This is a genomic window from Herbidospora cretacea (assembly GCF_001570605.1).
Classification (GTDB): Bacteria; Actinomycetota; Actinomycetes; order Streptosporangiales; family Streptosporangiaceae; genus Herbidospora; species Herbidospora cretacea.
In genome coordinates, this window is record NZ_BBXG01000026.1 from 32,188 (window position 1) to 122,968 (window position 90,781).

The following is a 90,781-nucleotide window of genomic DNA, read 5'->3' on the forward strand; positions in this document are numbered from 1 at the left end:
GGCCGCCACGGCGATCGAGAGGCGCTGCGCCGCGAACGGCTGAGCGCGAGACGCTCAGCGGGCCCGCAGGCCGTTCAGTACGACGTCGAGATAGTGGCGGCCGGCCGCGGCCTGCCCCTGCGGATCGACGGCGGGATGCATCCTGGCCGAGAAGGCGATGCCGCAGATCAACGGCGTCATGTCGGCGAGTGTGACGCCGGGCGCCAGCCGCCCCGCGTCCGCGGCCCGTTCGAACAGCCGGGTGAACAGCGAGGACAACTGATCGAGCAGCTGCGCCGTGCCGGGCAGGGCGGCCGTGGGTGCCGACAGCACGGGGGGCAGGGCGGCGTCGCTCAGTTGCGCGTCCACGATCCGGACCAGGAAATCACGGAAGGCGGTCCAGGGGTCGTCCTGCTCCACCGCCTGTTCGGCGGCCTGGATCAGCGTCTCCAGTCCCTCCGCGGCCACCGCCTCGATCAACGCCTGGGGCGTCGGGAAGTGCCGGTACACCGTGGCGACGCCGACGCCGGCGGCGCGGGCCACCTCGTTGAGCTGGATCGGGGTGCCTTCCGCGACCAGCTCCCGGCCGATCTCGACGATGCGCTGGCGGTTGCGTGCTGCGTCCTTACGGAGCGCGGGACCGGTCACTTCTCCAGCATAGGCGCGATCCACCGGAATCGGATGACTCATCCGTTTAATGCTAAGGTGAAGAAAACGGATGATCCATCCGTTTCTGGCTTCTGGAGAGAACGTGAAGATCCTCATCACCGGGGGCACCGGCTATCTGGGCTCGGTGCTCGTCGAACACCTCCTCGGGTCAGGCCACGACGTGGTGGCGCTGACCCGGTCGCCGGAGTCGGCGGCGAAGGCGACCCGGGCGGGCGCGCGTCCGCTGCCCGGCAGCCTGACCGACACCGCGCTCCTGGAAAGGGCCGCGGCGCAGGCCGACGCCGTGGTGCACACCGCCGTCGACTACGCCGGCGGGGATGACGCGGTCACGGCGGAAGCCGCGGCTGTGGAGGCGCTCACCCGTGGGGCCGGGAAGGCGGGCACCGGCACACCGTTCGTCTACACCAGCACGAACCTGGTCTACGGGCTCGACCCCGCCCATCCCCGCGACGAGGACGCGGAACTGCCGGTGCCGGGTCTGGTGCCGTCCAAGCTCGCCGGCGAGCGCCTGGTGCGCGAGGCGGCGGGCCTGAACGGCGTCGTCATCCGCGCGAGCCTGGTCTACGGACGAGGCGGCAGCCCGCTGCTGACCGGCCTGATCGGCGCCGCGACCCGCTCGGGCACCGCCACCTACATCGGCTCCGGCGCCAACGCGTGGACCCCGGTGCACGCGGACGATCTCGCCCGCCTGTACCTGAAGGTCCTGGAGCGTCCGGTGACGGGGATCTACAACGCGGCCGGACCGGGGCAGTTCACCTTCCGCGAGCTCGCCGAGGCGATCGCGGACCTGACCGGGACCACCGCGACCTCGATCACCGCCGAGCAGGCCGAGAGCGCCATGGGGACGATGGCCGCGCTGCTCCAGGCCTCGGCGCGCACCCCCTCCCGGAAGGCGCGCGAGACGTTCGGGTGGAGCACGAGCGGTCCCGCCCTGCTGGACGACGTGCGCTCCGGCTCCTACCAGGCGGTGCACCCGTGAGCCCCAGCTTGCGTAGCCACGCCTTTGCCGGTCTGCTGCGGGTGGCGGGGGTGAAGAAGCGCCAGTTCGAGCCCGGCCGTTTCCGCACCGAAGTGGCCAGCCCGTCGCCGCCGCGCCTGCCGGGTGTCACCGTCCGGCGGGAGGAGGTCGAAGGCTGGCCGGTCTACCGGCTGACGCCCGTCGATCCGGTGCAGCGCCGTGCCCTGTACATCCACGGCGGCGCCTGGGCCGCCCCCATCACCAGGCAGCACTGGCGGCTGGCCGCCCGGATCGCCGTCGAATCCGGCCGCGACGTCGCCGTGCCCCTCTACCCGCGCCTGCCCGCCGCCACCCACGCCGACGTCCTGCCGGTCATGCTGCGGCTGCTCCAGCGCGTCCAGGGACAGGGACCGACGTCTCTGATCGGCGACTCCGCGGGGGCGAACATCGCCCTGTCCGTGCTCCAGGCCCTGACCCCGCAGGGCGAGCGCCCGGACGTCACCGTCCTCATCTCACCCGCCCTCGACCTGACCTTCGCCAATCGGGAGATCGCCGGCATCGCGTCGCACGACCCGTTGCTGAACCTCGATCACATCCGCGTTCTCGCGGCCCGCTGGGCGGCCCCGGGCGACCCCTCACACCCTCAGGCCAGTCCTCTGAACGGCCGCCTGGACGACCTCGGACTCGTCCACGTGTACGCCGGGACCCGCGACGTCCTCTTCCCCGACGCCGTCCTGCTCAGGGACCGGAGCGAGAACACGGCCGGAACCGATCTTCACCTGCACATCGGCGAGGGAATGATCCATGACTGGCCGATCATGCCGATCCCGGAGGGCCGCCGGGCGGCCGGAGAGATCGTCGCCCTGCTGCGAGACGGCTCCTGACACCGGAACAGCCCCGTGATCACATCAGTGATCACGGGGCTGTCAGGTCACCAGCTGAGCGGGAGGGCTCAGACCTTACCGGCGAGGTAGGTCTCGTTGGTGTACTTGTTGTCCTTGCCGTACTTGTAGATGCCGATCGTGGCCTCGGACGGGTCGCCCGCGTCGGAGAACTCGACCGGGCCGCTGACGCCGTCGTAGTCGATGTCAGTGCCGGCCTTCAGCAGGTCGAGGCAGGCCTTGAAGTCGGTGCACTTCGTGCCGCCCTTGCTGACCGCGACCAGGTTCTTCGAGATGCCGGTGCCCGAGTCGTCCTTGCCGGCCTCGGCGGCCAGGGCGATCAGGATGGTGGCGTCGTAGGACTCCGGCGCGTAGCTGAAGTCACGCAGGTCGGGGTTGGTCTTGAGCAGGTTCTCCTTGAACTTGCCCTCGGAGGCCGCGCCGGGCAGGGTGCCCTTGACGCCCTCGAGCAGGCCCTCGGGGAAGTCGGCCGAGTAGTCGGCCAGGTTGCCGTCGACGAAGTAGATCTTGACCTTGTCCGGGCCCAGACCCTGCTTCTCGAGCTCGGGGATGAGCTTCTTGGTCTCGTCGAAGGAGATCAGCGCGATCGCGTCGGGGTTGGCTTCCTTGATCTTCGCGACGTCCGCCGAGAAGTCGGGAGCGGCCGGGTCGTAGGCGACTTCGCCGGCGATGGTGCCGCCGCCGCCCTCGACCGACTTCTTGACCTCGGCCGCGAGGCCGGTGCCGTAGGAGTCCTGACGGTTCAGGATCGCGACGTTCTCGCCACCGTCCTGGATCATCAGGTCACCGAGGACGCGGCCCTGAAGGACGTCCGACGGGGCGGTGCGGAAGTAGAAGCCCTTGTCGTTGTAGGTCGTGAACTCGGGCGAGGTGTTCGCCGGCGAGAACTGGACCACACCGGCGTTGACGATCTTGTCGATCACGGTGAGGGACACACCCGAGGAAGCGGCACCGATGATCGCGTCGGCCTTCTGCTGCAGCAGGTTGTCCACGGACTGCGAAGCGATGTCCGTCTTCGCGTCACCGGAGTCGGCGTGGATCTTGGTCACCGGCTTCCCGAGGACGCCACCGGCAGCGTTGATCTCTTCCACGGCGAGGTCGACGCCCGCGAACTCCGGCGGGCCGAGGAAGGCCAGGTCACCGGTCTGGGGAAGAATCGAGCCGATGGTGAGAGTGCCGTCGCCCGCGGTCGCCGCCGTCGTGGCGGGAGCGGCTGCGGTCGTCGCCGGCGCCGAGGCGGCCGGCGCGGCGGTCTCCTCGCCACCACCACAGGCGGTCAGGGCAAGGCTGGCGGCCGCGGCGACTGCCAGCACCCGCCCCATGGGGGCAATGCGGATCATGAAGTGTCTCCTTCATCCATGCAACGAGGCGCCGGGTTCAACCAGACACGGCCCCGTTCGAATGCTGGAAACGTACATAACTCCCGGGCCCAAGAACAGGAAAGCGTCTGAACTGTGGACACTTGGATGCTGAGTCGTAATAAGTCCTCAACACAAACCCTCCGGCTCTGACCTGCGCGGTCGCGAGCCGGAGGGCTCAAGGCCCGTTCAGGCGGGTGGATCGGCGGGCCCGGCCGCCTCCGCCACCACGATCTGGGCCACCTGGCGCATGCTCAGCCGCCGGTCCATCGAGGCCTTCTGGATCCACCGGAAGGCCTGCGGCTCGGTCCAGCCGTGCTGGGCCATGAGCAGGCCTTTCGCCCGCTCGACCAGCTTGCGGGTCTCCAGCCGGTCGGACAGGGTGGTGACCTCCTTCTCCAGTGCGGCGATCTCCTCGTGGCGGCTGACCGCCATCTCGATCGCCGGCACCAGGTCACCCTTGGTGAACGGCTTCACCAGGTAGGCCATCGCCCCGGCGTCGCGGGCCCGCTCCACCAGGTCTCGCTGCGAGAAGGCCGTCAGGATCAGGCACGGCGCGATGCGCTCGGACACGATCCGCTCGGCGGCCGAGATGCCGTCGAGGACGGGCATCTTCACATCGAGGATCACCAGGTCCGGCCGGAGCTCGGTGGCGAGCTTCACGGCGCTCTCCCCGTCACCGGCCTCGCCGACGACGGCGTAACCGTCTTCTTCCAGCATCTCCTTCAGGTCGAGGCGAATCAGAGCCTCGTCTTCCGCGATCACCACTCGCCGCTGCGTTCCACTCACGCACAAGAGGTTACCGACGTCCGCTAGATTGGGACCACGCACGCCCCGATAGACCAACGGCAGAGTCAATGGCCTCAAAATCCATCAAGTGTGGGTTCGAATCCCACTCGGGGCACCCCTAAGTCATGCCCTGAAGCCCGCGGGTGATCACGGCCAGGCGTGCGGCGTCGGCCGGATCCAGCGTACGCAGCGTGAGCGGCAGCCTCCTCCCCCGGTCGACGGCGGTCAGCGGCGCCTTCGGCGGATCGTCGATGAAGTCGTGCACGGCCGCCACCGACTCCTCCACGGGGCGCGCCGCCAGCCGCCCGGCCACCTTCAGGGCCACCCTGACCGGCGCGGGCATCCCCGACGCGTCGCCGCTGCGCGTGAACCCGGGATGGTAGAGGACGTAGGGCAGGTCCGCGCCGTGTTCGGCGGCGTGGGCGACGCCGAGCAGGTCGTTGGCGCGGCCGGCCTGGAGCTGCGCCCGGACCATGCCGTAGCGGCGGGTGAGCTGGAGGTCGTCCCAGGTGATCGCGCCCTTGGTGGTGCCGACCCCGGCGACGTTGACGATGACGGGCCGTTCGCTCGCCGACAGCAGCGGCGTCAGCCCCTCGCCGAGCAAACGGCGGCTCAGGTAGTAGAGCGCGAACGTCGACTCCAGCCCGTCGACGGTCTCCACGCGCCGGCGCGCCAGCCGGTTGGCGAACAGCGCCAGCGCGTCGACCACCGGCGTCGCGGCGGTGACCGCCTCGACGGCGGCCCGGTTCCCCGCCAGGGTGCTCAGGTCGGCGTGCACGAACTCGATCCCTCCACCGAGCCGGGCGCCCTTGGCCGGATTGCTGCCGATCGCGAACACGCGGTCCCCGCGGGCGGCCCGGCCGAGCGCGAGCGCGCGCCCCATGCCGTCGGTGCCGCCACTGATCACTATGACTGCCATAGCCTCACTATCGGGACCCGCCCGGAACAGCGACAAGAAGGCACTTTCATGTCCGATACGCACACGCAGGTGCCCTCCGTACTCGCCGTCGACCTGCCCTCGCCGGTGCCGGGGGCCGAATACGAGGACTGTCCCGTCACCGACGTCCTGCGCCGGATCGGCGACAAGTGGATCGTGCTGGTCATCGTCCTGCTGGGCCGGCGGCCCCACCGGTTCAACGAGCTGCACCGCGCCGTCGAGGGCATCAGCCAGCGCATGCTCACCCGCACACTGCGGACGCTGGAGGGCAACGGGCTGGTGCGCCGGGAGGTGCTGCCCACCGTGCCGCCCTCTGTGGAGTACAGCCTGACCGGCCTCGGGGCGTCCCTGCTCACGCCGCTGTCGGCGCTGGCCGACTGGGCGGTGGCCCACCGGAGCGAGATGGCCGCCGCCCGGACAGCCGAAAGGCCGCCACGTCGTACGTGACGGCCCTTTCGAATGAAGGTCAGCCGAGGTTCGGGTGGGCCACGGCCGAGCCGAGGATGTGCACGCGCAGCGCGTTGGTCGACCCGTGGTTGCCGGGAGGCGAACCCGCCACGACGACGATCTTGTCACCCTTCTCGAACGTGCCGAGGGCGAGCAGGGACGCCTCCACCTGACGGACCATGTCGTCGGTGTGGTGCACGAACGGCACCTCGAAGGTCTCCACGCCCCAGGTCAGCGCGAGCTGGCCGCGGACCACCGGGTTGGAGGTGAACGCGATCAGCGGGATCGGGCTGCGATAGCGGGCCAGGCGGCGCGCGGTCTCACCGGACATGGTGAAGGCCACCAGGGCCTTGGCCCCCACGATGGCGCCGACCTCGGCGGCGGCGCGGGCGATGGCGCCACCGGTCGACTCGGGACGCCGGTCGAAGTGGTGGGTGGCGTGGAGGGTCGCGCCCTCGGCGGCGGCGGCGATGCGGGCCATCGTCGAGACGGACTCGATCGGGTAGTTGCCGACCGACGTCTCGCCCGACAGCATGACCGCGTCGGCGCCGTCCATGACCGCGTAGGCCACGTCGGAGGTCTCGGCCCGGGTCGGCCGGGGTGCGGCCATCATCGAGTCGAGCATCTGGGTCGCCACGATGACCGGGTGGGCCTTCTCGCGGCAGAGTTCGATGATCCGGCGCTGGACGATGGGGACCTGCTCCAGCGGCAGCTCGACGCCCAGGTCGCCGCGGGCGACCATGACGCCGTCGAACCGGTCGACGATCGCCTCCAGGGCGTCGACGGCCTGCGGCTTCTCGATCTTGGCGATGAGAGGCAGGCGCACGCCCTCCTCGTCCATGATGCGGTGGACGATGTCGGCGTCCTCCGGCGACCGCACGAACGACAGCGCGATCATGTCGAAGCCGGTCCGGAGGGCCCAGCGGAGGTCCTCTTCGTCCTTCTCGGTCAGGGCCGGGGCGCTGACGGCCACGCCCGGCAGGTTCAGGCCCTTGTTGTCGGAGATCATGCCGCCGACGACGACCCGGGTGGTCACCCGGGGGCCCTCGACCTTGTCGACCTCCAGGTGGAGACGGCCGTCGTCGACGAGGATGGTGTCGCCCGGCTTCACGTCGCCGGGCAGGCCCTCGTAGGTGGTGGAGACCATGTCGCGGTCTCCGGGGACGTCCTCGGTGGTGATCGTGATGATGTCACCGACGCCGAGGCGGACCGGCCCGGAGGCGAACTTGCCCACCCGGATCTTGGGTCCCTGGAGGTCGGCCAGCACGCCTACCGCGCGGCCAAGCTCCTCGGCGGCCTCCCGCACCCGGTCGAAGACCTCTTTGTGCAGCTCATGGCTGCCGTGGGAGAGGTTGAAGCGGGCGACGTCCATGCCCGCGCTGATCAGCTCCCGCAGCCGTTCCGGAGACGAGGTGGCGGGGCCTAGGGTACAGACGATCTTTGCTCGACGGCTCACGAGACCTAGCCTAATTGGTCCAGACCACTTGAATGTGACGGCTCCCATAGCTGTGGCCAAATTGTCAATGACTTCACGCGATAGCCGACGTGTCCTAACGTTGCCCGTTGTGGGATGTTTCAGAAGGTTGGCTGCCGTCTCGACGCTGATGAGCGTCCTCGCGTGCGGTGGACAGGCTACCGAATCAACCACGCCCCCTACCGGCGTTTCGGTCGCGTTGCAGCAGTGGCGTTCGGATGTCGCGGCCCACCGGATCCAGGTCTCGGTCACCAACGCCGGCGACACCCCCCTCCACATCGCCGACCTGCGGCTCGACTCCGGATCGTTCGAGCCGTCGGCCCCGGTGAAGGTGGACACCACGCTGGGCCGGACGCCCCGGACCGACTTCCCGATCACCTACGGCAGGGCCCGGTGCGACGCCACCGCGATCCCGCCGGTCAGGCGGACGGACATCGTCGCCACGGTGGCCGTGGGCGGCGCGCCGCCGAGGGAGGTCCGCTTCCCGATCCCGGTCACCGACGGCCTGCTCAAGCAGCTCGTGAAGTACGAGTGCGGCGAGCACATCCTCAGGCAGTCGGCCACGATCGCCTTCGGCCCCGGCTTCACCAGGAAGGGTGACGACCTCCAGGGCGCCCTCGTGGTCAGCACCACCCGTCCCGTGACGATCGACGACATCGACGGCACGACCCACTACGTGCTGGAGCCCGAGAAGAGGCGGCCCGTCGCGGTCGTGGAGCCGGGCACGGTGGACGTCCCCGTCACGATCCGGCCCACCCGCTGCGACCCGCACGCCTTCGCCGAGGCCAAGCAGGCCTACCTGTTCCAGGTCTGGGGGCACACCGAGGGCGGGGAGACCTACCGGATGATCGTCACCCCGCCCAAGGACGTCCAGGAGAGACTGCTCGACTACGCCATCGAGGTCTGCGACTTCCCGGCCACGTGACGGCGGTACCGGATGAGCGCGAACCCGGCCCAGGAGATCACGATCACCGTGATGATCCCGACGCGGACCTCCGTGAGGTACCGCGTCGGATAGACCACGCCGGTGATGTAGGTGTCGATGAAGCCGCTGGGCTTGAGCCGCGCCGCGCCCGCCTCGGCGCGGGCCCAGTTCTCCAGCGCCGTGAGCGGGCACTCGACCAGCCCGCCGAGCTGGATCGCGCCCCAGGTCGCGAACCCCAGGCTGGGCCAGATCAGCCGGGGCCACCGCCACGCCAGGAATCCGCCCAGGGCGATGTACGCGATGACGATGAAATGCACGACCATCACGGTTTGCCACAAAACGTGATAAATCATTTCTCGAACCTAGAGACAGGACGGACGGCCGGAATCCGTCCGGCTACTCATCTCTTTTCTAAGTACCCGAAATCGTGACGGCCTTCAGGGCGCTGACGATGCCGTGCCCGTAGAAGCCGTTCCGCGAGGCGCTCCCCTCGCAGGTGTGGGTCGTCTTGGCCGAGTAGCGGTAGTTGCCCGAGGCCGGGCAGCTCCGGTCGTAGGTGGATGCGTAGAGCAGGCTCTCCAGCCGGGCCGGGTCGAGGTGCAGGCCGCCCTTGCCGGGCTTGCCGAACCGGGCCACCAGCAGCGCCGCGACCCCGGTGACGTGCGGCGCGGCCATCGAGGTGCCTTCGAGGTACTGGTAGTAGGAGCAGCCGCCGAGCCTGCACTCCCGGATCACGGAGGAGTCGAACGGCTCGCCCTTGGCGTCGATCATCCCCGCGGCCTTGAGCGCGTGGCGCGGCGCGGCGGCCAGGATCTGGCGGGCCGCCCCCTTCAGCGAGGTGCCGGTGTCCTGGCCGTCGCCGCCCGGGGCGGCCACGTCGGCCTGCTCGGCGCCGTAGTCGGAGTAGACCGCCTTGCGCTTGCTCGGGCCGACCGAGGTCACCGCGATCACGCCGGGCAGCTCGGCCGGGATGTTCAGGCACGTGTTGTCGATCGTGCGGGACTTGGCGGCGCCCACCGGGTAGTCGGGGCTGACGGTGTCCTTGGACGGCCTGCCCAGGTCGATCGAGCCGTTGCCGATGGCGCTGATCAGGGTCACGCCGTGGGCGCGGGCGTAGTTCACCGCGCGGGTCATGCCCGCGATGATCGCCTTCTGCTCCGACTGCTGGGCGGCGGTGTCGGCCGGGTTGGCCGGGCAGTTGAAGTTCCACGGGTCGACGTAGAACGACATGTTGACCACGTCGATGCCGTGGTCGCCGGCGTACTTGAGGGCGTCCATGGTCGGCTTGAGGAAGAAGTAGCCCGAGTCGGTGCCCGCCCGCAGGTTGACCAGCGACACGCCCGGGGCGACGCCGCCGATGCCGATGCCGTTCAGCGGCGAGGCGATCGTGCTGGCCACGTGGGTGCCGTGGCCGTCGTCGTCGACGTCGGCCGGGTCCTTGCAGCCCTTCCACTCACACGGGCCGTCGAGGGTCTTGCCCTCGGGGTCCTTCGGCCGGTCAGTGACGAAGTTGCGCGACAGGGCGCGGTTGAAGTTGGGCGCGATGTCCGGGTGCTTGCCGTCGATCCCGGTGTCGATGACGCCGACCAGCACCTTGTGGTTGCCGATCTCCTTCTTGTACGACCCCGCCGGCGTCGCCCCGATCATCCGCATGTCCCACTGGCGGGAGGCGAGCGGCTCGTTCCGCACCGCCCGGCGCGGCCCTGCCACGGGCTTGACCCGGGCCACCTCGCCGACGGGCTTGTCGGACAGCACGCCGACGATGGCCGGGCTCGACGGGATCCGGGCCGCCCTCGCGACCAGATAGCCGAGGTCCGCGTCGTCCGACAGGACGTCGCCGCCGGTCGCCTCGACCGCGTCGGTCGCGGCGCCGCCCTGGCCGGGTGTGTAGAAGACCAGGTAGTCCTCCGTCGCGGCGGCGCTCAGGGGGGCCGCGCAGGCCGTGGTCAGCAGGGTCAACGTCAGACCCGCGATTACTGCCTTGCCCACGCGTCCTCCTTCGCTTGGAACGTCCAGATCATATAGATATTTCGGAATTGCCCCTGCGTCTGAGCGAGAAAACAAAGAAACGGTGCCCCCGGGAATACCGGGGGGCACCGTTTTGACGTACTAGACCAGTGCTAAACCAAAGGACGCGCCGTCGGCGGGATGGCCACCGGCAGGGCGGTCGCCCCGGTCAGGTGGTCGTCGACGGCGGCGGCGGCCGAGCGGCCCTCGGCGATGGCCCACACGATCAGCGACTGGCCGCGGCCCATGTCGCCGGCCACGAAGACCCCGTCGACGCCGGACTGGTAGGTCCGGTTGCGGGCGACGTTGCCGCGCGGGTCGTAGAACTCCCCGGCCGACAGCGCCGCCAGCTCGTCGAGCAGACCGGCGTGCTGCGGGCCGACGAAGCCCATCGCCAGGGTGACGAGCTGGGCGGGCAGCTCGCGCTCGGTGCCCGGGATCGGCTTGAACCCGGCCGCCGGGCCCTCGACGTCCACCACCTTGATCGCCTGGAGGTTGCCCTCGGCGTCCTTGACGAACTCGGTGGTGGAGACGGCGTAGACCCGCGCTCCCCCGCCGTCGGCGAGCTCCTCGTGGGCCGACTCCATCTTGAACAGCATCGGGTAGGTCGGCCACGGCTGCCCGGCCGGACGCGCCTCCGGCGGCATGGGCATGATCTCCAGCTGGGTCACCGAGAGGGCGCCCTGGCGGATCGCGGTGCCGATGCAGTCGGCGCCGGTGTCACCGCCGCCGATGACCACGACGTGCTTGCCCTTGGCGTTGATCTCCGAGTCGGCCAGCGCCTTGTTGGCCGGCGGCAGGTACTCCATCGCCTGGTAGACGCCCACCGCGTCGCGGCCGGTGACCGGCAGGTCGCGCCAGGCGGTCGCGCCGCCCGCCAGCACGATCGCGTCGAACTGCTCGCGCAGCTCGGCGGCGGTGATGTCGACGCCGACGTCGACGCCGGTGCGGAACTCGGTGCCCTCGGCCCTCATCTGGTCGAGGCGGCGGTCGATGTGCCGCTTCTCCATCTTGAACTCGGGGATGCCGTAGCGCAGCAGTCCCCCGATGGCGTCGGCCCGCTCGAACACGACGACGTCGTGCCCGGCGCGGGTGAGCTGCTGGGCGGCGGCCAGGCCCGCCGGGCCCGAGCCGACGACCGCGACCTTCTTGCCGGTCTTCTCCGACGGGGGCTGCGGGGTGACCCAGCCCTCGGCGAAGGCGCGGTCGATGATCTCGACCTCGACCCGCTTGATCGCCACCGGGTCGGAGTTGATGCCGAGCACGCAGGCCGCCTCACAGGGAGCCGGGCACAGGCGGCCGGTGAACTCGGGGAAGTTGTTGGTCGCGTGGAGCCGCTCGACGGCCTCGCGCCAGTCGTCGCGGTAGACCAGGTCGTTCCACTCGGGGATGAGGTTCCCGAGCGGGCAGCCGTTGTGGCAGAACGGGATGCCGCAGTCCATGCAGCGCGAGGCCTGCTTGGTCAGCTTCTCCGGGGCGAAGTCGACGTAGACCTCGCGCCAGTCGCGGATCCGCACGTCCACCGGACGGCGGGCCGGCAGCTCACGCGCGTGAGTGAGGAACCCCTTCGGGTCGGCCATGTCGTTACCCCCCTTATCCGTGCACCGCGGCCATGATGGCCTCGTCGATGTCGCGGCCCTCGGCCTCGGCCGTGGCCCTGGCGGTGAGCACCCGCTTGTAGTCGATCGGCATGATCTTGCCGAAACGCCCGAGAGCCGATTCCCAGTCGGCGAGCAGGCCCTTGGCGACCGGCGAACCGGTCTCCGCGAGGTGCTTCTCGACCAGCTCGCGCAGGATCTCGGAGTCCTCGTCGCCGAGGGCCTCCAGCTCGACCATGTCGCGGTTGATCCGCTCCGGCTTGAGGTCCAGCACGTAGGCGACGCCGCCGGACATGCCGGCCGCGAAGTTGCGCCCGGTCGGCCCGAGGACGACGGCCCTGCCGCCGGTCATGTACTCGCACCCGTGGTCGCCGACGCCCTCGACCACGGCCGTGGCGCCGGAGTTGCGGACGCAGAACCGCTCGCCCACCACACCCCGGATGAACGCCTCACCGGAGGTAGCGCCGTAGAGGCCGACGTTGCCGGCGATGATCTGGCCGTCGAGCAGGTCGCTCGGCGGGGTGACCGTGATCCGGCCGCCCGACAGGCCCTTGCCGACGTAGTCGTTGGCGTCGCCGGTCAGCCGCAGCGTGATGCCCTTCGGCACGAACGCGCCGAAGGAGTTGCCCGCCGAACCGGTGAAGCTCACGTCGATCGTGTTCTCCGGCAGGCCCGCCCCGCCCCACTTCTTGGTGACGTGGTGGCCGAGCATCGTGCCGACGGTCCGGTTGACGTTGCGGATCGGGAGTTCGAGCGTGACCTGCTGGCCGAACTCGATCGCGCCCTCGGCGAGCTGGATCAGCGTGTTGTCGAGCGCCTGCGCCAGGCCGTGGTCCTGCTCGACGACCTGCTGGCGCGGGGTGCCCGCGGGCAGGTCGGGCTGGTAGAGGATCGGCGACAGGTCCAGGCCCTGCGCCTTCCAGTGGGTCACGGCGGCCTCGGTGTCGAGCAGTTCGCTGCGGCCGATGACCTCGTCCAGCGAGCGGTAGCCCAGCTCGGCCAGGTACTCCCTGACCTCCTCGGCGATGAACTCGAAGAAGTTGACCACGAACTCCGGCTTGCCGGTGAAGCGCTTGCGCAGTTCGGGGTTCTGGGTGGCCACGCCCACCGGGCAGGTGTCGAGGTGGCAGACGCGCATCATCACGCAGCCCGAGACCACCAGCGGAGCGGTGGCGAAGCCGTACTCCTCCGCGCCGAGCAGGGCGGCGATGATGACGTCGCGGCCGGTCTTGAGCTGGCCGTCGGCCTGCACCACGATCCGGTCGCGCAGGCCGTTGAGCAGCAGGGTCTGCTGGGTCTCGGCCAGGCCGAGCTCCCAGGGGGTGCCCGCGTGCTTCAGCGACGTCAGCGGGGACGCGCCGGTGCCGCCGTCGTGACCGGAGATCAGCACGACGTCGGCGTGGGCCTTGGAGACGCCCGCCGCGACCGTGCCGACGCCGACCTCGGAGACCAGCTTCACGTGGATGCGGGCCTGCGGGTTGGCGTTCTTCAGGTCGTGGATGAGCTGCGCCAGGTCCTCGATCGAGTAGATGTCGTGGTGCGGCGGCGGCGAGATGAGGCCGACGCCCGGCGTGGAGTGACGGGTCTTGGCGATCCACGGGTAGACCTTGTGGCCGGGCAGCTGGCCGCCCTCGCCGGGCTTGGCGCCCTGGGCCATCTTGATCTGCACGTCGTCGGCGTTGACCAGGTATTCGGAGGTCACGCCGAAGCGGCCGGAGGCCACCTGCTTGATCGCCGAGCGGCGGTTGGGGTCGTAGAGGCGCTCGGGGTCCTCGCCGCCCTCACCGGTGTTCGACTTGGCGCCGAGCCGGTTCATCGCGATCGCGAGGGTCTCGTGGGCCTCCATCGAGATGGAGCCGTAGGACATCGCGCCGGTGGAGAACCTGCGCACGATCTCCGAAGCGGGCTCGACCTCGTCGATCGGGATCGGGCCGCCGGGCGCCGGGCGCAGCCTGAACAGCCCGCGCAGCGTCATCAGGGACTCGGCCTGACCGTCGATCAGGTCGGTGTACTCCTTGAAGATCTCGTAACGCCGGGTGCGGGTGGCGTGCTGGAGCTTGAAGACGGTCGTCGGGTTGAACAGGTGGGGCTCGCCCTCGCGCCGCCACTGGTATTCGCCGCCGACCTCCAGGCGCCGGTGGGCGTTCTCGGCCCTCGGGTAGGCCTTGGTGTGGCGCTGGAGCGCCTCCTTGGCCAGCACGTCGAAGCCGACGCCGCCCAGGCGCGAGGTGGTGCCGGTGAAGCACTCGTCGATGACCTCGGCCCCGAGGCCGAGGGCCTCGAAGATCTGGGCGCCCGTGTACGACGCCACCGTGGACACGCCCATCTTGGACATGACCTTGAGGACGCCCTTGCCGTACGCCTTGATGAGGTTCCGGACCGCCTTGCGGCTGTCGGGGAACAGCTCCTCGACGGTCTCGATCGCCAGGTAGGGGTTGATGGCGCTGGCGCCGTAGCCGACGAGCAGGGCCATGTGGTGGCACTCGCGCGCCTCGCCGGTCTCGATGACCAGGCCCACCCGGGTCCGGGACTTCTCCCGGATCAGGTGGTGGTGCACCGCGCCGGTCAGCAGCAGCGACGGGATCGGCGCCTTCTCGGCGTTCGAACCGCGGTCGGACAGCACGATGATGCGCGCGCCGTCGGCGATCGCCTGCGAGACCTCCTCGCGGATCTCCTGCAGCCGCCGGGTCAGCGCGTCGCCGCCCCCGCCGACGTGGAACAGGCCGGAGACGACGTGGGGCTGGAAGCCGGGCAGCGCGCCCTCGTCGTTGATGTGGACGATCTTCGCGAGCTCGTCGTTGTCGATCACCGGGTAGGGCAGCACCAGCCGGCGGCACGACACGGCGGTCGGGTCGAGCAGGTTGCCCTCGGGGCCGATGGTCGACTGCAGCGAGGTGACGAGCTCCTCGCGGATGGCGTCCAGCGGCGGGTTGGTGACCTGGGCGAACAGCTGGCTGAAGTAGTCGAACAGCAGCCGGGGCTTGTCGCTCAGGGCGGCCACCGGGCTGTCGGTGCCCATCGACCCGATCGGCTCGGCGCCGGTCGCGGCCATCGGGGTGAGGATGATCCGCAGCTCTTCCTCGGTGTAGCCGAAGGTCTGCTGGCGCTTGACGAGGGCCTCGTGGGTGGGGTGCTCGTGGTCGCGCTCGGGCAGTTCCTCGAACCGGACCAGGCCGGCGTGCAGCCACTCCTCGTAGGGCTCGGCGGCGGCGAGCTCGGCCTTGATCTCGTCGTCCTCGATGATGCGGCCCCGGGCGGTGTCGACCAGGAACATCTTGCCCGGCTGGAGACGGCCCTTGCGGACGATCCGCTCCTGCGGGATGTCGGACAGCACGCCCGCCTCGGAGCCCAGGATGACCAGGCCGTCGTCGGTGACGTAGAAGCGGCCGGGGCGCAGGCCGTTGCGGTCGAGCACCGCGCCGACGACGGTGCCGTCGGAGAAGGAGATCGACGCGGGGCCGTCCCAGGCCTCCATCAGCGTGGAGTGGAACTCGTAGAAGGCCCGGCGGGCCGGGTCCATCTCCGTGTGGTTCTCCCACGCCTCCGGGATCATCATCAGCACGGCGTGCGGCAGCGACCGGCCGCCGAGGTGGAGCAGCTCCAGCGTCTCGTCGAAGGAGGCGGTGTCGGAGCCGTCGGGGTCGCAGATCGGGAACAGCCGCTCCAGGTCACCGGGGATCAGGTCGGTGTCGAGCATCGTCTCGCGGGCGCGCATCCAGTTGCGGTTGCCCTTGACGGTGTTGATCTCGCCGTTGTGGGCCACGTAGCGGTAGGGGTGCGACAGCGGCCACGACGGGAAGGTGTTGGTGGAGAAGCGCGAGTGCACCAGCGCGATGGCCGAGACGTAGCGCTCGTCCGACAGGTCGGGGAAGAACGGCTCGACCTGCTGCGGGGTGAGCATGCCCTTGTAGACCGTGGTCCGGCTGGACAGCGAGGCGAAGTAGACGTCGGCCTCGTGCTCGGCGCGCTTGCGGAAGGCGAAGGCGGCCCGGTCGAGGTCGATGCCCGACAGGTCGCCGGAGCTCACGAACAGCTGCATGAAGTGGGGCATCACGGCGCGGGCGGAGGGCCCGGCGTGCCGCGCGTCGACGGGCACGTCGCGCCAGCCGAGCACGGTGACGTTCTCCTCGGCGGCGATCTCGTCGATCATGCGCAGGGCGATCGCGCGGGCCTGGGAGTCGACCGGCAGGAACGCGATGCCCGCGGCGTACTTCCCGGCCTCCGGGAGGTCGAAGGGAACGACCGCGCGGAAGAACGCGTCGGGGATCTGCGTCAGGATGCCGGCGCCGTCACCGGTGTCCGGTTCGCTCCCCCGAGCACCCCGGTGGTCGAGGTTGATGAGCGCGGTCAGAGCCTTCTCGACGATGTCGTAGCTACGGCGGCCGTGGACGTCGGCCACCATGGCGACACCACAGGCGTCATGCTCGTACGAGGGGTCGTAAAGGCCCTGAGGCTCGGGAAGGTCCCCAGGACGGCCATGGCGGGCAGCAGGCATGAAATCACTCCCGTCGTCTTCTTCTGCGTGGTGACAGAGGGACGACGCTGGCCCTGCTGCAGTTGTGGTGAGTAGAGATTACCCCACGGTTTCCGAATGGCACCCGCCGGGCCCACTAGGGTTTCGCGTATGTCGATCGAGGAGCTCTACGCGCGTGCCGGTGTGGACGGATGGCGGTTGCGCAAGGCCGTCTCTCTCCTGTCGGACGGTCAGTGGTGGACGCTCGCCGATGTGGTCAGGGAGACGGCGACGTCCCGGAGGACGATCGAGGCGCTGATGCGGGTGCTCCCCCTTGAGCATCGCGACCAGCACGTCCGAATCCCAACTGAACAGGTCAAACTCTACAACATTTCGATATCGTCCTCTATTTCGGACCCGGTGTCTCATCTGGTGGACACTTCGGTGGTCGAGAGGATGGCCTCGCTCATCGCCGGGGCCCCCCGTGGCCGGTCGGCCCTCGACCACGTGTCGGCGACCCCGGAGACCGTGGTCAGGCGGGCCCTGCTGCTGGGCGAGCGGTTCTGGCTGCCCGGTTCGCGGCTGCTCTGCGTGGGCGACCACGACCTGACCTCGCTGGCGGTCCGGCTCATCCATCCCGAGACCGAGGTCATGGTCGTCGACATCGACGACCGCATCCTGGCCTACATCGACGAGCAGGACCTCGGGGTGACCACCCGCTGGACCGACCTGCGGCTCGGCCTGCCGCCGTCGGCCCGGGGCTGGGGCGACCTGGCGATCACCGACCCGCCCTACACCCCCGACGGCGTCGGCCTGTTCGTGGCGCGGGGCCTGGAGGGCCTCCGGGACCGGGACGAGGGCCGGGTGCTGCTGGCCTACGGCGCGTCCGAGCGCACTCCGATGCTGGCGCTGAAGGTCCAGCACGCCCTCGCCGATCTGCAGCTGCTCAACGAGGCGATCTATCCCGACTTCAACCGCTACGACGGCGCCGAGGCGATCGGCAGCGCCGCCGACCTCTACGTCCTGCGCCCCACCACCAAGACCTGGCCCGCCGTCGCCTCCCGCGTCGACCGCCTGGCCACCGCGATCTACACCCAGGGCCCCCAGGCGGTCGAGTCCGCCGAGGCCGCTCCCCCCGACCTGGGCGACTACGCCCCCGACCTGCTCGTCGGCGACTGGCCCCGCGACCTGCTGCCGGGCGTCCCGAGGGTGCGCCTGTCGACCTGGCTCGCCAAGCCCTACGCCGCGCGCGTCTCCCGGGTGGCCATCCACGCCCCGGCCGGTCTGGAGGCGGCCCTCCCGCGCCTGGTCCTCGCCGCCCGCGACGCCGAGGTCCGCGTCTTCGGAACCCCGGGTTCCGTACGGCTCCCGCCCGCCCCCGACGCCATCACCCGCCGCATCCTCGCCGGCAGCCACGGCAAGGTCGCCAACACCTGGCGCGAGGGCCTCGTCCAGGAACTCGGGCTGACCAAGAACCAGGCCAGGGCCCGCATCCCCGCCTGGGCCGCCGCGACCGCGCTGGAACTCCCGATGCACCGCCTGACCGGCCTCGCGGCCGACGTCGCGCGCAGCCTAGAGAGCCAGGATCCGGGCCTGGACGAAGCGTGAGGCCTGATCGAGGGCGGCCAGCGGCTCGGCCAGATCGGGCCCGTCGGCGCGCCGGGCGTCGCCCTCGGCCGACACCCAGCTCACCGACACGAAGTGACCCATCGCCCTGACCATGGCGGTCCCGGCGTCCTCCGTCGCCAGCGGCGTCAGGAACAGCTCCTGCTTGAACCGCTGGACCAGCGCGTCCGCCCCGGCCACGTCGGCCAGGTTGAACACCGCCACCTGCCCGACCACCTCAGGCCCCCGGAACAGCGCCCGGACGACCTGGGAGCACCCCTCGACGTCGGCCCCCACCACGGCGGCACAGTCGGCGGTCAGGGCGACCGACTCCTTCTTCATCGCCCCGAGGGCGGCCGCCGGGAAGACCTCCTGCTCGGTCAGCGGGGCGGCGTCGGCCCGCGCCTGCGCGATCGGCGCGTAGATCGCCGAGCTGACCTCCGCCCGCACCGTCGCCGGCCGGTGGCCGTCGCCCGTTCCGGCACACCCGGCGCTCGCGGCGCTCGCGGCCAGCAGCACCGCCAAGGCCATCACCCGCATCATGCGTCCCATGATGACGCGGAACGAGGCGCGGGAGGGCGGACATCTCACATCGCGGTCACCTCGCGAGCACCCACAGTGCGCATCACAGTGCGCATCACAGTGCGCATCACAGTGCGCATCACAGTGGGCACTCTCGGACGATTCAGTTCGCCGGGACCCCGGTCACCGCGACGACCCGGCGGTAGACGACCTTCTCGGCCTCACGCACCGCCAGGCTCAGGGTCACCATGTCGTCGGTGTCCTCGGGCTGCGCGCCGTCGGCGCGGCCGATCCAGACCAGGCCCGCGTAGTGGCCCATGGCGTGGCCGCTGGACTCGGTGAACCCGGTCAGCGCCGGGGTGCCCGCCGGGAGCGGCAGCACCCACCCGCCCCGGTAGAGGCTGGCGAGCTTGCCGACCAGCTCGTCGGCGGCGGCCGCCGAGGCGAGGTTGTAGAGGGTGTACTGAGCGACGTAGCGCCCGTCGGCGCTGGTGAACAGGGCGCGGGCGGCCTGGGTGCAGCCGGCGGTCTCCAGGGCGTCGGTCAGGTCGCCGCCCCAGACGGTCGAGCCGCAGTCGGCGTCGAGCTGCCGCTCGCCCAGCTTCAGGCTGATCTTGCCGGCCTTGAGGGTCTTGCTGCCGAAGACCTCCTCGACGGTCAGCGGCTTGGCGTCGGCGGCGCGGTCGGCGATCGGCGCGAACTGCTTCAGCGACGGCCACGCCCGGTAGGCGGCCGGCCGGGCCTGGCCCAGCGGCGAGCTCGACTGCTGCTCGGCCACCGGGTCGTCGCCGAACGCCTCGACCACGAAGACCAGCACGAACGCCATCACCAGGATGCCGACGACCGAGGCCAGCACGGCGAGGATCTTCTGCTGGCCGCCGGTGAGCCCCATCTCCGCCAGGCGGACGCTGCCCCACGTCTCATCGGGCGCCGGGCGGCGTTTGGCGCGGCCCGGCTTGGCGGAGGTCACAGGAGGTTCGCCCCGATCAGCGAGCCCAGCCCCCAGGTCAGCGCGGCGGCGACCGCGCCGACCGCGAGCTGGCGCAGGCCGGTGAACCACCAGCGCCGCGCGGTCAGCCGGGCGACCAGCGCGCCCGCGCCGAACAGCGCGAGCATGGACAGCCCCGCCGACAGCCACAGGTGGGTCACCCCGGCCAGATAGGGGATCAGCGGGATCAGCGCGCCGACGGCGAACGACAGGAACGACGACAGCGCGGCGGTCACCGGCGACGGCAGGTCGCCGGGCTTCACGCCGAGCTCGTTGAGGGTGTGCACTTCCAGCGCCTGTTCGGGGTTGCGGGAGATCTGCCGGGCCACCTCGGCGGCCAGTTCGGGGTCGACGCCGCGGCTCTCGTAGAGGGCGGCCAGCTCGGCCTGCTCCTCTTCGGGGTGGATGGCCATCTCGCGGCGTTCGACGGCGATCTCGGCCTGGGCCAGCTCACTCTGGCTCGCCACCGAGACGTATTCGCCCCCGGCCATCGAGAACGCCCCGGCGGCCAGCCCCGCGATGCCCGCGAGGGAGATCACGCGGGTGTCGGCGGTGCCGCCGGCCACCCCGGCGATGAGCGCGAAGTTCGACACCAGGCCGTCCATCGCGCCGAACACCGCCGGGCGCAGCCAGCCTCCCGTGACGTCGCGGTGGCTGTGGTGGTGGGGAAGTTCCGGGCCGGGGGCGCCGGTCATCTCTGACCGGCCTCCTCGGCTTTCTCCGTCCCCGTGCCGTCTTCTTGGTCTCGCTCTTCCCGGTCTCGCTCGGGCACGACCTGCTCGTGGTCGTCGGCCTGGTCGTGGAGGTGGGCCGGGTCGGCCTCCTCGCCCTCGGCGACCGGCGGGAGCTCACCGGGCGGGACGACGACCTCTTCGGTGGTCTTGTTCCGCATCAGCCAGAAGTAGGCCAGCGCGCCGAGGAACAGCACGATGGAGGTCCACTGGTTGAGGCGCATGCCGAGGATCTCGTGGGCCGGGTCGACGCGCAGGCCCTCGATCCAGAACCGGCCCAGGGTGTAGCCCATGACGTAGAGCGCGAACAGGCGGCCGTGGCGCAGCTGGAACCGCGAGCCGGCCCAGATGAGCAGCAGGCCCACCACGAGGGTCCAGACGAACTCGTAGAAGAACGCCGGGTGGTAGGTCAGCGCGCCGGGCACCGTGCCGGGACGGCCGGGCTCGATCTCCAGGCACCACGCGTAGTCGCAGGGGCCGCCGAAGAGCTCCTGGTTGAAGTAGTTGCCCCACCGGCCGATGCCCTGCGCGATCACGATCCCGGGCGCGACGACGTCGGCGACGGCCGTCAGCGAGATGCCCCGGCGGCGGCAGGCGATCGCGACCCCGACGCCGCCGAGCACCACCGCGCCCCAGATGCCGAGGCCGCCCTTCCAGATGAAGAACACGTGATACCACGGGTTCTGGGCGTCGGCTCCGAAGTAGAGCTGCCAGTCGGTGATCACATGGTAGAGCCGGCCGCCGACCAGGCCGAAGGGGACCGCCCAGACGGCCAGGTCGGTCATCGTGCCGGGCAGACCGCCACGGGCACGCCAGCGGCGCTCGCTGAGCCAGACGGCGAAGACGACGCCCAGCACGATGCAGAGCGCATAGGCCCGGATGGGAAGGGGTCCGAGGTACCAGACCCCCTGCGACGGGCTCGGGATCGAGGCGAGGGGCATGTCACAGGACGTTACCGCCTCCGAGGCGCACTCGCGCACGCTCGTCACCAATGAGCCCGTCTCAGGTTGATCACCCCATCATCAAGCGGGCCGCGGCGCGTTCACTTGGCCGCGGCGAGCACGGCCTGACGCAGCTTGCCCGGGACGAACGCGATGTTCGTGTCGAGGTCCTTGCCGTTCAGCTTGATCGTCGGGGTGCCGTCGATCTTCTCCGTGCGGATGATCTTGTCGGACTGGGTGAGCTGGGTCTGGGCGTACTTCTGGGAGGTCACGCACTTCTCCCAGTCGGGCGACGTGATGCCCGCCTCCTTGCCCCAGGCGACCAGGTCGGTCAGCGAGAAGCCCTCGACGGTCTCCGACGGCTGCTCGGCGAACAGCTTGTCGTGGAAGGCCGGCCACTGGGCCCCGTTGGTGACGCAGCGGGACGCCGCCCCGGCGCGGACCGAGTTGGACTTGGTCGGCTCCATCGAGAAGATCGTGATCGGGTGGAAAACGACCTTGGCCTTGCCCTCGGCCGCCAGGTTCTTGATCGTCGGGCCCGACGACTCCTCCAGCGCCTTGCACGCCGGGCACTGGAAGTCCTCGTAGACGTCGAGCACCGGCTTGGTCACGCCCGCCTGGGCCATGGTGACCGACCCGTCGGGGTTGACCGTGGTCGGCGCGAGCTCGGCCGCCGCCGTCTGCTTCTCGGCGGTGTCGCGGGCGGCGGCGTACCAGGCGCCGCCGCCGATGGCCAGGACGGCGACCGTCCCGATGGTGACCATCGTGGCGAGGCGGCGGTTGCGGTCCTTCTTCCGGTCGGCCTGCCGCAGCTGCGCGATCCGCTCGCGGGCCGTCGCCTCGCGTGCGCCTTTGCCCATCAGTGGTTCTCCTTCACTTCTTCCTGGTGATCACTAGCGCCGGGCTCGTGATCGCCGGCTTCCTCCTCGGCGTCAGGGCGGGGGGCCAGACCCAGGGGCGTGTCGAGCGCGTACCGGCCTGGCGCGAACCAGGCGATCCAGCCCGCCAGCACCACCAGCCCGAAGTCCCGCAGCAGCTCCCAGAAGTACGAGGGCTCCTGTCCCTCGGCGAGCGGTCCGCCGCCGCCGAAGCAGCCGCAGTCGATGCGCAGCCCCCGCGCCCACGCCGAGGCGATGCCGATGACGAAGGCGACCATGAGCAGCCCCGCGCCGACCGCCGACAGGCGGGTGAGCAGGCCAAGGACAAGGAGCACTCCGACGACGATCTCCAGCACGGGCAGGCCGTATCCGACGGCCGTGGCGACCCGGTCCGGCAGCAGTTCGTAGGCGCGCACGGCCTGCACCGACAGAGCGGGGGCGCCGACCTTCAGCCACCCCGCGACGATGAGCACGCCGGCGAGCACCAGCCGGGCGACAGTCGTCACCCAGGGTACAGCCACGGATGCGCTGAGTGACGAACTCGGCCCGCGACGATGCGATGACACGGAGACTCCTCCCAGGTCCCGGGGCCGTCCACACGGCCACCGGTCCCGAACGTATTGGAGTCCACCTCACCATGACCTCGATAAACACCCGGTAAGCCGAAACCTGGCGTCGGGTATGGGTAGACCTGACCGGGTAAACAACGGCTTCTTTTCTCCGTTACGGCTCCGCCCACGCGGCCCCGACCGCCGCCGCGGCCCACCCGCCGTATCCGGCGCCGACCGGCCGCGGCCGCGCGCCGACCAACGACCACCCGGCCCCGAACCGACCGCCCTGGCCTACGGGCCGGCCGCCACCAGCCTTTCGGGACAGCGAAAAGGCCGACCACCTTTCGGTGGTCGGCCTCGTGGCTGGTGCGGGACTAGCGGCGGCGGACTCCGTCGGCCAGTTCGGCGGCGAGTTCGCGGACCGACTGGAGACCCTCGCGCTCGTTCGGCGCGTCGAGCAGGCGGCGGATGAAGGCCGAGCCGACGATGACGCCGTCGGCGTAGGCGGCGACCTCGGCCGCCTGGGCGCCGGTGCCGACGCCCAGACCCACGCAGACCGGGAGCTTGGTGTGCGGCCGGGTCCGCTCGACCAGGCCCTCGGCGGCCGCGCCGACCGACGACCGGGCGCCCGTCACGCCCATCAGCGAGGCGGCGTAGACGAAGCCGGTGCAGCACTGCGCGACCACGCCGATGCGCTCCTCGGTGGAGCTCGGCGCGACCAGGAAGACGGTGTCGATCCCGGCCGAGGCGCTGGCCTCGATCCAGGGAGCGGCCTCCTCGGGGGTCAGGTCGGGCGTGATGGTGCCCACTCCCCCGGCGTCGGCCAGATCCCGGGCGAACCGCTCGGCGCCGTAGCGGTCGATGGGGTTCCAGTAGGTCATGACGAGGGTCGCCGCGCCCGACTTGGCCACGCCCTCGACCGTGCGCATCACGTCGCCGATACGGGTGCCGTTCTCCAGCGCGCGGTGGACGGCGTCCTGGATGGTGGGGCCGTCCATGAGCGGATCGGAGTAGGGCAGGCCGATCTCGATCACGTCGCAGCCGGCCTCGACCATGGCGGTCGCGGCGGCGATGGCGCCGTCGATCGTGGGAAAGCCGGCGGGCAGGTAGCCCACCAGCGCTGCGCGGTTCTCCGCGCGGGCCTTCTCGAAGACCGTGGCAAGTGTCGTCATGGCTGGCTTCCGGCTACAGGTTGAAGTATTTCATCGCGGTCCCCATGTCCTTGTCGCCGCGACCGGACAGGTTGACCAGGATGGTGGCGTCGGGGCCGAGCTCACGGCCCAGCTTGAGCGCGCCGGCCAGGGCGTGGGACGACTCGATCGCCGGGATGATGCCCTCGGTGCGGGCGAGCAGGGCGAAGGCGTCCATCGCCTCGGCGTCGGTGATGCCGTGGTAGGTGGCCCGGCCGCTGTCCTTGAGCCAGGCGTGTTCCGGGCCGACGCCCGGGTAGTCGAGACCGGCCGAGATCGAGTGGGACTCGATGGTCTGGCCCTCGTCGTCTTGCAGGACGTAGGTGCGGGCGCCGTGGAGGACGCCGACCGAGCCCGCCGTCAGGGTGAGGGCGTGTTCGCCGGTCTCCAGGCCCCGGCCCCCGGCCTCGTAGCCGTGGAGCTGGACGCTCTCGTCGCCGATGAAGGCGTGCATGATGCCGATGGCGTTGGAGCCGCCGCCGACCGCCGCGCACACCGCGTCGGGGAGCCTGCCGGTCAGCTCCAGCATCTGGCGGCGCGCCTCGACGCCGATGATGCGGGCGAAGTCGCGGACGATGCCGGGGAAGGGGTAGGGGCCGGCGACCGTGCCGAACAGGTAGTGGGTGCTGTCGACGTTGGTGACCCAGTCGCGGAACGCCTCGTTGATGGCGTCCTTGAGGGTCTGGCTGCCGTTGGTGACGGGCACGACCGTGGCGCCGAGCAGTTTCATGCGGGCGACGTTGAGCGCCTGGCGCTCGCAGTCGACGGCGCCCATGTAGATGACGCACTCGAGACCCATCAGGGCGGCGGCGGTCGCGGTGGCGACGCCGTGCTGGCCCGCGCCGGTCTCGGCGATGACGCGCTTCTTGCCGAGCCGCTTGGTCAGCAGGGCCTGGCCGAGCACGTTGTTGATCTTGTGGGCGCCGGTGTGGGTCAGGTCCTCGCGCTTGAGGACGACCCGGGCACCGCCCGCCTGCTCGGCGAACCGCGGCACGTCGGTCAGCGTCGTGGGACGGCCGGCGTAGGTGCGCAGCAGGTGGTCGAACTCGCGGATGAAGGCCAGGTCGTTGCGGGCCTTCTCGTATTCCGCGGCGACTTCGTCGAGGGCCGGGATCAGCGCCTCGGGCACGTAGCGCCCGCCGAACACGCCGAACTTGCCCCGCTCGCTCACATCGCCGCTGGAACCGGCGCCGGTGAAGTCGGCGGGGGTGATGAGGGTGCCCTCAGAGGTGGTCATGGACTCTCCGGTCACGACTGCCGTTCTTGGCGAGACGATGGGTGGGCGCCCGCGGTGACCAGGTCGTTCACCGCCGAACGCGGGTCTTTTCCGGTGACCAGGCTCTCGCCGACCAGCACCGCGTCGGCGCCGGCGCGGGCGTAGGCGAGCAGGTCGTGGGGGCCGCGGACGCCCGACTCGGCGATCCGGACGATGCCCTCGGGCACCTTCGGGGCGAGCCTGGCGAAGACCTCACGGTCGACCTCGAGCGTGCGCAGGTCGCGGGCGTTGATGCCGATGAGCTTGGCGCCCGCGTCGACGGCGCGCTCCAGCTCCTCTTCGGTGTGGACCTCGACCAGCGGGACCAGGCCGATCGACTCGGCCCGCTCGATCAGGGACACCAGCGCGTTCTGGTCGAGCGACACGACCATCAGCAGGGCCAGGTCGGCGCCGTAGGCGCGGGCCTCCCAGAGCTGGTAGGCGGTGACGATGAAGTCCTTGCGCAGGATCGGGATGTCGACCGCGGCGCGCACGGCGGCCAGGTCGTCGAGGCTGCCCCCGAAACGGCGGCGTTCGGTCAGCACGCTGATGACGTGTGCCCCGCCCGCCTCGTAGTCGACGGCGAGCGCGGCCGGGTCGGCGATGGCCGCCAGCGCGCCCTTGGACGGGCTGGACCGCTTGACCTCGGCGATGACCGAGACGCGGTCGGCTTTCAGTGCGCCGTGGACGTCACGAGGGGTGGGTGCGCGCCGGGCGCGTTCCTTGAGCTCATCGATCGACACGGCCTTCTGCCGCTCGGCCAGGTCTTCGCGGACGCCCTCGAGAATGTCGTCGAGAACCGTCATCGGACCTCACCGCCCTTGCTGGCTCGTTCGCTCACGTGCTCCGGGTCCCTCCAGGTCGACTGCGTCCTGCCGATGGTATCGGCCTTACCGGCGTCGGCCCGCCATCGGGTGCCGGTCACGGAGCGAGAAAAGCCCCGTACGGCGTATTGCGTACAACCCCGAACAACAAGGCCAGCGCGGCGAACGACCAGACGACCGCGGGCGCCGTCAGACGGGTCCGCAGCGGCCTCTCCCGCCAGGCGGACACGATCCACTTCGCCCACAGGTACACCAGGAACGGGGCCACCGCAACGAACAGCGGGTTGAACGACAACGCGCCGCCGACGTCGAGCCGGGTCAGCGCGTGGACCGCGCGCAGTCCGCCGCACCCCGGGCAGTAGAAACCGCTGACCAGCAGGAACGGGCAAGGCGGGAAGTGGCCGGGCCGCGACGGGTCGACGGCCGCGACGAACACGGTCGCCGCCGCGAGCGCGCCGCCGACGGCGGCGGGCAGCGCGACGGCGGCGGTCCTGGAGCTCATCGCCCCAAGTTAGTACGTGGGGACGTCCGTGATGAGGTCGTCGGGGATCATGTTGCCGTACTCCGCGCTCTCGGCGATGCCGACGAGGGCCAGCATGGCCGCGCCGAAGATCAGCCAGAGGATCACCCACAGGCCGATGGTGATGTAGGAGATCACCAGGCCCGCGACCGCGAGGCCGTGGCCCTCCTCGCCGCTGGTCTTGATGCGGCTCAGCGCCATGTGCCCGAAGATCACGCCCAGGATCGCGGTGAGACCGCAGAGCACGAGGCCGATCAGGCCCATCACGAGCGAGGCGACCGCCAGGCCGTTGGTGGGCCGGGGGGCGGCGTAGCCGTAGCCGGGCTGGGCGTAGGGGTCGTAGCCGGGCTGCCCGTACGACTGCTGGTACGGCTGCTGGTAGGACTGCTGGTAGCCGTAGTCGGGCTGCTCGTAGCCGCCGCCCGAGGGCTGGGTGTTCTGCGTCCCATAACCGGGCTGACCGTAGCCGGGCTGCTGGGGGTAGCCGGGCTGCTGCTGATAGCCGCCCTGGCCGTAGTCCGGCTGCTGACCGTAACCCGGGTAGTTGTTACCCGGGTCCCCCGTGTCGCCGGGCTGGTTCCCGTAAGTCATGCGAAGACTGTAGCGACGAGCGCCGACATCCCCGTCGAATCAGGGCAACCTGAGGACAAGTTGTAATCAGGTGGGATCATCGCCGCGATCGATGGCGTCCCACATCGACCGCTCCGTGGGTGGCCCGTCGCGGCCGTCGCGGCCGGTGCGGTCGTAGCGGGAGGACATCCCCGGCCAGCGCCCGCCCGCGACCGCCGCCCACAGCCCGCCGCCGATCAGCAGCACGCCTCCGGCGCCGGTGAGCCACGGCCAGACGGTGACCTGCACGGCGGCCCCGGTCAGGTCGGCGCTCTCCAGCAGCAGGACGTCGTCGAACACCCGCATCATCGCGATGACGACGGCTCCGCCGCAGATCGCGACCAGCGCGCCGATCACCTGCCGCCACACGCCCTTGGTGGCCAGCACCGCGACGCAGCCGGCCAGCGCCGCCAGCGTGACCGGCGTGACGACCGGCGCCACCTCCGGTCCGGTGACGTCGTGGAGGGCCTCGGGGTTGGTCAGGCCGGTGGGCGCGAGCAGCTGAGCCCACACCTGCCCGGCCGAGAGCAGGGCCAGCGCCCCGCCGGCCGCGCAGACGACCAGCCAGGCGTAGACCGCGCGGCGGTTCATGAACCCTCGATCACCGGAAGCACGTCGTCATCGAAGCAGGTGCGGGTGCCGGTGTGGCAGGCGGGGCCGCGCTGGTCGACCTTGAGCAGGATGGTGTCGCCGTCGCAGTCGAGCGCGACATGGTGGACGAACTGCACGTTTCCCGAGGTCTCACCCTTGACCCAGTATTGGTTGCGGCTGCGCGACCAATAGGTGGCCCGGCCGGTGGTGAGCGAGCGGTGCAGCGCCTCGTCGTCCATCCAGGCGAGCATGAGCACCTCGCCCGTGTCGTGTTGCTGGACGACGGCGGGCACCAGCCCGTCACCGGTCCGCTTGAGCCGGTCTGCGATCTTCGGGTCCAAGGGCATAAGCCCATTCTGCCGCAGCGACCAGCCAGAACGTGCCTAGCTGCGGGTCGCGGTGGCCCAGGAGGCGTGGAGGTCGGCGTAGACGCCCGGCTCGCGGACCAGGTCGGCGTGGGCGCCGCGCTGGACGATCTCGCCCCGGTCGAAGACGATCACCTCGTCGGCCGCCTCCGCCGTCGACAGGCGGTGGGCGATCGAGACGGCCGTGCGGCCCCGGGTGACGCTGTCGAGGGCGCGGGCGATGCGGACCTCCGTCGCCGGGTCGACCGCCGAGGTCGCCTCGTCGAGCAGGAGCAGGTCGGGGTCGGCGAGGTAGGCGCGGGCCAGCGCCACGAGCTGGCGCTCCCCCGCCGACAGCGACTCGCCGCGCTGCCCGACCGCCGTCTCCAGGCCGTTGGGGAGGCCCTCCAGCCAGTCGGCCAGGCCGAGCTCGGTCACCGCCTCGGCGATCTCCTCGTCGGTGGCGCCGGGGCGGCCGAAGCGGATGTTCTCGGCCAGGGTCGAGTCGAAGAGGAAGCCGTCCTGCGGGACCATCACGATCCGTTCGCGCAGCGAGGCGAAACGGACGTCGCGCAGGTCGACGCCGTCGACCGAGACGCGGCCCTCGACCGGGTCCATCAGGCGGGTGAGCAGCTTGGCGAAGGTGGTCTTGCCCGAGCCGGTCTCGCCCACCACGGCGACCCGGCGGCGGGGCGGGATGACGACGTTCACGTCACGCAGCACGGCCGGGCCGTCGGGGTAGGCGTAGCGCACGCCTTCGAACGCCACCGTGATCGCGCCGCGCGGCAGCGTGACGCCCTCTTCGGCCGGGTCGGCGACGTCGGCCGGGGTGTCGAGCACGCTCAGCACGCGCCGCCAGCCCGCGATGGCGTTCTGCGCCTCGTTGAGCACCTCGGTCGCGGTCTGGAGCGGCGCGATGAACAGGGTGATGAGGAACAGGAACGCCAGCAGGCGGCCGGGGGTGATCGACCCGCCCACGCCGAGCAGCACGCCGACCACGACCACCGCGGCGATCGCCAGCGAGGCGACCAGCTCGGTGATGGGGAAGGTGAAACCGATCATCTTCTGGGCGCGGGTCTGGGCGGCCCGCTGGGCGTCGACGGCGGCGTCGATCCGGACGGCCGTGCGCTCCTCGGCGCCGTGGGCCCGGATGACCGCGCTGCCGACGACCGACTCGCTGATCGCCGACAGGGTGTCGCCGGTGCGCTCGCGCACGGTCAGGTAGTTCCGCGCGACCAGCCGCTGGAACTTCGGCAGCGCGAAGACCAGCGGCAGGAACAGCCCCCACACGATCAGGGTGAGCTGCCAGGAGTAGAAGGCCATCAGCGCCGTCGCGATCACGAGCTGGCCGCTCGCGACGATGATCAGCATGCCGCCCCACTGCATGAAGGTGCTGATCTGGTCGACGTCGCCGGTCACCCGCGACACCAGGGCGCCCCGGCGCTCGGTGTTCTGGGTCAGCACCGACAGGTCGTGGACGTGGCGGAACGCCTTGCCGCGCAGCGAGGCCAGGCCCGACTCGGTGGCCCGGTAGAGCCGCACGTTCATGGCGTAGCCCGCCGCGGCGGTCAGCAGGATCGCCGCCGCGCAGGCCAGCACGGCGTTGCGGATGAACGGCAGGTCGGGCGTCGCGCCGCTGAGCCCCCGGTCGATGACCTGCTGGATGGCGACGGGGACGATCACCTTGCCGAGGGTGGCCAGGATCGCCAGGGCGACGGTGATCCCGAGGCCCTGGCGGAACTCCGGCGACAGCCGCAGGCCGTGGCGGATGGTCTCGACCGCCCCGCGCTCGACGGTCTGAAGGCTTTGCGTGGTCGCGGTGGTGGTGGTCGTCACGGGGCGACGCTCTCCTCTTCGAGGGCCGAGTTCTCGGCCTCCTGGCGTTCGTAGGCCGTCACGAGATCGCGGTAGCCGGCGCAGCGGGCCAGCAGGGTCTCGTGGGGGCCGTGGTCGGCGACGGTGCCGTTCTCGACGTAGACGACGTCGTCGGCCAGGGAGATCGTGGCCATCCGGTAGGCGATCACGATGACGGTGGCGTGCTGGTCGCGCAGGCCGAACAGGATGCGCTTCTCGACCTGGGGGTCGACGCTGGAGGTGGCGTCGTCGAGGATCAACATCCTCGGCTCGCGGGCCAGCGCCCTGGCCAGGGCGAGCCGCTGGCGCTGGCCGCCCGACAGGGTGGTGCCGCGTTCGCCGATTCTGGTGTCGAGGGCGTCGGGCAGCGCGCTGACGAACCCGTCGGCCTGGGCGAGCCGGAGCGCGGCCCAGACCTTCTCGTCGCTGATCTCGGCGCCGAGCGTGATGTTGCCCCGGACGGTGTCGTCGAACAGGAACGTCTGCTGGGGAACCAGCGAGACCGCCCCGCTCACGCCGTCGCGCTCGACCTCCCGCACGTCGACGCCGTCGATCGCGACCACGCCCTCGTCGGGGTCGACCAGGCGGGCCAGGAGCTGGGTCAGCGTGGACTTGCCGGAACCGGTGGGCCCGACCACGGCGACCGTGCGGCCCGGCTCGACGGTGAAGGCGACGTCGCGCAGCACCGGGACGCCGGGCTCGTAGGCGAAGGAGACGCCGGTGACGGCCAGCTCCGCGGGCCGGTCGGCCGGCAGGGAGGCGGAGCCGTAAACCATGGACCCCTCCGCGCGCAGCACCTCCTGCACCCGCGTCCAGCCCACGACGGAGCGGGGCAGTTCCCCCAGCACCCACCCGAGCGCCCGCACGGGGAAGGCGAGCAGCGTGAACAGGTAGGACACCTGCACCAGCTCACCGGCGGTGACGTCGCCGGAGGCGAGGCGGTAGGAGCCGAACAGCAGCACGGCGAGCACGCCGAGCGTCGGCAGCGCCTCCAGCAGCGGATCGAACAGGCCGCGCACCCGCCCGGCCGCGATGTTCGCGTCGCGCAGCGCGTCGGCGCGGGCCCGGAAGCGGACCGCCTCGGCGTCTTCGCGGCCGAGGGTCTTGACCACGAGCGCGCCCTCGAAGCTCTCGTGGGCGACCTCGGAGACAGCGGCCCGCAGCTCCTGCGCCCGGGTGGCGAGCGGGGTGAGCCGACGCTGGTAGACGAGGTTGAGCAGGGCGATCGCCGGGAAGATCAGGAAGCCGACCAGGGCCAGCACCGGGTCGGTCAGCACGATCGCCACCGCCGACGCGACCAGCATGACCACGACGCCGACCGCCATCGGCAGCGGCGCGAGCGGCCCCCACGCGGCCTCGGCGTCGGAGCTGGCGTTCGACAGCAGCTGCCCCGTCGGGTGGCGGTGGTGCCAGGCCAGCGGGAGCCGCAGGAACTGCCGCCCCAGCGAGCGCCGGAAATGCGCCTGCATGCGGTATTGGTGGATGCCCGCCATGATGCGGCGGCCCATGATCCCGGCCGCTTTGAACACCGCGACCCCGACGATCAGCGTGGCCGCCAGCGCCAGCGTCCCGGCGGTCGCCCGGCCGTCGCGGAAGGCCGGCAGGACGGCGTTCTCGGTCGCCCAGCCGAGCGCCCACGAGGACAGCACGGTGGTGACGCCGTAGAGGGCGCTGGCCAGGACGGCGCCGGTGAAGATCCTCGGCTCGGTCCTGACGGCGTGGCCGATGACGCGGAACCCCTGGCGCATGACGGCGGATGAGACCTTGTCGGGCACGCGGGGCGTCCTTCCGTTGGAGCGGTGGTTCGGGTCCGACCCTACAAACCTCGACCGACAGTTCGGATCGGGCCAAGGGCTGACCATGACGCGGGGCCATGGACCTAGGGCCGGGAAAGCCCAGTGGGGGAAATCACGACGATCACCGCTCTTATTCCCGGCCGTCAGGGTGCTTAGGGTTGACCCATGAGCTACGCCCGCGCGGAACGTGCCGCCATCACCGACCTGCTCGACGATCTGGGCCCCTTCGCGCCCACGCTGTGCGAGGGCTGGGAGACCGCCGACCTCGCCGCCCACCTCGTCGTCCGGGAGCGCCGCATCGACGCCGCCGCCGGGATCGCCGTGAAGTTCCTCGCGCCGTACACGCGGAACGTGCAGGCCCAGGTCCGGGCCCGGCCCTACGCGGAGCTGGTGAACGAGGTCCGGCAGGGCCCGCCCCGCTGGACCCCCTACGGGCTGATCCCCGGCCTCGACACGGCGGTGAACACGGTCGAGTTCTTCATCCACCACGAGGACGTGCGCCGCGCCCAGGCGGGCTGGGAACCCCGCGAGCTCCCCGCCGACCTCGACGACCTGCTGTGGAAGCGCGTCTCGGCGGGCTCGCGGATCTTCTTCCGCAACTCGCCGGTGGGCGTGGTCCTGCGCCGCGCCGGCACCGGCCAGAAGGCCGGCGCCAAGATGAAGGACCCCGCCGTGGTGGTGACCGGCCCCTCCCAGGAACTGCTGCTGTTCGCCTTCGGCCGCCAGGACCACGCCCGGGTCGCGCTCGACGGGGACGCGGCGGCGGTGGAGCAGCTGATGGGCGCCCGCCTGGGCATGTGAGCCGACCGGTCACGGTCACCCGGCGTCGAGCCAGTGACGGAAGAACTCGGTCGTCGACTTGACGACGACGGGCTCCCGATAGGCCTCGGGCCAGATCTGCAGGAAGTAGTGCTCCTCCGCCATCTCGTCGTCCATGCCGAGGACGTGATAGCGCAGGCGATAAGCGCCGGGCCCGGCGGTCAGCGCGGGCAGCGGGTGAGAGGTCCCCTCGTTCCACTCCTCCAGCGTGAGCCGCCCCGACGGCGCGTCGAAGGCGATCTCCACGATGTCCTCGTAACCGTCGAGGTCGGCCCCCGGATCGACGTCGGCCACGGCCACGGTGAGCGGCACCGTCCCATATTGGATCCCGAAGATCAGCTGGGCGGTGCCTTTCCCGGCCAGGACCACCCCGACACCCGAGGGCCCGTCGAAGTCGAAAGGGCGTTCGCACTTCTCGTCGACCAGGTATGCCTGGCTGTAGTCGACGTCCAGTTCCACGCTCACGGTACGCACGGCTGACATGGCCGGCAGCCTAACCAGACCGACCGACGAGATCGGCGGGACGCCGGGGGCGATCCGGTGGTCACACGGGCCGCTCCAAGGTGATCTGGTGGACCGACATCCGGCCCGACTCGAAGGCCAGCCCGCCCCCGACCAGGTACAGCCGCCAGACCCGCGCCACCTCCTCGCCGACCAGGGCCACGGCCTGGTCCCAGTGGGACTCGAAGGTCTCGTACCAGGCCTGGACGGTCTTCGCGTAGTCCTCCCGCATGCCCTCCACGTGCAGCACCTCGAAGCCGGCCTCCTCGAACATGGCGACCGTCCGCCCGACCGGGCGCATGTGCATGTCGGGGGCGATGTACCGCTCGATGAACGGGCCGCCGCCGGGCGCGTTGGCCCCGCGTGACATCTGCTGGATGACGACGCGGCCACCGGGGCGCACCAGGCCGAAGAGGGTGGAGGCGTAGACGGGGTAGTTCTCCTCGCCGACGTGTTCGCCCATCTCGATGGAGGAGATCGCGTCGTAGGGGCCGTCGGAGACGTCCCGGTAGTCCTGGAGCCTGACCTCGCCGCCGCGGGCCCGGACGAAGGCCTGCTGCTCGGCGGCGATCGTCACGCCGACCGACTTGGCGCCGTATTCGGCGGCGTGGAGCACCATCGACCCCCAGCCGCAGCCCACGTCGAGGTGGCGCGTCCCGGGCTGGAGGCCGAGTTTGGCGCAGACCAGGTCGAGCTTGCGCCGCTGGGCGGCGGCGAGGTCGTCGCCGGGCGCCCACTTGGCGCAGGAGTAGGCCATCGAGGGGTCGAGGATCAGCGAGTAGAAGTCGTTGGACAGGTCGTAGTGGTGGGAGATCGCGTCCCGGTCGCGGACGCGCGTGTGGAGGCGGCCGCGCAGGCGGGCCTCGCTGGCGGGGATCGGCGGGCGGGGTCCGGCGACGCCGAGGCCGAGGAGGGTCCGCGCGCCGCGCGCCATCTCGGCCATCCCCGGCCCGCCCGTGCCCGCGGCCCACACGCGGCGGAACCCGTCGGCGAGATCGCCCTCGACGTCGAGGTGGCCGCTGACGTAGGCGCGGGCGAGGCCGAGCTCCCCGGGCGCCCAGAGCAGGTGCCGCAGCGCCAGCGGCGACCTCAGCACCACGACGGGCGCGTCGGCGGGCCCGGCGAAACCGCCGTCCCAGGTGCGCAGTCCCACGGGCAGCGAGCCCCCGAAAAGCCCCGCGACCGTATCGGCCAAGCGGGTGGCGACGACAGTCACGACCGGCCCCTCTCCAGAATGAACTGACGGACGTTCAGATATCCCGACCGGAATCCGGCTTCCGAATAGGCCAGGTAGAAGATCCACATGCGATGGAAGATCTCGTCGAATCCGAGCCGCGAGATGTCGGCCCGCCGCGAGCAGTAGCGTTCACGCCACAACCGGAGCGTCTCGGCGTAGTCGCCGCCCATTTCGTGATGGCCGGAGATCCGCAACGCGCCGAGATTCTCCTCGATGGCCGGGACGCTCGGGAGCAGCCCGCCCGGGAAGATGTATTTCTGGATCCACGTGTACGTGTACCGCGACGCCACCATCCGGTCGTGCGGCATCGTGATGGCCTGCAGGCCCACCCGCCCGCCGGGGGCCAGCAACCGATCGAGCGTCGCGAAGAAAACGGGCCAATAGCGCTCCCCGACCGCTTCGATCATTTCCACACTGAGCACCGCGTCATAGGAGCCGTGCGCCTCCCGGTAGTCGCAGAGTTCCACCGAGACCCGGTCGGAGAGGCCCGCGGCGGCCACCCGTTCCAGCGCGAAGGCCCGCTGTTCGGCGGAGAGGGTGATCGTCCTGACCTCCGCCCCCCGGGCCGCGGCGCGGATGGCGAGGGCTCCCCATCCGGTGCCGATCTCCATGACTTTCGACCCCGGGCCGACGCCGGTCCCGTCGAGCAGCCGGTCGATCTTGGCGTGCTGGGCCTGCTCCAGGTTCTCCCACGTGGCCTCGCCCCAGAAGAGCGCCGACGAATACGTCATCGACGGGTCGAGGAACTCCGCGAAGAGGTCGTTCGACAGGTCGTAGTGCCGCTGGATGTTGCGCCGGGCATTCTCGACCGTCCCCTCCTCCGACCGGGGATGCCGCCGCGCCCACACACCCCGCAACCGCTGGAGGGGGGCCGGCACCAGGGACGCCAGTTCGCGCGCCATCACGGTGAGCACACCCGCGAGGTCGTCGGCCTCCCAGTCACCGGCCATGTAGGCCTCACCGAATCCGATCAGCCCGTCGGCGCCCACCCGCGAGAAGAAGTCCTCCGCGCGCACCACCCGCATGAGCGGGCCCGCGGGATCGCCGAGCATCTCCCCGTCGGGCATCTGGACGCGCAGCGGCAACCGGGCCACGGCGTTGCGGAAAAGCTGCCGCACGACCCGGACGCGCAGTGGCGATCTCGCGGGGGTGACGGCGATGGCGTGCGTCATGAGGTCTCTCTCTTTCGGGGTACGACGGGCAGCCCGCGCAGATACAGCGCGACGCCCTGGCGCCGGATGCGCGCCCCCACGAGGAGCGGGGCGATCCGGAGCCGGTTGCGCAACGTCGGGGGCACCCGGCGCCCGCGCAGCGTCGCCACGAACGGCCGCCCCTCGGGACGGTGCAGGATCACCGCGAGGTCGAGCCGGTCGGACGGCGGCGGCAGCCGGAGCGTGTAGTGGCCGTCGACGGGGTTGAAGGGCGACACGTAGAACTCCTTGCTCGTCTCGGCGCGGCCGTGGGCGTCGGGACGGAGCAGGTAGCGGTGGCGTCCGCCGTAGGTGTTGCGGACCTCGGCGACCACGACGCCGGTGTCGCACCAGTAGACGGTCAGGGGGTTGAAGACGTATCCGAGGGTGCGCCGCCCGGCCAGCATCGTGACCCGGCCCGCGCGTTCGCCGTGTTCGGCCAGGAAGGCGTCGAGGGAGGCGCGGGCGCCGGGGTCGAACCCCTTCGGCAGGTCGTCGAGGTCGACGAGCCACAGGTAGCCGTCGTAGGTGAAGGCGTTGCGCAGCGGCGTGGACCGCACGTGGGTGATGACGCAGCGGTAGAGGGCCGGTGTCACCAGCGTGCCCCCAGGGTCTCGGCGGCCTTGAGCCCGGACCGGCAGCCGTCCTCGTGGAAACCCCATCCGTGGTACGCCCCCGCGTAGGCCACCCGGCCGTCCGACAGTCCCGGCAGCAGCCTCTGCAGCGCGACCGTCTCAGGGGTGTAGACGGGGTGCTCGTAGTCCATCCGGGCGATGACATGTTCCTCCGGCACCTCGTCGCCGAGGGTGACCAGATAGCGGGTTGCGGTGGGGAGCCGCTGGAGGCGGGTCATGTCGTAGGAGACGCGTACAGAAGAAGGTTCGGCGCCGCAGCCGGACATGCGGTAGTTCCACGACGCCCGCGCTCCCCCGGCGCGGGGCAGCGCGCTCGTGTCGGTGTGCAGCAGCGCCGGGTTGCGGGAGTAGGGGAAGCCGCCCAGGACGCGCCTCTCCAGGTCCGTGGGGGCCGCCAGGAGGGCCAGCGCCTGCCCGGGGTGGGTGGCGACCACGGCGGCGTCGTAGACGGCGGTCTCGTCGCCGTCGTCGCGGATCTCGACCGCGTCGGCGCGCCTCCTCAGTTCCCGTACGGGGGTCGCGGTGCGCACCGCCGTGAGCCCCTTGGCGACCTTCTCCACGTAGCTGCGGCTGCCGCCGGTGACCGTGCGCCACATCGGGCTGCCCGACACGCTGAGCATCCCGTGGTTGGCCAGGAACGTGAACAGGTAGCGGGCCGGGTAGCGCAGCGCCACCGAGGGCGCGCACGACCAGACGGCCGCCACCAGGGGGGTCAGGAAGTGCCGGGTGAAGTAGGGGGAGAACCGGGCCGCGACCTCGCCGAGGGTGCGGTCGTCGTCGGTGGCGAGGATCCGGCGGGCCGCGCGGTGGAACCTCGGCACGTCGGCCAGCATCCGCAGGTAGCGGGCGGTGGGCCGCTGGGCGAGGAGCCCGGCCGGGCCCTTGCCTCCGGCGTATTCGAGACCGCAGCCGTCGCACCGCACCGACAGGCTCATCTCCGACTCCTGGGTGGACACCCCCAGTTCGCGGAACAGCCGCGTCAGATGCGGATAGGTGCGGTCGTTGTGGACGATGAACCCCGTGTCGATCGCGAGCCCCGCGACGTCGTGGGTGTGGGCGTGACCGCCGAGGCGGTCGTCGGCCTCGTAGAGGGTCACCTCGTGTGTGGAACGCAGCACATACGCCGCGGTGAGCCCCGCCACGCCGCTGCCGATGACGGCCACCGTCGGACGCACCCGACCTCCTCGAACTCCTCCGACCAGTCTTTATGGGTTCCTTCGGAGCGGAGAGCCGTTCGGTTTGGCCGTGCCGGGGTTTTTCCCCGGCCGGCCGGGGGCAGCGCGGCAGTCTTACGATCGTGCCAATTCCGCTACGTCTCCGTGGCGGATGGGGCAGAGTGATGGCAGCACAAGACGGTTGGAGCCCCCTGATGAACACCAAGAAAGTCCTCACGTACGTGGCCATCGCGTTCGTGATCTTCTACTTATTCACCCAGCCCCAGGGGGCTGCGGGGGCCGTTCGAGGCGCCTTCGACGCCATCGGGAACGGCGCCGACGCGCTGGCCCAGTTCTTCACCGAGCTGTTCGCCTGAGCGATGGTGCCGGAAGGTCCTCCTCTCTTCCCGGCTAGTTATGATCATGGGTGTCGCCGGGTAGAAAAACCCGGGACACATACCGCAGGAGGCCCCCCAATGCAGGTCAAGAAGGTGCTTACGTACGCAGCGATTGCGTTCGTGGTCTTCTACCTCTACACGCAGCCGAACGCGGCGGCCGGCGCTGTAAGGGGAGTGTTTGACGGTATCAACACCGGCGCCTCGCAACTGGCGACGTTCTTCAACGGCGTTCTCAACCAGTAGCTGACCAGCCCGCGGCGACGCGGGCTTCTTCGTTTCCGGCGCCCACGGATGATCGTCCGGGTGGCTCCGGCGCCCACTGACCGGGCGCCCGGAACCTCCCATGCGAAACTGGTCTGATGAGTGACCTGATCGCGGTGACGGGGGCGACCGGCGGGCTCGGCGGCCGCATCGCGCGCCGCCTGGCCCAATCCGGAGCACGACAGCGGCTGGTCGTCCGGGACCCCTCCCGGGCTCCCCGGCTCGACGGCGTGGAAGTCGCCCAGGCGCCCTATGAGGATCCCGCCGCCTTCGCGGCGGCCCTCGACGGCGCCGGGGTCCTCATGTTGATCTCGGCGTCCGAACACCCCGACCGGGTGGCCCTCCACTCGGCGGCGGTCGACGCGGCCGTGGCGGCAGGGGTTCCGCGCATCGTCTACACCTCGTTCCTCGGAGCGGGGCCCGAGTGCACGTTCACCTTCGGCCGGGACCACTGGCACACCGAACGGCACATCGAGGAGACCGGAGTAGGTTTCACCTTCCTCCGGGACAGCCTCTACCTCGACTTCATGGCGAACATGGTCGGCGACGACGGCGTGATCCGGGGCCCGGCGGGCGAAGGGCGCTTCGCCCCCGTGGCCCGCGACGACGTCGCGGCGGTGGCCGCCTCGGTCCTCCAGGACCCGTCCGCCCACGAGGGCGCGACCTACGACCTCACCGGCCCCGAGCTGCTGACGATGGCCGACGTCGCCTCCGTGCTCTCCGAGGTGCGCGGTTCGCCGGTCACCTTCGAGAACGAGACCCTCGACGAGGCCTACGCGTCCCGGGCGAAATACGACGCGCCCGACTGGGCGGTGGCGGGGTGGGTGACGTCCTACGCGGCGATCGGGGCGGGCGAGCTCGACGTGGTGACCGACCACGTGATGAAGGTCACCGGGCATCCTCCCCTTTCCCTGGCCCAGGTTCTGCGGGCCTGAGTCGATTTTCGGGCTCCCCGTTCGTGTAGGGGGTGAGACCGAAAGGGGCTGCCGCGATGGGCAGGATCGTAGTGACCGAGAACGTGACGCTCGACGGCGTCATGCAGGCGCCGGGCCGGGCCGGGGAGGACACCCGGGACGGGTTCCGGCACGGCGGCTGGGCCGGGCCCTACGCCGATCCGGTGATGATGCGGGTGATGGGCGCGGGCATGGCCGCGACCGGGGCGCTGCTGTTCGGCCGCCGGACCTATGAGGACTTCTTCGCCGTCTGGCACGGGCGGACCGACGGCAACCCGTTCACCGCGAAACTCGACGCCACCCGGAAGTACGTCGTCTCCCGGACCCTGGCCGAACCGCTGAGCTGGCCGAACTCCACTCTCCTCGCCGGTGAGGCCACGGCGGCCGTCGAGACGCTCAAGAAGGAGACCGACCAGGACATCGCGGTGCTCGGCAGCGGCGAGCTGGTCCGGTCGCTGCTCGCCCGCGGGCTCGTCGACCGGCTGGTGCTGTCGGTCCACCCGCTGGTGCTCGGGGCGGGGCGGCGGCTGTTCGCCGCGGACGGGCCGCCGGCGGCGTTCCGGCTGGTGGAGAGCGTGCCGACCGGGACCGGTGTGGTGATCGCGACGTACGAGGTGGAGAAGTGAAGCACTACCTGATCGCCCTGTACCAGCCGCAGGGCCCGGCCCCTGAGCCGGAGGCGCTCCAGACGATCATGGACGAGCTCGGCGTGCTGCGCCGGGAGCTGGAGTCGAGCGGCTCGTGGGTGTTCGGCGACGGCCTGCACGACCCGTCCACCGCCACGGTGCTGCGGCCCTCGGAGGGCAGGGTGCTGATGACCGACGGGCCGTTCGCCGAGGGCAAGGAGCACCTGGGCGGCTTCGTGATCCTCCGGGCGCCCGACCTCGACGCGGCGCTGGAGTGGGGCCGCCGCTACGCCCTGGCCACCACGCTGCCCGTCGAGGTGCGCCCCTTCGCGACCGAGGGGGGCCGCTGAACGAGATCGAGCGGGCCTTCCGCCGGGAGTACGGCCGCGCGGTGGCCGTGCTCACCCGGCTGGCCGGGGACATCGGCGCCGCCGAGGAGGCGGTCCAGGAGGCGTTCACGGTCGCCGCCGAGCGGTGGCCGCGCGACGGGATCCCGCCCGGCCCGGCCGGGTGGATCATCACCACGGCCCGCAACAAGCTGATCGACCGCGAGCGCCGCGAGGCGACCCGCCGGGGCCGGCACGCCGAGGCGCTCCTCCTGCACGCCCCCGCTGACGCTCCCGAGGAGGGGCCCGTGCCGGACGACCGGCTGCGCCTGATCTTCACCTGCTGCCATCCCGCCCTGGCCGAGCCCGCCCGGATCGCGCTGACGTTGCGGCTGCTCGGCGGCCTGACCACCGGGGAGATCGCCCGCGCGTTCCTGGTGAGCGAGGCCACGGTGGCCCAGCGCGTGGTCCGGGCCAAGGGCAAGATCCGGGACGCCCGGATCCCCTACCGGGTGCCCTCGGACGCCGACCTGCCGGAGCGGCTGGGCTCGGTCCTCGCCGTGGTGCACCTGATCTTCAACGAGGGCTACCTGGCCGGTTGCGGCGAGCCGGTGCGCGACGAGCTGTGCGCGGAGGCCATCCGGCTGGGGCGGCTGCTGGCCGAGCTGATGCCGGACGAACCCGAGGTCCTGGGTCTGCTGGCGCTGATGCTGCTGATCCACTCCCGCCGCGCCGCCCGCGTCACTCCCGAGGGGAGGCTGGTTTTGCTGGCCGACCAGGACCGCGCTCTGTGGGACCGCGACCTGATCGCCGAGGGGCAGGACCTGGTCCGCCGCTGCCTGCGCCGCGACCGGCCGGGGCCGTATCAGATCCAGGCGGCGATCAACGCCGTCCACAGCGACCCGCCCACCGACTGGCGGCAGGTGGTGCGCCTCTACGACCTCCAGATGACCCTGGCCCCGACCCCCGTGGTGGCCCTGCACCGCGCCGTCGCGGTGGCCGAGACCGACGGCCCCGCCGTGGCCCTGGCCCTGGTCGACGCCCTGGCTCTGGACGGCCATCACCTGTTCCACGCCGTCCGCGCCGACCTACTCCGCCGCCTGGGGCGCACCGCCGACGCCGCGCCGGCATACGAGGCGGCCCTCACCCGAACGGAGAACCGGGCGGAACAGGACCTACTGCGACGCCGACTGACCCAGGTCAGACCTCCGGAGTGACCCAGACCCCCGCGCTTTCACGAGACCACCCACGCTTTCAAGAGACCGCCCACCCGTGCCTTCGCCAGGCCACCCCCGCTTCACGATGTCGCCGCGCTTCACGGGTCACCCCCGCTTCACGGGGTCACCCCCGCTTCACGGTGCCGCCTCCTACGCCTTCACCCTGCCGCTTACCCGCGCCTTCAAGAAGCAGCCCACCCGAGCCTTCACGAGGCCACCGCTTCACGATGCCACCGCCCTGCATGAGGCCACCGCGCTGCACGAGGCCACTCTCGCTTCATGGTGCTGCCACCCGCGGCTTCACCTTGCCGCTCGCATGCGAACGGTGAAACGGTGGCCCCGCTCGTCATGACGATCCGGCCCTCATGCGGGAGCGGCCCGAAATTTCGTGACATCGGTCGTACAAAGAAGAAGGGCCGGGATCGCTTTCGCGGTGCCCGGCCCTCCACATAAGAGCTACCTGACGGGGTGGCCCGCTTCGCGGATGGTCTTCTTGACTTCGCCGATCTTGAGTTCGCCGAAGTGGAAGACGCTGGCGGCCAGGACCGCGTCGGCCCCCGCGTCGATGGCCGGTGGGAAGTCCTCGAGCCTCCCTGCCCCGCCCGAGGCGATCACCGGCACCGTCACGGCGGCGCGGACGGCTTTGATCATCTCGATGTCGTAGCCGTCTTTGGTGCCGTCGCCGTCCATCGAGTTCAGCAGGATCTCGCCGACGCCGAGCTCCTGGCCCCGGGCGGCCCATTCGACCGCGTCGATGCCGGTGCCCTTGCGGCCGCCGTGGGTGGTCACCTCGAAGCCCGACGGGGTCGGCGGGCCGTCGACGACGCGGCGGGCGTCGACCGACAGCACGATGCACTGGCTGCCGAACCGCCACGCCGCCTCGCGCAGGAACTCCGGGCGCGCGATGGCGGCGGTGTTGATGCCGACCTTGTCGGCGCCCGCGCGCAGCAGGCGGTCGACGTCGTCGTTGGTGCGGACTCCCCCGCCGACGGTCAGCGGGATGAAGACCTGCTCGGCGGTCCGCCGGACCACGTCGTACATGGTCGAGCGGTCGGAGCTGGAGGCGGTGATGTCGAGGAAGGTCAGCTCGTCGGCGCCCTCGGCGTCGTAGCGCCTGGCCAGTTCGACCGGGTCGCCGGCGTCGCGCAGGTTCTCGAAGTTCACGCCCTTGACGACCCGCCCCGCGTCGACGTCCAGGCAGGGGATCACGCGCACGGCCACGGTCATGACCGGTAGGCCTCCACTTCCACCTCGACCAGCATGCGCGGGTCGATCAGGCCGGCCACGCGCACGGAGGTGCAGGCCGGGCGGACCTGGCCGAACAGCTCTCCGTGGGCCTCGCCGACGGCGTCGAAGTCGTCCTGGCTGACCACGAACAGTCTCGTCCGGACCACGTCGGTGACGGCGGCGCCGGCCTTCTCCAGGGCGTCGAGCGCCACGCCGAAGGCGGTCAGGGTCTGCTGGTAGGCGTCGCCGACGTGCTGGACCTCACCGCCGATGGTGGCGGTGCAGCCGGAGACCAAGACGTGGTTACCGGCGATGACGGCGCGCGAATAGCCGTAGCGCTCCTCCCACGGACCGCCGGAGGAGATACGCGTCAGGGGCTGGGTCATGCCCTCACCGCCGCGAGCGCCTCTTCCAGGGTGAACGCCTGGGCGTAGAGGGCCTTGCCGACGATGGCGCCCTCGACGCCGATGCCGACCAGGCCGTTGAGGGCGCGCAGGTCGTCGAGGCTGGAGACGCCGCCGCTGGCGATGACCGGCTTGTCGGTACGGGCGCAGACCTCACGCAGCAGGTCGAGGTTGGGGCCGCGCAGGGTGCCGTCCTTGGTCACGTCGGTGAGGACGTAGCGGGGGCAGCCGTCGGACTCCAGGCGGTCGAGGACCTCCCAGAGGTCGCCGCCCTCCTGGGTCCAGCCCCGGGCGGCCAGGGTGGTGCCCCGGACGTCGAGGCCGACGGCGATGCGGTCGCCGTGCTCGGCGATGATCTTGGAGCACCAGGCGGGGTTCTCCAGCGCGGCGGTGCCGATGTTGACGCGGCGGCAGCCGGTCGCGAGGGCGGCCTCCAGCGAGGCGTCGTCGCGGATGCCGCCCGACAGCTCGACCTGCACGTCGAGCTTGGCGGTGACCTCCGCCAGCAGTTCACGGTTGGAGCCACGGCCGAAGGCCGCGTCGAGGTCGACGAGGTGGATCCATTCGGCCCCGGCGTCCTGCCAGGCGAGGGCGGCGGCGAGCGGGTCGCCGTACGAGGTCTCCGAGCCCGCCTCGCCTTGCACCAGGCGGACCGCCTGGCCGTCTGCCACGTCCACGGCGGGGAGCAACACGAGTGACATAAGTTCAGGACCTCCGGTCGAAGAGAACGGTGACGAGCACCGGGACGATCAGGATGGACACGCCCAGCACGGCGAGCCTGGCCATCACGGTGCCGAGTGTCAGCCAGGCGATGACCTGGACCAGCACGAACAGCACGGCCATGACCGCGTTCTGGGCGCGGCGGCGCCGGGCCAGCACTCCGCCCTGCCGGGCCACTCTGACCGGCTTGGGCAGCACGGCCGTGATCCGGCCGCGCAGTTCCCGCCGCCGGGCCGCCTTGGCCTCGCGGCGGGCCCGTTCCTCCGCCAGGCGGGCCTTCTCGGCCTCCCTCTCGGCCCGGCGGATGGCCCGCTCCTTGCTCATGAGAGGGTGTTCAGCCAATTGGCGAGCAGGGTGGCCCCCGCGTCGCCCGACTTCTCGGGGTGGAACTGGGTGGCCATGAGCGGGCCGTTCTCGGCCGCGGCGACGAACGAGACCCCGTGGGTGGCCCAGGTGACCAGCGGCGCCTTGAAGCCGTCGCCGGGCACGAGTTCCCACTCGCGCACGCCGTAGGAGTGGACGAAGTAGAAGCGGGTGTCGGCGTCGAGACCGGCGAACAGGACCGAGTCGCCGGGCGCGCTGACCGTGTTCCACCCCATGTGGGGCAGCACGGGCGCGTCGAGGCGCTCGACCGTGCCGGGCCACTCGCCGCAGCCCTCGGTGTGGACGCCGTGCTCGACGCCCTTCTCGAACAGGATCTGCATGCCGACGCAGATGCCGAGCACCGGACGGCCGCCGGACAGGCGGCGCGCCACGATCTGCTCACCGCGCACCGCCCGCAGCCCGGTCATGCAGGCCGCGAAGGCGCCCACGCCGGGCACCACGAGGCCGTCGCAGTCCAGCGCCTCGTCGAAGTCGGCGGTCACCGTGACGTCGGCCCCGGTCCGGGCCAGCGCCCGTTCGGCCGACCGCAGGTTGCCCGACCCGTAGTCGAGGACGACGACTTTCTTCTTCACTGCCACCACATCACTCCCGCCGTCAAGGCCAGCGCGGACAGAGCGCCGGTCACCGCCGCGGCCAGCTTCATCTTTTGGCGGGCGAACGACCAGACCCCGCCGATCAGGAAGAGGCCGATGAAGATCATGGCACTGGCGGAGAAGTTCACAGCACGCCCTTGGTGCTGGGCACTCCGGTCGCCCGGGGGTCGAGCTCGGTGGCCGCGCGCAGCGCCCGCGCCAGGGCCTTGAACTGGGCCTCGACGATGTGGTGGGCGTTGCGGCCGTAGGGGACGCGCACGTGCAGGCAGATCGAGGCCGAGGCGACGATCGACTCCAGGATGTGGCGGGTCATCGTGGTGTCGTAGTCGGGCCCGATCATCGGGGCCATGTTCTCGGGCTCAGTGTGCACGAGGTAGGGACGGCCGGAGAGGTCGACGGTGACCTCCGCGAGCGCCTCGTCGAGCGGGCACGACGCGCTGCCGAACCGCCGGATGCCCGACTTGTCGCCCAGGGCCTGCTTGAGCGCGGCGCCCAGCGCGATCGCGGTGTCCTCGATCGTGTGGTGGGCGTCGATGTGCAGGTCGCCCTCGGTCTTGACGGTCAGGTCGAACAGGCCGTGCTTGCCGAGCTGGTTGAGCATGTGGTCGAAGAAGCCGACCCCGGTCGCGATCTCGACCTCGCCGGTGCCGTCGAGGTCGATCTCGACCAGGACGGACGTTTCCTTCGTCGTGCGTTCGATGCGCCCGACCCTCATGAGAGGACCCCCTCCAGAGCGGCGCGGAACGCCGCCATCTCTTCGCTTGTACCGATCGAGACCCGCAGCCACTGGGCCGGACCGGTCTCCCGGATCAGGACGCCACGGCTGAGGACGTCTTCCCACACCTGGTGGCGATCCGGAAACTTACCGAATAGCACGAAATTGGCGTCGGAGTCAGCCACGGACAGGCCACGTTGCCGTAGCCAGGTCACGGTGGCGTCGCGTTCCCGGCGCAGCGCCTCGACCGTGCCGAGCAGCTCGTCGCGGTGGGCGAGCGCGACCCGGGCGGCGGCCTGGGTCAGCGTCGACAGGTGGTAGGGCAGCCGGACCAGCAGCAGCGCGTCGATCACCGCCGGGTCTGCGGCCAGGTAGCCCACCCGAGCCCCGGCCATCGCGAACGCCTTGGACATGGTCCGCGTGACGATCAGCCTGGGGTGGCGGGGCAGCAGCGACAGCGCCGACGGGGTGCCGGTGCGGGCGAACTCGAAGTAGGCCTCGTCGACGATCACCATGCCGGGCGCGGCCTCGACGATCCGCTCGATCACCTCGAGCGGCAGGGCGGTGCCGGTCGGGTTGTTGGGCGAGGTCAGGAAGACCACGTCGGGCCGGTGCTCCCCGATGAGCCGGATCGCCCGGTCGGGGTCGATCGAGAAGTCCTCTTCCCGGCCGCCCTCGATCCAGCGGGTGCTGGTGCCGGCGGCGATGATCGGGTGCATCGAGTAGGACGGCTCGAAGCCGATCGCCGAGCGCCCCGGGCCCCCGAAGGCCTGGAGGACCTGCTGGAGGATCTCGTTGGACCCGTTGGCGGCCCACAGCTGCCCGGCGGTGAGGTTGTGGCCGAGGTAGTCGGCCAGGTCCTTGCGCAGCTCGACCGCGTCGCGGTCGGGGTAGCGGTTGAGGCCCGCGGCGCTGCGGCGGACCGCCCTGGCCAGGTCGTCGAGCAGCGCCTCGGACGGCCCGTAGGGGTTCTCGTTGGTGTTGAGCTGCACCGCCACGTTGAGCTGGGGCGCACCGTAGGGGTGCTTGCCGCGCAGGTCGTCGCGGATGGGCAGGTCGTCGAGCGTGGTCATCAGCTGGGGATCTCCCAATCGAACCGGGCGCGGATCGCGGCGCCGTGGCCGGGCAGGTCTTCGGCGTCGGCCAGCGCGCACACCAGGGGCGCGGCCTCGGCGAGCGCCTCGCGGCTGTAGTCGACGATGTGGACGCCCTTGAGGAACGTCTGCACCGACAGGCCCGAGGAGTGACAGGCGCAGCCGCCCGTGGGCAGCACGTGGTTCGACCCGGCCATGTAGTCGCCGAGCGAGACGGGCGCGTGGGCCCCCACGAAGATCGCGCCGGCGTTCCTGATCCGGGACGCCACCCGGGCGGCGTCGGCGGTCTGGATCTCCAGGTGCTCGGCGGCGTAGGCGTCGACGACCTTGATCCCGTCGTCGATCGAGGAGACCAGGACGATGCCCGACTGCTTCCCGGCCAGCGCCTCGGTGATCCGCTCGACGTGCTTGGTGCGGGCGACCTGGGCCTTGAGCTCGACCTCGACCGCGTCGGCCAGCTCGGCCGAGTCGGTGACCAGGACGGCGGCGGCCAGGGTGTCGTGCTCGGCCTGCGAGATCAGGTCGGCGGCGACGTGGACGGGGTCGGCGGTGCCGTCGGCGAGGATCGCGATCTCAGTCGGGCCGGCCTCGGAGTCGATCCCGATGCGGCCCTTGAGCAGCCGCTTGGCCGCCGCGACCCAGATGTTGCCCGGCCCGGTGACCATGGCGGCCGGGGGGCAGTCCTCGGTGCCGTACGCGAACATCGCGACGGCCTGGGCCCCGCCCACCGCGTAGACCTCCTCGACGCCGAGCAGCACGCAGGCCGCCAGGATCGTCGGGTGGGGCAGCCCGTCGGGCGCCTGGGGCGGTGAGGCGACCGCCATCGACGGCACCCCGGCCTCCTGGGCGGGCACCACGTTCATGATCACGCTGGACGGGTAGACGGCCAGGCCGCCGGGCGCGTAGAGGCCGACGCGGTCGACCGGGATCCAGCGCTCGGTGACGGTGCCGCCCGGGACGACCGTCGTGGTGACGTCGGTCCGGCGCTGGTCGCGGTGGACCAGGCGGGTGCGGCGGATGGCCTCTTCGAGGGCGGCGCGGACCTGGGGGTCGAGCGTCTCCAAGGCCTGGCTCAGCGCCTCACGCGGGACGCGGGCCGTCGGGAGGTCGAAGCCGTCGAACCGATGGGTCAGCTCCCGCACGCCCTCCGCGCCTTGATGGCGCACCTTCTCACAGATGGGCCGCACCTTCTCGAGGGCGGTCTCCACGTCGAGCTCGGCGCGGGGCAGCACGTCGCGCAGGTTCCCCGGAAGAGGGCCGCGCAGGTCGATACGGGAAATCACCCGAACAGTCTACGGACGACAGGTCCGGAATCCCGCGATGTCCATCATGCGGACATTCGGGGCACCCCATACAAAAGCATATCTACTGGACCGATCCCATCCTTTGTCCTCAATAAGATGACCCGGGTGACCACCATCTCCCCGCCCCTCCCGGCTCCGGCACGCGACCGGCTCGTGCCGCCGCAGCCCGGCAGCGCGCTGTGGGGATGGCTCGGGCCGCTGATCGTGACGGTGTTCGGGGGGATCCTGCGGTTCTGGCACCTCGGCAGGCCCCACGAGGTGATGTTCGACGAGACCTACTACGCCAAGGAAGCGCTGTCGCTGCTGCGCTTCGGCGTGGAGACCAAGAGCGTCGAGAAGCCCGACGTCCCGCTGCTGGCCGGGGGCGACGGGGTGTTCCAGACCTGCGCGAGGGTCGCCGACTGCGCCGACTACGTGGTCCACCCGCCGCTGGGCAAGTGGACGATCGCGCTCGGCGAGTGGATGTGGGGCGTCGACCCGTTCGGCTGGCGCTTCACGGCGGCCGTGGCCGGGACGCTGTCGATCCTCGTGCTGGCCCGCACGGCCCGCCGGATGACCCGGTCGACGCTGCTGGGCTGCTTCGCCGGGCTGCTGCTGGCGGTCGACGGCATGCACCTGGTCATGTCGCGGGCCGCGCTGCTCGACATCTTCCTGTCGTTCTGGCTGGTGGCGGCGTTCGCCTGCCTGGTCACCGACCGCGACCACATGCGGGCCAAGCTGGCCGGATGGCACGCGCGGGCGATCCCCGGCGACCTGGGGCCCTCGCTCGGGTGGCGGCCGTGGCGGCTGCTGGCCGGGGTCTGCCTGGGGGCGGCCACGGCGACCAAGTGGACGGGCGCGTTCTTCCTGATCGCCTTCCTGATCCTGTCGCTGCTCTGGGACGCGGGGGCGCGGCGGTCGATCGGGCTGCGCAGGCCGTACCAGGGGAGCTTCAAAAAGGACCTTCCGCTCGGCGTGGCCTGGTTGTGGGCGGTTCCGGTGATGCTCTATCTGGTGTCGTACACGGGATGGTTCGCGAGCGAGCGGGGCTGGGGGCGCAACTGGGCGCAGGCGACCGACCACGGATGGGCGTTCTTCGTCTTCGACTCGATCAGGTCGCTGGTCCGCTACCAGTTGCAGGCGCTGTCGTTCCACACCGGGCTGGCCTCGGGGCACAGTTACGCCACCGAGCCGTGGCAGTGGCCGCTGCAGTTCCGGCCGGTGCTGCTCCACTACAGCTCGCCGAAGGGGTGCGGGGCCGACTCGTGCTCGTCGGCGATCTACGCGGCGGGCACCCCGATCCTGTGGTTCGCGGCGCTGGCGGCGATGGTCGCGATGCTGTCGTGGTACACCGCGACGCGCGACTGGCGGGCGGGCGCGGTGCTGCTCGGCTACGCCGCCGGCTGGCTCCCCTGGTTCTACTACGCCATCGTCGACAACCGGACGATGTACCAGTTCTACGCGCTGCCGATGGTGCCGTTCATGATCCTGGCGCTGACCCTGGTCGCCGGGCTGGCCCTCGGGAAACGGGACGCGAGCCCGGCGCGCCGGTCGCGGGGCGCGGTCGCCGTCGGCGTGTTCACGCTGCTGGTGCTGGCCAACTTCGCCTGGCTGCAGCCGATCCTGACCGGCGACACGATCACCTACGACGGCTGGCGGTCGCGCCTGCTCTACTCGTCGTGGGTGCCGCCCCAGAAGTAGCGGTCAGCCCAGGGTGATCGGGCTGGTCACCACGTTGACCCCCGCGGCCCCCGCGCCCCGGAAGTGGAGCCGGAACCGGCCGCGCGGGATCGGGCGGATGGTGAACCCGCCCACCTCGTCGACCGGGACGCCGGGACCGGGCCCGGCGCCGGTGACGACGTGGATCTCCCCCTCGACCGGCGGGTCGAACTGGCCCTGGAGCGCGTCGCCGGTCACGCCGAGCTCGATCAGCAGCCCCGAACCGGTCTGGAACGCCAGGTCGCGCAGCGCGGCCACCTCCTCGGCCCGCACCAGCGGCCCCGGCGCGCCGGCCTCGGCGGAGTCGTAGCTGAGCTCGGCCAGCTCGGCGTCGACCAGCCGCCAGGTGTAGATCGCCCTGCCCATCTCGACCAGCCCGGGAGGCGCCGCGTCGGCGGCCCGCAGCACCGCCGCGAGCTCCTCCATGAGGGCGTCGTCACGCATGGCCGTCTCCTCCCTCGTGCCATGAGGGGCCGCAGGCGGGCGGCCCGTCTGGACACTACAGGCTGAGCTCGGCGAGGACCTCGTCGGCCGCGTCGGCGACGATCAGCTCGGCGGCCACGCGGGGGGAGATCTCCTGGGCGGCCGCGCGGGCGGCGATCTCGCCGACCACGGCCGCGCAGGCGAAGGAGGTGCCGCTCCAGGTGGCGTACCCGGCGAACTCCTGTTTGTCCTCCACCTCCACGACGCCGTTCAGGTTCCGCTCGTACGTCTCCACCTCGCCCGACAGGTAGGTGCTGGTCACCGCGAGGCCGTCGGCCAGCACGTTGACCCACGGGACCTTCGGGCTGAACTCGGCGTCCCGGGCGCCCACGGCGATCACGTCGGCGCAGGCGGCCGGCCAGACCGGCGTGACCTCGGTGATCCCCGCTCCCCTGCGGTTCTGCGAGGGCCTGCCGTGGTTCCCGGCCGCCGCGACCAGCACGATCGACGGCGCGAGCCGCTGCACCGCCCGCTCCAGCACGGTCGGCGGCCGGTTGTCGTGGGTGGTGCAGCCGAACGACATGTTGATCACGCGCACGTCCGTCTTGAGGAACTCCACCATGGCCTTGGCCACGGCCCACGAGGAGACCTCGACGCCCCTGTTGTCGAGGATCGACCGCATGACGAGGACCGCGTTCGGGGCGTGCTTGAGGATGATCCCGGCGACGAAGGTGGCGTGGCCGACCGGCGCGGGGTGCGGGGCCGTCCCGGTGTAGATGTCGGCGGCCGAGGCGAGGAAGCGGCCCTCCAGGTCGGGGTGGGGCACGATCTTGGAGTCGAGGATGCCGACGTGGACGCCGGTGCCCGGCGCGGTCAGGCGGGCCAGGTCGGCGTGGACGGCCGGGTGGAGCTCGTCGGGACGGCCGCCGCCCGTGTAGGGCGAGCCCTGGACGCCGTCGAGCAGCCGGTTCTTGGCCATCGGGGGCGACCAGCCGTCGTACTTCTCCTCGAAGGAGGTGCGGAGGGCGTACAGGACCAGATCGAGGGCCGGGATCGGGTCGGCGGGGTCGTAGTGGCCCTCCCGGGACCGGCGCACGCCCGTCAGATAGCCGTCGACCAGGGCCTGCTCGATGGCGGCCAGCTGGGGAAGCTCGCAGAGGACCAGGCCGAGCTCGGGGCTGGCGTCGAGCTCCCGCCAGGTGTGGCCGGTCAGCTCGGTGAGGCTCTGCTGGACGAGCGTCCGGTAGCGCAGGTCGACCACGAGCTGGTCGACCTTCCAGGCCTCGGTGTCGCTGCGGAACACGCCGCCCGAGTCGGTGAAAGGCATGGGATCTCCCTCGCAGATGTGCTCTTCCGATTGAAGAGCGGGCACTCACCGGTTTGATACATCCCCGGCGGAAATCGGATGAGAAACTGCGACGGGTGACGACCACCCAGGACCCGGCCCGGGCCGCTCTCATGCTCGCCGAGGCCGATCCGGGCCGCGCGGTCGAGGTCGCCGCGTCGGTCGCCGCCACGGCCAGGGACCACCACGACCTGGTCGCGCTGTCGCGCGCCGAACGGGCGCTCGGCATCGCCGCCGTCCACCTCGACGACCTGGCGACGGCGGCGCGGCACCTGCGGGCGGCCATCCGGACCGCCGGGCGGGCGGGCTCCTTCGAGCTGGCGGCCGAGGCGCGCATCCGGATGGCGTTCGTGACCAGCATGCGCGGGCGGCCCCGGCAGGCCCTCGCCGACCTGGAGGCGCTGCTCCCCCGCCTGCACGGCGAGCTCCGGGGCCGGGCCGAGGCCCAGCGGGCCGCGATCTTCAACCACCTGGGGCGGCACGCCGACGCGCTGGCGTCCTACCGCCAGGCCATCCCGGTGCTGCGGCGAGCCCAGGACCACGTCTGGCTCCAGCGGGTGCTCTCCAACCGCGGGATCGTGTACGGCTACCGCCAGGAGTTCGCCCTGGCCGAGGCCGACTTCCACGAGGCCGAGGAGCTGTGCGCCGATCTCGGGCTGGACCTGTCGCTCGCGGTGGTGCGGCTGAACCTGGGATGGGTGCGGGGGGTGCGCGGCGACGTGCCGGGGGCGCTGCGCTATCTCGACCTGGCCGAGACGCGCTTCCGCGAGCTGGGCACCCACCAGCTCGGATGGCTGCTGAGCGACCGCTCCGAGCTGCTGCTGTCGGTGGGGCTGACCGCCGAGGCGCGGGCCGCCGCCGAGGAGGCGGTCGGCGAACTGCGGCGGCGCAGGCGCGCGATCGTCCTCCCGGAGGTGCGTCTCCTGCTCGCCCGCACCGCCACCCTCGACGGCGACCACGAGCGGGCGGTCGAGGCGGCCCGCCGGGCGGCCCGCGAGTTCGGCGCCCAGCAGCGGCCGGAGTGGCGGGTGCTGGCCTCCTTCGTGGTGCTGCAGTCGCGCCTGGCGGCGGGGCATCCGGGGGTGACGGCGGCCCGCTTCGAGACGGTCGCCAGGGAGCTGCTGGACGCGGGCTGGACCGCCGCGTCGGTGGAGGCCCGGCTCCTGGGGGCCCGCCTGGCGATGGCCCCGGGATCGGACACCCGGACCGCGCTCGACCTGCTGTCCGTCGCGGCCGGGTTCCGGCAGCGGGGGCCGGCGCTGCTCCGGGTGCGGGGCTGGCAGGCCGAGGCCTTGCGCCGGTTGGCCGTCGGGGACGCGGCCGGCGCCTCGGCGGCGGTGCGGCGGGGGATCCGGGTGCTGGACGAGCATCGGGCCGCGCTCGGGGCGACCGACCTTCGGGCCCATTCGGCCGGGTTCCGGGTCGAGCTGGCCGAGCTCGGGCTGCGGATGGCCCTCGACCGGGGCGGTCCGGCGCACGTGCTCGGGTGGGCCGAGCAGGGGCGGGCCAGCCACCTGCTGATGCGCAGGGTCCGGCCGCCCGACGACCCTTGGCTGGCCGAGAAGCTGACCGAGCTGCGCGCGGTGGCCACCGACGCGCGGACGTCCCGCGATCCCGCCGTCACGGACCGGCAGGCGCTGCTGGAGCGCCACATCCGCGACTACGTCCGGGCCCAGGCCGGAGTGCCCCACGGCCCGGAGGCCCGGCGGGACGCCGGGGTGATCCGGGCACTGGCCCCTCTGCTGGCCGATCGGGCGCTGGTCGAGTTCGTGCTGCTCGACGGGGTGTTGCACGCCGTCACCGTGATCGGCGGCCGGGCCCGCCTCACCAACCTGGGAGCGGTGGGACCGGTGCGGGATCTGATCGAGCGGGTGCCGTTCGCGCTGCGGCGGCTGTCCCGGTCGGGCGACACGCGGGGCGGTTCTTCGGCGGCGGCCCGGATGCTGCGGCACGCCGCCGCCCGGCTCGACGCGCTGCTGCTGGCGCCGCTGGGTCTGGGCGACCGGCCACTGGTGATCGTGCCGACCGGGCCGTTGCAGGGGCTCCCCTGGCCGGTGCTGCCGTCGTGCGAGGGGCGTCCGGTGGCGGTCTCGCCGTCGGCCGCGTTGTGGCGGGCCGCGGTCTCCCGGACCCGCTCCGGGGAGGGCGGACGGGTGGTGGTGGCCGCCGGGCCGGGTCTGCCGGACGCGGCGGCGGAGGTGGCCGAGGTCGCCGCCATCCATCGGACCGTGCCCGTCGAGGGCGGCGCAGTGGAGATCCTGGCCGCGCTCGACGGCGCGCGGCTGGCCCATCTGGCCGCCCACGGCCGGGTGAACACGGCCAACCCGCTCTTCTCCTCACTGCACCTGGCCGACGGCCCCCTGACGGTCTACGACCTCGAACGCCTCCGCACCCCGCCGGAGCTGGTCGTGCTGGCCGCGTGTGAGAGCGGCCGGTCGGTGGTGCGGGCGGGCGACGAACTCCTCGGCCTCAGCACGACCTTCCTGTCACTGGGGACGCGGTGCGTGGTCGCGTCGATGGTGCCGGTGCCGGACGCCCGTACCCGGCCCCTGATGACCGCCCTCCACGAACGGCTCTCCGCGGGAGTGCCCGCCGCCACCGCGCTGGCCGAGACCCAGCGGGAGGCGGGCGACGACACCACGGCGGCCGGCTTCGTCTGCATCGGCGCCGACATCGCCGGACACCGTTCAGGCGGCATGTGAGTACTCGTGGCGGGCCCCGCTTGGTGGGCGGGTGGGCGGAGCCGTAACGGAAGAAGGGCTTTGACGAGCGAAGCGAGAGCAGCCCGAGCGAAGCGAGGCTCCACCAGGGAGCGCGAGGGGCGGAGCCCTTCGCCCGGAGCGGCAGCGACTCGGAGCGAAAGCGACGTAGGGACCGCGAAAGCGGGCCGGGGGGAGCGTGAGGGGGCGTGGCCCCCTGACAGCGGGGGGTTCGGGGGGTCGTCTCCCCGTAATCTAGGCGGGTGGCGAAGACGAAAGGCGGGCAGGGAACCCCCGCGACGGTGGCGCTGACCAAGGCCGGCGCCGAGTTCACCCTCCACCCCTACGAGCACGACGCGAACGCGCAGGCCTACGGCGAGGAGGCGGCCGACGCGCTCGGCGTGCCCCACGAGCGGATCTTCAAGACCCTCGTCGCCGAGACCGAGGGCGGCCTGGCGGTCGCGGTGGTGCCGGTGGCCGGGAAGCTCGACCTCAAGGCGTTCGCGGCGGCGCTCAAGGGCAAGAAGGCCGCGATGGCCGAGGCGGCCAAGGTCGAGCGGGTGACGGGTTACGTGGTGGGCGGGATCAGCCCGCTCGGCCAGCGCCGGGCGCTGCCGACCGTGGTCGACGCGTCCGCGCTGGCCTTCGAGACGATCTACTTCTCGGCAGGTCGCCGGGGGCTCCAGATCGAGACGGCCCCGTCGAACCTCGTGACGCTCACGGGCGCCGTCACCGCGGAGATCGCCAAGCTCTAGCCGGTCTCCTCGACCAGCGTCCCGCAGGTGAAGTCGGCCTCGCGCTCGGGGTCGAGCTGCACCTGCGTGAGGACCGCCGACTCCATGGGACGGCGGATCGTCTCCATCTTGTCGCAGTCGTAGATCAGGTAGGTGCCCTCGCGCTCGCCGAGGAGCATCATCCAGCGGCCGTCGTAGAGGGGGGTGCCCTTCTCCTTGTCCTCCAGGATCGCCCACTGGTCCTGGAAGCCGACGGTGCTGAGCAGGAAGTTCGCCTGACCGGTCTCGCGCATGTCCTGCGCCGCCGAGGCCAGGTTCAGGATGAGCAGGAAGCCCAGTCCGAGGCCGGTCAGGGCGCCGATGAGCACCTTCAGCCCGGCCCGGCCGACGGGCCTGCGGCGCAGCAGCTGGAAGGGCACCAGGAAGGTCACCAGGCCCAGGCCGACGGCGATGACGACCATGACCGTCAGGTCGAGGTCGGCGAAGAAGTTGTAGAAGCCCCAGTAGGTCGCCCCGCACCACAGCGCGGCGATCAGCCCGGCCACCCACGGCCGCGACCTGATCCAGGCCACCGCGCGCCCGGCCGCGCCGAAGGTCACGACGTTCACCAGCCAGCCGAGCCCGACGAGCAGGCCGATCAGCGGGATGCCGAGCAGCACCACCAGCACGAGAGTGCTCATGAGGCGGCTGAACAGGACCGACTGGTCGATGCCGGCCTGCTGGGGGTTGATGCCGAAGGTGGCGTAGATCTCCTCGACGCCGAGGTAGAGCACGGCGTACAGGGCGACGCCGATCGGGAGGATGACCGAGGCGATGCGTTCGAGCAGGCTGATGACGCTGCCGCGATCGTCGTTCTCCTCGGTCTGCCGTATAACCGGCATATCCCGATTTCTATTTTCGTCTAGTGGAATATCTTGATCGATCACGGTCAAGGAGGGTACTGAACACTGACTTCCCGGGTGACTGAAACTTCAATTATTTGTTCGCGTGCGGGTCTGTGGCGTTGAGCACAGTCACGACGTGGTCGTAGTCCCCTCGCTGGACGGCCTCGCGCAGGAACTTCACCCGCTCGACGAGGATCTCCTTGGCGTCGGGCTGCGACTCCAGGAGCGCGACGGTCTCGGCGACGAACTCGTCCAGGGGCATGGCCCGCTCGTTGTCGCGCTGGCCGGGCATCAGGTCGGTCTGGACCGACGGCGGGACCAGCTCGACGACCCGGACGTCCGGGTACTGGAGGCGGATCGACTCGCTGAGCATGTGGATGGCCGCCTTCGAGGCGTTGTAGCTCGGCGTGACCTTCAGGGGGACGAAGGCCAGGCCGGAGGAGACGGTGATGATCGTGGCGTCCTTCCGGCTCCGCAGGTGCTCGATGAACGCGGCGATCAGCCGGATCGGCCCGAGGACGTTGGTCGTGATGACCGTCTCGGCCGTGGCCAGGAAGTCGCCGGGCCGGGTCCAGTCCTCGGCCCGCATGATCCCGGCCATGGTCATCAGCACGTTCAGGTCGGGATACCGCCGCAGCACGTCCCGGGCGGCCTGCTCGATGCTCGCCGCGTCGGCGGTGTCGACGCGGACGGTGCCGAACCCCTCGGCCGCCAGCTCGCCGAGCAGCTCGGTCCGGCGTCCGCCCACGACGACGGTGTTGCCCTTCTCACGCAGGGCCCTGGCCAGGGCCAGGCCGATGCCGCTCGTGGCGCCGGGGATGAAGATCGTGTTTCCGGAGATGTCCATGTCCTCCACCCTTCCCCCGGGTCCTGCACGGGTGCAGAGACCGCTTGTCGGGGGATCGGCGGTCCCTGGTTGGCGGCCGGGCCCCTGCGTAGGTTGGGGTACGTGGACCGCTCAGCGCTCGCCGACTTCCTCCGCCGCCACCGGGAGGCCCTGCGCCCCCAGGACGTGGGCCTGCCCGAGGGCGCCCGCCGCCGGGCGCCGGGGCTGCGGCGCGAGGAGGTGGCCGTCCTGGCGCTGATGTCGACCGACTACTACACCCGGCTCGAACAGCGCCGCGGCCCGCAGCCGAGCGAGCAGATGCTCGCCGCCCTGGCCCGCGCGCTGCGGCTGACCGGCGACGAGCGCGACTACCTCTTCCGGGTGGCCGGCCGCACCGCCCCGGAGATCCTGACGGCCCCCACCCACGTCGCGCCCGCGCTGCTGCGCGTCCTCGACCGCCTCGACGACACCCCGGCGCTGATCCTGTCGAACCTGGGCGAGACGCTCGTGGCCAACCGGATGGCCCAGGCGCTGCTCGGCGACCGCTCCCACCACACCGGGCTCGCCCGCAGCGAGGTCTACCGCTGGTTCACCGACCCGGAGGAGGAGCGCCGCCTCTACCCCGACGACGACCGCCCCCGCCAGAGCCGGGCCATGGTGGCGAACCTGCGGGCGGCGTACGCGGCGATGGGCCCGAAGTCCCGCGCGGGCGAGCTGGTCAGGGCCCTCCAGAAGGCCAGCCCCGAGTTCACCGAGCTCTGGGACCGCCACGAGGTGGCCCGCCGGTTCGAGGACCACAAGATCCTCATCCATCCCCAGCTCGGCCCGATCGAGCTCGACTGCCAGGTCCTGTTCACCGAGGACCAGTCACAGACGCTGCTGGTGCTGACCGCTCCCCCGCGCAGCGAGGGCGACGAGAAGCTCAAGCTCCTGGCTGTCGTGGGCAGCGAGCGCTTCTAGACCGGCGAGCCGCAGCACTTCTTGTACTTGCGCTCCGACCCGCACCAGCACCCGTCGTTGCGGCCGGGCGGCCAGGCGACATCGCCCGCCGGGTCGGCCAGCGCGACCAGGGCCAGGCGCTCCTCCTCCGAAGGGGGCGCGCCCTCCTCCAGCCGGACGACGGCGACCCTGGTCTCCAGGTCGGCCTTCCTGAACCGGGCCTCCAGCGCCTGGAGGTCGTCGCCGGGCGCGTAGGGCAGCCGCACGGTCGGCTTCTTCTCGATCACCGGCTGGGTCGCCCTGGGCGGGGCCGGTTCGGCCTCGACGTGGGCCTCGACCCGGCCGGACAGCGGGCCGGGACCGCCGAAGCGGCGGCGCAGCAGGTCGAGGTAGCGGACCGTCGCGGGCGGGCGGCCCAGGTCGAGCGCCAGCTTCAGCCCCTCGTCGAGCAGGTCGGCGGCGAAGGCGGGGTCGAACGGCCCGGCGATCATCGCGGCGGCCGGGTAGAACTCCTCGTCGCGCTCGCCCTCCGGCAGGCGGGCGAGCTCGGTCCGCCGGGTGCGCAGCAGCCGCAGCGCCGTCGCGGCGTCGCCGAGCTGGCCGTGGAGCTCGGCCATCGGGGTGCGCAGCGGGCCGCTCAGGGCGGGCTCGACGCCGATGAGGTCGTGGAGGAGGTCGAGGGTGTCCTGCTCCCAGCCGTCGAGCGTGTAGTCGTCGATGAGCTCGACGACGTAGGCGGGGATCCGCCGGTCGCCCCGGGCCCTGGGGTCCATCAGGGCGTCGGCGAGGAGTTCCCAGGCGGCGCGTTCCTCACCCCGGTCGTAGGCGCGCTCCAGCGCGGCGTCGAGGTCGAGAGGGCCGAAGAGATGGTCCGGAAGCACCAGGGCACCCTACCGAGGGTGTAGGCGAGGTTCACCTTCCCGGAGGACGAAACGGGCATACCGCCGGGCGTAGCGTGGAACCAATGGTCGGCGGCGGCGCGGGGGCCCGCCGTCCGGCCGCTCGTACATGCCGCTCGTATATGGTGACGCCGGTGACGGAACTGCACTATCTCACCGCGTCGGAGACCTCGGCCCTGCTGCGCGCGAGGGAGATCAGCGCGGCCGAGGTCACCCAGGCCCATCTCGACCGCATCGAGGCGGTCAATCCCCAGGTCAACGCCATCGTGACGGTCACCGCCGAGCGGGCCCTCGACCGGGCGCGGGAGCTCGACGGCGGGCCGTGGCAGGGGCCGCTCCACGGTCTCCCGGTCGCCCACAAGGACCTGGTGTCGACCAAGGGGGTCCGGACCACGTTCGGGTCGAAGATCTTCGCCGACCACGTGCCGACCACCGACGACCTGGTGGTCAGGCGGGTCCGCGACGCCGGCGGCGTGATGATCGGCAAGACCAACACCCCCGAGTTCGGCACCGGCTCCCACACCGTCAACGAGGTCTTCGGCGCCACCCGCAACCCCTACGACCTGACCAAGTCGGCGGGCGGGTCGAGCGGCGGCGCGGCGGCGGCCCTGGCGACGGGGATGACCCCGCTGGCAGACGGCTCGGACATGGGCGGCTCGCTGCGCAACCCGGCGTCGTTCTGCAACGTCGCGGGCCTGCGCCCGACGCCCGGCCGGGTGCCGTCGAAGTCGACGACCGCCGCGTGGTTCACGCTGGGGGTGTCGGGGCCGATGGCGCGGACCGTACAGGACCTGGCGCTGTTCCTGACCGCCGTCGCGGGCCCCGACCCGAGCTCCCCGCTGTCGATCCAGCAGGACCCGGCGATCTTCGGGGGTTCCCTGGAGACCGACGTGAGCGGGCTGCGGATCGCCTGGTCGCCCACGCTCGGCGGGCTGCCCGTCGACCGGGAGACCGCCAGGGTCACCGCCCAGGCGGCGGAGGCCTTCCAGCGGCTCGGTGCGACCGTCGAGCACGCCGACCTCAACCTGGCGGGGGCCGACGAGGCGTTCCGCACCTACCGGGCGTGGTGGTACGCCGCCCACTACGACGACCTGGAGGGCGTCGGCGAGAACGTGCGCTGGAACGTCGAGCGCGGGCGCGAGGTCACCGGCGCCGACCTGGCCAGGGCCGAGAAGCTGCGCAGCCGCCTCTGGCACCGCGTCACCGGCTTCTTCGGCACCTGGGACTACCTGATCGCGCCGGTCAGCCAGGTCCCGCCGTTTCCGGTCGAGGACCCCTTCGTCCGCGAGGTCGACGGAATCGCGATGCCCGACTACCTGGCGTGGATGCGCTCCTGCTACCTGATCAGCGTGCTCGGCGTGCCGGCCCTGTCGGTGCCGTGCGGCTTCACCGCCGACGGGCTGCCCGTGGGCGTGCAGATCATCGGCCGCCCCTGGGACGACCTCGGAGTGCTCCGGGTCGGCCACGCGTTCGAGCAGGTCACAAAGGCAGGGGCGGTCCGTCCTCCGCTTTCCGCTCCCGGTAGGTGACGGCGAACTCGCGCGCCCAGAACACCCCGGCCGCGAGGACCGCCCAGAACACCAGCACGCCCTTGGCCGTCACCCCGATGAGGTCCCGGGTCGCGAACTCGCCCGCCGACGTCGCGGCCCGGACGATCTCGCCCCCCATGGACGCCCCGATGAGATAGGCCAGGAACGACCCGGCCAGGCCGCCGGCCCCGAGCCCGAGCACGATCGGCAGCCCGTCGTCACCCGCCCGCCGGTAGGCGACCAGCCCGGCCACCAGCCCCAGCGTCGCGGTGATCAGGGCGAAATATCCGTCGGCCGCGATGAGCGCCTGGGTGTTGGGGTCGGCCACCCGCCACACGCCCTCGTAGAGGACGTATCGGGTGCGTGGCGCCAGGGCCGACCACAGGAATCCCGCGGGCACGCCCAGCACCGCCAGGATCAGGACCGTCCCACCGAAGTACTTCACAGGCCGCACCGTCCCGATGGTACCTACCTAGACCAGGGCAGCCACGCCGTTAGCATTGGCGGGTGAACGAACAAGCGTGGCTCATCGAACCCTCCGGCCCGCTGCGGGGGGACGTCGAGGTCCGAGGGTCCAAGAACGCCGTATCCAAGCACATGGTCGCGGCCATGCTCGGCGACGGCCCGAGCACCCTCCACAACGCCCCCGAGGTCGGCGAGGTCCACCTGACCGCCGCCATGCTGGAGGCACTGGGCATCCACGTCGAGATCGGCGACGGCGAGATCGTCATCGAGCGCGGCGCCGTGATCGAGCCGAGGGTCCCGGAGAAGTACACCGGGCTCAACCGCATCCCGATCCTGATGCTCGGCCCGCTCCTCCACCTGGCCGGCGAGGCGTTCGTGCCGATGGTCGGCGGCGACCCGATCGGCCGCCGCCCGGTCAACTTCCACCTCGAGGCGCTGCGCCAGATGGGCGCGGAGATCATCGAGGACGAGAGCGGCATCACCGCCAAGGCCTCCCGCCTCCACGGCACCCGCATCACGCTCCCCTACCCGAGCGTCGGCGCGACCGAGACCATCCTGATGACCGCCGTCCTGGCCGAGGGCAAGACGGTCATCAAGGGCGCGGCCATGGAGCCCGAGGTCGTCGAGCTCGCGCTGTTCCTCCAGCGCATGGGCGCGATGATCGAGCTGTCCCCCGACCGCCGCATCGTCATCGAGGGCGTCGAGAAGCTGCGCGGCGCGGCGACCTGGCTGGCCGGCGACCGCATCGAGGCCTTCTCCTACCTGGTGGCGGGCCTGGTCACCGGCGGCGAGGTGCGCGTCCACGGCTGCCCGCAGGACCGGCTCGTCACGGCGATCACGACGCTGGCCCGCATGGGCGCGCGGTTCGACATCACCGACGACTGGCTGACCGCCTCGGCCCCCGACGGCCTGCGCGCCGCGGCCGTGCAGACCGACACCCACCCCGGCTTCATGACCGACTGGCAGACGCCGCTCATGGTCCTGTTCACCCGGGCCGAGGGCATGTCGGTTCTTCACGAGACGGTCTTCGAGAACCGTCTGGTGTACGTCCCGGCGCTCCAGAAGATGGGCTGTGAGATCGAGGTCTTCGCCCAGTGCCTCGGCGGCCCGGCCTGCCGCTACCACGACACCAACGCCAAGCACTCGGCGGTCGTGCGCGGCGTGTCCAAGCTGCGCGGCGCCGACGTGACCCTGCCCGACATCCGGGCGGGCTTCTCGGCGGTGCTGGCGGCGGCGGTGGCCGAGGGCACCTCCACGCTGCGCGGCGTCAACCACATCGAGCGCGGCTACCACCACCCGTTCGACCAGTTCACCTCGCTCGGCCTGAAGATCAGCCGAACCGACGTCTAGCCCGGCGCGGCGGCCGTGACCTGCCCGGGGTCACGGCCACCGGTCGCGGCCGTCAGTCGCGGCGGCGCCTACCCTCGCCCTCCCGGCGGGGGTCGCCCCGGTAGTAGTCCTCGTCCTCCGGGTAGAGGTTGCCGTTCTCGTCCTCGTACCAGTACTCGTACTCGACGCGGCGGCCCCGCTCGGCGTCCATGGCCTCGCGGAGGCCGGGGGTGAACCCGCCGCCGAAGCGGCTCTTGTCGGGCGCGGTGAAGTCGTCGGCCGGGGTGTCGCGCAGGGCGGCCTGCATCGAGTCGACCCAGATCGGCCCCGGCAGCGACGCGCCCTGGACCGACCCGTAGGTCTGGTCGCCGATCTTCACCCCGTTCAGGGGATATTTGTACGACCCCCGGATGTCCCCCACGCTCACCGCCGCGGCCAGGTTCGGGGTCCACCCGGCGAACCACGCCGACGTGTAGTTGTTGTTGGTGCCCGTCTTCCCGGCGGCGGGCCGCCCGATCGACTGGCCCTTCATGGTCCCCTGCGTGAACACCCCCGAGAGCACCTCGTTGACCGCGTCGGCGACCCCCGCGTCGACGGTGGCCGAGCAGCTGCCGGGGATCTCCACCCGCCGCCCGTCACGCTCCACGATCTCGGTGATGGCCATCGGCTTGCAGTACTTGCCGCGCGCCCCGAACGTCGCGATGGCCGCCGCCACCGTCACCGGGTCCATCTCGTTGACCCCGAGCGTGAAGGTCGGCACCTCCGACAGCTTGCCGCCGTCGGCCCGCCGGATGCCCAGCGCCTTGGCGGTCCGGACGACCTCGCAGAGCCCGACCTCCTTCTCCAGCATCATGAAGAAGATGTTGGACGACTTCCACGTCCCCAGCTCCAGGCTGTAGGGGCCGCCCGAGCCCTCGCCGGAGGCGTTGTAGATCTTCGCGTTCGGGTCGTTGACCGCCTTCCCGCTGCAGTCGGTGAAGCCCGACGACGGCACGAACACCCCGGGCGTGTTGAAGCCCTGGCCGAACCGCCAGCCCTTGGCCAGCGCGGTCGCCAGTGTGAAGATCTTGAAGGTCGAACCGGCCTGGAAGCCCATGCCGCCGCCGTGGGCGGTGTCGGCGGGCAGGTTGAACGTGGTGTTGGGGCCGGTCACCTTGCCGCCGGGGTTGCTGCCGTAGCGCTTGCTGGCCGCCAGCGCCCGGATCCGGCCGGTGCCGGGCTCGACCATGGCCTCGGCGGCCACCTCGGTGTCCTCGGCCGCGACGCGCCGCTGGATGGCCTTGTCGGCGGCCTCCTGGGCGGTGGCGTCGAGCGTGGTCTTCAGGGTCAGGCCGCCGCGCTGGAGCCGCCGCTCCCGGTCGAGGCGGGAGTGGCCGAAGGCGGGGTTGGCGAGGATCTCGTGCTGGACGTACACGCAGAAGAAGGGGTAGGCCGACTCGGCGCAGCCGCCGGGCTCCGACCGCATGTTGAGGCCGAGACCCTGCGCCTTCGCGGCGGCGGCCTCGGCCGGGGTGATCTTGCCGAGCTCGGCCATCCGGTCGAGCACCAGGTCGCGCCGCTGCTGGAGCTTCTCCCGCTGCTCCTCGCCGCGCGCCGGGTCGGTCGAGTAGGGCGTCCGGACGGCCCCCGCCAGCGCGGCGGCCTGGCCCAGCGTCAGGTCCTTGGCAGGCACCCCGAAGAACCGGCGGGCGGCGGCCTGGACGCCGAACGCGCCGCCGCCGAAGTAGGCGATGTTGAGGTAGCGCTCCAGGATCTGGTCCTTGGAGTACTTCTCCTCCAGGGCCAGCGCGTAGCGCATCTCGGCGAACTTGCGGCGCAGGCTCCGCACCTGGGCCGAGTCGCGTTCCTTCTCCGACTCGGCCCGGTTGACCAGGATGTTCTTCACCAGCTGCTGGGTCAGCGACGAGCCGCCCTGCCGGATCCCGCCCGCCTGGGTGTTGGCGATCAGCGCCCGGATCGTGCCCCGCACGTCGAGGCCCGCGTGTTCGTAGAAGCGGGCGTCCTCGATGGCGACGATCGCCTCGCGCATCGGCTTGGAGACCTCGTCGATGCTGACCGACTGGCGGTTCTGGGAGTAGAACTGGGCGAACTGGCGGCCGTCCTTGTCGACCAGCCGGGTCACCTCGGGCAGCGGGTCCTCGCGCGGCGGGGGCGGCAGTTTGGTGACCATCCCGGCCGCCGTGTTGCCCGCCACCCCGCCTCCGGCGACGATCGGCGCGACCAGCGCCGCCGCCAGGACTCCGCCGAGCGCACCGCACACCGCCAGACCGCCGGCAGTCGTGAGCCGCGTCATGCCGTTCCCCCCTGCTCGGTTCTGGACAGGGGGAATCCAGCGTCAACCTAACACAGAGTAACGCTACGCTCCCAGACAGGCAGGCCCGAGGAGCTGTTTGAGGTCGCCCATCAGGGCCGGGCTCGGGGTCACCCGCAGCCGGTCGTCGAGGCGCATCACGGTCGTGCGGGGGCCGTTGTGGACCTGAAGGTGCACCTCGGTCGTGCCGGGATGGGTGGTGAGGACCTCTTTCAGGCGGCCGACGACCGGCGGGGTGACCCGGGCCATGGCCAGGCTGACGACCAGGGGGCCGCCCGACTCGACGGTGAGGTCGGGCTGGGTGACCTCCATCGCGATGATCTTGGCGACGTCCTCGCGCTTGTCGATGCGCCCCTTCACGAAGACGATCGCGTCCTCGGCCAGGATCGTGGCGCAGAGCTGGTAGGCCGACGGGAAGATCATCACCTCGATCGAGCCGCCGAGGTCCTCCAGCTGGGTGAGGACCCAGGTGTCGCCCTTCTTGGTGACCTTGCGCTGCACGCCGCTGAGGATGCCGCCGACCGTGACGATCTGGCCGTCGGGCCGGGAGTCGTCCTGGAGGGCGGTGATCGAGCAGTCGGCGCCGCTCGACAGGATGTGCTCCACGCCGAGGAGCGGGTGGTCGGAGACGTAGAGGCCGAGCATCTCCCGCTCGAACTGCAGGACGGTGTTCTTGTCCCACTCGCCCTCGGGGATGGTCACGTCGAAGGTCTGGTCCTCGCCGCCGTCGACCGCGCCGAACAGCGAGTCCTGCCCGATGGCCTCGTTCTTCTTGATGTCGATGATCGCGTCGACGGCCTGCTCGTGGATCATCACCAGGCCCTTGCGGACGTGGCCCATCGAGTCGTACGCCCCCGCCTTGATCAGCGACTCGATGACCCGCTTGTTGCAGACCTGGGCCGGGACCTTGCGCAGGAAGTCCTTGAAGTCGGTGAAGCGGCCCTTCTCCTTGCGGGCGGCGATGATGCCGTCGACGACGTTGCCGCCGACGTTGCGGATCGCCGACAGGCCGAACCGGATGTCGGCGCCGCGCGGGGTGAAGTCGAAGTCGGAGTCGCTGACGTCGGGCGGCAGCACCTTGATGCCCATGTGGCGGCACTCGTTGAGGTAGAGGGCCGACTTGTCCTTGTCGTCCTTCACGCTCGTGAGCAGGGCGGCCATGTACTCGGCGCGGTAGTTGGCCTTGAGGTAGGCCGTCCAGTAGGAGACCAGGCCGTATCCGGCGGTGTGGGCCTTGTTGAAGGCGTAGTCGGAGAAGGGCAGCAGGATGTCCCAGAGGGCCTTGATGGCCTCCTTGGAGTAGCCGTTGTCCTTCATGCCCTTCTCGAAGAACTCGTACTGCTTGTCGAGTTCCGATTTCTTCTTCTTGCCCATCGCGCGGCGGAGCAGGTCGGCGCCGCCGAGCGAGTAGCCGGCGACCTTCTGGGCGATGGCCATGACCTGCTCCTGGTAGACGATCAGGCCGTAGGTCGTGGAGAGGATCTCCTTCAGGGGCTCTTCGAGCTCCGGGTGGATCGGCGTCATCTCCTGCTGCTTGTTCTTGCGCAGCGCGTAGTTGGTGTGGGAGTTGGCGCCCATCGGGCCGGGGCGGTAGAGCGCGAGGGCGGCGGAGATGTCCTCGAAGTTGTCGGGGCGCATCAGCCGCAGGAGGGTCCGCATGCCGCCGCCGTCGAGCTGGAAGATGCCGAGGGTGTCGCCCCGGGCCAGCAGCTCGTAGGTCTTGGCGTCGTCGAGGGGCAGGTCGAGCAGCTCGATGGCCTTGCCGGTGTTGAGCTCGACCATCTTGAGGCAGTCGTCGATGATCGTCAGGTTGCGCAGGCCGAGGAAGTCCATCTTCAGCAGGCCGAGCGTCTCGCAGGTCGGATAGTCGAACTGCGTGATGATCGCGCCGTCGGAGTCGCGGCGCATGATCGGGATGTAGTCGGTGATCACCTCGGACGACATGATCACGCCGGCGGCGTGGACGCCGGTCTGCCGGATCAGGCCCTCCAGGCCGCGCCCCAGATCGATGGTCGACTTGACGTCGACGTCTTCTTCGTAGAGTTTGCGCAGCTCACCGGCCTCGTTGTAGCGCGGGTGGTCGCTGTCGAAGATGCCCGAGAGCGGGATGTCCTTGCCCATCACGGCGGGCGGGAACGCCTTGGAGACCTTGTCGCCGAGCGCGTAGGGGTAGCCGAGGACGCGGCCGGCGTCCTTCACGGCCGCTTTCGCCTTGATCGTGCCGAAGGTGGCGATCATGGCGACCTTGTCGGAGCCCCACTTCTCGGTGACGTAGCGGATCACGTCGGCGCGCCTGCGCTCGTCGAAGTCGATGTCGACGTCGGGCATGGAGACGCGCTCGGGGTTGAGGAACCGCTCGAAGTAGAGGCCGAACGGGATCGGGTCGAGGTCGGTGATGCCCAGCGAGTAGGCGACCAGCGAGCCCGCCGCCGAACCACGGCCGGGGCCGACCCGGATGCCGTTGTTCTTGGCCCACATGATGAAGTCGGCGACCACGAGGAAGTAGCTCGGGAAGCCCATCTGGACGATGACGCGCAGCTCGTTCTCGACCCAGGCGCGGTGTTCCTCGTCGACGCCGTTCGGGAAGCGGCGGTGCATGCCCTTCCACACTTCCTGGCGGAAGAACTCCTCCTCCGTCATCCCCTCGGGGATCGGGAAGGTCGGCATCAGGTTCTTGTGCTGGAAGAACCCGGTCGGGTCGACCTTCTCGGCCACCAGCAGGGTGTTGCGGCACCCTTCCTGCCACAGGTCGGAGGAGTCGACGGCGCGCATCTCGTCGGCGGTCTTGATGTAGTAGCCGCTGCCGTCGAACCGGAACCGGCCGGGGTCGGAGAGCTGCTTGCCGGTCTGGATGCACAGCAGGGCGTCGTGGGACTGGGCGTCGGACTCGTAGGTGTAGTGGGAGTCGTTGGTGACGACCGGCGGGATGTTCAGCTCTTTGGAGATGCGGGTCAGCCCGTCGCGGACGCGGCGCTCGATGTCGAGACCGTGGTCCATGATCTCCAGGAAGTAGTTGTCCTTGCCGAACAGGTCCTGGAACTTGGCCGCCGCCTTGACGGCCTCGTCGTACTGGCCGAGGCGCAGGCGGGTCTGCACCTCGCCCGAGGGGCAGCCGGTGGTGGCCATCAGGCCCTCGGAGTGTTCGGCCAGGATCTCGGCGTCCATCCGGGCCCACTTGCGGTGGAAACCCTCGGTGTAGGCGCGCGAGGAGAGCTTCATCAGGTTGTGGAGGCCGGTGCGGTTCTTCGCCCAGATCGTCATGTGGGTGTAGAAGCCGCCCGCCGAGACGTCGTCGCTCTTCTGGTGGGGCTCGCCCCACAGCACCGGCTTCTTGTTGAAGCGGGCGTCGGGGGCGATGTAGGCCTCGATGCCGATGATCGGCTTCACCCCGGCGCCGGTCGCCTGCCGGTAGAACTCGAAGGCGCCGTGCATGTTGCCGTGGTCGGTGATGGCGATGGCGGGCATCTCCTGCTCGCCCACCAGTTTGAACATCTGCTTCAACCGGGCCGCACCGTCGAGCATCGAATACTCGGTGTGGACGTGCAGATGCACAAACGAATCGCCCATGGGACCCCCATCTTCCGACCGACGGATGTAGAGCCTACGCCTGATCACCACCCCGCCGGACTACGGTCGCGGAAGAGATCTTTCCGGGGGGAAAAGGTGGAGAAAGCCAACCTTGACGAGGGGTATTCACACGCCCTCGGCAAGCGCCAGGTCCAGATGATCGCGATCGGCGGCGCCATCGGCGTCGGCCTGTTCCTGGGCTCCGGAGGCCGCTTCGCCGCCGCCGGTCCGGCCCTGGTGATCTCCTACGCGGTCGCCGGGATCGCCGCGTTCTTCGTGATGCGGGCCCTGGGCGAGCTGGTCAGCTACCGGCCCACCTCCGGGTCGTTCGTCTCCTACGCCACCGAGTTCGTCGGCCCCTGGGCCGGGTTCGCCAGCGGGTGGATGTACTGGGTCAACTGGGCCGCCACGGGCATCGCCGAGCTGACCGCCATCGCGATCTACGTGCACCTGTGGGCGCCCGACTTCCCGCGCTGGCTCACCGCGCTGATCGCGCTGGGGGTCGTGCTGGTCGTGAACCTGGCGTCGGTGAAGGCGTTCGGCGAGCTGGAGTTCTGGTTCGCGCTGCTCAAGGTGGTCGCGATCGTGGCCTTCCTGATCGTGGGCCTCTACCTGGTGATCTTCTCGGTCCAGGGGGCCACGCCCGCCAACCTGGTCTCCCACGGCGGGTTCTTCCCGCTCGGGTTCGGGCCGGTGTTCATGAGCCTCCAGGCGGTGGTGTTCGCGTACGCCGCCATCGAGCTCGTCGGCATCGCGGCCGGCGAGACCAAGGACCCCGACAAGGTGCTCCCCAAGGCCGTCAACAGCGTCATCTGGCGCATCGCGATCTTCTACGTGGGATCGGTACTGCTGCTCGGGATGGTGCTCCCGTGGACGTCGTACGGCCCCGGCGAGTCACCCTTCGTGACGGTGTTCACCCAGCTCGGGGCGCCGTGGGCGGGTGACGTGATGAACCTGATCGTGATCACGGCGGCGCTGTCGTCGTGCAACTCGGGGCTCTACTCGACCGGGCGCATCCTGCGGTCGATGGGCCAGCGCGGCGAGGCCCCCCGGTTCACCAGGAACCTGAGCTCCCGGCACGTGCCGGTGGGCGGGATCCTCATGACGGCCTCCGTCTACGTGATCGGGGTGGCGGTCTACTCGTACATCCCCGAAAGGGCCTTCACCATCGCCGTGGCGATCTCCTCCCTCGGGACGATCACCACGTGGGGCACGCTCATCTACTGCCAGATGCGGCTGCGCCGCGCCTGGACGCGCGGTGAGCTGCCCAAGCCGGCGTTCCTGATGCCTGGCACGCCCTACACCAACTGGGCGACCCTGGCGTTCCTGGCCCTGGTGGTGGTCCTGATGCCGTTCGCCGACGAGGACCAGCGGCTGGCGTTCTACCTGATCCCGTTCCTGGCGGGCGGGATCTGGGGCGGCTGGCGGCTGGTCAGCGTGCGGCGCGCGCCGGCCACTCACGTTCAGCAGCGTGTAGTCCCGCCTCAATGACCGCGGCCATGATCGGCCGCAGGCCCGGCTCGCCCAGGCGCGGCGCCCGCTGCGCCATCGCGGCCACCACCTTGCGCTCCCGCTCGGGGTCGCGCCCGGCGAACCCGCCGACCGGTTTGAGCCGCTGAATCGCGCCGGCCAGTTCGGCCCGGCGCTCCAGGATCACCGCCAGCGCGGCGTCGGCCCGGTCGATGGCCGCGCGGGCCTGGGGCAGGTCCTCCGGCGCCTCCGGGCGCACGACGGCCCCGATCAGCCGGGCGTCCTCCACGGCGGTGTCGACGACGTCGGCGGGCGCGTCGGGAGCGAGCAGCAGCCCGTCGGCCCCCGCCGCGACGGCGGCCCCGGCGAGCACGGCGTCCTTCCCCAGGTCGACGATCACCGGCCGCCCCGACTCCGCCTTGGCGGCCTTGAGCAGGGCCAGGTCGGGCACCGCCTCGCAGAGCACCACGGCCGGGTTCCCCTCGGCCTCACAGCGGTCGGCGGCGGTCAGCCACTCCATCAGGGACGCCTCGGGCGGCCTGCGCAGGATGACGGGCAGGGCGAGGCGGGCGGCGGCGCGGACGAGCGTCATGTCGTCGACCACGACCGCGACGGCCGGGCCGGCGATCGCGTCGAGATCGACCGATGGTGACAACTCGACGAGCAGCGGACCCCCGAGGACCGCGACGGGCCGCCCTTCTCCGATGGTCAGATCCGCGATCCGTACGGACATGTCGTGAGATTACCAGGGCAGTACTGCTCGCGTTTGATCCCTTTGCCATCCATGGGACGATTCATGGGTTCTGGAAGGGGTGGGGATGACGAACGCGGAAGGCCGACTCGTCGGGGGCCGGTACCACTTGATAGAACCCATCGGCCGCGGCGGGATGGGCATCGTGTGGCGGGCCCATGACGAGCTGCTCGACCGCGCCGTCGCGGTGAAGGAGGTCCGCTACGACAGCGCGATGGGCGACGAGCTCCCCGAGCTGAACCGCCGGACCATGCGGGAGGCGCGCGCCGCCGGGCGGCTGACCCACCCCAACGTGGTGGTCGTCCACGACGTGATCGAGGAGGACGGGCGGCCCTGGATCATCATGCAGCTCGTCGAGTCGCGGTCGCTCGGGCAGGTGATCCGGCAGGACGGGCCGCTGACGCCGAAGCGGGCGACGGAGATCGGGCTGCAGATCCTCGACGCGCTCCGGGCCGCCCACGCGCAGGGCGTGTTACACCGGGACGTGAAGCCCGAGAACGTGCTGCTCGCCGACGACGGGCGGGTCGTGCTGACCGACTTCGGCATCGCGCGGGTCGAGACCGACTCGACGATGACCCGCACCGGCCTGGTGGGGACCCCCGCCTTCATCGCGCCCGAGCGGCTGCGCGGCGGGCCCGCCCAGCGGGAGTCCGACCTGTGGTCGCTCGGCGCGACGCTCTACGCCGCCGTCGAGGGCCGCCCGCCACACGACAAGGGCATGGCGATGGCGACCATGCACGCCGTCCTGACCGAGCCGCCCGACCCCGCCCGCAACGCCGGGCCGCTGCGTCCGGTGCTGGACCGCCTCCTGGAGAAGGACCCGGCGACCCGGCCCGGCTACGACGAGACCGCCCGGCTGCTGCGCCGCGCGGCCACCGACCCGCCCGCGCCCCGGCCGGTCGACGTCTCGGGCTGGCCCTCCCCTCCGTCGCCGCCCCGCGCCGGGCGCGCCGCCAACGGCGTGCCCAAGCCGGGGTCGGTCCCGCAGGACTCCTTCGCCGACACCGACCCGGACCTGCCGACCACGCCCACCAAACACCCCAAAGGCGAGAAATCCGGTTCCGCACGCCCGGGGGAAGGCCCGGCCAAACCCTCCCCGGCCAAGGCGTCCCCGTCGACCGGCGCCTCCGCGCCGGGCCCGCACACCGGCGACTCGATCCCGGCCCAGCGCCCCGCCAAGCCCGACGCCAAGCCCGACGCCAAGCCCGACGCCAAGCCCGACGCCAAGCCCGACGCCAAGCCTGACCCGAAGCCCGAGGCGAAGCCCGCCGGCGCGAAGAAGGACGGCAAGCCCGAGGCCGCCGGAGTGGCCGCCGCGGCCTCCGAGGCCGAAGGCGAGGCCAAGGAGGCCAGGCCCGAGGTGCCACGTCAGGCCTCCGAGCCCGACCCCGTCCGTGAGTTCGCGCAGGAGGACGGGGCCGAGTCCCGCAAGGAAGCGCACCCCGAGCCCAAGAGCCCCCCGAAGCCCGCCAGCCGCCGCCCGCCGAGCGCCCCTTACGGCGGCGCGGGCGTGCGTCCGGGCGCCGGCCGTCCCGCCGAGGCTCCCCGGCCGAGCGAGCCCGCCCCGGCGGCCCGCCCGAGCGGCGCCGCCCGTCCGGAGGCGGCGGCGGTCCCGGCCGCCCTCTACGCCGACGAGCCCGGCCACACCCGGTTCGGCGAGCAGGCCTCCGTGCCGCTCCCGGAGCCCAGCCGCCAGGCCTGGGCCACCGTCGACATCCCCGAGCGCAGGAACGGCCTGATCAAGGCGGCGCTGATCGCCGTCCCGGTCCTCCTCGTGGGCGGCATCGCCCTGTGGCTCGGCATGAAGGAGGCCGGCAACCCGTCCGGCACCGCCGCGACGGTCAAGCCCCCGGCCGCCTCCGCCGACGCCGACCCGTCGGGCACGTCGTCGGGCGAGCCGTCTGAGGGGACGTCGGGTGAGCCGTCTGAGGGGGCGAGCGGCGGCGAGGAGTCGGACAAGCCGTCCGCGACCCCGTCGGATGACGAGGAGAAGGAGCCGAAGCCCTCCGAGTCCCCCTCCAAGGAGGAGGAAGAGGAGGACGCGCTCCCCAAGGGCTGGAAGATGTACAAGCACAAGTCAGGCTTCTCCATCGCCCTGCCGCCGAAATGGAAGTACGACTACACGGACAGCCGGGGCTCCTTCTTCCGCGGCCCGCTCGAAGGCGCCTACCTCCAGATCGGCTCCACCAGCACGCCGCGTGACGACGCGCTCGCCGACTGGAAGAACCAGGAAGCCACCTCGGTCCGCTACAGCTTCCCGGGCTACAAGCGGCTCAGCATGAAGAAGGTCGACTACTTCCGCGACGCCGCCGACTGGGAGTTCACCTTCACCACTGACGGCTTCAAGGGCCACATCCTCAACCGCGGATTCGTTGTCGACGACAAGCACGGCTACGCGATCCTGTGGAAGACCCGCGACAAGGACTGGGACAAGTACCGGCACTACTTCGACAACTTCGCCAAGACCTTCGAACCCGACAAGTAACCCCCTGTTGTGGGACGATGCCCAACGGTTCGAAGGGGGATGATGTGGACGGGACGCGCCGGCTCGCGGGGAGGTACGAGCTCCAGGAGCGGATAGGCCGTGGCGGCATGGGCGTCGTCTGGCGCGCCCACGACGAGCTGCTCGACCGCGCCGTCGCCGTCAAGGAGGTCCTCTACACCGCCCTCAGCGACGACGACCGCGCCGAGTTCAACCGCCGCACCATCCGCGAGGCCCGCGCCGCCGGCCGCCTGTCCCACCCGAACGTGATCGTCGTCCACGACGTCATCGAGGAGGACGGACGGCCGTGGATCGTCATGCAGCTCGTCCGCTCCACGAGCCTGGGCGACGCGCTGCGCGAACACGGTCCCCTGGTGCCCGACAAGGTGGCGGCCATCGGCGCGCAGGTCCTCGACGCCCTGATGACGGCCCACGCGGCGGGCATCCTGCACCGCGACGTGAAGCCCGAGAACGTCCTGCTCAGCCCGGACAACCGGGTGGTCCTCACCGACTTCGGCATCGCGTCGATGACCGAGGACCCGTCGATGACCCTGACGGGCTCCATCACCGGCACCCCCGCCTTCCTGCCCCCCGAACGCCTGTCCGGCCACACCGCGACCCCCGAGTCGGACCTGTGGTCGCTGGGCGCGACCCTGTGGGCGGCGGTCGAGGGCCGCTCCCCCTACGACCGGGGCACCCCCATCGCGAGCATGGCGGCGGTCCTCCACGAGGAGATCCCGGTCGCCCACCGCGCGGGCCCGCTGGGACCGGTCCTCGAAGGCCTGATGTGCAAGGACCCGCTCCGGCGCATGCCCGCCGCAGAGGCCATGCGCCTGCTCGAACAGGCCGCCTCGGGCAAGTGGCACCCCCAGGGCAACCGCTCCTACGCCACCCACAACACGGGCCAGCCCCAGGGCCAGACCAGTGCCGGGCACAACCCTCCCAACGCGTTCCACCAGACCCCCGCCCAAACCGGCACCGGGCACAACCCTCACAACGCGTCCCAGAGCGGTGCCGGGCACAACCCCCACGCCGCGTTCCGCCAGGCCCCCGGCCAGACCGGTGCGGGGCACACGCCGCGCGACGCGTACGGCCATCCCGCCGCCCAGACCCATCCCGCCGACCACGCGGCGCATGGCAGCCGGGGTCAGGCCCCCGGCGGCTTCGGCCCTCCTCCGCCTCCCAGCGGTTACGGTCCGCCCGACTGGCAGCTGCCGCCCCAGCCCGCGCTCCCCGCACCGGAGCGGAACCGCGACAAGCTGCTGATCGCCACCCTGGCCACCCTGCTGGTCGCGCTGGTGGGGATCGGGGGCTATTTCGCGTACACGACCCTCACCGCCGGTGAGACCCCGGGCGTGATCACCGCGGACACCGAACCTCCGCCCGTCACCGAACCCGTCACCGAACCCGTCACCGAGACCCCCACCCCCGAGCCGACGCCGGAAGCCACCCCCCAGGCGATCCTGCCGCAGGGCTGGCGCGAGTACCGCGACGAGCAGCTCCGGTTCGCGGTGGCGCTGCCGCCCGGCTGGAAGCCCTACGACAGGGAAGGGCAGCGGGTCTTCTTCCGAGGTCCGGGCATGTCCGGATATCTCCAGATCGACCTCACCCCGTGGGAGCGCGACGACCCGGTCGCCGCGCTCGAAGTGGTCGAGCAGACCTCGACCTCGAAGGGCTACCTGCCCGGCTACCAGCGCATCGCGCTGAAGCGCACCCAGCTCGTCGTCGACGGCTTCGACGCCCCGGGCGCCGACTGGGAGTTCACGTTCACCACCTCCCAGGGCACCCAGCGCGTCTACGACCGCGCCTTCCGCATCGACAACCAGTGTTACGCCATCTACTGGCAGGTCCCCCAGTCGAGCTGGGCCGGCGCCGCGCCCTGGTTCCGGACCTTCGCCCGGACCTTCAAGCCGATCTGATGTCCGCCAGGAACGACGCGGTCCGCGCCGGTCTCGGCGTCGGGCTCGCGGTGGGGTTCTCCGGGCTGGCGTTCGGCGCGGCGGCGGTCACGGCCGGGCTGTCGGTGGCGCAGGCGTGCGCGCTGAGCCTGTTCGCGTTCACCGGCGCGTCCCAGTTCGCCCTCGCGGGAGCGGTCGCCGGTGGCGGGGCCCTCGTTCCCGCCGTCGCGGGCGCGCTGCTGCTCGGGGCCCGCAACGGCCTGTACGGCCTGCGCCTGGCCACCCTCCTCCCGTCCCGCCTGCGCGCGCTGACCGCCCACGGCATCATCGACGAGACCTCGGCGGTCGCCTTCGCCCACCCCGGCGAGGCCAAAACGGGCTTCTACACCACCTTCGCCAGCCTCTACGTCACCTGGAACCTGGCCACCCTCCTGGCCGCGCTCGGCGCGTCACAGGTGGCCGACCCGACCGTTTTCGGGCTGGACGCGGTCGGACCGGCAACCTTTCTGGCCCTGCTCTGGCCCCGCCTGAAGGAGTCGGCCGAAGACCGGAAGGTGGCCGTGGCCGGGGTGGTCATCGCGCTGGCCGCGACCCCGTTCCTCCCGGCCGGGATCCCCGTCCTGCTGGCGGCGGCCGGCGCGCTGGTGGTGCTGGTCAGATGAATCTCTGGTGGGCCGTCATCGCCACGTGCGTGGGCTGCTACCTGCTGAAATACGCCGGTCTTGCCGCCCCCAGGAAGATCCTCGACCGGCCGGCCGTGCAGCGGTTCGCCACGGTCGTGCCGGTGGCGCTGCTGGCCGCGCTGATCGCCGTGCAGTCGTTCGGCCAGGGCTTCGACGCCCCCAGGACGGCGGGCCTGGCCGCCGCCGTGATCGCCCTCCTGCTGCGCGCCCCGTTCCTCGTGGTTCTGGTCGTCGCGGCCCTAGTTACCGGACTGCTACGAATAACGGGCATGTGATTCGCCTGCTGGGGTAGCCGGGCGGCATGCCCGAGTCTCAGACATCCGACCGCACCGTCGCCGGCCGTTATCGACTGATGGAACCACTCGGCCGGGGTGGGATGGGCACCGTGTGGCGTGCCCTGGACGAAACCCTGGAACGCGAAGTCGCCGTGAAGGAGCTCAACGCGGACCTGTCAGGCGCCGAACGCGAGAACTTCACGATCCGCACCCTCCGGGAGGCCCGCGCCGCCGGCCGGCTCAGCCACCCGGCCGTGGCCGCCGTCTACGACGTGTTCGAGGAGAACGGCCACCCGTGGATCGTCATGCAGTACGTGCCGTCCACCACCCTGGGGGCGCTGATCCGCGACAACGGCCCGATGCGCCCCCACCGGGTGGCCACCATCGGCCTCCAGGTCCTGAGCGCGCTGCAGGCCGCCCACGCGGCGGGCGTCCTGCACCGGGACGTCAAGCCCGACAACGTGCTGATCACCCCCGACGGCCGGGCCGTCCTCACGGACTTCGGCATCGCCGCCATGGAGGACGACAGCCCCGTCACCCGCACCGGAGCCCTCGTCGGCACGCCCGCCTTCATCAGCCCCGAACGCGCCGCCGGCGGCCGGGCGGTCCGCGCCTCCGACCTGTGGTCGCTGGGCGTGACCCTCTTCCTCGCCGTTGAGGGCCGCTCCCCGTTCCACCGGGGCCACGCGATGGCCTCCCTGGCCGCCGTCATGTACGAACCCTTCGGCCAGCTCTACCGGGCCGGCCCGCTGACCCCCGTCCTGCACGGCCTGCTGGAGAAGGACCCGGCCGCCCGGATGACGGCCGTGGAGGCCGAACGCCACCTCCACAACATCGTCAACGGCATCACGTCCGAACCGACGGCCCCGTTCATCCCGGTCCCCCCGCCACCGGTCACCACCAGCCCGCTCGCCGCGGCGGCCAAACCCCGTAAGAGCTGGCCGTTCACCGCCGTCGTCTCGGCCGTCCTGGCCGTCGGCCTCAGCGCCGGGACCATCGCCTACGTCACCGCGGGCGACCACCCGGCCAACCCCGCCGACACGATCCCCGCCCAGGTCCCGGCGAAGAAGAAGGCGGCGACCACCACCCCGGAACCCTCGTCGGAGCCGAAGTCCGAGCAGGAGGAACCGGTGGTGCGGCAGACCGACCGCCGTGAGCCGGAGCAGCCGCAGCAGCCGAAGGAGAGGTCGCAGGCCCCCTCCCCAAAACCCCGTCCGTCCGGTCAGTCAAGCAAGGAGGCCAGCACCCCAAGCGAGAAGCCCGAGGAAGAGCCCACCCCCACGGAGGAGCCCAGCATGGAGGAGAACACCGGCGAGGAGGGCGAGGACCAGGGAAGAAACCAGGACCAGGAGGACCCGGCCCTGGAAAGCACCAGTCAGCTTGACGGCGGACTTCCTGACGAATAATTGCCCCTAACGCTCCCACCGCCGGGCACGTGACCGATATGGACGACATCACCGGAGGAATCCTCAAACTCACCGACGACCTCGCCCTGACGAGAATGGGCTACGGCGCCATGCGCCTGACCGGCCCGGGGATCTGGGGCCCGCCCCGCGACCCCGCCGAGGCCGTCCGGGTGCTCCGCACCGTCGTGGACCTCGGCCTCCTCCACATCGACACCAGCGACTACTACGGCCCTCACGTGGTGAACGACCTCATCCGCGAGGCCCTCCACCCCTACCCTTCGGGCCTGCGCATCGTGACCAAGGTCGGCGCCCGTCGCGGCGACGACAAATCGTGGTTCCCGGCGATGACCGAACCGGAACTGATCGAGGCCGTGTACGACAACCTCAAGCGCCTCGACACGGAACAGCTCGACGTGGTCAACCTCCGCATGCCCGACACGAGCGACCCGACGATCCCCTTCAGCGTCCTGACCGCCCTCCAGGACGAGGGCCTGATCGCCCACCTGGGCGTCAGCAACGTGACCGCCGACCAGCTCCTGATCTGCCGGGGCATCGCACCCGTGGTCTGCGTCCAGAACGAGTACAACCTGGTCAACCGCAGGGACGACGACCTCGTGGACGTGTGCGCGGAGAACAGGATCGCCTACGTCCCCTTCTTCCCGTTGGGCGGCTTCTCCCCGCTCCAGTCGGAGATCCTCGACGAGGTGGCGACCGAACTCGGCGCGACCCGCCAGCAGACCGCTTTGGCCTGGCTCCTCCACCGCTCGCCGACGATCTGCGTCATCCCGGGCACCTCGTCACTCGCCCATCTGAGGGAGAACGTCGAAGCCTCCGGAATCGCGCTGACCGACGAGCAGTACCGCCGCCTCACGGGTATCCCACACTGATCCGTTTTCTCGGGCCGCCGTCGTCATAGACCTGCGACTCGGGAAATTTCTTCTTCAGCGAATCGAGGTCAGCATATTTCGACACGTCGACGCTGAAATTGCGGAGGGCGGGAAGTTGGCCGAGAACGGCGACGTCTTCCAGACGGCCAGGCCCGGATATGACCAGGCTTTCCAGCGACCGCGCCCCGGCCAGTCGGCCGATGTCCTCGACCGCCGATGCGGACACCCTCAAGACTCGCAGAAGGGGGAACCGCTCGATTCCCCGCAGGCTGCGAATGCCCTCGACCTCCAGCCTCGTGAGCACCGGCGCCAAGAACGTCGCCAGGTCGAGATCGCGAAACCCGCCGAGGTGCAGAGCGGAGAGCCTCGGCAACTCCACCGGCCCTCCCAGTCGCACGGAGGGACCACGGGGATCGAGCCTGAGGTCGGTGATCGACGCGCCGCCCAGAGGCGTCAGATCGAGGTCGACCTCTGCGACCATCTCGAGAGACTCCAAGCCCGGCATGTCCCGGAAAACCGACAGCTGATCTCGCAGGATTCGCGCATCAATCTGCGGCGAGGCGCCGATTCTCGTGAACTTCGAGGCGATCAGTGGCGAGAAGTCGATCGATCGGCTGGAATATCCGTCGAGCCAGACAGCTTGGGGCCCGGAGAGTTCACGGACGAAGTCCAGGTCACCGATGGCCCCGAGGCCGATTCTCAGTGTGTGGAGGTTCTCCAGCTCGCCCAGTGCGGGAATCAGCTCCCGCCGATTCAACGTGAAACTACCCGCGTCGAGAGGCGTTCCACGGATGACGTTCCTGGCGTATTCGGCCGGGTTGAAATGGTCCCACGCCCTCAGCAATTCTTTCTGCACATCTTGAGAATAATGGTTCTTCAATTCGGCGATGATGCGGAGAGCCTGCTCGGTGCCGAACTCCGATGCCGCCCGGATCGTGGCGACCATCTGCCGGATCGTCGTGGGCGTCGCCTCGGCCAGCAGATCCAGCGCCCAGTCCCCCGCGTTGACGATCGCCCTCGCGGCGTTGATCGTCCGGGGAGGGATCACCGTCTCGGCCCGGCTCTGGATCTCTTTTCGCAGCGCGGGCGGCAGTTCCGGCGAAGTCTCCAGACAGGCCAGCGCGAGCAGACAGCGATCGTCGGCGAGTGGGTCGTTCTCGTCGGCGGGTCGTGTCCCCTGCCCGAGCAGACCCCAGAGAAGCTCCTCCCGCATGCGCGGAAAGGCATGGCCCGCCGCCATGACGACCGTCTCGCGCCACTGGTCCTCGTGGGCGTGGTCGACGAGGAACCCGATGTCGTTCTGGGAGACGGCTTCCAGGGCGGCCAGATACTCCTGGAAGGTCCGGTGCACGAAGTCGACCCGGCCGACCACCGGCTCCCGGAGCAGCCCGCTGCGTTCGAGAAGGTGCCGGTAGATCTCCTCGGCCGTCATGCCGCGCAGATCCGTCAGCGAGAGCATCTTCTGCCTGACCCGCTCGGTGACCTCCTCCGTCGGCGCGTCCGACTTGCCGTTCCGGGCCATCCAGTAGGCGATGTCCTGGAGAAAGAGCGTCTTGACCGTCTTGGACAGGACGGCGTCGACCACCAGCCCCTGATCGGTCCCGCGCCTCTCCAGCAGCATGTCGAGGGCGACGTCGTAGAGCTCCATCCGGTTTCCGGGCAGCCGTCCGTGCCGGTCGCGGTTGAGGGCGCACAGCAGCGCGCAGAGCAGCGGCGAGCTCGCGATCAGGCGCAGATGCCCGCGCCGGGAGATCCCTTCGGCCAGGGTCCCGCCGAGGGCCAGGACATCGTCTCTCTCCTCGGCGGAGACCATCCCCGCTGCCACCGCTTCATGCCAGTGCGCGACGCATTCGCGGATCACCGGCGGCGACATGGGCTGGAGCTCGTAGGACACGAAGCCCTCACCGGCGAGCCATGCGGAGTCGATGGCGCCCGGCCGGGAGGTGACGACGTACCGGGCCTGTGGGAAGGCCTGGATGAGCTCGCGGACCCACGCGTGCGCGTCGCGGCGGCGGGCCTCCGGTAGTTCGTCGACGCCGTCGATGAGCACGACCGCGCGGCCGGTCCGCAGGTGCCGCTGCACCCAGCCGCGCGGCATCTCGTCGGCGATGTGCCGCCCGACCTGGACGAGGAAGTCGGCGGGCGCCGGCAGCTCCTGATCGACGAACTGCCGCAGCGGGATGGAGAACGGCACGCAGTCCCGCAGGTCGGCCATGGCGGAAGGAAGATCGCGCAGGGCCGCCCGCACGGCGATCCAGCGCAGCAGCGTGGTCTTGCCCCCACCGGCCTCGCCCCTGATCAGCAGGCGGCGTTCCGCACCGATGATCTCCTCGGTGGATCGCTGGTCGCTCTCGCCCTCGCCGGCGAGCGCCAGATCCACGTAGGCCAGCCGGAGCGGGTAGCGACGACTCGCCTCGGTGAGCGTCGCGCCGAACAGTTCCATGTGGTCGAGGGTGAGTCCCACCTGCCGCCGGTAGTCGAGCTCGAAGTCGACCAGAGGCGCTTCGGGGAGCCGGGCGAGCACCTCTTCCAGGTGCTCGACGATCGCCGTGTCCCGGCGGAGCAACTCGGTCAGCACCCCAGGCTGGAACTCCGGCAGGGACCGGGCCGTCTGCACCAGGAACGCGCAGCACTCCCGCCTCAACCGCAGGTAGAACCCCGCAGCGGAGGTCGAGAGGTCACGCGACAGATCCGGCAGGTGCCGGTCGAGGTAGGCGGCGTCGAGGTCGGCCGCGAACAGGTCCTCGTCGGTGAAGGCGGCCCGTTCGAACGTCAGCCGTACAAGATCGAGAGCGGCCGACCACTCGTGTTCGGGAAGCGAGCCGATCTCGCCCCGCACGAACGGCTCGATCTTGGCCGCGACCGTCTCGGCCATGCGCTCCCCGAGCCGCCGGGTGGCCCGCTGCTGCGCGAACCCGCTCGCCCTGCGGCTCAGGGCGTCGATGCCGTCCTTGGCGATGTCGGCGGCCAGCGCCCGGTCGCCCAGCCACAGCTTGACCGCGCTCTGCACCACGGAGGTGCCCAGGGAGATCGCCGCGACCTCTAACCCGCTCATGCGGGCAAACTACGACTCCGCGGCGATCACATCGAGCGATTGGGCCAGATCCGCCGGATATTCCGCGTTGAAGGCGACCCATTCCCCCGTAGAGGGGTGCTCGAAAGCCAGCGACACGGCGTGCAGCCACTGCCGCCCCAGCCCGAGCCGCGCCGACAGGGTGGGGTCGGCGCCATATTGGAGGTCCCCCACGCAGGGATGACGCATCGTCGACATGTGGACCCGGATCTGGTGGGTCCGGCCGGTCTCCAGGCGGATGTCGAGAAGCGAGGCCGCCCGGAAGGCCTCAAGGGTGTCGTAGTGGGTCACCGACTCCTTGCCCCCGGCCACGACGGCCCACCGGCCGTCTCCGGACGGGTGCCGGTCGATGGGGGCGTCGATGGTGCCGCGCAGCGGGTCCATGTGGCCCTGGACCAGAGCGTGGTACCGCTTCTCCACGGTCCGCTCCTTGAACGCCCGCTTCAGCAGCGTGTAGGCCCGCTCGCTCTTGGCCACCACCATGCAGCCGGTCGTGTTGGCGTCGAGCCGGTGGACGATCCCCTGCCGCTCGGCGGCGCCGCTGGTGGAGACCCGGTGGCCGGTGCCCAGCAGGCCGCCGATGACGGTCGGCCCCGTCCATCCGACGGAGGGGTGGGCGGCCACGCCGATGGGCTTGTTGACCACGACGATGTCGTCGTCCTCGTACAGGATCGTCATCCCGGGGACCGGTTCGGCCACCGGCATGGGAGCCGACGCCGGCGGCGGGATCGTCACGTCGAGCCAGGCGCCGGCCGTGACCCGGTCGGACTTGCCGGCCGGCGACCCGTCGACGAGGACGTCCCCGCCGATGATCAGCTCGGCCGCGCGGGTGCGGGAGAAGCCGAAGAGACGAGCGAGAGCGGCGTCGAGCCGCTCTCCCTCCAGTCCGTCGGGCACGGGCAGGGAGCGCTGGTCAGGCATCCTTGACCGTCCCCTCGCGGGTGCCGTCGATCTGGTAGCCGCGCCACGCCAGGAAGACCGCGAGGACACCGCCGCACACGATCGCCGAGTCGGCCACGTTGAAGATCGGGAACCCCGTCGCCGGGAAGACCTGCACGAAGTCGACCACGTGACCCTGGAACGGCGCCGGTGACCGGAAGATCCGGTCGGTCAGGTTCCCCAGGGCCCCGCCGAGCAGCAGGCCGAGGTCGATCGCCCAGGGCAGGGAGCGGAGCTGCCGCGCCGTGCGGATGATCGCCCCGATCACCACGGCCGCGATGATCGTGAAGACGATCGTCATCCCGGTCCCGATGGAGAACGCCGCCCCCGGGTTCCGGATGACGTTGAAGACCAGCACGTCGGGGATCAGCACCGTCGGCAGCCGGTCTTCAAGGTGCTCGACCACCAGATACTTGGTGATCAGGTCGAAGATGTAGATGAGCACGGCCACGGCGGCGAGAAGCTTGATCCGCCGCGTCCGCGTCGCCTCATCCTGCGTCAGCGGCGTTCCTCCCGCTGCTTGCACGCCACGCAGAGCGTCGCCCTCGGGAACGCTTGCAGACGTTCCTTCCCGATCGGCCGTTGGCACGATTCGCACACCCCATAGGTTCCCGCGTCGATGCGGACGATCGCCCGCTCGTTCTGCGCGAGCAGGTCGCGCGCATTCAGGGTAAGGGCGATCTCACGTTCGCGCTCATAGGTCTTGGCGCCGGCGTCGGCCGGGTCGTCCCCGGCGCCTTCGGAGGAGTTGCCGAGCGCGAGGGACGCCTCGGCACGGGCGATGTCGACCTGCAGGTCCTCGATCTCGGTCAGCAACCGGTCGCGGACGGCGGCGAGTTCGTCGGCGGACCAGACGTCCTCGGTGACGGCGGGCTTGGCCGCTTGCGTGGCCATGGGGCCTCCCAAGTGCAGTGATGGTGCAAGTCCGGGCATCGTAGGTATGCGAAAACAGGATCGGCAATCGACGCGCCGACACTTTTACGCCATCCGTACCGGACGGCTTGCTCCTCCCCCTTTGCCGCATACCTCCGCGCCGAGATGTGGATTCAACACCACCGCCTCGCCGCGTGTTCCGCGCTCCCTACCCCGATATCGGGAAGCCAGCACCCTGCCGCTGCGTTATCTTTGGGAATTGCACGGCATTGATGGGGACGAGTACTCACGCCCCCCTCGCACGAGCGACCCGGGGACGGTGGAAGCCCGGGGCGAGGCGCGTAAGGAAGATCACCCCGGAGCCGCCGGAAGAACGGCATCACGCCCAGTAGAACCGGCACAAACACAGAGGGGGTTCCCCGGCGGGGAGCCAAGGAGGGTGGTACCGCGGGGCCGGAGACGGTCTCGTCCCTCCGCGCCATTGTCCGATGAGCGTGGAGGATCCGTGTCCAGCCACCAGTTCCGCCCCCTGCCCGCGCAGGTCGACCTGCCGCGCCTCGAACACGAGGTGCTGGCGCGCTGGCGCGACGGCAAAGTCTTCGAGCGGTCGCTCGAACAGAACGCCACGGGCCCGTCATGGGTCTTCTACGAGGGCCCCCCGACGGCCAACGGCATGCCCGGCGTCCACCACGTCGAGGCGCGCGTCTTCAAGGACGTCTTCCCCCGCTACAAGTCGATGAACGGCTACCACGTGCCGCGCAAGGCGGGCTGGGACTGCCACGGCCTGCCCGTCGAGGTGGCCGTCGAGAAGGAGCTGGGCCTGTCGGGCAAGCCCCAGATCGAGGCCTACGGCATCGCCGAGTTCAACGCCCGCTGCCGCGAGTCCGTCCTGCGGCACGTCGACGCGTTCGAGGAGATGACCGAGCGGATGGGCTACTGGGTCGACATGTCCCAGGCCTACCGCACGATGGACCCGGCCTACGTCGAGGCCGTCTGGTGGTCGCTCAAGGTCGTCTTCGACAAGGGCCTGCTGTTCCGCGACTTCCGGATCACCCCTTACTGCCCCCGCTGCGGCACCGGCCTGTCCGACCACGAACTGGGCCAGCCCGGCGGGTACGAGACCGTCTCCAGCCCGTCCGTGTACGTCCGCATGCCGGTCACCTCGGGCCGCTTCGAGGGCACGGACCTGCTGATCTGGACGACCACCCCGTGGACCCTCGTGTCGAACACCGCCGTGGCGGTGCACCCCGAGGTCACCTACGTGGTGGCCGAGAAGGAGGGCGAGAAGCCGGTCGTCGTGGCCGAGCCGCTCGTCGGCGCGGCGCTGGGCGAGGGCTGGTCGGTCCGTGAGTCGTTCCTCGGCACGGAGCTGGAGCACACCCCGTACCAGCGGCCCTTCGACCTGGTCGACATCCCCGGCGCCCACTTCGTCGTCCTCGGCGACTACGTCACCGTCGAAGACGGCTCGGGCCTGGTCCACCAGGCGCCCGCCTTCGGCGCCGACGACATGCAGGTCTGCAAGCGGTACGGCCTGCCCGTGGTCAACCCGATCGGCCCCGACGGCCGGTTCCTGCCCGACGTGCCGCAGGTCGGCGGCCAGTTCTTCAAGGACGCCGACGAGGGCCTCACCGAGGACCTGAGGGCACGCGGCCTGCTGTTCCGGGGCTCCCACTTCGAGCACAGCTACCCGCACTGCTGGCGCTGCCACACGCCGCTGCTCTACTACGCGCTCCCCTCCTGGTACATCCGGACCACCTCGGTGAAGGAGCGCCTGCTCGCCGAGAACGAGGGCACCAACTGGTTCCCCGACACGATCAAGAACGGCCGCTACGGCGAGTGGCTGCGCAACAACGTCGACTGGGCGCTGTCCCGGTCGCGCTACTGGGGCACGCCGCTGCCGCTGTGGATCTGCGACGAAGACCACGTGACCTGCGTTGGCTCGCTGAAGGAGCTGGGCGAGAAGGCCGGCCAGGACCTGTCGGCCCTGGACCCCCACCGCCCCTACGTCGACGACGTCACCTTCGCCTGCGACGACTGCGGCGGCGAGGCGCGCCGGGTGCCCGACGTCATCGACGTCTGGTACGACTCGGGCGCGATGCCCTTCGCGCAGTGGGGCGCCCCCCACGTCAACAAGGAGGTCTTCGAGGCCGCCTACCCGGGCCAGTTCATCTGCGAGGCCATCGACCAGACGCGCGGCTGGTTCTACTCGATGATGACCGTCGGGACCCTGGTCTTCGACCGGTCGTCCTACGAGAACGTGCTGTGCCTGGGCCTCATCCTGGCCGAGGACGGCCGCAAGATGAGCAAGCACCTGGGCAACGTGCTGCGCCCGATGCCGCTGATGGACCAGCACGGCGCCGACTCGCTGCGCTGGTACATGGCCACCAGCGGTTCCCCGTGGTCGCCCCGCAGGATCGGGCACGCGGCGCTGGAGGAGATCGTCCGGAAGGTCCTGCTGACCTACTGGAACACCGCGAGCTTCTTCACCCTGTACGCCAACGCGTCGTCGTGGACCCCGGGCGAGTCCCCGGCCGACCGCCCCCTGATCGACAGGTGGGCCCTGGCCGAGCTCAACCGGACGGTGGCCGAGGTGACCGCCGCGCTCGACGTCTTCGACACCGCGCGCGCCGGACGCCGCCTGACGGAGTTCCTCGACGACCTGTCCAACTGGTACGTCCGCCGCTCCCGCCGCCGCTTCTGGAAGGGCGAGGAGTCGGCCTTCGCGACCCTGTACGAATGCCTGGAGACCGTCACCCGCCTGATGGCCCCCCTGGTCCCCTTCACCACCGACTACGTCTGGGAGGCGCTCCGCACGCCCGACGCCCCGTCGTCGGTCCACCTGGCGACCTGGCCGAAGGTCGACGAGGCCCACGTGAACCCGGCGCTGTCGGAGCAGATGGCGCTGGTCCGCCGCCTGGTCGAGCTGGGCCGCTCGGCCCGCGCGTCGTCGTCGGTGAAGACCCGCCAGCCGCTGGGCCGCGCCCTGGTCGGCGCTCCCGGCTGGTCGGCGCTGTCGGGCGAGCTCCGCGACCTGATCGCCGACGAGCTCAACGTGCAGGCCCTGGAGGACATGTCGGGCTTCTCCGCCGACCTGGTCACCTTCACCGTGAAGCCCAACTTCCGGGCCCTCGGCAAGCGCTTCGGCTCGCAGACGAAGCTGGTCGCCGCGGCCGTCGCGGCGGCCGACCCGGCGACCCTGGCCCGCGCGGTCAGGGAGGGCGGCTCGGCCACCCTCGCGGCGGGCGAGCTCGGCGAGGTCACCGTCGGCGGCGACGACCTCATCATCACCGAACAGCCCAAGTCGGGCTGGGCGGTGGAGACGGGCGCCGTCGACACCGGCACGGGCGAGACCATCGCCCTCGACCTGGCCATGACCGACGAACTCCGCCGGGCGGGCCTGGTCCGCGAGGTCATCCGCCTCGTCCAGGACGCCCGCAAGTCGACCGGCCTGTCCATCACCGACCGCATCGACCTGTGGTGGTCGGCCGACGGCGACCTCGCCACCGCCCTGCGCGAGGGCGGCCCCCTGGTCGCCGAGGAGGTCCTGGCCACGTCCTTCAGCGAGGGCTCCGCCGACGGCGCCCCCACCCACGAGGACACCGACCTGGGCCTGAGGTTCCAGCTCCGCAAGGCCTGACCGCAGAACGAAGCCCGGCACCCACCTTCTCGGCAGAGGAGTCCGTGGGGCGCTACAAGGGTCAGAAGAAGGCCCGGCCGAACTGATCGGCCGGGCCTCTTCCATGTCCACTCCACAGAACAATTCCACCGAGATGGTGTAAGCCGGAATCAGCCGGGCAGACGTCTCTGCGGGGTATCACATGGGACAGAAGAAGGCCCGGCCGACCACATCGGCCGGGCCTCTTCGATGCTCCCCCCGACCCAGCCGAACATTTCCGCCGTGACGGTGTAAGCCGGAATCAGCCGGGCAGATGCGTCTGCGGGGCGCTACATGGGTTAGAAGAAGGCCCGGCCGAGGTGATCGGCCGGGCCTCTTCCATGTCCACCCCCAGAACAATTCCCCCGTGATGGTGTAAGCCGGAATCAGCCGGGCAGACGGGTCTGCGGGGCGCTACATGGGTTAGAAGAAGGCCCAGTCGAGGTGATCGACTGGGCCTCTTCCATGTCCACTCCGCAGAACAATTCCACCGTGATGGTGTAAGCCGGAATCAGCCGGGCAGACGTCTCTGCGGGGTATCACATGGGACAGAAGAAGGCCCGGCCGACCACATCGGCCGGGCCTCTTCGATGTGATCCCCGCCGGATCATTTCCCTCGGCACGGTGTAACCCGGCAATCCCCGGGCAGACGTGTCTGCGGGGCGTTGCATGGGATGAAAGAAGGCCCGGTGGAGTTGATCCACCGGGCCTCTTCCGTGAGCAGGCTCAGGATTTGTCGCAGACCGTGCAGGGCGTCAGGCCCGCCTCTTCGGCGGCCGGCAGGGACATGGTCTCGATGCCGTCGTCCTCACCCTTGATCAGGGGGCAGTCGGGCGCGTGGTAGCGCCGGGTGCCCTCCATGACCTTCACCATGGGCGGCGGCAGCTTGCGCTCGACGGTGTCGCCGTCGCGGTCTTCGCCGTCTTCTTCCTCCACGGCCTCAGGGGCCTCCGGAGCGTCCTCGGCCTCGGCGAGGGTGTCGTCAGCCGGGGCGGACGGGCGGGAGAAGGCGTTCCAGGAGGACGAGGCCTCGGGAATCGCGATGGAGGGCTTGCCGCTCCTGGGCGGCGACGCCACCTCGTCAGCGGGCTCGTCGACCTCGGGCTCGGGAGCCTCAGCGGCCTTGGGAGCCTCGGGCTCCGGAGAGTCGACCTTCGGAGAGGCCTTCGCGGCTTCCGGCTCGGCAGGCTTCTGTGGCTCAGCAGGCTCGCGGTGCTCGGCGCGCTTCTGCGGCTCAGCAGGCTCGCGCGGCTCAGTGCGCTTCTGCGGCTCGGTCGACTTCACCGGCTCGGCGGGCTTCTGCGGCTCGGCGGGAGCGGCGGCGAAGGAGGGCACCGCGCTCTTGGGCTCGGGTTCGACCTTGGCGTAGGGATTGACCCGGGTGACGGGCTCGGCCTTGGTCTCGGCGGGACGCACCGGCTCGGGCCAGCCGCCCGGCGACGCGGGCCGCCTCGGGGCCACCGGCTCGGGCCACCCGGTCGAGCCGGAGTCGGCGCGGAAGACGGCCGTGGTGTCGGAGGACTCCAGCGACGGCGCGGCCGGAGGGGCCACAGGGGGAACGACGGTCGGGGGGACGACAGGAGGGGTGGAGGCGGCCGGAGGCACCGGTCCGGCGCGCCCGGGGGTGTCGGCCGGCTCCACCCTCGCTTCCTGGACCGTGGTGGCCCAGGTGTCGTCTGTGGCTGCGTCGACGACGCAGGTCGTGCAGGGCGAGAAGCCCTCTTCCCTGGCCTCCTCGACCGTCAGTTCCTCGGTCTCGCGGCCGACGAGCTGGCGGCAGCCGGAGCGGTGGAACCTCTTACGGCCAGGGATGACCAGGACGATCGAGTCGGGCCCCAGCCCGGGGACGGGCATCGGGGCGGACACGGTCGGGTTGGGCGGATAGGCAGGGGAAGCCGGCGGCGTGGGAGGCACGACCGTCGGCGCACCGTAGACCGGCATTCCGGCGTGGGCCATCTGCGGCATCAGCTGCGGGGCGACGGCGGCGTGATGGGCCTCGACAGCGGCCCGGCCTCCGGCGGGGAACAGCTCGTGACGCCTCAGCAGCGCCCCGATCAGCAGACAGACCGCGCTCAGCACGCTGATCACGATCGACCACATCACGAGGAATGCCATCCCGAGCACGACACCGGCGATCAGGAGCACGATCGCCGCGAGAACAAGGGCGGCACTGACAAGGATCACGGGGGGCGGCCTTCCGAACTACCTGTACGCGGTGCGAGAAGCGTTAACCCTACCGGCGGTCGCCGTGAGAGCCGTCGGGGGCGGGGAAGCCTCCGGTGTGCTGCTCGGTGGCGAACGGGTTGGGGACGGCCTGGATCTGCGGGCCCGGAGCGACGGCGTGAGCCATCTGCGGCTGGCCCTGCTGACCCTGCTGCATGGCGGGGTTTCCGACGATCGGGAACCCGCCGCTGCCCTCGGCCTGGACGTTGAGCTCGGCGAGCTGGTTCTCCAGGTAGAGCTTCAGGCGGCTGCGGTATTCACGCTCGAAGCTGCGCAGCTCGTCGACCTTGCGCTCGAGCTCGTCGCGGGTCTGCACCAGCGAGCCCATCGCCTGGCGGTGCCGCTCCTGAGCGTCACGCTCCAAAGTCTCGGCGCGCGCACGCGCGTCACCGATGACCTGCTCGGCCTGGCGGCGGGCCTTGCCGAGAACCTCGTCGGCCTCGCGGCGGGCGCGGGTGACGGTCTCGTCGGCCTCCCGGCGGGCGTCGGCGATCGCCTGGTCAGCGGTCTGCTGGGCCAGGGCGAGCACGCGGGCCGCGGTGTCCATGTTGTCTTCGGCGGGCGGGAGCCCCATGCCGACGGGGACCGGCTCGGGGCGCTGGGGCTCCGGCTGGCGCATCGGCTCGGGGGCGATCATGTCAGGCTTGGGCTCGGCGACGGGGGCGGGGGCCATCTGCATGCCGCCCATGGCCATGCCGCCGGGAACCTTGCCCCGGAGACACTCGGCCAGCTTGGCGCGCAGCTCCTCGTTCTCCTGGATGAGGCGGTCGAGCTCTGCCTCGACCTCGTCGAGGAAGGCGTCCACCTCTTCTTCGTCGTAGCCCGGTCGCAACCGGGTGGTACTGAACTGCTTGTTCCGCACGTCGGCGGGCGTCAGCGGCATTTGGGTCTCCTTGGCGCGCTTGGAGTCTGTCCGGAGGGACGGTACCCGATCAACGAAGCGCGGACACGACTTGGATCAAGACCAAGACCACAATGAACAGCACTGTGAAGCTTAGGTCAAAGGCCACCGTACCCAACCTGAGGGGAGGAATGAAACGGCGGAGAAACTTGAGAGGTGGGTCGGTGGCGGTGTATGTGGCCTCCGCCAGGACCAGCACCGGACCCCTTGGCCTCCAGGCCCGGGCGAACGCCTGGACCGTCTCGAAGATCATCCGTCCGATCAACAGGACCAGGTAGAGGGCCAGGACAGCGACCAAGATCTCACTAACGATCCCCACGGTCGAGCCTCGCCTCCGTCCAGGTCCGCTTCCTCCGGGCGTTCAGGCCGCCGGGGAGCCGCTCACTGTTCATACACGGAACTCTAGCTCTGGTTGAAGAAACCGCGTTCCGCGATCCGTGCCTTGTCCTCAGCCGTCACCTCGACGTTGGCCGGGGACAACAGGAACACCTTGTTGGTAACACGTTCAATGCTGCCGTGCAGGCCAAAAATCAGACCTGCCGCAAAATCGACGAGTCGCTTCGCGTCACTGTCAACCATTTCGGTCAGATTCATGATGACCGGGGTGCCTTCACGGAAGTGCTCCCCGATCGTGCGCGCCTCGTTGTAGGTACGAGGATGGAGCGTGGTAATTCGCGCCAGATCGGTCGTACGCCGCTCGATCACGGCCGCCGAGGGTCGCGGCGCCGGAACGGGCGACTCGTCGCCTCCATCACGGCCCTGGGTGCCCTGCGGGTTGAAGTCGCCAGGGATGTCGTAGTCGTCGCCGAACTCGTCGGCGTACTCGCGGTATCGGTCGTAACGGTCGTCGTCCTCCACGAGACCGAGGTAGACCGCCATCTTGCGCATCGCGCCGGCCATCGCTCCGTCGTCCTCCGTCTACCGTGCCCATGGCTGAAGGTCCGTGTCGGCCGTCCGCGTCTTTCGCGCTGGCGAACCGCTGATCGTACCTACTTGTTACTCGGGGGACATTACCTGACGAAGGGCTTCCGGCGGCCGAGCAACGCCGTACCGACTCGCAGGTGTGTCGCGCCGTTCGCTATCGCTTGGGGCAGATCGCCGCTCATGCCCGCCGAAATGATGTTCGCCTGGTGATGATCCTTTTGTACGGCTTGCGCCACCCCGTACAACCGGGCGAAAGCCGGAGCCGGGTCCTCCCCCAGCGGCGCCACTCCCATGACGCCCCGCAGCGACAGCCCCGGAAGGGCGGCCAGCGCGTCGGCGAGCGGAAGGACGTCGGCGGGAAGGGCGCCGCCGCGGCCCGCCCGGCCGTCGAGCGACACCTGGATGAGGCAGCCGATCTCCCGCCCGGCGCGGACGGCCTCGCGGGACAGCGCCTCGGCGAGGCGGAGCCGGTCGACACCGTGGATCATGTCGGCGTAGGCGGCCACGGACCGGGCCTTGTTGGTCTGCAGCTGGCCGATGAAGTGCCAGGTCAGCGCCAGATCGGCGCATTCGGCGGCCTTGACGGCGGCCTCCTGGTCGCGGTTCTCCCCCATGTCGGCGACGCCGAGCCCGGCCAGCAGGCGGACGTCGGAGGCGGGGTAGGTCTTGGTGACCGCGATGAGCGTGATCTCGGAGCGGGACCGGCCTGCGGCGGCGCACGCGTCGGTGATGCGGCGTTCGACCTCGGCCAGCCCCGCCGCGATCTCCTCACCCCGGGGGGAGGGTGCGGCGTGGGTCATGGATGAGCGGTTACTTCAGGAAGTCGGGCACGTCGAGTTCGTCTTCCTGCTCCTCGAAGACGACCGGGCGGCGCGGCACCGGCTGGGTGACCTTCGACGTGATCGGGGTCGGCGGCTCGGTCGGGCGCGGGATCGCGAACGGGCCGGTGCCCGACGCGCTCTGCTGCTCGGGCCGGGACTCGGCCGACTCGCGGCCGAAGTGGCCGGTCGACACGTTGGCGTCACGGTCGGACTGGACCGGCGCGGGCGCCGGGGACGACTGCGCGGGCTGCTGGGCCGGGGCGGCCGGCGGCGAGGCCGGGGCGGCGGCGACCGGGCGGATCGGCTGGGCCGGCTGGGCGGGAGCCGGGCGCGGGGCCGGGGCCTCGACGCGCTGCTCGGGCTTCGGCTTGGGAGACGGCGCGACGAACGACGACAGCGCCGGGCGCTCCCGCGTCGGC

The 90,781-nt window shown here is 71.0% G+C and carries 82 protein-coding genes, 1 tRNA gene and 1 pseudogene; 27 read left to right on the forward strand and 57 right to left on the reverse strand.

From position 1 onward, the window contains the following. Nucleotides 1–54 precede the first annotated feature (54 nt). Nucleotides 55–669, reverse strand: a complete 615-nt coding sequence (locus tag AW270_RS33970) for a TetR/AcrR family transcriptional regulator (RefSeq protein ID WP_174549911.1) — start codon at nucleotides 667–669, stop codon at nucleotides 55–57. Nucleotides 670–730: 61 nt separating this feature from the next. Between AW270_RS33970 and AW270_RS33975 the strand changes: the two genes are divergently transcribed. Together AW270_RS33975 and AW270_RS33980 are read left to right on the forward strand one after the other, a co-directional pair. Continuing rightward, nucleotides 731–1,627: an NAD-dependent epimerase/dehydratase family protein gene (locus AW270_RS33975; RefSeq protein ID WP_061300235.1), complete on the forward strand. Its 897-nt coding sequence runs from the start codon at nucleotides 731–733 to the stop codon at nucleotides 1,625–1,627. After that, nucleotides 1,624–2,490 carry an alpha/beta hydrolase fold domain-containing protein gene (locus tag AW270_RS33980; protein WP_169807410.1) on the forward strand — a complete coding sequence of 289 codons (867 nt, stop codon included), beginning with the start codon at nucleotides 1,624–1,626 and terminating at the stop codon, nucleotides 2,488–2,490. The genes AW270_RS33975 and AW270_RS33980 overlap by 4 nt, the downstream gene beginning before the upstream one ends. Nucleotides 2,491–2,558: 68 nt before the next feature. Here the strand turns inward: AW270_RS33980 and AW270_RS33985 are convergent, their stop codons facing one another. Together AW270_RS33985 and AW270_RS33990 are read right to left on the reverse strand one after the other, a co-directional pair. Then, on the reverse strand, nucleotides 2,559–3,848 hold the full coding sequence (locus AW270_RS33985; RefSeq protein ID WP_061300237.1) for an ABC transporter substrate-binding protein: 1,290 nt from the start codon (nucleotides 3,846–3,848) through the stop codon (nucleotides 2,559–2,561). 207 nt (nucleotides 3,849–4,055) lie between these two features. Then, nucleotides 4,056–4,661 (reverse strand): ANTAR domain-containing response regulator, encoded by a 606-nt coding sequence (locus AW270_RS33990; RefSeq protein ID WP_157523041.1) that lies wholly within the window; start codon nucleotides 4,659–4,661, stop codon nucleotides 4,056–4,058. Nucleotides 4,662–4,697: 36 nt separating this feature from the next. Here AW270_RS33990 and AW270_RS33995 point away from each other — a divergent pair. Then, nucleotides 4,698–4,770 (forward strand) — tRNA-Leu (locus AW270_RS33995). 3 nt (nucleotides 4,771–4,773) lie between these two features. Here the strand turns inward: AW270_RS33995 and AW270_RS34000 are convergent. Next, the gene (locus AW270_RS34000) at nucleotides 4,774–5,574 is read right to left on the reverse strand and encodes an SDR family NAD(P)-dependent oxidoreductase (protein WP_061300239.1); all 801 of its coding nucleotides are present in this window, start codon (nucleotides 5,572–5,574) and stop codon (nucleotides 4,774–4,776) included. A 48-nt stretch (nucleotides 5,575–5,622) separates the two neighbouring features. Here AW270_RS34000 and AW270_RS34005 point away from each other — a divergent pair, with 48 nt between their 5' ends. After that, nucleotides 5,623–6,039 carry a winged helix-turn-helix transcriptional regulator gene (locus AW270_RS34005; protein ID WP_061300240.1) on the forward strand — a complete coding sequence of 139 codons (417 nt, stop codon included), beginning with the start codon at nucleotides 5,623–5,625 and terminating at the stop codon, nucleotides 6,037–6,039. A gap of 19 nt (nucleotides 6,040–6,058) precedes the next feature. On the opposite strand, the gene pyk is transcribed toward AW270_RS34005, so the two are convergent. After that, nucleotides 6,059–7,495: a pyruvate kinase gene (gene pyk, locus AW270_RS34010; protein WP_061300241.1), complete on the reverse strand. Its 1,437-nt coding sequence runs from the start codon at nucleotides 7,493–7,495 to the stop codon at nucleotides 6,059–6,061. 217 nt (nucleotides 7,496–7,712) lie between these two features. Between pyk and AW270_RS34015 the strand changes: the two genes are divergently transcribed. Next, nucleotides 7,713–8,438: a hypothetical protein gene (locus tag AW270_RS34015; protein WP_061300242.1), complete on the forward strand. Its 726-nt coding sequence runs from the start codon at nucleotides 7,713–7,715 to the stop codon at nucleotides 8,436–8,438. On the opposite strand, the gene AW270_RS34020 is transcribed toward AW270_RS34015, so the two are convergent. The 4 genes from AW270_RS34020 to gltB form a co-directional block, all read right to left on the reverse strand. Continuing rightward, nucleotides 8,402–8,791, reverse strand: coding sequence for a DUF2784 domain-containing protein (locus tag AW270_RS34020; protein WP_061300243.1), 390 nt, complete (start codon nucleotides 8,789–8,791; stop codon nucleotides 8,402–8,404). The genes AW270_RS34015 and AW270_RS34020 overlap by 37 nt on opposite strands. A gap of 58 nt (nucleotides 8,792–8,849) precedes the next feature. Next, nucleotides 8,850–10,427 carry a S8 family peptidase gene (locus AW270_RS34025; RefSeq protein WP_063819441.1) on the reverse strand — a complete coding sequence of 526 codons (1,578 nt, stop codon included), beginning with the start codon at nucleotides 10,425–10,427 and terminating at the stop codon, nucleotides 8,850–8,852. Between the two features lie 131 nt (nucleotides 10,428–10,558). Then, on the reverse strand, nucleotides 10,559–12,025 hold the full coding sequence (locus AW270_RS34030) for a glutamate synthase subunit beta (RefSeq protein WP_061300245.1): 1,467 nt from the start codon (nucleotides 12,023–12,025) through the stop codon (nucleotides 10,559–10,561). Between the two features lie 13 nt (nucleotides 12,026–12,038). Beyond that, a complete protein-coding gene (gltB, locus tag AW270_RS34035; protein ID WP_082802051.1) occupies nucleotides 12,039–16,538 on the reverse strand; it encodes a glutamate synthase large subunit in 4,500 nt (1,499 codons plus the stop codon). A gap of 390 nt (nucleotides 16,539–16,928) precedes the next feature. On the opposite strand from gltB, the gene AW270_RS34040 reads away from it, so the two are divergent. Then, nucleotides 16,929–18,104, forward strand: coding sequence for a bis-aminopropyl spermidine synthase family protein (locus AW270_RS34040; protein ID WP_245675001.1), 1,176 nt, complete (start codon nucleotides 16,929–16,931; stop codon nucleotides 18,102–18,104). Here the strand turns inward: AW270_RS34040 and AW270_RS34045 are convergent. The 15 genes from AW270_RS34045 to AW270_RS34115 form a co-directional block, all read right to left on the reverse strand. Beyond that, nucleotides 18,069–18,692, reverse strand: a complete 624-nt coding sequence (locus tag AW270_RS34045; protein ID WP_169807411.1) for a hypothetical protein — start codon at nucleotides 18,690–18,692, stop codon at nucleotides 18,069–18,071. The two genes, AW270_RS34040 and AW270_RS34045, sit on opposite strands and share 36 nt — an antisense overlap. 94 nt (nucleotides 18,693–18,786) lie before the next feature. Further along, the gene (locus tag AW270_RS34050; protein ID WP_061300248.1) at nucleotides 18,787–19,593 is read right to left on the reverse strand and encodes a hypothetical protein; all 807 of its coding nucleotides are present in this window, start codon (nucleotides 19,591–19,593) and stop codon (nucleotides 18,787–18,789) included. Beyond that, nucleotides 19,590–20,306, reverse strand: a complete 717-nt coding sequence (locus tag AW270_RS34055; protein WP_061300249.1) for a VIT1/CCC1 transporter family protein — start codon at nucleotides 20,304–20,306, stop codon at nucleotides 19,590–19,592. Before AW270_RS34055 ends, AW270_RS34050 begins: the two co-directional genes overlap by 4 nt. Further along, nucleotides 20,303–21,283 carry a prolipoprotein diacylglyceryl transferase gene (gene lgt / locus AW270_RS34060; protein ID WP_061300250.1) on the reverse strand — a complete coding sequence of 327 codons (981 nt, stop codon included), beginning with the start codon at nucleotides 21,281–21,283 and terminating at the stop codon, nucleotides 20,303–20,305. The genes AW270_RS34055 and lgt overlap by 4 nt, the downstream gene beginning before the upstream one ends. 101 nt (nucleotides 21,284–21,384) lie before the next feature. Then, nucleotides 21,385–22,143, reverse strand: coding sequence for a thioredoxin domain-containing protein (locus AW270_RS34065; RefSeq protein WP_061300251.1), 759 nt, complete (start codon nucleotides 22,141–22,143; stop codon nucleotides 21,385–21,387). Further along, nucleotides 22,143–22,667 (reverse strand): MauE/DoxX family redox-associated membrane protein, encoded by a 525-nt coding sequence (locus tag AW270_RS34070; protein ID WP_082802052.1) that lies wholly within the window; start codon nucleotides 22,665–22,667, stop codon nucleotides 22,143–22,145. Before AW270_RS34070 ends, AW270_RS34065 begins: the two co-directional genes overlap by 1 nt. A gap of 419 nt (nucleotides 22,668–23,086) precedes the next feature. Next, on the reverse strand, nucleotides 23,087–23,884 hold the full coding sequence (trpA, locus tag AW270_RS34075) for a tryptophan synthase subunit alpha (protein WP_061300253.1): 798 nt from the start codon (nucleotides 23,882–23,884) through the stop codon (nucleotides 23,087–23,089). Between the two features lie 13 nt (nucleotides 23,885–23,897). Then, complete coding sequence (gene trpB, locus AW270_RS34080) at nucleotides 23,898–25,139, reverse strand: tryptophan synthase subunit beta (RefSeq protein WP_061300254.1); 1,242 nt, start codon at nucleotides 25,137–25,139, stop codon at nucleotides 23,898–23,900. Nucleotides 25,140–25,150: 11 nt separating this feature from the next. Next, complete coding sequence (trpC, locus tag AW270_RS34085) at nucleotides 25,151–25,963, reverse strand: indole-3-glycerol phosphate synthase TrpC (protein WP_061300255.1); 813 nt, start codon at nucleotides 25,961–25,963, stop codon at nucleotides 25,151–25,153. Between the two features lie 115 nt (nucleotides 25,964–26,078). Next, nucleotides 26,079–26,483 (reverse strand): DUF2752 domain-containing protein, encoded by a 405-nt coding sequence (locus AW270_RS34090; protein WP_061300256.1) that lies wholly within the window; start codon nucleotides 26,481–26,483, stop codon nucleotides 26,079–26,081. 9 nt (nucleotides 26,484–26,492) lie between these two features. Beyond that, on the reverse strand, nucleotides 26,493–27,092 hold the full coding sequence (locus AW270_RS34095) for a DUF4190 domain-containing protein (RefSeq protein ID WP_061300257.1): 600 nt from the start codon (nucleotides 27,090–27,092) through the stop codon (nucleotides 26,493–26,495). Between the two features lie 66 nt (nucleotides 27,093–27,158). After that, a complete protein-coding gene (locus AW270_RS34100; protein ID WP_061300258.1) occupies nucleotides 27,159–27,701 on the reverse strand; it encodes a Trp biosynthesis-associated membrane protein in 543 nt (180 codons plus the stop codon). Then, nucleotides 27,698–28,048 (reverse strand): phosphoribosyl-AMP cyclohydrolase, encoded by a 351-nt coding sequence (gene hisI, locus AW270_RS34105; protein ID WP_061300259.1) that lies wholly within the window; start codon nucleotides 28,046–28,048, stop codon nucleotides 27,698–27,700. The genes AW270_RS34100 and hisI overlap by 4 nt, the downstream gene beginning before the upstream one ends. A gap of 36 nt (nucleotides 28,049–28,084) precedes the next feature. After that, nucleotides 28,085–29,881, reverse strand: a complete 1,797-nt coding sequence (locus AW270_RS34110; protein ID WP_061300260.1) for an ABC transporter ATP-binding protein — start codon at nucleotides 29,879–29,881, stop codon at nucleotides 28,085–28,087. Beyond that, nucleotides 29,878–31,647 (reverse strand): ABC transporter ATP-binding protein, encoded by a 1,770-nt coding sequence (locus AW270_RS34115; RefSeq protein ID WP_061300310.1) that lies wholly within the window; start codon nucleotides 31,645–31,647, stop codon nucleotides 29,878–29,880. Before AW270_RS34115 ends, AW270_RS34110 begins: the two co-directional genes overlap by 4 nt. Nucleotides 31,648–31,860: 213 nt before the next feature. Here AW270_RS34115 and AW270_RS34120 point away from each other — a divergent pair, with 213 nt between their 5' ends. Further along, the gene (locus tag AW270_RS34120; RefSeq protein WP_061300261.1) at nucleotides 31,861–32,496 is read left to right on the forward strand and encodes a TIGR03085 family metal-binding protein; all 636 of its coding nucleotides are present in this window, start codon (nucleotides 31,861–31,863) and stop codon (nucleotides 32,494–32,496) included. A gap of 15 nt (nucleotides 32,497–32,511) precedes the next feature. Here AW270_RS34120 and AW270_RS34125 read toward each other — a convergent pair whose 3' ends face one another. The 5 genes from AW270_RS34125 to AW270_RS40830 all read right to left on the reverse strand — a co-directional run bounded on the left by AW270_RS34125 (nucleotide 32,512) and on the right by AW270_RS40830 (nucleotide 37,252). After that, nucleotides 32,512–32,997 (reverse strand): hypothetical protein, encoded by a 486-nt coding sequence (locus tag AW270_RS34125; protein ID WP_157523051.1) that lies wholly within the window; start codon nucleotides 32,995–32,997, stop codon nucleotides 32,512–32,514. Between the two features lie 61 nt (nucleotides 32,998–33,058). Continuing rightward, complete coding sequence (locus AW270_RS34130) at nucleotides 33,059–34,231, reverse strand: class I SAM-dependent methyltransferase (protein WP_061300263.1); 1,173 nt, start codon at nucleotides 34,229–34,231, stop codon at nucleotides 33,059–33,061. Then, on the reverse strand, nucleotides 34,228–35,424 hold the full coding sequence (locus tag AW270_RS40820) for an SAM-dependent methyltransferase (protein ID WP_061300264.1): 1,197 nt from the start codon (nucleotides 35,422–35,424) through the stop codon (nucleotides 34,228–34,230). The genes AW270_RS34130 and AW270_RS40820 overlap by 4 nt, the downstream gene beginning before the upstream one ends. Next, nucleotides 35,421–36,038, reverse strand: coding sequence for a DUF1365 domain-containing protein (locus AW270_RS40825; RefSeq protein WP_061300265.1), 618 nt, complete (start codon nucleotides 36,036–36,038; stop codon nucleotides 35,421–35,423). The genes AW270_RS40820 and AW270_RS40825 overlap by 4 nt, the downstream gene beginning before the upstream one ends. After that, nucleotides 36,035–37,252 carry an NAD(P)/FAD-dependent oxidoreductase gene (locus AW270_RS40830; protein ID WP_082802054.1) on the reverse strand — a complete coding sequence of 406 codons (1,218 nt, stop codon included), beginning with the start codon at nucleotides 37,250–37,252 and terminating at the stop codon, nucleotides 36,035–36,037. The genes AW270_RS40825 and AW270_RS40830 overlap by 4 nt, the downstream gene beginning before the upstream one ends. A 194-nt stretch (nucleotides 37,253–37,446) precedes the next feature. Here AW270_RS40830 and AW270_RS39765 point away from each other — a divergent pair, with 194 nt between their 5' ends. The 6 genes from AW270_RS39765 to AW270_RS41955 all read left to right on the forward strand — a co-directional run bounded on the left by AW270_RS39765 (nucleotide 37,447) and on the right by AW270_RS41955 (nucleotide 41,012). Continuing rightward, nucleotides 37,447–37,608 (forward strand): hypothetical protein, encoded by a 162-nt coding sequence (locus AW270_RS39765; protein WP_169807412.1) that lies wholly within the window; start codon nucleotides 37,447–37,449, stop codon nucleotides 37,606–37,608. 99 nt (nucleotides 37,609–37,707) lie between these two features. Further along, complete coding sequence (locus tag AW270_RS39770) at nucleotides 37,708–37,872, forward strand: hypothetical protein (RefSeq protein ID WP_169807413.1); 165 nt, start codon at nucleotides 37,708–37,710, stop codon at nucleotides 37,870–37,872. A gap of 116 nt (nucleotides 37,873–37,988) precedes the next feature. Then, nucleotides 37,989–38,825 carry an SDR family oxidoreductase gene (locus AW270_RS34150; RefSeq protein ID WP_061300267.1) on the forward strand — a complete coding sequence of 279 codons (837 nt, stop codon included), beginning with the start codon at nucleotides 37,989–37,991 and terminating at the stop codon, nucleotides 38,823–38,825. Between the two features lie 56 nt (nucleotides 38,826–38,881). After that, nucleotides 38,882–39,469 (forward strand): dihydrofolate reductase family protein, encoded by a 588-nt coding sequence (locus AW270_RS34155; RefSeq protein WP_061300268.1) that lies wholly within the window; start codon nucleotides 38,882–38,884, stop codon nucleotides 39,467–39,469. Continuing rightward, complete coding sequence (locus tag AW270_RS34160) at nucleotides 39,466–39,819, forward strand: YciI family protein (RefSeq protein WP_061300269.1); 354 nt, start codon at nucleotides 39,466–39,468, stop codon at nucleotides 39,817–39,819. The genes AW270_RS34155 and AW270_RS34160 overlap by 4 nt, the downstream gene beginning before the upstream one ends. Then, nucleotides 39,744–41,012, forward strand: coding sequence for an RNA polymerase sigma factor (locus tag AW270_RS41955; protein WP_169807414.1), 1,269 nt, complete (start codon nucleotides 39,744–39,746; stop codon nucleotides 41,010–41,012). The genes AW270_RS34160 and AW270_RS41955 overlap by 76 nt, the downstream gene beginning before the upstream one ends. Nucleotides 41,013–41,468: 456 nt before the next feature. Here AW270_RS41955 and hisF read toward each other — a convergent pair whose 3' ends face one another. From hisF to hisD, 9 genes are read right to left on the reverse strand one after another with little or no spacing between them, the layout of a single operon-like run. Then, nucleotides 41,469–42,239: an imidazole glycerol phosphate synthase subunit HisF gene (hisF, locus tag AW270_RS34170; RefSeq protein WP_061300270.1), complete on the reverse strand. Its 771-nt coding sequence runs from the start codon at nucleotides 42,237–42,239 to the stop codon at nucleotides 41,469–41,471. Beyond that, nucleotides 42,236–42,625: a RidA family protein gene (locus AW270_RS34175; RefSeq protein ID WP_061300271.1), complete on the reverse strand. Its 390-nt coding sequence runs from the start codon at nucleotides 42,623–42,625 to the stop codon at nucleotides 42,236–42,238. Before AW270_RS34175 ends, hisF begins: the two co-directional genes overlap by 4 nt. Continuing rightward, a complete protein-coding gene (gene priA, locus AW270_RS34180; RefSeq protein ID WP_061300272.1) occupies nucleotides 42,622–43,344 on the reverse strand; it encodes a bifunctional 1-(5-phosphoribosyl)-5-((5-phosphoribosylamino)methylideneamino)imidazole-4-carboxamide isomerase/phosphoribosylanthranilate isomerase PriA in 723 nt (240 codons plus the stop codon). The genes AW270_RS34175 and priA overlap by 4 nt, the downstream gene beginning before the upstream one ends. Before the next feature lie 4 nt (nucleotides 43,345–43,348). Next, nucleotides 43,349–43,687 carry a hypothetical protein gene (locus AW270_RS34185; RefSeq protein ID WP_061300273.1) on the reverse strand — a complete coding sequence of 113 codons (339 nt, stop codon included), beginning with the start codon at nucleotides 43,685–43,687 and terminating at the stop codon, nucleotides 43,349–43,351. Further along, nucleotides 43,684–44,319: an imidazole glycerol phosphate synthase subunit HisH gene (hisH, locus tag AW270_RS34190; RefSeq protein WP_218009410.1), complete on the reverse strand. Its 636-nt coding sequence runs from the start codon at nucleotides 44,317–44,319 to the stop codon at nucleotides 43,684–43,686. Before hisH ends, AW270_RS34185 begins: the two co-directional genes overlap by 4 nt. Further along, nucleotides 44,316–44,468: a CG2302 family histidine operon protein gene (locus AW270_RS39275; RefSeq protein ID WP_157523055.1), complete on the reverse strand. Its 153-nt coding sequence runs from the start codon at nucleotides 44,466–44,468 to the stop codon at nucleotides 44,316–44,318. The genes hisH and AW270_RS39275 overlap by 4 nt, the downstream gene beginning before the upstream one ends. Next, nucleotides 44,465–45,055, reverse strand: a complete 591-nt coding sequence (gene hisB, locus AW270_RS34195; protein WP_061300274.1) for an imidazoleglycerol-phosphate dehydratase HisB — start codon at nucleotides 45,053–45,055, stop codon at nucleotides 44,465–44,467. Before hisB ends, AW270_RS39275 begins: the two co-directional genes overlap by 4 nt. After that, complete coding sequence (locus AW270_RS34200; RefSeq protein WP_061300275.1) at nucleotides 45,052–46,128, reverse strand: histidinol-phosphate transaminase; 1,077 nt, start codon at nucleotides 46,126–46,128, stop codon at nucleotides 45,052–45,054. Before AW270_RS34200 ends, hisB begins: the two co-directional genes overlap by 4 nt. Continuing rightward, entirely contained in the window at nucleotides 46,128–47,432 is a 1,305-nt protein-coding gene (hisD, locus tag AW270_RS34205; protein WP_061300276.1) for a histidinol dehydrogenase, read from the reverse strand. Before hisD ends, AW270_RS34200 begins: the two co-directional genes overlap by 1 nt. A 126-nt stretch (nucleotides 47,433–47,558) precedes the next feature. On the opposite strand from hisD, the gene AW270_RS34210 reads away from it, so the two are divergent. Next, nucleotides 47,559–49,133, forward strand: coding sequence for a dolichyl-phosphate-mannose--protein mannosyltransferase (locus AW270_RS34210; RefSeq protein WP_245675002.1), 1,575 nt, complete (start codon nucleotides 47,559–47,561; stop codon nucleotides 49,131–49,133). Between the two features lie 3 nt (nucleotides 49,134–49,136). Here AW270_RS34210 and AW270_RS34215 read toward each other — a convergent pair whose 3' ends face one another. Beyond that, complete coding sequence (locus tag AW270_RS34215; RefSeq protein ID WP_061300277.1) at nucleotides 49,137–49,595, reverse strand: hypothetical protein; 459 nt, start codon at nucleotides 49,593–49,595, stop codon at nucleotides 49,137–49,139. 55 nt (nucleotides 49,596–49,650) lie between these two features. Further along, the gene (locus AW270_RS34220) at nucleotides 49,651–50,901 is read right to left on the reverse strand and encodes a S8 family peptidase (protein WP_061300278.1); all 1,251 of its coding nucleotides are present in this window, start codon (nucleotides 50,899–50,901) and stop codon (nucleotides 49,651–49,653) included. A gap of 95 nt (nucleotides 50,902–50,996) precedes the next feature. Between AW270_RS34220 and AW270_RS34225 the strand changes: the two genes are divergently transcribed. Together AW270_RS34225 and ybaK are read left to right on the forward strand one after the other, a co-directional pair. Then, a complete protein-coding gene (locus AW270_RS34225; RefSeq protein WP_061300279.1) occupies nucleotides 50,997–53,621 on the forward strand; it encodes a CHAT domain-containing protein in 2,625 nt (874 codons plus the stop codon). A gap of 260 nt (nucleotides 53,622–53,881) precedes the next feature. Beyond that, nucleotides 53,882–54,373, forward strand: a complete 492-nt coding sequence (ybaK, locus tag AW270_RS34230; protein WP_061300280.1) for a Cys-tRNA(Pro) deacylase — start codon at nucleotides 53,882–53,884, stop codon at nucleotides 54,371–54,373. On the opposite strand, the gene AW270_RS34235 is transcribed toward ybaK, so the two are convergent. Then, entirely contained in the window at nucleotides 54,370–55,233 is an 864-nt protein-coding gene (locus AW270_RS34235; RefSeq protein WP_061300281.1) for a hypothetical protein, read from the reverse strand. The genes ybaK and AW270_RS34235 overlap by 4 nt on opposite strands. Nucleotides 55,234–55,327: 94 nt before the next feature. After that, entirely contained in the window at nucleotides 55,328–56,083 is a 756-nt protein-coding gene (locus AW270_RS34240; RefSeq protein WP_061300314.1) for an SDR family oxidoreductase, read from the reverse strand. A 102-nt stretch (nucleotides 56,084–56,185) separates the two neighbouring features. On the opposite strand from AW270_RS34240, the gene AW270_RS34245 reads away from it, so the two are divergent. Next, nucleotides 56,186–57,022, forward strand: coding sequence for a helix-turn-helix transcriptional regulator (locus AW270_RS34245; protein ID WP_061300282.1), 837 nt, complete (start codon nucleotides 56,186–56,188; stop codon nucleotides 57,020–57,022). Here AW270_RS34245 and AW270_RS41620 read toward each other — a convergent pair. Continuing rightward, nucleotides 57,019–57,882, reverse strand: coding sequence for an SEC-C domain-containing protein (locus tag AW270_RS41620; protein ID WP_061300283.1), 864 nt, complete (start codon nucleotides 57,880–57,882; stop codon nucleotides 57,019–57,021). The genes AW270_RS34245 and AW270_RS41620 overlap by 4 nt on opposite strands. A 152-nt stretch (nucleotides 57,883–58,034) precedes the next feature. Here AW270_RS41620 and AW270_RS34255 point away from each other — a divergent pair, with 152 nt between their 5' ends. Next, the gene (locus tag AW270_RS34255; protein ID WP_061300284.1) at nucleotides 58,035–59,429 is read left to right on the forward strand and encodes an amidase; all 1,395 of its coding nucleotides are present in this window, start codon (nucleotides 58,035–58,037) and stop codon (nucleotides 59,427–59,429) included. On the opposite strand, the gene AW270_RS34260 is transcribed toward AW270_RS34255, so the two are convergent. After that, a complete protein-coding gene (locus tag AW270_RS34260) occupies nucleotides 59,380–59,883 on the reverse strand; it encodes a hypothetical protein (protein ID WP_157523057.1) in 504 nt (167 codons plus the stop codon). The genes AW270_RS34255 and AW270_RS34260 overlap by 50 nt on opposite strands. A 53-nt stretch (nucleotides 59,884–59,936) precedes the next feature. Between AW270_RS34260 and murA the strand changes: the two genes are divergently transcribed. Then, nucleotides 59,937–61,244 carry a UDP-N-acetylglucosamine 1-carboxyvinyltransferase gene (gene murA / locus AW270_RS34265; RefSeq protein ID WP_061300286.1) on the forward strand — a complete coding sequence of 436 codons (1,308 nt, stop codon included), beginning with the start codon at nucleotides 59,937–59,939 and terminating at the stop codon, nucleotides 61,242–61,244. A gap of 52 nt (nucleotides 61,245–61,296) precedes the next feature. On the opposite strand, the gene AW270_RS34270 is transcribed toward murA, so the two are convergent. Both AW270_RS34270 and dnaE read right to left on the reverse strand, forming a co-directional pair. Beyond that, the gene (locus tag AW270_RS34270) at nucleotides 61,297–63,516 is read right to left on the reverse strand and encodes a transglycosylase domain-containing protein (RefSeq protein WP_063819444.1); all 2,220 of its coding nucleotides are present in this window, start codon (nucleotides 63,514–63,516) and stop codon (nucleotides 61,297–61,299) included. A 63-nt stretch (nucleotides 63,517–63,579) separates the two neighbouring features. Then, a complete protein-coding gene (gene dnaE / locus AW270_RS34275; protein WP_061300287.1) occupies nucleotides 63,580–67,101 on the reverse strand; it encodes a DNA polymerase III subunit alpha in 3,522 nt (1,173 codons plus the stop codon). Nucleotides 67,102–67,197: 96 nt separating this feature from the next. Here dnaE and AW270_RS34280 point away from each other — a divergent pair, with 96 nt between their 5' ends. Then, nucleotides 67,198–68,592, forward strand: a complete 1,395-nt coding sequence (locus AW270_RS34280; protein WP_061300288.1) for an amino acid permease — start codon at nucleotides 67,198–67,200, stop codon at nucleotides 68,590–68,592. On the opposite strand, the gene AW270_RS42230 is transcribed toward AW270_RS34280, so the two are convergent. Then, a complete protein-coding gene (locus tag AW270_RS42230) occupies nucleotides 68,534–69,304 on the reverse strand; it encodes a chorismate mutase (protein WP_157523063.1) in 771 nt (256 codons plus the stop codon). The two genes, AW270_RS34280 and AW270_RS42230, sit on opposite strands and share 59 nt — an antisense overlap. Before the next feature lie 85 nt (nucleotides 69,305–69,389). Between AW270_RS42230 and AW270_RS41960 the strand changes: the two genes are divergently transcribed. The 6 genes from AW270_RS41960 to AW270_RS34315 all read left to right on the forward strand — a co-directional run bounded on the left by AW270_RS41960 (nucleotide 69,390) and on the right by AW270_RS34315 (nucleotide 76,953). After that, nucleotides 69,390–71,807 carry a serine/threonine-protein kinase gene (locus AW270_RS41960; protein ID WP_082802055.1) on the forward strand — a complete coding sequence of 806 codons (2,418 nt, stop codon included), beginning with the start codon at nucleotides 69,390–69,392 and terminating at the stop codon, nucleotides 71,805–71,807. A 44-nt stretch (nucleotides 71,808–71,851) separates the two neighbouring features. Next, nucleotides 71,852–73,723: a serine/threonine-protein kinase gene (locus AW270_RS34295; RefSeq protein ID WP_169807415.1), complete on the forward strand. Its 1,872-nt coding sequence runs from the start codon at nucleotides 71,852–71,854 to the stop codon at nucleotides 73,721–73,723. Continuing rightward, nucleotides 73,723–74,364, forward strand: a complete 642-nt coding sequence (locus tag AW270_RS34300; RefSeq protein ID WP_061300291.1) for an AzlC family ABC transporter permease — start codon at nucleotides 73,723–73,725, stop codon at nucleotides 74,362–74,364. Before AW270_RS34295 ends, AW270_RS34300 begins: the two co-directional genes overlap by 1 nt. Continuing rightward, entirely contained in the window at nucleotides 74,361–74,660 is a 300-nt protein-coding gene (locus AW270_RS34305) for an AzlD domain-containing protein (RefSeq protein WP_061300292.1), read from the forward strand. The genes AW270_RS34300 and AW270_RS34305 overlap by 4 nt, the downstream gene beginning before the upstream one ends. 77 nt (nucleotides 74,661–74,737) lie before the next feature. After that, nucleotides 74,738–76,066: a serine/threonine-protein kinase gene (locus tag AW270_RS34310; protein ID WP_275477795.1), complete on the forward strand. Its 1,329-nt coding sequence runs from the start codon at nucleotides 74,738–74,740 to the stop codon at nucleotides 76,064–76,066. 38 nt (nucleotides 76,067–76,104) lie between these two features. Then, entirely contained in the window at nucleotides 76,105–76,953 is an 849-nt protein-coding gene (locus tag AW270_RS34315; RefSeq protein ID WP_061300294.1) for an oxidoreductase, read from the forward strand. Here the strand turns inward: AW270_RS34315 and AW270_RS34320 are convergent. The 4 genes from AW270_RS34320 to AW270_RS34335 are packed head-to-tail and all read right to left on the reverse strand — an operon-like array spanning nucleotide 76,934 to nucleotide 81,859. Continuing rightward, entirely contained in the window at nucleotides 76,934–80,008 is a 3,075-nt protein-coding gene (locus tag AW270_RS34320) for an NACHT domain-containing protein (protein ID WP_061300295.1), read from the reverse strand. The genes AW270_RS34315 and AW270_RS34320 overlap by 20 nt on opposite strands. Before the next feature lie 9 nt (nucleotides 80,009–80,017). After that, nucleotides 80,018–80,947, reverse strand: coding sequence for an RluA family pseudouridine synthase (locus tag AW270_RS34325; RefSeq protein WP_061300296.1), 930 nt, complete (start codon nucleotides 80,945–80,947; stop codon nucleotides 80,018–80,020). Next, complete coding sequence (gene lspA, locus AW270_RS34330) at nucleotides 80,940–81,491, reverse strand: signal peptidase II (RefSeq protein WP_245675003.1); 552 nt, start codon at nucleotides 81,489–81,491, stop codon at nucleotides 80,940–80,942. Before lspA ends, AW270_RS34325 begins: the two co-directional genes overlap by 8 nt. Then, entirely contained in the window at nucleotides 81,464–81,859 is a 396-nt protein-coding gene (locus tag AW270_RS34335; RefSeq protein ID WP_061300297.1) for a TraR/DksA family transcriptional regulator, read from the reverse strand. Before AW270_RS34335 ends, lspA begins: the two co-directional genes overlap by 28 nt. Before the next feature lie 484 nt (nucleotides 81,860–82,343). Between AW270_RS34335 and ileS the strand changes: the two genes are divergently transcribed. After that, the gene (gene ileS, locus AW270_RS34340) at nucleotides 82,344–85,475 is read left to right on the forward strand and encodes an isoleucine--tRNA ligase (RefSeq protein WP_061300298.1); all 3,132 of its coding nucleotides are present in this window, start codon (nucleotides 82,344–82,346) and stop codon (nucleotides 85,473–85,475) included. A 744-nt stretch (nucleotides 85,476–86,219) separates the two neighbouring features. On the opposite strand, the gene AW270_RS34345 is transcribed toward ileS, so the two are convergent. From AW270_RS34345 to AW270_RS39775, 6 genes and pseudogenes are all read right to left on the reverse strand, one after another. Then, nucleotides 86,220–87,677: an ABC transporter permease gene (locus tag AW270_RS34345; protein ID WP_061300299.1), complete on the reverse strand. Its 1,458-nt coding sequence runs from the start codon at nucleotides 87,675–87,677 to the stop codon at nucleotides 86,220–86,222. Nucleotides 87,678–87,726: 49 nt separating this feature from the next. Beyond that, on the reverse strand, nucleotides 87,727–88,599 hold the full coding sequence (locus AW270_RS34350; protein ID WP_061300300.1) for a DivIVA domain-containing protein: 873 nt from the start codon (nucleotides 88,597–88,599) through the stop codon (nucleotides 87,727–87,729). A 49-nt stretch (nucleotides 88,600–88,648) separates the two neighbouring features. Beyond that, nucleotides 88,649–88,936: a YggT family protein gene (locus tag AW270_RS34355; protein ID WP_061300301.1), complete on the reverse strand. Its 288-nt coding sequence runs from the start codon at nucleotides 88,934–88,936 to the stop codon at nucleotides 88,649–88,651. Between the two features lie 83 nt (nucleotides 88,937–89,019). Then, nucleotides 89,020–89,517 (reverse strand): cell division protein SepF, encoded by a 498-nt coding sequence (locus AW270_RS34360; protein ID WP_061300302.1) that lies wholly within the window; start codon nucleotides 89,515–89,517, stop codon nucleotides 89,020–89,022. A 110-nt stretch (nucleotides 89,518–89,627) separates the two neighbouring features. Further along, nucleotides 89,628–90,341 (reverse strand): YggS family pyridoxal phosphate-dependent enzyme, encoded by a 714-nt coding sequence (locus AW270_RS34365; RefSeq protein ID WP_061300303.1) that lies wholly within the window; start codon nucleotides 90,339–90,341, stop codon nucleotides 89,628–89,630. Between the two features lie 10 nt (nucleotides 90,342–90,351). Then, nucleotides 90,352–90,781: pseudogene (locus AW270_RS39775) on the reverse strand (cell division protein FtsZ); the annotation flags it as partial.

Bases quoted from the DNA above. Each gene is read 5' to 3' on its own strand.
- lgt (WP_061300250.1), bottom strand. From the start codon at position 21,283: ATGCCCCTCGCCTCGATCCCGAGCCCGTCGCAGGGGGTCTGGTACCTC.
- AW270_RS34365 (WP_061300303.1), bottom strand. From the start codon at position 90,341: ATGACCCACGCCGCACCCTCCCCCCGGGGTGAGGAGATCGCGGCGGGG.
- AW270_RS34220 (WP_061300278.1), bottom strand. From the start codon at position 50,901: ATGCCTTTCACCGACTCGGGCGGCGTGTTCCGCAGCGACACCGAGGCC.
- AW270_RS34185 (WP_061300273.1), bottom strand. From the start codon at position 43,687: ATGAGCAAGGAGCGGGCCATCCGCCGGGCCGAGAGGGAGGCCGAGAAG.
- trpB (WP_061300254.1), bottom strand. From the start codon at position 25,139: ATGACCACCTCTGAGGGCACCCTCATCACCCCCGCCGACTTCACCGGC.
- AW270_RS34090 (WP_061300256.1), bottom strand. From the start codon at position 26,483: ATGAGCTCCAGGACCGCCGCCGTCGCGCTGCCCGCCGCCGTCGGCGGC.
- AW270_RS34030 (WP_061300245.1), bottom strand. From the start codon at position 12,025: ATGGCCGACCCGAAGGGGTTCCTCACTCACGCGCGTGAGCTGCCGGCC.
- AW270_RS34305 (WP_061300292.1), top strand. From the start codon at position 74,361: ATGAATCTCTGGTGGGCCGTCATCGCCACGTGCGTGGGCTGCTACCTG.
- AW270_RS34300 (WP_061300291.1), top strand. From the start codon at position 73,723: ATGTCCGCCAGGAACGACGCGGTCCGCGCCGGTCTCGGCGTCGGGCTC.
- AW270_RS34215 (WP_061300277.1), bottom strand. From the start codon at position 49,595: ATGCGTGACGACGCCCTCATGGAGGAGCTCGCGGCGGTGCTGCGGGCC.
- AW270_RS33985 (WP_061300237.1), bottom strand. From the start codon at position 3,848: ATGATCCGCATTGCCCCCATGGGGCGGGTGCTGGCAGTCGCCGCGGCC.
- AW270_RS34100 (WP_061300258.1), bottom strand. From the start codon at position 27,701: ATGAACCGCCGCGCGGTCTACGCCTGGCTGGTCGTCTGCGCGGCCGGC.
- AW270_RS34320 (WP_061300295.1), bottom strand. From the start codon at position 80,008: ATGAGCGGGTTAGAGGTCGCGGCGATCTCCCTGGGCACCTCCGTGGTG.
- AW270_RS34065 (WP_061300251.1), bottom strand. From the start codon at position 22,143: ATGGGCAAAGGCGCACGCGAGGCGACGGCCCGCGAGCGGATCGCGCAG.
- AW270_RS34310 (WP_275477795.1), top strand. From the start codon at position 74,738: ATGGAACCACTCGGCCGGGGTGGGATGGGCACCGTGTGGCGTGCCCTG.
- AW270_RS34360 (WP_061300302.1), bottom strand. From the start codon at position 89,517: ATGGCCGGCGCGATGCGCAAGATGGCGGTCTACCTCGGTCTCGTGGAG.
- AW270_RS34000 (WP_061300239.1), bottom strand. From the start codon at position 5,574: ATGGCAGTCATAGTGATCAGTGGCGGCACCGACGGCATGGGGCGCGCG.
- AW270_RS34325 (WP_061300296.1), bottom strand. From the start codon at position 80,947: ATGCCTGACCAGCGCTCCCTGCCCGTGCCCGACGGACTGGAGGGAGAG.
- AW270_RS34020 (WP_061300243.1), bottom strand. From the start codon at position 8,791: ATGATTTATCACGTTTTGTGGCAAACCGTGATGGTCGTGCATTTCATC.
- AW270_RS34120 (WP_061300261.1), top strand. From the start codon at position 31,861: ATGAGCTACGCCCGCGCGGAACGTGCCGCCATCACCGACCTGCTCGAC.
- AW270_RS34270 (WP_063819444.1), bottom strand. From the start codon at position 63,516: ATGACGCGGCTCACGACTGCCGGCGGTCTGGCGGTGTGCGGTGCGCTC.
- AW270_RS34115 (WP_061300310.1), bottom strand. From the start codon at position 31,647: ATGCGCCAGGGGTTCCGCGTCATCGGCCACGCCGTCAGGACCGAGCCG.
- hisI (WP_061300259.1), bottom strand. From the start codon at position 28,048: ATGCCCTTGGACCCGAAGATCGCAGACCGGCTCAAGCGGACCGGTGAC.
- gltB (WP_082802051.1), bottom strand. From the start codon at position 16,538: ATGCCTGCTGCCCGCCATGGCCGTCCTGGGGACCTTCCCGAGCCTCAG.
- AW270_RS40820 (WP_061300264.1), bottom strand. From the start codon at position 35,424: ATGACGCACGCCATCGCCGTCACCCCCGCGAGATCGCCACTGCGCGTC.
- AW270_RS33970 (WP_174549911.1), bottom strand. From the start codon at position 669: ATGAGTCATCCGATTCCGGTGGATCGCGCCTATGCTGGAGAAGTGACC.
- AW270_RS34235 (WP_061300281.1), bottom strand. From the start codon at position 55,233: ATGCCGGTTATACGGCAGACCGAGGAGAACGACGATCGCGGCAGCGTC.
- AW270_RS34150 (WP_061300267.1), top strand. From the start codon at position 37,989: ATGAGTGACCTGATCGCGGTGACGGGGGCGACCGGCGGGCTCGGCGGC.
- AW270_RS34055 (WP_061300249.1), bottom strand. From the start codon at position 20,306: ATGACCGGCGCCCCCGGCCCGGAACTTCCCCACCACCACAGCCACCGC.
- AW270_RS34155 (WP_061300268.1), top strand. From the start codon at position 38,882: ATGGGCAGGATCGTAGTGACCGAGAACGTGACGCTCGACGGCGTCATG.
- hisB (WP_061300274.1), bottom strand. From the start codon at position 45,055: ATGAGGGTCGGGCGCATCGAACGCACGACGAAGGAAACGTCCGTCCTG.
- AW270_RS39765 (WP_169807412.1), top strand. From the start codon at position 37,447: ATGAACACCAAGAAAGTCCTCACGTACGTGGCCATCGCGTTCGTGATC.
- priA (WP_061300272.1), bottom strand. From the start codon at position 43,344: ATGTCACTCGTGTTGCTCCCCGCCGTGGACGTGGCAGACGGCCAGGCG.
- AW270_RS34350 (WP_061300300.1), bottom strand. From the start codon at position 88,599: ATGCCGCTGACGCCCGCCGACGTGCGGAACAAGCAGTTCAGTACCACC.
- AW270_RS34095 (WP_061300257.1), bottom strand. From the start codon at position 27,092: ATGACTTACGGGAACCAGCCCGGCGACACGGGGGACCCGGGTAACAAC.
- AW270_RS42230 (WP_157523063.1), bottom strand. From the start codon at position 69,304: ATGTCCGTACGGATCGCGGATCTGACCATCGGAGAAGGGCGGCCCGTC.
- AW270_RS34240 (WP_061300314.1), bottom strand. From the start codon at position 56,083: ATGGACATCTCCGGAAACACGATCTTCATCCCCGGCGCCACGAGCGGC.
- dnaE (WP_061300287.1), bottom strand. From the start codon at position 67,101: ATGGGCGATTCGTTTGTGCATCTGCACGTCCACACCGAGTATTCGATG.
- AW270_RS34335 (WP_061300297.1), bottom strand. From the start codon at position 81,859: ATGGCCACGCAAGCGGCCAAGCCCGCCGTCACCGAGGACGTCTGGTCC.
- AW270_RS34315 (WP_061300294.1), top strand. From the start codon at position 76,105: ATGGACGACATCACCGGAGGAATCCTCAAACTCACCGACGACCTCGCC.
- AW270_RS34200 (WP_061300275.1), bottom strand. From the start codon at position 46,128: ATGACCACGCTCGACGACCTGCCCATCCGCGACGACCTGCGCGGCAAG.
- AW270_RS34005 (WP_061300240.1), top strand. From the start codon at position 5,623: ATGTCCGATACGCACACGCAGGTGCCCTCCGTACTCGCCGTCGACCTG.
- AW270_RS41960 (WP_082802055.1), top strand. From the start codon at position 69,390: ATGACGAACGCGGAAGGCCGACTCGTCGGGGGCCGGTACCACTTGATA.
- AW270_RS34175 (WP_061300271.1), bottom strand. From the start codon at position 42,625: ATGACCCAGCCCCTGACGCGTATCTCCTCCGGCGGTCCGTGGGAGGAG.
- trpC (WP_061300255.1), bottom strand. From the start codon at position 25,963: ATGACGGTTCTCGACGACATTCTCGAGGGCGTCCGCGAAGACCTGGCC.
- trpA (WP_061300253.1), bottom strand. From the start codon at position 23,884: ATGACGACACTTGCCACGGTCTTCGAGAAGGCCCGCGCGGAGAACCGC.
- hisF (WP_061300270.1), bottom strand. From the start codon at position 42,239: ATGACCGTGGCCGTGCGCGTGATCCCCTGCCTGGACGTCGACGCGGGG.
- AW270_RS39770 (WP_169807413.1), top strand. From the start codon at position 37,708: ATGCAGGTCAAGAAGGTGCTTACGTACGCAGCGATTGCGTTCGTGGTC.
- AW270_RS34125 (WP_157523051.1), bottom strand. From the start codon at position 32,997: ATGTCAGCCGTGCGTACCGTGAGCGTGGAACTGGACGTCGACTACAGC.